The 115,343-nt window shown below is 71.3% G+C and carries 96 protein-coding genes, 2 tRNA genes, 1 pseudogene and 1 riboswitch (1 of these 100 running past the window's edge); of the genes and pseudogenes, 44 read left to right on the top strand and 55 right to left on the bottom strand.

What is annotated here, in order from left to right; translation table 11 throughout:
* Positions 1–9: 9 nt before the first annotated feature.
* The gene (locus OG897_RS04960; RefSeq protein WP_266653177.1) at positions 10–1,698 is read left to right on the top strand and encodes an LCP family protein; all 1,689 of its coding nucleotides are present in this window, start codon (positions 10–12) and stop codon (positions 1,696–1,698) included.
* Between the two features lie 100 nt (positions 1,699–1,798).
* Here OG897_RS04960 and OG897_RS04955 read toward each other — a convergent pair whose 3' ends face one another.
* On the bottom strand, positions 1,799–2,827 hold the full coding sequence (locus OG897_RS04955) for a glycosyltransferase family 2 protein (protein WP_266653175.1): 1,029 nt from the start codon (positions 2,825–2,827) through the stop codon (positions 1,799–1,801).
* 128 nt (positions 2,828–2,955) lie between these two features.
* Between OG897_RS04955 and OG897_RS04950 the strand changes: the two genes are divergently transcribed.
* Positions 2,956–4,470, top strand: coding sequence for an LCP family protein (locus OG897_RS04950; RefSeq protein WP_266653173.1), 1,515 nt, complete (start codon positions 2,956–2,958; stop codon positions 4,468–4,470).
* Between the two features lie 123 nt (positions 4,471–4,593).
* Here OG897_RS04950 and OG897_RS04945 read toward each other — a convergent pair whose 3' ends face one another.
* Entirely contained in the window at positions 4,594–5,142 is a 549-nt protein-coding gene (locus tag OG897_RS04945; RefSeq protein WP_266653171.1) for an acyl-CoA thioesterase, read from the bottom strand.
* Between the two features lie 107 nt (positions 5,143–5,249).
* Between OG897_RS04945 and OG897_RS04940 the strand changes: the two genes are divergently transcribed.
* Positions 5,250–6,587, top strand: coding sequence for an LCP family protein (locus OG897_RS04940; protein WP_266653169.1), 1,338 nt, complete (start codon positions 5,250–5,252; stop codon positions 6,585–6,587).
* Positions 6,588–6,830: 243 nt separating this feature from the next.
* Positions 6,831–7,949 (top strand): dipeptidase, encoded by a 1,119-nt coding sequence (locus OG897_RS04935; RefSeq protein WP_266653167.1) that lies wholly within the window; start codon positions 6,831–6,833, stop codon positions 7,947–7,949.
* Positions 7,950–7,962: 13 nt separating this feature from the next.
* Here OG897_RS04935 and OG897_RS04930 read toward each other — a convergent pair whose 3' ends face one another.
* Positions 7,963–9,300 carry a UDP-glucose/GDP-mannose dehydrogenase family protein gene (locus OG897_RS04930; RefSeq protein WP_266653165.1) on the bottom strand — a complete coding sequence of 446 codons (1,338 nt, stop codon included), beginning with the start codon at positions 9,298–9,300 and terminating at the stop codon, positions 7,963–7,965.
* 178 nt (positions 9,301–9,478) lie between these two features.
* On the opposite strand from OG897_RS04930, the gene OG897_RS04925 reads away from it, so the two are divergent.
* Positions 9,479–10,654: an acyl-CoA dehydrogenase gene (locus tag OG897_RS04925; RefSeq protein ID WP_266653163.1), complete on the top strand. Its 1,176-nt coding sequence runs from the start codon at positions 9,479–9,481 to the stop codon at positions 10,652–10,654.
* A 74-nt stretch (positions 10,655–10,728) separates the two neighbouring features.
* On the opposite strand, the gene OG897_RS04920 is transcribed toward OG897_RS04925, so the two are convergent.
* Positions 10,729–11,133, bottom strand: a complete 405-nt coding sequence (locus OG897_RS04920; RefSeq protein ID WP_266653161.1) for an ATP-binding protein — start codon at positions 11,131–11,133, stop codon at positions 10,729–10,731.
* Positions 11,134–11,387: 254 nt separating this feature from the next.
* Between OG897_RS04920 and OG897_RS04915 the strand changes: the two genes are divergently transcribed.
* Together OG897_RS04915 and OG897_RS04910 are read left to right on the top strand one after the other, a co-directional pair.
* Positions 11,388–12,245 carry a helix-turn-helix transcriptional regulator gene (locus tag OG897_RS04915; RefSeq protein WP_266653159.1) on the top strand — a complete coding sequence of 286 codons (858 nt, stop codon included), beginning with the start codon at positions 11,388–11,390 and terminating at the stop codon, positions 12,243–12,245.
* A gap of 14 nt (positions 12,246–12,259) precedes the next feature.
* The gene (locus OG897_RS04910; RefSeq protein WP_266653157.1) at positions 12,260–12,460 is read left to right on the top strand and encodes a DUF397 domain-containing protein; all 201 of its coding nucleotides are present in this window, start codon (positions 12,260–12,262) and stop codon (positions 12,458–12,460) included.
* 220 nt (positions 12,461–12,680) lie between these two features.
* Here OG897_RS04910 and OG897_RS04905 read toward each other — a convergent pair whose 3' ends face one another.
* Genes OG897_RS04905 through OG897_RS04895 form a run of 3 tightly spaced genes read right to left on the bottom strand, consistent with a single transcriptional unit; the run spans position 12,681 to position 15,552 of the window.
* The gene (locus OG897_RS04905; RefSeq protein WP_266653155.1) at positions 12,681–13,865 is read right to left on the bottom strand and encodes a dipeptidase; all 1,185 of its coding nucleotides are present in this window, start codon (positions 13,863–13,865) and stop codon (positions 12,681–12,683) included.
* Between the two features lie 5 nt (positions 13,866–13,870).
* Positions 13,871–14,404: a 5-(carboxyamino)imidazole ribonucleotide mutase gene (gene purE / locus OG897_RS04900; RefSeq protein ID WP_266653153.1), complete on the bottom strand. Its 534-nt coding sequence runs from the start codon at positions 14,402–14,404 to the stop codon at positions 13,871–13,873.
* Positions 14,401–15,552 carry a 5-(carboxyamino)imidazole ribonucleotide synthase gene (locus OG897_RS04895; RefSeq protein ID WP_323187983.1) on the bottom strand — a complete coding sequence of 384 codons (1,152 nt, stop codon included), beginning with the start codon at positions 15,550–15,552 and terminating at the stop codon, positions 14,401–14,403. Before OG897_RS04895 ends, purE begins: the two co-directional genes overlap by 4 nt.
* A 197-nt stretch (positions 15,553–15,749) precedes the next feature.
* Between OG897_RS04895 and OG897_RS04890 the strand changes: the two genes are divergently transcribed.
* Entirely contained in the window at positions 15,750–16,286 is a 537-nt protein-coding gene (locus tag OG897_RS04890) for a GtrA family protein (RefSeq protein WP_266653149.1), read from the top strand.
* Positions 16,287–16,349: 63 nt separating this feature from the next.
* Here the strand turns inward: OG897_RS04890 and OG897_RS04885 are convergent, their stop codons facing one another.
* Complete coding sequence (locus OG897_RS04885) at positions 16,350–17,624, bottom strand: ATP-binding protein (protein WP_266653147.1); 1,275 nt, start codon at positions 17,622–17,624, stop codon at positions 16,350–16,352.
* A 31-nt stretch (positions 17,625–17,655) separates the two neighbouring features.
* Positions 17,656–18,333, bottom strand: a complete 678-nt coding sequence (locus OG897_RS04880; protein ID WP_266653145.1) for a response regulator transcription factor — start codon at positions 18,331–18,333, stop codon at positions 17,656–17,658.
* A gap of 430 nt (positions 18,334–18,763) precedes the next feature.
* Between OG897_RS04880 and OG897_RS04875 the strand changes: the two genes are divergently transcribed.
* Positions 18,764–20,290, top strand: coding sequence for a peptide MFS transporter (locus OG897_RS04875; protein WP_266653143.1), 1,527 nt, complete (start codon positions 18,764–18,766; stop codon positions 20,288–20,290).
* A gap of 100 nt (positions 20,291–20,390) precedes the next feature.
* On the opposite strand, the gene OG897_RS04870 is transcribed toward OG897_RS04875, so the two are convergent.
* The 6 genes from OG897_RS04870 to OG897_RS04845 all read right to left on the bottom strand — a co-directional run bounded on the left by OG897_RS04870 (position 20,391) and on the right by OG897_RS04845 (position 26,184).
* Positions 20,391–21,749: a hypothetical protein gene (locus tag OG897_RS04870; protein ID WP_266653141.1), complete on the bottom strand. Its 1,359-nt coding sequence runs from the start codon at positions 21,747–21,749 to the stop codon at positions 20,391–20,393.
* Positions 21,750–21,763: 14 nt separating this feature from the next.
* Complete coding sequence (locus tag OG897_RS04865; RefSeq protein ID WP_266653139.1) at positions 21,764–22,972, bottom strand: hypothetical protein; 1,209 nt, start codon at positions 22,970–22,972, stop codon at positions 21,764–21,766.
* Positions 22,962–23,834, bottom strand: coding sequence for a hypothetical protein (locus OG897_RS04860; RefSeq protein ID WP_266653137.1), 873 nt, complete (start codon positions 23,832–23,834; stop codon positions 22,962–22,964). The genes OG897_RS04865 and OG897_RS04860 overlap by 11 nt, the downstream gene beginning before the upstream one ends.
* Before the next feature lie 15 nt (positions 23,835–23,849).
* Positions 23,850–24,572, bottom strand: coding sequence for a peptidase (locus tag OG897_RS04855; protein WP_266656575.1), 723 nt, complete (start codon positions 24,570–24,572; stop codon positions 23,850–23,852).
* Between the two features lie 213 nt (positions 24,573–24,785).
* Complete coding sequence (locus OG897_RS04850; RefSeq protein ID WP_266656574.1) at positions 24,786–25,286, bottom strand: ATP-binding protein; 501 nt, start codon at positions 25,284–25,286, stop codon at positions 24,786–24,788.
* A 517-nt stretch (positions 25,287–25,803) separates the two neighbouring features.
* Positions 25,804–26,184: an STAS domain-containing protein gene (locus OG897_RS04845; protein WP_266653135.1), complete on the bottom strand. Its 381-nt coding sequence runs from the start codon at positions 26,182–26,184 to the stop codon at positions 25,804–25,806.
* Positions 26,185–26,628: 444 nt separating this feature from the next.
* Between OG897_RS04845 and OG897_RS04840 the strand changes: the two genes are divergently transcribed.
* Entirely contained in the window at positions 26,629–27,570 is a 942-nt protein-coding gene (locus OG897_RS04840; RefSeq protein ID WP_266653133.1) for an RNA polymerase sigma factor SigF, read from the top strand.
* 101 nt (positions 27,571–27,671) lie between these two features.
* Here the strand turns inward: OG897_RS04840 and hutI are convergent, their stop codons facing one another.
* From hutI to hutU, 4 genes are all read right to left on the bottom strand, one after another.
* Complete coding sequence (gene hutI / locus OG897_RS04835; RefSeq protein ID WP_266653131.1) at positions 27,672–28,838, bottom strand: imidazolonepropionase; 1,167 nt, start codon at positions 28,836–28,838, stop codon at positions 27,672–27,674.
* 110 nt (positions 28,839–28,948) lie between these two features.
* Entirely contained in the window at positions 28,949–30,295 is a 1,347-nt protein-coding gene (locus OG897_RS04830) for a formimidoylglutamate deiminase (protein ID WP_266653129.1), read from the bottom strand.
* On the bottom strand, positions 30,292–31,482 hold the full coding sequence (locus tag OG897_RS04825) for an allantoate amidohydrolase (protein WP_266656573.1): 1,191 nt from the start codon (positions 31,480–31,482) through the stop codon (positions 30,292–30,294). The genes OG897_RS04830 and OG897_RS04825 overlap by 4 nt, the downstream gene beginning before the upstream one ends.
* Positions 31,483–31,541: 59 nt before the next feature.
* A complete protein-coding gene (gene hutU, locus OG897_RS04820; RefSeq protein WP_266653127.1) occupies positions 31,542–33,212 on the bottom strand; it encodes a urocanate hydratase in 1,671 nt (556 codons plus the stop codon).
* Positions 33,213–33,338: 126 nt separating this feature from the next.
* On the opposite strand from hutU, the gene OG897_RS04815 reads away from it, so the two are divergent.
* The 5 genes from OG897_RS04815 (at position 33,339) to OG897_RS04795 (ending at position 37,041) form a co-directional block, all read left to right on the top strand.
* Positions 33,339–33,869: a pyridoxamine 5'-phosphate oxidase family protein gene (locus tag OG897_RS04815; RefSeq protein WP_266653125.1), complete on the top strand. Its 531-nt coding sequence runs from the start codon at positions 33,339–33,341 to the stop codon at positions 33,867–33,869.
* A 977-nt stretch (positions 33,870–34,846) separates the two neighbouring features.
* Entirely contained in the window at positions 34,847–35,239 is a 393-nt protein-coding gene (locus OG897_RS04810; RefSeq protein ID WP_266653123.1) for a hypothetical protein, read from the top strand.
* A gap of 104 nt (positions 35,240–35,343) precedes the next feature.
* Positions 35,344–36,069, top strand: a complete 726-nt coding sequence (locus OG897_RS04805; RefSeq protein WP_266653121.1) for a transcriptional regulator — start codon at positions 35,344–35,346, stop codon at positions 36,067–36,069.
* 71 nt (positions 36,070–36,140) lie between these two features.
* Complete coding sequence (locus tag OG897_RS04800; protein ID WP_266656572.1) at positions 36,141–36,641, top strand: roadblock/LC7 domain-containing protein; 501 nt, start codon at positions 36,141–36,143, stop codon at positions 36,639–36,641.
* 25 nt (positions 36,642–36,666) lie between these two features.
* A complete protein-coding gene (locus OG897_RS04795; RefSeq protein ID WP_266653119.1) occupies positions 36,667–37,041 on the top strand; it encodes a hypothetical protein in 375 nt (124 codons plus the stop codon).
* 86 nt (positions 37,042–37,127) lie between these two features.
* Here the strand turns inward: OG897_RS04795 and OG897_RS04790 are convergent, their stop codons facing one another.
* Positions 37,128–37,991: a MurR/RpiR family transcriptional regulator gene (locus OG897_RS04790; protein WP_266653117.1), complete on the bottom strand. Its 864-nt coding sequence runs from the start codon at positions 37,989–37,991 to the stop codon at positions 37,128–37,130.
* Between the two features lie 168 nt (positions 37,992–38,159).
* On the opposite strand from OG897_RS04790, the gene OG897_RS04785 reads away from it, so the two are divergent.
* A complete protein-coding gene (locus tag OG897_RS04785) occupies positions 38,160–38,612 on the top strand; it encodes a hypothetical protein (RefSeq protein WP_266653115.1) in 453 nt (150 codons plus the stop codon).
* 397 nt (positions 38,613–39,009) lie between these two features.
* On the opposite strand, the gene OG897_RS04780 is transcribed toward OG897_RS04785, so the two are convergent.
* Positions 39,010–40,407: a cystathionine beta-synthase gene (locus OG897_RS04780; protein WP_266653113.1), complete on the bottom strand. Its 1,398-nt coding sequence runs from the start codon at positions 40,405–40,407 to the stop codon at positions 39,010–39,012.
* A gap of 211 nt (positions 40,408–40,618) precedes the next feature.
* Between OG897_RS04780 and OG897_RS04775 the strand changes: the two genes are divergently transcribed.
* From OG897_RS04775 to OG897_RS04765, 3 genes are all read left to right on the top strand, one after another.
* On the top strand, positions 40,619–41,611 hold the full coding sequence (locus tag OG897_RS04775; RefSeq protein ID WP_266656571.1) for an SGNH/GDSL hydrolase family protein: 993 nt from the start codon (positions 40,619–40,621) through the stop codon (positions 41,609–41,611).
* A 611-nt stretch (positions 41,612–42,222) separates the two neighbouring features.
* A complete protein-coding gene (locus OG897_RS04770) occupies positions 42,223–43,443 on the top strand; it encodes an acetyl-CoA C-acetyltransferase (RefSeq protein ID WP_266653111.1) in 1,221 nt (406 codons plus the stop codon).
* A gap of 465 nt (positions 43,444–43,908) precedes the next feature.
* Positions 43,909–44,862: a hypothetical protein gene (locus OG897_RS04765; RefSeq protein ID WP_266656570.1), complete on the top strand. Its 954-nt coding sequence runs from the start codon at positions 43,909–43,911 to the stop codon at positions 44,860–44,862.
* A gap of 19 nt (positions 44,863–44,881) precedes the next feature.
* Here OG897_RS04765 and OG897_RS04760 read toward each other — a convergent pair whose 3' ends face one another.
* The gene (locus tag OG897_RS04760; RefSeq protein ID WP_266653109.1) at positions 44,882–45,193 is read right to left on the bottom strand and encodes a hypothetical protein; all 312 of its coding nucleotides are present in this window, start codon (positions 45,191–45,193) and stop codon (positions 44,882–44,884) included.
* Between the two features lie 102 nt (positions 45,194–45,295).
* Between OG897_RS04760 and OG897_RS04755 the strand changes: the two genes are divergently transcribed.
* Positions 45,296–45,526 (top strand): DUF4287 domain-containing protein, encoded by a 231-nt coding sequence (locus OG897_RS04755; RefSeq protein ID WP_266653107.1) that lies wholly within the window; start codon positions 45,296–45,298, stop codon positions 45,524–45,526.
* A 110-nt stretch (positions 45,527–45,636) separates the two neighbouring features.
* Here OG897_RS04755 and OG897_RS04750 read toward each other — a convergent pair whose 3' ends face one another.
* Positions 45,637–46,521: a Bax inhibitor-1/YccA family protein gene (locus tag OG897_RS04750; protein ID WP_266653105.1), complete on the bottom strand. Its 885-nt coding sequence runs from the start codon at positions 46,519–46,521 to the stop codon at positions 45,637–45,639.
* A 156-nt stretch (positions 46,522–46,677) separates the two neighbouring features.
* Positions 46,678–46,760 (bottom strand) — tRNA-Leu (locus OG897_RS04745).
* A 439-nt stretch (positions 46,761–47,199) separates the two neighbouring features.
* On the opposite strand from OG897_RS04745, the gene OG897_RS04740 reads away from it, so the two are divergent.
* Together OG897_RS04740 and OG897_RS04735 are read left to right on the top strand one after the other, a co-directional pair.
* On the top strand, positions 47,200–47,976 hold the full coding sequence (locus OG897_RS04740) for an ABC transporter ATP-binding protein (protein WP_266653103.1): 777 nt from the start codon (positions 47,200–47,202) through the stop codon (positions 47,974–47,976).
* Positions 47,977–48,063: 87 nt separating this feature from the next.
* The gene (locus OG897_RS04735; RefSeq protein WP_266653101.1) at positions 48,064–50,595 is read left to right on the top strand and encodes an ABC transporter permease; all 2,532 of its coding nucleotides are present in this window, start codon (positions 48,064–48,066) and stop codon (positions 50,593–50,595) included.
* Positions 50,596–50,669: 74 nt separating this feature from the next.
* Here the strand turns inward: OG897_RS04735 and OG897_RS04730 are convergent, their stop codons facing one another.
* The 11 genes from OG897_RS04730 to OG897_RS04680 form a co-directional block, all read right to left on the bottom strand.
* Positions 50,670–51,884, bottom strand: coding sequence for a phospholipase D-like domain-containing protein (locus OG897_RS04730; protein ID WP_266653099.1), 1,215 nt, complete (start codon positions 51,882–51,884; stop codon positions 50,670–50,672).
* A 163-nt stretch (positions 51,885–52,047) separates the two neighbouring features.
* On the bottom strand, positions 52,048–53,358 hold the full coding sequence (locus OG897_RS04725; protein WP_266653097.1) for a cyclopropane-fatty-acyl-phospholipid synthase family protein: 1,311 nt from the start codon (positions 53,356–53,358) through the stop codon (positions 52,048–52,050).
* A 259-nt stretch (positions 53,359–53,617) separates the two neighbouring features.
* The gene (locus tag OG897_RS04720) at positions 53,618–55,024 is read right to left on the bottom strand and encodes an NAD(P)/FAD-dependent oxidoreductase (RefSeq protein WP_266653096.1); all 1,407 of its coding nucleotides are present in this window, start codon (positions 55,022–55,024) and stop codon (positions 53,618–53,620) included.
* A 372-nt stretch (positions 55,025–55,396) separates the two neighbouring features.
* The gene (locus tag OG897_RS04715; RefSeq protein ID WP_266653095.1) at positions 55,397–56,317 is read right to left on the bottom strand and encodes a Ppx/GppA phosphatase family protein; all 921 of its coding nucleotides are present in this window, start codon (positions 56,315–56,317) and stop codon (positions 55,397–55,399) included.
* A complete protein-coding gene (locus OG897_RS04710; protein WP_266653094.1) occupies positions 56,314–56,856 on the bottom strand; it encodes a DUF501 domain-containing protein in 543 nt (180 codons plus the stop codon). The genes OG897_RS04715 and OG897_RS04710 overlap by 4 nt, the downstream gene beginning before the upstream one ends.
* 98 nt (positions 56,857–56,954) lie before the next feature.
* The gene (locus tag OG897_RS04705) at positions 56,955–57,458 is read right to left on the bottom strand and encodes a septum formation initiator family protein (RefSeq protein WP_266653092.1); all 504 of its coding nucleotides are present in this window, start codon (positions 57,456–57,458) and stop codon (positions 56,955–56,957) included.
* A gap of 90 nt (positions 57,459–57,548) precedes the next feature.
* Positions 57,549–58,835, bottom strand: a complete 1,287-nt coding sequence (eno, locus tag OG897_RS04700) for a phosphopyruvate hydratase (RefSeq protein ID WP_266653090.1) — start codon at positions 58,833–58,835, stop codon at positions 57,549–57,551.
* Between the two features lie 451 nt (positions 58,836–59,286).
* A complete protein-coding gene (locus OG897_RS04695) occupies positions 59,287–59,994 on the bottom strand; it encodes a transglycosylase family protein (protein ID WP_266653088.1) in 708 nt (235 codons plus the stop codon).
* A 2-nt stretch (positions 59,995–59,996) separates the two neighbouring features.
* Positions 59,997–60,194, bottom strand: a riboswitch (cyclic di-AMP (ydaO/yuaA leader).
* 264 nt (positions 60,195–60,458) lie between these two features.
* A complete protein-coding gene (locus OG897_RS04690) occupies positions 60,459–61,910 on the bottom strand; it encodes a transglycosylase family protein (RefSeq protein ID WP_266653086.1) in 1,452 nt (483 codons plus the stop codon).
* A 206-nt stretch (positions 61,911–62,116) separates the two neighbouring features.
* A complete protein-coding gene (locus OG897_RS04685; RefSeq protein WP_266653084.1) occupies positions 62,117–62,599 on the bottom strand; it encodes a transposase in 483 nt (160 codons plus the stop codon).
* A gap of 82 nt (positions 62,600–62,681) precedes the next feature.
* On the bottom strand, positions 62,682–63,377 hold the full coding sequence (locus OG897_RS04680) for a zinc ribbon domain-containing protein (RefSeq protein WP_266653082.1): 696 nt from the start codon (positions 63,375–63,377) through the stop codon (positions 62,682–62,684).
* Positions 63,378–63,680: 303 nt separating this feature from the next.
* Here OG897_RS04680 and OG897_RS04675 point away from each other — a divergent pair, with 303 nt between their 5' ends.
* A complete protein-coding gene (locus OG897_RS04675) occupies positions 63,681–64,934 on the top strand; it encodes a cytochrome P450 (RefSeq protein WP_266653080.1) in 1,254 nt (417 codons plus the stop codon).
* Between the two features lie 7 nt (positions 64,935–64,941).
* Here OG897_RS04675 and OG897_RS04670 read toward each other — a convergent pair whose 3' ends face one another.
* The 3 genes from OG897_RS04670 to OG897_RS04660 form a co-directional block, all read right to left on the bottom strand.
* The gene (locus OG897_RS04670) at positions 64,942–65,946 is read right to left on the bottom strand and encodes a nucleoside triphosphate pyrophosphohydrolase (RefSeq protein WP_266653078.1); all 1,005 of its coding nucleotides are present in this window, start codon (positions 65,944–65,946) and stop codon (positions 64,942–64,944) included.
* Positions 65,947–66,116: 170 nt separating this feature from the next.
* Positions 66,117–66,794, bottom strand: a complete 678-nt coding sequence (locus OG897_RS04665; RefSeq protein ID WP_266653076.1) for a SurA N-terminal domain-containing protein — start codon at positions 66,792–66,794, stop codon at positions 66,117–66,119.
* Between the two features lie 249 nt (positions 66,795–67,043).
* Positions 67,044–68,129: a glycosyltransferase family 2 protein gene (locus OG897_RS04660; RefSeq protein WP_266653075.1), complete on the bottom strand. Its 1,086-nt coding sequence runs from the start codon at positions 68,127–68,129 to the stop codon at positions 67,044–67,046.
* A gap of 123 nt (positions 68,130–68,252) precedes the next feature.
* On the opposite strand from OG897_RS04660, the gene OG897_RS04655 reads away from it, so the two are divergent.
* The gene (locus tag OG897_RS04655) at positions 68,253–70,913 is read left to right on the top strand and encodes a YfhO family protein (RefSeq protein ID WP_266653073.1); all 2,661 of its coding nucleotides are present in this window, start codon (positions 68,253–68,255) and stop codon (positions 70,911–70,913) included.
* A gap of 221 nt (positions 70,914–71,134) precedes the next feature.
* Here OG897_RS04655 and OG897_RS04650 read toward each other — a convergent pair whose 3' ends face one another.
* The 5 genes from OG897_RS04650 to OG897_RS04630 all read right to left on the bottom strand — a co-directional run bounded on the left by OG897_RS04650 (position 71,135) and on the right by OG897_RS04630 (position 77,300).
* A complete protein-coding gene (locus tag OG897_RS04650; protein WP_266653071.1) occupies positions 71,135–71,614 on the bottom strand; it encodes a GtrA family protein in 480 nt (159 codons plus the stop codon).
* Positions 71,611–72,540, bottom strand: coding sequence for a class I SAM-dependent methyltransferase (locus OG897_RS04645; RefSeq protein WP_266653069.1), 930 nt, complete (start codon positions 72,538–72,540; stop codon positions 71,611–71,613). Before OG897_RS04645 ends, OG897_RS04650 begins: the two co-directional genes overlap by 4 nt.
* Positions 72,541–72,736: 196 nt before the next feature.
* Positions 72,737–74,272, bottom strand: coding sequence for a serine/threonine-protein kinase (locus tag OG897_RS04640; RefSeq protein ID WP_266653067.1), 1,536 nt, complete (start codon positions 74,270–74,272; stop codon positions 72,737–72,739).
* Positions 74,269–74,946, bottom strand: coding sequence for a hypothetical protein (locus tag OG897_RS04635; protein ID WP_266653065.1), 678 nt, complete (start codon positions 74,944–74,946; stop codon positions 74,269–74,271). The genes OG897_RS04640 and OG897_RS04635 overlap by 4 nt, the downstream gene beginning before the upstream one ends.
* Before the next feature lie 218 nt (positions 74,947–75,164).
* Positions 75,165–77,300: an N-6 DNA methylase gene (locus tag OG897_RS04630; RefSeq protein WP_266653063.1), complete on the bottom strand. Its 2,136-nt coding sequence runs from the start codon at positions 77,298–77,300 to the stop codon at positions 75,165–75,167.
* 181 nt (positions 77,301–77,481) lie between these two features.
* On the opposite strand from OG897_RS04630, the gene OG897_RS04625 reads away from it, so the two are divergent.
* Positions 77,482–78,336, top strand: a complete 855-nt coding sequence (locus tag OG897_RS04625) for a DUF4190 domain-containing protein (protein ID WP_266653061.1) — start codon at positions 77,482–77,484, stop codon at positions 78,334–78,336.
* Positions 78,337–78,540: 204 nt separating this feature from the next.
* Here the strand turns inward: OG897_RS04625 and OG897_RS04620 are convergent, their stop codons facing one another.
* Positions 78,541–79,272, bottom strand: a complete 732-nt coding sequence (locus OG897_RS04620) for an HNH endonuclease family protein (protein WP_266653060.1) — start codon at positions 79,270–79,272, stop codon at positions 78,541–78,543.
* Between the two features lie 232 nt (positions 79,273–79,504).
* Here OG897_RS04620 and OG897_RS04615 point away from each other — a divergent pair, with 232 nt between their 5' ends.
* The 4 genes from OG897_RS04615 (at position 79,505) to OG897_RS04600 (ending at position 84,023) form a co-directional block, all read left to right on the top strand.
* On the top strand, positions 79,505–79,687 hold the full coding sequence (locus OG897_RS04615) for an antitoxin (protein WP_266653059.1): 183 nt from the start codon (positions 79,505–79,507) through the stop codon (positions 79,685–79,687).
* 290 nt (positions 79,688–79,977) lie between these two features.
* Complete coding sequence (locus tag OG897_RS04610) at positions 79,978–81,012, top strand: glycosyltransferase family 2 protein (protein ID WP_266653058.1); 1,035 nt, start codon at positions 79,978–79,980, stop codon at positions 81,010–81,012.
* A complete protein-coding gene (locus OG897_RS04605; protein ID WP_266653057.1) occupies positions 81,009–81,407 on the top strand; it encodes a GtrA family protein in 399 nt (132 codons plus the stop codon). The genes OG897_RS04610 and OG897_RS04605 overlap by 4 nt, the downstream gene beginning before the upstream one ends.
* The gene (locus tag OG897_RS04600) at positions 81,408–84,023 is read left to right on the top strand and encodes a YfhO family protein (RefSeq protein ID WP_266653056.1); all 2,616 of its coding nucleotides are present in this window, start codon (positions 81,408–81,410) and stop codon (positions 84,021–84,023) included.
* A 38-nt stretch (positions 84,024–84,061) separates the two neighbouring features.
* Here the strand turns inward: OG897_RS04600 and mfd are convergent, their stop codons facing one another.
* The 3 genes from mfd to OG897_RS04585 all read right to left on the bottom strand — a co-directional run bounded on the left by mfd (position 84,062) and on the right by OG897_RS04585 (position 91,223).
* Positions 84,062–87,592 (bottom strand): transcription-repair coupling factor, encoded by a 3,531-nt coding sequence (gene mfd / locus OG897_RS04595; protein WP_266653055.1) that lies wholly within the window; start codon positions 87,590–87,592, stop codon positions 84,062–84,064.
* Between the two features lie 269 nt (positions 87,593–87,861).
* On the bottom strand, positions 87,862–90,438 hold the full coding sequence (locus OG897_RS04590; protein ID WP_266653054.1) for an ABC transporter permease: 2,577 nt from the start codon (positions 90,436–90,438) through the stop codon (positions 87,862–87,864).
* Complete coding sequence (locus tag OG897_RS04585; protein ID WP_266653053.1) at positions 90,435–91,223, bottom strand: ABC transporter ATP-binding protein; 789 nt, start codon at positions 91,221–91,223, stop codon at positions 90,435–90,437. Before OG897_RS04585 ends, OG897_RS04590 begins: the two co-directional genes overlap by 4 nt.
* A 359-nt stretch (positions 91,224–91,582) precedes the next feature.
* On the opposite strand from OG897_RS04585, the gene OG897_RS04580 reads away from it, so the two are divergent.
* Positions 91,583–93,166, top strand: a complete 1,584-nt coding sequence (locus OG897_RS04580) for an MDR family MFS transporter (protein WP_266656569.1) — start codon at positions 91,583–91,585, stop codon at positions 93,164–93,166.
* Positions 93,167–93,588: 422 nt separating this feature from the next.
* Here the strand turns inward: OG897_RS04580 and OG897_RS04575 are convergent, their stop codons facing one another.
* The 3 genes from OG897_RS04575 to OG897_RS04565 form a co-directional block, all read right to left on the bottom strand.
* The gene (locus OG897_RS04575) at positions 93,589–94,476 is read right to left on the bottom strand and encodes a cellulose-binding protein (protein WP_266653052.1); all 888 of its coding nucleotides are present in this window, start codon (positions 94,474–94,476) and stop codon (positions 93,589–93,591) included.
* A 192-nt stretch (positions 94,477–94,668) separates the two neighbouring features.
* Complete coding sequence (locus OG897_RS04570) at positions 94,669–97,218, bottom strand: SUKH-4 family immunity protein (RefSeq protein ID WP_266653051.1); 2,550 nt, start codon at positions 97,216–97,218, stop codon at positions 94,669–94,671.
* An 8-nt stretch (positions 97,219–97,226) separates the two neighbouring features.
* Positions 97,227–98,216, bottom strand: coding sequence for an SMI1/KNR4 family protein (locus tag OG897_RS04565; protein ID WP_266653050.1), 990 nt, complete (start codon positions 98,214–98,216; stop codon positions 97,227–97,229).
* Positions 98,217–98,915: 699 nt separating this feature from the next.
* On the opposite strand from OG897_RS04565, the pseudogene OG897_RS04560 reads away from it, so the two are divergent.
* Positions 98,916–99,404: pseudogene (locus OG897_RS04560) on the top strand (YwqJ-related putative deaminase); the annotation flags it as partial.
* 10 nt (positions 99,405–99,414) lie between these two features.
* Positions 99,415–99,942 (top strand): SUKH-3 domain-containing protein, encoded by a 528-nt coding sequence (locus OG897_RS04555; protein WP_266653049.1) that lies wholly within the window; start codon positions 99,415–99,417, stop codon positions 99,940–99,942.
* 53 nt (positions 99,943–99,995) lie between these two features.
* On the opposite strand, the gene OG897_RS04550 is transcribed toward OG897_RS04555, so the two are convergent.
* A complete protein-coding gene (locus tag OG897_RS04550; RefSeq protein ID WP_266653048.1) occupies positions 99,996–101,336 on the bottom strand; it encodes a sensor histidine kinase in 1,341 nt (446 codons plus the stop codon).
* Positions 101,337–101,497: 161 nt separating this feature from the next.
* On the opposite strand from OG897_RS04550, the gene OG897_RS04545 reads away from it, so the two are divergent.
* From OG897_RS04545 to pth, 6 genes are all read left to right on the top strand, one after another.
* Positions 101,498–102,376 (top strand): hypothetical protein, encoded by an 879-nt coding sequence (locus OG897_RS04545; protein WP_266653047.1) that lies wholly within the window; start codon positions 101,498–101,500, stop codon positions 102,374–102,376.
* Between the two features lie 11 nt (positions 102,377–102,387).
* Positions 102,388–102,461: transfer RNA gene (locus OG897_RS04540), tRNA-Gln, on the top strand.
* A gap of 154 nt (positions 102,462–102,615) precedes the next feature.
* Positions 102,616–104,073, top strand: a complete 1,458-nt coding sequence (glmU, locus tag OG897_RS04535; RefSeq protein WP_266653046.1) for a bifunctional UDP-N-acetylglucosamine diphosphorylase/glucosamine-1-phosphate N-acetyltransferase GlmU — start codon at positions 102,616–102,618, stop codon at positions 104,071–104,073.
* A gap of 103 nt (positions 104,074–104,176) precedes the next feature.
* Complete coding sequence (locus OG897_RS04530) at positions 104,177–105,154, top strand: ribose-phosphate diphosphokinase (protein WP_266653045.1); 978 nt, start codon at positions 104,177–104,179, stop codon at positions 105,152–105,154.
* Positions 105,155–105,396: 242 nt separating this feature from the next.
* Positions 105,397–105,975 carry a 50S ribosomal protein L25/general stress protein Ctc gene (locus tag OG897_RS04525; protein WP_266653044.1) on the top strand — a complete coding sequence of 193 codons (579 nt, stop codon included), beginning with the start codon at positions 105,397–105,399 and terminating at the stop codon, positions 105,973–105,975.
* 108 nt (positions 105,976–106,083) lie between these two features.
* The gene (pth, locus tag OG897_RS04520) at positions 106,084–106,710 is read left to right on the top strand and encodes an aminoacyl-tRNA hydrolase (protein WP_266653043.1); all 627 of its coding nucleotides are present in this window, start codon (positions 106,084–106,086) and stop codon (positions 106,708–106,710) included.
* A 130-nt stretch (positions 106,711–106,840) separates the two neighbouring features.
* Here the strand turns inward: pth and ppc are convergent, their stop codons facing one another.
* Positions 106,841–109,570 carry a phosphoenolpyruvate carboxylase gene (ppc, locus tag OG897_RS04515; protein WP_266653042.1) on the bottom strand — a complete coding sequence of 910 codons (2,730 nt, stop codon included), beginning with the start codon at positions 109,568–109,570 and terminating at the stop codon, positions 106,841–106,843.
* A 202-nt stretch (positions 109,571–109,772) separates the two neighbouring features.
* Between ppc and OG897_RS04510 the strand changes: the two genes are divergently transcribed.
* The 5 genes from OG897_RS04510 to OG897_RS04490 all read left to right on the top strand — a co-directional run bounded on the left by OG897_RS04510 (position 109,773) and on the right by OG897_RS04490 (position 113,006).
* Positions 109,773–110,861 (top strand): fatty acid desaturase, encoded by a 1,089-nt coding sequence (locus OG897_RS04510; protein WP_266653041.1) that lies wholly within the window; start codon positions 109,773–109,775, stop codon positions 110,859–110,861.
* Positions 110,858–111,565, top strand: a complete 708-nt coding sequence (locus OG897_RS04505) for a TetR/AcrR family transcriptional regulator (protein ID WP_266653040.1) — start codon at positions 110,858–110,860, stop codon at positions 111,563–111,565. Before OG897_RS04510 ends, OG897_RS04505 begins: the two co-directional genes overlap by 4 nt.
* Positions 111,566–111,745: 180 nt before the next feature.
* Complete coding sequence (locus OG897_RS04500; RefSeq protein ID WP_266653039.1) at positions 111,746–111,967, top strand: hypothetical protein; 222 nt, start codon at positions 111,746–111,748, stop codon at positions 111,965–111,967.
* Between the two features lie 151 nt (positions 111,968–112,118).
* On the top strand, positions 112,119–112,622 hold the full coding sequence (locus OG897_RS04495) for a hypothetical protein (protein WP_266653038.1): 504 nt from the start codon (positions 112,119–112,121) through the stop codon (positions 112,620–112,622).
* Between the two features lie 75 nt (positions 112,623–112,697).
* Positions 112,698–113,006: a hypothetical protein gene (locus OG897_RS04490; RefSeq protein ID WP_266653037.1), complete on the top strand. Its 309-nt coding sequence runs from the start codon at positions 112,698–112,700 to the stop codon at positions 113,004–113,006.
* An 18-nt stretch (positions 113,007–113,024) separates the two neighbouring features.
* Here the strand turns inward: OG897_RS04490 and OG897_RS04485 are convergent, their stop codons facing one another.
* Together OG897_RS04485 and OG897_RS04480 are read right to left on the bottom strand one after the other, a co-directional pair.
* The gene (locus OG897_RS04485) at positions 113,025–113,396 is read right to left on the bottom strand and encodes a VOC family protein (protein WP_266653036.1); all 372 of its coding nucleotides are present in this window, start codon (positions 113,394–113,396) and stop codon (positions 113,025–113,027) included.
* Positions 113,393–114,277 (bottom strand): trans-aconitate 2-methyltransferase, encoded by an 885-nt coding sequence (locus OG897_RS04480; RefSeq protein WP_266653035.1) that lies wholly within the window; start codon positions 114,275–114,277, stop codon positions 113,393–113,395. The genes OG897_RS04485 and OG897_RS04480 overlap by 4 nt, the downstream gene beginning before the upstream one ends.
* Before the next feature lie 89 nt (positions 114,278–114,366).
* Here OG897_RS04480 and OG897_RS04475 point away from each other — a divergent pair, with 89 nt between their 5' ends.
* On the top strand, positions 114,367–114,867 hold the full coding sequence (locus OG897_RS04475) for a MarR family winged helix-turn-helix transcriptional regulator (RefSeq protein ID WP_266653034.1): 501 nt from the start codon (positions 114,367–114,369) through the stop codon (positions 114,865–114,867).
* Here OG897_RS04475 and OG897_RS04470 read toward each other — a convergent pair.
* Positions 114,823–115,343 carry the 3' portion of a response regulator transcription factor gene (locus tag OG897_RS04470; protein WP_266653033.1) on the bottom strand. 304 nt of this gene lie beyond the right edge of the window, so only the last 521 of its 825 coding nucleotides appear in the window; the start codon falls outside the window, past its right edge; it ends in the stop codon at positions 114,823–114,825. The two genes, OG897_RS04475 and OG897_RS04470, sit on opposite strands and share 45 nt — an antisense overlap.

Here is a 115,343-nt window from a genome sequence, read left to right as displayed (position 1 = left end):
GGGGGCCCGGTGGGCAACAGCAGTGTGCGCGGGAAAGGGACCGGGGCCCGCAATCTCGGATGGGACGACAGTCTCTACGAGAACGCGGACTCCCCGTCGGGTCCGCAGTCGCCGGAGACGGCCGGCGGCGGCCACGGCGGCGGCCGTCGCGGCGGCTCCCGCAGGCGCAGACCCGAGGGCGGCCCCGGCAAGGGCAAACGCATCCTGCGCTGGAGCGCGATAGCCCTGGCCGTGCTGATCCTCGGCACGGCCGGTGCCGGCTACCTCTACTACCAGCACCTCAACGGCAATCTGCGCAGCAGTGCCCGCAGCAACGGCAGCGGCCCGGACAAGCCCAAGGCGAACGCGGCCGGGCAGACCCCGCTGAACATCCTGCTGATCGGCTCCGACAGCCGCGCCGATCCCAAGAACGTGAAGCTGGGCGGCGGCAAGGACCTGACGAAGAACCCGCCGCTCGCCGACGTCCAGAAGCTGCTGCACGTCTCCGCCGACCGCAAGCACGCCTCGGTCGTGAGCATCCCGCGCGACACCCGGGTGGACATCCCCGAGTGCAAGGACGAGAAGACCAACAAGGTCACCCCCGCGGGGAACGCCATCATCAACCAGACGCTGGCGCGCGGCGGTCCGAGCTGTGTCCTGGACACCTGGCAGAAGCTCACCAACGTCTACATCGACCACTGGCTGATGATCGACTTCTCCGGTGTGGTGCAGATGTCGGACGCCGTCGGCGGTGTCGAGGTCTGCCTCAACCAGGGCGTGTGGGACAGGCCGACGAAGAAGGAGAAGGGCGGTTCGGGCCTCAAGCTGGCCAAGGGCCCGCACCGGATCCAGGGCGAGGACGCCCTGAGGTGGCTGCGCACCCGGCACGCGTTCGGCAGCGACAAGGGCCGCGCGAAGGCGCAGCACATGTACATGAACTCGATGATGCGCCAGCTCCAGGCCGAGGACGCGTTCACCAACGTCGGCCGGATCACCTCGCTCGCCGAGACCGCGACGAAGGCCCTCCAGGTCTCCGACGAGATCGGCACGCCCAAGAAGCTCTTCGACCTGGCGATGGAGCTCAAGGACGTCCCCTCGGACAGCATCACCATGACCTCGCTGCCGACGATCGCGGACCCGAAGAACCCCCTCGCCCACTACGTCGTGGACCCGAAGGACTCCCCCAAGATCCTCAAGCTGCTCCAGGACGACATCCCGTTCGACAAGAACGGCGGGAAGTCCGACGGCAAGAACGCGAAGAAGCCCGCCGAGAAGCCCGCGAAGAAACCTTCGGCCGCCCCCGGCGAGCTGGCGGTCACCGTGCAGAACGGCACCGGCAGCGACACCCGGGCCTCCACCCCGGGCCGGGCGTCCGCCGTCGCGCAGATCCTGTCCGGCAAGGGCTACACCCGGGCCTCGGCCGTCAAGGGCGGCCCGCGCGTCGAGCGCACGACGGTCAGCTTCCCCAGCGCCGATCTGGAGGGCGACGCCCAAGCGGTCGCCAAGGCGCTCGGCCTGCCGTCCTCGGCGGTCAGCAGGTCCACGGACGCCTCGGGCGTCACCCTGACCGTCGGCGCCGACTGGCGCACGGGCTCCTCCTACCCGAAGGCCGAGGTGCCGAAGGCGGGCGACGTCCCGGAGTCCGCCGAGGCGGTCAAGGGCAACGACAAGGGCTGCATGGACGTGTACAGCGTGTACCAGTGGAACGGCAAGGACTGATCCGTCCGCGCAAGGAGAAGGGGGCCCGGGACTTCGCGTCCCGGGCCCCCTTCCGCGTACGTGCGCGACGCCTGCGTACGTGCGCGACGCCTGTGTACGGCTACACGCCCGCGCCCTGCACCGACGGGCGGCGGCTCGCGATGACCCGCTGAGCGAGGGACTTCGGCGAGGTCAGGAAGCCGTACCCCCACGACATGTGCATCGTCGCCATGGCCACGGGGATCTGCGCACGCGCCTTGAGCGAGAGGCCCTTGCCCGCCGGGAAGGAGCCCGCGGTGATCGCCGCGAGGTAGCCCGCCGGGATCACGAAGCCCCACGGGGTGACGAACGCGCCGACGAGAGTGCCCGCGGCGATGGCGCACACGGCGGTCGGCGGGGCGAGGTAGCGGAGGTTGATGGAGCCGGAGTGGTAGCGGGCGACGACGTGCCGCCAGCGGCCGTAGTCCTTGTACTGCTTGGCGAGCGCCTTGATGGAGGGGCGCGGGCGGTACTGGACCTTCAGCTCGGGCGAGAACCAGATCAGGCCCCCGGCCTCGCGGATGCGGAAGTTCAGCTCCCAGTCCTGGGCGCGGATGAACTCCTCGTTGTAGCCGCCCTGCTGCTCCAGGGCCTCGCGGCGGAAGACGCCCAGGTAGACGGTCTCCGCCTGCTGGGCAGCGCCGCCGGTGTGGAAGGCGGCGTTGCCGACGCCGATCTTCGAGGTCATCGCGGCGGCGACCGCGTCCTCCCAGGCGTTCTCGCCCTCGGCGTGCATGATGCCGCCGACGTTCTGCGCGCCGGTCTCCTCCAGGAGGCGCACGGCGGTGGCGATGTAGTTGGCCGAGAGCATGCCGTGGCCGTCGACGCGGACGACGATCGGGTGCCGGGAAGCCTTGATCGCGGCGTTCAGGGCGGCCGGGGTGCGGCCCGTGGGGTTCGGGACGGTGTGGACGCGAGGGTCTTCGCGTACCAGCTCGGCGGCGATCTCGTCGGTGCGGTCCGTGGACGGGCCGAGCGCGATCACCACCTCCATCTCGCCGTCGTACTCCTGCTCCAGGATGTGACGGACCGAGTTACGCAGGTGCCGCTCCTCGTTGAGGACCGGCATGATCACGGAGACCGCGGGGGCGGCGGGGGCTGATGCGTTCACATGCCGCACGTTACCGCGAACGGGGGACAGCCTCGCGCGGCGGCCGGGCAGGTCCACCGGGCTGGAGATCGTATCGGCATACGGTGCGAGGCGATCCCCGTCCTGTGCCCTCAGCGGAGGTGTCCCCCGTGCCCGTGCCGCCCCGTCAGCCGACCCCGCGACCGGACCCGCACGCCCGCCGCAGAGACCGCGGGGAGCCGCTCCCCCGGGGCCGCAAGGCGGCCCGGCGCAGGCAGCGGCAGGACGAGCGCCCGCACTGGGGACTGCGGGCGGCCACCACTCTCTCCGTCCTGGTGCTGGCGGCGGGCGGCATCGGGCACGCGATGGTGACCAGCATGAACACGGGGATCAACCGGGTCGACCCGTTCAAGGACATGAAGAACCGGCCCGAGGCCGAGGCCGGGCGCGGGATGAACATCCTCCTCGTCGGCACCGACGGCCGGGACCGGATCACCAAGGAGGAGAAGGAGAAGTACCGGCTGGGCGGCGCGCCCTGCCACTGCACGGACACGATCATGCTGGTGCACGTCTCGGAGGACCGGAACCGGGCGAGCGTCGTCAGCCTCCCCCGCGACAGTTACGCGGAGATGCCCGAGCACACGGACGAGACCACCGGCGACCACCACAAGGCGCACCCGGTCAAGATCAACGCGGCGTACGCGGAGGGCGGGCCGAGCCTGACCACCCGGACCGTCGAGCACATGACCGGAGTGAAGATCGACCACTATCTGGAGGTCGACTTCACCAGCTTCATGAAGACGGTGGACGTGCTGGGCGGCGTCGACATCTGCACGGCCACCTCGTTGAAGGACAGCTACACGGGCCTGGACCTGGCCCCCGGCACGCACCGCCTCAGCGGCGGCGAGGCCCTTCAGTACGTGCGCTCGCGGCACATCGACGGAGCGTCCGACCTCGGCCGGATGCAGCGCCAGCAGCGGTTCCTGGCCGCTTTCATCGCCAAGGCGACGGACAGCGGGGCGCTGCTGAACCCGGTGAAGTTCCGCGAGGTGGCGGGCACGCTGCTGGGTTCGGTACGGGCCGACCAGGGCTTCGGGACGTCGCAGATGCTGGCGCTGGGGCAGGCGATGCGGGGCTTCACCCCGGCGTCGTCGGAGTTCACGTCGGTGCCGATCGGCGAGATGAGCTACCCGGTGAAGGGCATCGGCTCCACCCTGAAGTGGGACGACGCCAAGTCGAAGAAGCTCTTCCAGACGCTGCGCGAGGACCGGCCGCTGGGCGTCCCGCGCCCCAAGAGCGCGAAGGCGAACCCGGTGAACCCGGTGGACGTCTCGCCGGAGCAGATCCGGGTGCAGGTCGACAACGGCACGCGCACGGCGGGCCTGGGCAGGCGGGTCGACGCGGCGCTGCGGGCCACCGGCTTCCGCACGACGGGGCTGCCGGGGAACGGGGTGCGCCGGGACCTCACCCGCACGCTGCTGACGTACGACCCGCGCTGGGACCGCTCCGCGCAGTCCCTGGCGGCGGCCCTGCCGGGCTGCGAGCTGAGGGCGGTGCCGGGGCAGGGCGGGACGATGCGGGTGACCGCGGGGGCGGACTTCCGGGGGGTGAAGGCGGTGCGGGCACAGGACGAGTACCAGGGGGAGTTCGGGGTGGTGACCGGGGACCAGGTGGTGTGCCCGTAGCCTTCGCTTCCGGTACGCCGCCGATGCCGCCGGGGCTCCGTCGCTGAGCCCCCCTCCGCCCAGCCGTTGAACCCCATCCGCTCAGCCGTTGAACCCCTCCGCTCCGTGGCTGAGCCCCTCCGCTCAGTCGTTGAGCCCCTCCGCCGCCCGCCGGTCCCGCAGCTCCTTGATCGCGCGGCGCCGGGCCAGGCGGTGGGTGCGCCGGATCTGCGCCTCCTGGTAGCGCCGCTTGTCGCGCTCCGTCTCCGGGACCACCGGCGGCACCGGGCGCGTCCTGCCGTCCGCGTCGACGGCGGCGAAGACCAGGTACGCCGAGCCGACCTGCTGGGCGGGGGTCGACTCGTTCCACCGCTCGGCCAGGACCCGTACGCCGATCTCCATGGAGGAGCGGCCGGTCCAGTTGCACTGGGCCTTCACGTGGACGAGGTCGCCGACCTGGACCGGCTCCAGGAAGACCATCTCGTCCATGGACGCGGTGACGGCCGGGCCGCCGGAGTGGCGGCCCGCGACAGCGCCCGCCGCGTCGTCCACCAGCTTCATGATCACGCCACCGTGCACGGTGCCCAGCAGATTCGTTTCCGCGAAGGTCATGATGTGGCTGAGGGTGGTGCGGGAAGCGGAGGTGGGCTTGCCCGGAATGGGATCTTCCGGGGCCTGGGCCTGATCTGTCATGCCCTCTACTTTATGCGCCTATCGCATTGACACAGCTCTGCAACAGCCCTGCCCCGAATTCCCACCCGCCCTGTGAGCCCGACGCTCCCAGCCCGCACACTGAAGTCATGAGCGACTGGCCCAGTGCACGAAACGACGACCGCGACGACGGGTACGGCCGAGGCAGCGGAAGCCCGCAGCCCGAGGGCCCCCGGGTGATGCGGCATGTGCAGCGCGGCCAGGTCCCGCCGCCCTCCAACCGCCGCCCCGCCCCGCCCGCCCCGTCCGCCCCGCCGCGCGGTGTCCCGCCGCAGCAGGCGCAGGGGTACGACGACTACGCGTACGGCCAGGGACAGGGCCAGGGCTCCCGTAACGACGGGTACAACACCGGCCAGGTCTACGGCGGCGGAGGCGGTGGCGGCCGCGGCAACGGCGGCGGGCCCCCAGGCCCGGGCTCCAGCAGCACGCGCGGCCCGCGTCCCGCCCCGAACTGGGGCCGTCGGATCAAGATCGGCGCGATCGCGGTCGTCTCCGTCCTCGCGGTGACGTCCGTCGCCACCTACTTCTGGGCCGACTCCAAGGTCCGCCGCGAGGTCGACCTCTCCAAGGTCATCGACCGCCCCGAAGAGGGCGACTGCACGACGTACCTGGTCGTGGGCTCGGACAGCCGTGAGGGCATGACCGCCGAGGACAAGAAGCGCCTGCACACCGGCTCCGCAGGGGGCAAGCGCACCGACTCGATGATGATCCTGGCCTCGTGCTCCAGCGGCGACACGATGATCTCGCTGCCGCGCGACTCGGACGTGGAGATCCCGTCCTTCGTCGGTTCGGACTCCGGCAAGCGCTTCGAGAACCAGCACCGGCGCACCAAGCTCAACGCCGCGTACGCCGAGGACGGCCCCGAGCTCCTCGTCCGTACCGTCGAGCACAACACGGGACTGCGCATCGACCACTACGCGGAGATCGGCTTCGCCGGGTTCGCGAACATCGTGGACGCGATGGGCGGCGTCGACCTGGACATCCCCAAGGGCTTCAAGGACAAGAAGTCCGGCGCCGACTTCCAGGCGGGCAAGCAGACCCTCAACGGCGAGCAGGCCCTCGCCTTCGTCCGCACCCGGTACGCCTTCGCCGAGGCGGACCTCGCGCGCACCAAGAACCAGCAGAAGTTCCTGGCGGCCCTGGCCAGCCAGGCGGCGTCCCCCGGCACGCTCCTGAACCCCTTCTCGCTCTACCCGACGCTGGGCGCGGGCCTGGACACGCTGATCGTGGACAAGGACATGGGCCTGTTCGACCTGGCCGGGATGTTCTTCGCGATGAAGGGCGTCAGCGGCGGCGAGGGCAAGTCCATGAACATGCCCAGCAGCGGCTTCCGGAAGAACGGCAACGTCATCTGGGACAAGGAGAAGCTGGGCCAGCTGGTGAAGCAGATCCAGAACGACGAGAAGGTCACCGTCACCTCGAAGTGACCCGAGGTCGCAGCCGACACGCGTGCGGGAGGAGCAGCCCGGGGGGGGCGGCTCCTCCCCGCACGCGTACCGGGCTCCCTCCCCGCACGCGTACCGGGTTCCTCCCCCGCCCGCGTACCCCCGAACGCCACGCCCGCCGCGAACCCCCGGCGCTCCCGTGCCACGGTGGCCGTACTTGCCTGATCCGCCTCACCCGCTGATCCGCCGCACCCGCCGCTGCCGTCGCAGAACCGGAGCCCCGTCATGGCACTGCTACAGGACGACCCGCACACCACCCCCGCCGTGGGCGCTCCCGATTCCGTGACGGATTCCGTGACGGACGCCCCCGCTGTCACGGAAGCACCCGAGGCGGCCCCCTCCGAGGGCTCCCTGGCCCGGGCCCGCGAGGTCCTCGCCGCGCACCCCGTCGCCGACGGCCACAACGGGCTCGCACGGGCCATATGGTCCGCGCCCTGGTCGGACATAGAGCTCGGCGAATCCACCCTGGACACGGACATCCCCAGGCTGCGCGCGGGCGGCGTCGGCGCCCAGTTCTGGTCGCTGCACCCGGAGGAGGCCGCCGGCTGCGCGGTCAGCGGCGTACTGGAGAACATCGACCACGTGCGCGCCATGGTCGCCGCCTACCCGGAAGCCCTGCGCATCGCCCTGAACTCGGGCGAGGTCGGCGACGCCCGCTGCTGCGGCCGCATCGCCTCCCTGCTCGGCCCCGCCGAGGCCCCCGCGATCGGCTCCTCGCTGGGCACCCTGCGCGCCCTGCACGCGCTCGGCGTCCGCGTCCTCACGCTGACCGGCGTCACCTGGGCGCCGCCCACCGGTCTCACCCGCTTCGGCCAGGAAGTCGTACGGGAGATGAACCGGGTCGGCATGCTCGTCGACCTCAGCGGCACCGCCCCGGCGACGATGCACGCCACGCTCACGGTCTCCCGCGCCCCGGTGATCCTGACCCGTTCGGGCGCGCACGCCGTCACCCCGCACCCGGCCAACGCCCCCGACGACGTCCTGGCGGCCCTGCGCGAGAACGGCGGCCTGTGCATGGTGCCCTTCGACGCCGCCCGCACGGGCCCGGCGGTCCGGGACGTCGCCGACCACCTCGACCACGTGCGTTCCCTGGCGGGCCCGGGATGCGTCGGACTCTCCGGTACGTACGACACGGGCACGGTCCACCCCGGGGCGCTGCGGGACGCGGGCTCCTACCCGTACCTCATCGCGGAACTCCTGGACCGGGGCTGGCCCGAGGCCGACCTCGCCCGCCTGACCTGGGAGAACCTCCAGCGAGTGCTGCGCGACGCGGAGTTCACCGCACGCGCCGCGCAGGAGCGCCGGAGCCCGTCGACGGCGCGCGTCGAGGACCTGGACGCCTAGGGACCGGGAGCCGTCAGGCCCTGGGGCGGCCCATCGCGCGGAAGCTCCAGCCCGCCTCGCGCCACTGGGCGGCGTCGAGGGCGTTGCGGCCGTCCAGGATGAGCTTCCGCGCGACGACCGCGCCCAGCTCCGCCGGGTCCAGGTCGCGGAACTCGCGCCACTCGGTGAGGTGGAGCACGACGTCAGCTCCGCGCACCGCGTCGAGGGCGGAGTCGGCGTAACCGAGGGTCGGGAAGACCCGGCGGGCGTTGGCCATGCCCTTGGGGTCGTACACGGTGACCTGGCCGCCCTGGAGGTGGATCTGCCCGGCGACGTTCAGCGCGGGCGAGTCCCGTACGTCGTCGGAGTCCGGCTTGAAGGTAGCGCCGAGCACGGCGACCCGGCGGCCGAGGAAGCCGGCGTCACCCAGCGCTTCCCTGGCCAGCTCGACCATGTGCCCGCGGCGGCGCATGTTGATGGAGTCGACCTCGCGGAGGAAGGTCAGCGCCTGGTCGGCCCCGAGCTCGCCGGCGCGCGCCATGAAGGCGCGGATGTCCTTCGGCAGGCACCCGCCGCCGAAGCCGATCCCGGCCCGCAGGAACTTGGGCCCGATCCGCTCGTCGTACCCGATCGCCTCCGCCAGCTTCACCACGTCGCCGTCAGCGGCCTCGCACACCTCGGCCATGGCGTTGATGAACGAGATCTTCGTCGCGAGGAAGGAGTTCGCGGCGGTCTTCACCAGCTCCGCCGTCGGGAAGTCCGTCACCACGAAGGGCGAGCCCTCCGCGATCGGGGTGGCGTACACCTCGCGCAGGATCTTCTCGGCGCGCTCGCTCTCGACCCCGGCGACGAGGCGGTCCGGGTGCAGGGTGTCCTGGACCGCGAAGCCCTCGCGCAGGAACTCCGGGTTCCACGCCAGCTCGACGCCCTCGGGGGCCTGCTCGGCCAGCAGCTGCTTCAGCCGGGCCGCCGACCCGACGGGCACGGTCGACTTGCCGACCACGAGCGCGTCGCTCTTCAGGTGCGGGGCGAGGGAGGCGAACGCGCTGTTCACGTAGCTCATGTCGCACGCGTACTCACCGTGCTTCTGCGGGGTGTTCGTACATACGAAGTGCACGTCGCCGAACTCCCCCACCTCCGCCCAGTCCATCGTGAACCGCAGCCGCCCGGTCGAGCCCGGGATCCCCGCCACGTGCTGGTGGAGCAGCTCCTCAAGACCCGGTTCGTACATCGGGACGCGCCCGGCGGCCAGCATCTCGATCTTCTCGGGCACGACGTCGAGCCCGAGCACCTCGAACCCGAGCTCCGCCATCGCCGCGGCGTGGGTGGCGCCGAGGTAGCCGGTGCCGATCACGGTGATCCTGAGGGCCATGTGGTGCTCCTAGAGGTACGGGCGGGACAACGCGCCCGAGCATATCCGGGTGCCCGTAAGGGGAGGTTCTGCCCGGGGTCGGGACCTGTCGGCAAACTCACGTATCCACAGCCGACCCCCACCCTCTAAAATCATGGTTACTTAACGGTAGTTAGCACCCTTGGGGAGTTGAGAGACCTTGGCAGGTTCGCCCGATTTCGACCTGTACCGGACGTCCGAGGAGCACGACATGCTCCGCGACACGGTGCGCGCGCTCGCCGAGGCGAAGATCGCCCCGTACGCGGCCGAGGTCGACGAGAACGCCCGCTTCCCGCGCGAGGCCCTGGACGCGCTGGTCGCGGCGGACCTCCAGGCGGTGCACGTCCCCGAGGAGTTCGGCGGCGCGGGCGCGGACGCCCTGGCGACGGTCATCGTGATCGAGGAGGTGGCCCGCGTCTGCGCCTCCTCCTCGCTGATCCCGGCCGTCAACAAGCTGGGCTCGCTGCCGGTGATCCTCTCCGGCTCCGAGGACCTGAAGAAGAAGTACCTGGCCCCGCTGGCCAAGGGTGAAGCGATGTTCTCGTACTGCCTCTCCGAGCCCGACGCGGGCTCGGACGCGGCGGGCATGAAGACGCGCGCGGTCCGTGACGGCGACTACTGGGTCCTCAACGGTGTGAAGCGCTGGATCACGAACGCGGGCGAGTCCGAGTACTACACGGTCATGGCCGTCACGGACCCCGAGAAGCGCTCGAAGGGCATTTCCGCCTTCGTCGTGGAGAAGTCCGACGAGGGGGTCTCCTTCGGTGCGCCGGAGAAGAAGCTCGGCATCAAGGGCTCGCCGACCCGCGAGGTCTACCTCGACAACGTGCGCATCCCGGCCGACCGCATGATCGGCGAGGAGGGCACGGGCTTCGCCACGGCGATGAAGACCCTGGACCACACCCGCATCACGATCGCCGCCCAGGCGCTCGGCATCGCGCAGGGCGCTCTCGACTACGCCAAGGGTTACGTCCAGGAGCGCAAGCAGTTCGGCAAGCCGATCGGCGACTTCCAGGGCGTGCAGTTCATGCTCGCGGACATGGCCATGAAGCTGGAGGCGGCCCGCCAGCTCACCTACGCGGCTGCGGCCAAGTCGGAGCGCGTGTCCGCCGGGGGCGAGAAGGAGGACCTGACCTTCTTCGGCGCTGCCGCGAAGTGCTACGCGTCGGACGCGGCCATGGAGATCACGCTGGACGCGATCCAGCTCCTCGGCGGGTACGGCTACACGCGGGACTACCCGGTGGAGCGGATGATGCGCGACGCGAAAATCACACAAATCTACGAAGGAACGAACCAGGTCCAGCGCATCGTGATGGCGCGGAACCTGCCCAAGTAGGTCCTGACCAGCGCAGACAGCACAGCCCCCGGCCCGGCGCCGGGGGCTGTTCGCCGTCCGGGCCCCGCGCCGGATCACTCCCGCAGCTCGAACCAGGTCACCTTGCCCGGGTTCGCTGGACGGCTGCCCCAGGCATGCGCGCAGAGGCTCACCAGGAGCAGCCCCCGGCCGTCCTCGAAGCTCCCGTCCGGCCGGGCCTGCCGGGGCAGGGCGTTGCTGGTGTCACGGACGCCGACGTACAACGTCCGCTTCCGCCAGCTCACCCGAACGCTCGCGGGGCCGACGGTGTGGCGGTAGGCGTTGCCGCACAGTTCGCCGGTCAGCAGCTCGGCGGTGTCCGCGAGGCCGTCGAGTGCGTGCCGGACGAGGATCGACCGGACCGTACTGCGGGCGACGCCGGGGCCGATGGCGCTGTGCGGCAGGGTGAGGGTGTACTCCCATGAGTCGGGAGGAGCGATCGATTCCGGGTTGCTCTCCATGCGGCAATTCCCTTCGCAGGACGGAGTGTTGGGGTACGCGGCCTCGTGCGGTGGCCATGCCCTCGTCCGCATGGAGTGCGGCGATGGGTGCTCTTCCGGAGTCAGGAGGGGCGTCGGTGAGCGCTCTGCCAATGAAGGTAGAAGTCGAACTCTCAAAGGTGCAACGTTCTGCGGTAGCTTCACTCGACCGTGTGACTAGACGCGAGAGGGGCTTGCCGGAAGACTCAACTGGCGCTAACAACAAGGGAGTCGGCATGCCACCCAGGAGAAACCCCACCGTCAGGCAGAAGCGTCTCGGTGCCGAACTGCGCAGACTGCGCGAGGCCGCGGGCCTCTCGGGGGATCAGGCTGGCGAGATCCTGGAGTGCGGCAAGGGGAAGGTCAGCCGGATCGAGTCTGGCCTGAGCGGAATCCGCCCAGTTGAGCTGCGCGTGCTGCTCAGGGCCTATGGGATGTCCGACCGCGCATTGATCGACGCCTTGGTCGAGATGGCCAAGGAAGGCAACCGGCGCGGCTGGTGGAACCGGTACGGGAACGTACTGCCGCCGGGATTCGCCGACGTGGCGCAGCTCGAAGCGAAGGCCACGTCCATCCATGCCTGGCAGACGGTTCTGGTACCCGGCCTGCTGCAAACCCCCGACTACATGCGGGCGTTCTTCCGCCACGGGCGCGTGGCCGCGTCGGAGGAGGACATCGCCCGGCAGATCGAGGCGCGGACCGCGAGGCAGGCGGTACTCGACCAGGAAGGGGCTCCCGAGTTCTGGGCCGTCCTGTACGAGCCCGTACTCAAAGCCCGCATCGGGGGAACCTCCGTCATGCAGGGCCAGTTGAGGCACCTTGCCGCCATTGCGGAATCCGGGCGCGCCACGCTCCAGGTCATGCCGTACGAGGCAGGAGCGCACCGAGGGCTCGACGGCCCCTTCCTCGTCTTCGGAACTCCCGTTCCCGGCATGGATGTTGTGCTCCTCGACAACGCCGCGTCGCCTGTGTACGTGGAGGACGACGACGGCGTTCAGGCATTCCGATCGGTGTTCGATACGCTACGGGCGACCGCCCTGGGTCCGGAGCCGTCGCTTGCCGCAATTCGTGCGGCGGCCAACGGGCTTGCGTAGACGAGAGGTTCCCCGTGTCAGAACTGGTGTGGCAGAAGTCCAGCTTCTCCGGCAGCGACGCCGGGCAGGAGTGCGTGGAGATCGCCGCACCGCACACGCGGGAAACGCTCCTGCTGCGGGAGTCCGACTCCCCGGAGCGGGTCGTACGGACCGCTCCCGCAGCACTGCGCGCCCTGATGGCCGCCCTCCACGAGCCCGGCACACCTCTGCGCTAGCCGGACTCGGCCGAAGCGGAACAGACCGGCCGAGCCCGGGGGCGGGCGGGCACTGCGGGCCCGGCCCGATACCGCTCGGGGGGCGAGAACGGGGCCGGAGGCGGAGCAAGGGGCGCGGGGCTGTATCACTGTGCGGCTGCGCCGCGCGGGCGCGACCAACCGCGACGCACCCGCACGTACCGAGACCAGCCGCGCGGTCCGCTCCAGCCCCACCGGCTGGTCAGCCGTCCAGCTGCTCCAGGGTCGCGTTGGAGGGGCCCCGGTGGGACTGGAGGGTGTGGGCGACGGATTCGGCGTCGCGGAGGACGCGTACCGCGTTCTGCCAGGTGAGTTTGGCGAGGTCGGACGTGGACCAGCCCCGGCCCAGGAGCTCGGCGATCAGGTTCGGGTAGCCGGTGACGTCCTCCAGGCCCGCCGGGGTGAACGCCGTGCCGTCGTAGTCGCCGCCGATGCCGATGTGGTCGACGCCCGCGACCTCGCGCATGTGGTCGAGGTGGTCGGCGACCGTCGAGGCGGTGGCCATCGGGCGGGGGTTCGCCGCCTCGAAGGCGTGCTGGACCTTCATGCCATCGGCGGTGGTGTCCAGGTGGTGCAGGCCGTGGGCGCGCATGTTCTCGTCCGCGCGGGCCGTCCAGGCGACCGCCTCCGGGAGGATGAACTTCGGGACGAAAGTGGCCATCGCGACGCCGCCGTTGGCGGGGAGGGCCGCCAGGACGTCGTCCGGGATGTTGCGGGGGTGGTCGCAGACCGCACGCGCGGAGGAGTGGGAGAAGACGACCGGGGCTTCGGTCGTCTCCAGGGCCGCGCGCATGGTGGAGGCGGCGACGTGCGACAGGTCGACGAGCATGCCGACGCGGTTCATCTCGCGGACGACCTCGCGGCCGAAGGCGGTCAGACCGCCGCAGGCGGGGGCGTCCGTCGCCGAGTCCGCCCAGGGGATGTTCGAGTTGTGGGTCAGCGTCATGTAGCGGACGCCCAGCGTGTGCAGCGCGCGCAGGGTGGCCAGGGAGTTGTTGATGGAGTGGCCGCCCTCGGCGCCCATCAGGGAGGCGATGCGGCCGTCGCGGCGGGCCGCCTCCATGTCGTCCGCCGTCAGGGCCCGGACCAGGTGGTCCGGGTAGCGGGCGATGAGCTGGGCGACGACGTCGACCTGTTCGAGGGTGGCGCTGACCGCCGAGTCGCCGGTGAGGTCGGTGCGGACGTAGACCGACCAGAACTGCGCGCCCACGCGGCCCGACCGCAACCGGGCCAGGTCCGTGTGGAGGTGGGCGGACTGGTCGGCCGCGATGTCGAGGCGGTCCAGGTCGTAGCGGACCTGCTCGCGCAGCGCCCAGGGGAGGTCGTTGTGGCCGTCGACGACGGGGAAGTCGTCGAGGAGGGCGTGGGCGGCGGTCAGATCGCTCATCGCGCTCACTTGCCGAAGCCGAAGGAGTCCGGGCTGCCCATGGCCTTGGTGCGCAGGCGCTTGCCCTTCTCGGTGGCCTGGGCGTTCAGGTCCTGCTGGAACTCCTGCATCCGGGTCAGCAGGGCCGGGTCGAACGCGGCCAGGATGCGGGCCGCGAGGAGGCCCGCGTTGCGTGCGCCCGCGACGGACACCGTGGCGACGGGAACGCCCGCGGGCATCTGCACGATGGACAGGAGGGAGTCCATGCCGTCCAGGTACTTCAGGGGGACGGGGACGCCGATGACCGGGAGCGGGGTGACCGAGGCGAGCATGCCCGGCAGGTGGGCCGCGCCGCCCGCGCCCGCGATGATCGCCTTCAGGCCGCGGTCGGCCGCGTGCTCGCCGTACGCGATCATCTCGTGCGGCATCCGGTGTGCGGAGACGACGTCGACCTCGTACGGGATCTCGAACTCGGCGAGGGCGGTCGCCGCCGCCTCCATGACGGGCCAGTCCGAGTCGGAGCCCATGACAATGCCGACGAGCGGGGCGGTAGCAGTCATTCGGTGATCGTTCCTCGGAGGTAGCCGGCGGCGTGACGTGCGCGGTCGAGCACGTCGTCCAGGTCGTCGCCGTAGGTGTTGACGTGGCCGATCTTGCGGCCGGGCTTCACGTCCTTGCCGTACATGTGGATCTTCGCCTGCGGGTCGCGGGCCATGACGTGCAGGTACGGCTTGTACATGTCGGGGTAGTCGCCGCCGAGCACGTTGCACATGACCGTCCAGCGGGCGCGCGGGCGCGGGTCGCCGAGGGGGAGGTCGAGGACGGCGCGGACGTGGTTGGCGAACTGCGAGGTGATCGCGCCGTCCTGGGTCCAGTGGCCGGAGTTGTGCGGGCGCATCGCGAGTTCGTTGACGAGGATGCCGGGATTGCCGTCGGCGTCCCTCGTCTCGAAGAGTTCGACGGCGAGGTGGCCGACGACGTTCAGTTCGGCGGCGATGCGGATGGCGAGCTGCTGGGCCTGGCCCGAGAGCTCGTCGGACAGGTCGGGGGCCGGGGCGATGACCGTGTCGCAGACGCCGTCGACCTGCTGGGACTCGACGACCGGGTACGCGACGGCCTGCCCGTGCGGGGAGCGCACGATGTTGGCGGCGAGCTCGCGGACGAAGTCGACCTTCTCCTCGGCGAGGACCGGGACTCCGGCGAGGAAGGGGGCCGCCGCGTCGGCCTCGGAGCGGACGAACCACACGCCCTTGCCGTCGTAGCCGCCGCGCACGGTCTTGAGGATGACCGGGTAGCCGTCCCCTTCCTCCGCGAACGCCGTCACGTCCGCCGGGTCGGCGACGATGCGGTGCCGGGGGCAGGGGGCGCCGATCTCGGTCAGTTTCGCGCGCATCACCCCCTTGTCGTGGGCGTGGATCAGCGCGTCGGGGCCGGGGCGGACGGGGATGCCGTCGGCCTCCAGGGCCCGCAGGTGTTCGGTCGGGACGTGTTCGTGATCGAAAGTGATCACGTCGCAGCCACGGGCGAACGCACGGAGGGTGTCCAGGTCGCGATAGTCGCCCACGACGACATCGCTCACCACCTGGGCCGCCGAGTCCTGGGGGGTGTCGCTGAGGAGCTTGAACTTGATGCCGAGGGGGATGCCCGCCTCGTGGGTCATGCGGGCGAGCTGACCGCCGCCGACCATACCGACTACCGGAAACGTCACTCTTCCAGGGTATCCGTAGGCATGCACCACCCGGGACGCCCCCTCCTTCGTACGAACGCACAAGCGAGCCGGTGGCGGGGGGCGGGGAACGGCGGCCACCGCGTGGCCGGACCGTGCACGTCCCCGGGTCACACCCGGGGAGTGATGGTTAGCATGGCTGGGTTGACGACATCAACCGAACGGGGTCGACACAGATCATGAGCGAGCCTGGCGGTACCACGCTGCGCACACGTCTCGAACAGCTCGCGCGCGAGGTCGCCAAGTTCGGGGCGGTCGGCGGGCTCGGGCTGCTCGTCAACATGGCGGCGTTCAACGTACTGCGGCACACCACCGACCTCCAGGTGGTGCGGGCCAGCCTCGTCGCGACCGTGATCGCGGCCCTCTTCAACTACGTCGGCTTCCGGTACTTCACCTACCGCGACCGCGACAAGAGCGGCCGGACCAAGGAGCTGACGCTCTTCCTGATCTTCACCGCGGTCGGGGCGGTCATCGAGAACGGGCTGCTGTACGTGGCGACGTACGCCTTCGGCTGGAACACCCCGCTCCAGAGCAACTTCTTCAAGGTGTTCGGGATCGGGGTGGCGACCCTGTTCCGCTTCTGGTCGTACCGGACGTGGGTGTTCAAGACCCTCCCGGCCAAGGAGGCGGTCGCGCAGGCCGAGCGATTTCTGGAGGAAGAGGACGAGAGCGCCGTCCCTGTGAAGCCGGAGCCCGTCGCCCCTCGCCTCACCTGATCGTCCCGCTCCCGCCTCACCTGATCGTCTCGCTCCCACCTCGCCTGATCGTCTCGCCCCGCCTCACCTGATCGTCTTGCCGCCCTCGTCGGCGGCCCTGCTGTCGGGCACCACCGTGCTGAGGAAGAGCGCGAAGACGGCGGGCTTCTGCTGGAGGAGTTCCAGGCGTCCGCCGTCGGCCTCCGCGAGGTCGCGGGCGACGGCGAGGCCGATGCCGGTGGAGTTGCGGCCGCTGATCGTGCGCTCGAAGATGCGCGCGCCGAGGTCGACGGGGACACCGGGGCCCTCGTCGGTGACCTCGATGACGGCCTGGTTGCCGGTGACCCGGGACCGCAGGGCGACGGTGCCGCCGCCGTGCATGAGGGAGTTCTCGATCAGTGCGGCGAGGACCTGGGCGACCGCGCCCGGGGTGCCGACGGCCCGCAGGTCGTTCTTTCCCGACCGTACGATCGCCCGCCCGGCGCTGCGGTAGGCGGGCCGCCACTCCTCGATCTGCTGCTTGACGACCTCGTCGAGGTCGAAGGCGACGGCGGAGCCGGTGCGCGGGTCGCGGGAGTTGGTGAGGAGGCGCTCCACGACGTCGGTGAGGCGCTCGACCTGGGTGAGGGCGATCGTCGCCTCCTCCTTCACCGTGTCCAGCTCGTCGGTGAGGGTGATCTCCTCCAGCCGCATGGAGAGCGCGGTGAGCGGCGTACGGAGCTGGTGGGAGGCGTCGGCGGCCAGGCGTCGCTCGGCCGTGAGCATGCGGGCGATGCGTTCGGCGGAGGAGTCCAGGACGTCGGCGACGCGGTCGAGCTCGGGGACGCCGTACCGCTTGTGGCGGGGGCGGGGGTCGCCGGAGCCGAGGCGTTCGGCGGTCTCGGCGAGGTCGGTGAGCGGGGAGGCGAGGCGGTTGGCCTGCCGTACGGCGAGGAGGACGGCGGCGACCACGGCCAGCAGGGCGACCGCGCCGATGATCAGCAGGGTGCGGCCGACCTCGCGGGTGACGGTGGACCGGGACTCCATGACGGTGACGGTCTCGCCGCGCTCGCCGGTGGCGCTGCCCTCGATGACGCCGTCGGTGGGGCGGGCGCCGATCTCTATGGGCCGCTGGCCGGGAATGTCGATACGGGCGTACCGGTGGCCGCCGATCTGCTTGACGAGGACCTCGCGGCTCACGGTGCCGGTGCCGACGAGGCGGCCCTCGACGACGCTCACCAGCCGCAGCGCCTCGGAGTCGACGGACTCCTGGGCGCTGTTGCTGATGGTGCGGGTCTCGACGATGACGAGGGAGACCCCGAAGACGGCGATGACGACGAGCACCACGGCGAGCGTGGAATTGATCAGACGGCGACGCATGGCACTAAGGATGCCTGGTCGTGGGGGCGGATCAGCTCTTCTCGAAGCGGAAGCCGACGCCTCGGACGGTCGCGATGTAGCGCGGGTTCGCGGCGTCGTCGCCCAGCTTCTTGCGGAGCCAGGAGATGTGCATGTCGAGGGTCTTGGTGGAGGACCACCAGGTGGTGTCCCAGACCTCGCGCATCAGCTGGTCGCGGGTGACGACCCGGCCCGCGTCCCGGACCAGTACGCGCAGGAGGTCGAACTCCTTCGCGGTGAGCTGGAGCTCCTCGTCGCCCATCCACGCGCGGTGCGACTCCACGTCGATCCGCACGCCGTGCGTGGCGGGGGCCGGGGCGGGCTCGGAGGCGCCGCGCCGCAGCAGGGCCCGTACCCGGGCGAGGAGTTCGGCGAGGCGGAAGGGCTTGGTGACGTAGTCGTCGGCGCCGGCGTCGAGCCCGACGACGGTGTCCACCTCGTCGGCGCGGGCGGTCAGCACCAGGATCGGCACGGTGTGGCCGTCGGCGCGCAGCCTGCGGGCGACCTCCAGGCCGTCCATGCCGGGGAGGCCCAGGTCGAGCACGACGAGGTCGATGCCCCCCTGGAGTCCGGCGTCCAGGGCGGTCGGTCCGTCCTCGCGGACCTCGACCTCGTAGCCCTCTCGACGCAGTGCGCGGGCCAGTGGCTCCGAAATGGATGCGTCGTCCTCGGCGAGCAGTACACGGGTCATGAGGGGAATGTTAGTCGGCGCGGCCGGTGCCCCGGGAGTGATCGTCAAGGAATGGGGAACGCCTGGAGGTGTGTGCCTTATTCAGATGGAGGACCTTTGAATGCGGGGAGATAGTTCCATGAATACCTGTGATCCATCTCTCAAGTCCTTCCATATGCCGCACTGTCGTGTCGTAAGGTGTCGAACACGTTTGTTGCACTAATCGGGGGCCTTTGGCGGCAATGACTGCCACAGGCCCTTTTGTGTGCTTGATCGGATTCACCGATCCTGACGGCAAGTGAATGACCTAGGGCCGGGCCCCGCGCGCGACGATGCGATGCGGGGCGTGGATCCCGGAGCGGCACCCACCGCTCCGGTGCCGGCTGCCCCCCACCGGGCGCGTACCCGAGAACTGCATCGCGGACGCGTCCCGAGCAAGCAAGGATCGACCATGGCGTCCAGCCTGACGAAGGAATCCCCCGGCGCAGCAGCCGAGGACACGGCCTTCTTCGGCCACCCCCGCGGCCTGGCCACTCTCTTCATGACCGAGATGTGGGAGCGGTTCTCCTACTACGGCATGCGGGCACTGCTCGTGATGTACCTCGTTTCCGGCGGCGCCGACGCGGCGACCGGAAGCCAGGGCGGCGGCCTCGCGATGACCGCGGCCACGGCCACGGCCATCTACTCCGTCTACGTGGCCATGGTGTACCTCATGGCCATGCCCGGCGGCTGGTTCGGCGACCGTGTCTGGGGCGCCCGCAAGACGGTCCAGATCGCGAGCTTCGTGATCGTCGCAGGACACCTCTCCCTGGCGCTGCCGGGGCAGATCATGTTCTTCGTCGGTCTGTGTCTGATCGCGGTCGGTTCGGGTCTGCTGAAGGCCAACATCTCCACGATGGTCGGCCACCTCTACAAGGACCCGAAGGACATCCGCCGCGACGGCGGCTTCACGATCTTCTACATGGGCATCAACCTCGGTGCCGTGGTCGCGCCCTTCGCCATCGGCTGGCTCGGCGAGAAGGTCAACTGGCACCTCGGCTTCGGCCTGGCGGCGGTCGGCATGGCGATCGGCTCGATCACCTTCCTGATCGGCTCCCGCGGCTTCGACAAGGCGGACGACCGGGCTCCGAACCCGCTGTCGTCGGACGAGAAGCGCGCCGTCATCACCAAGGCGCTCGTGTGCGTCGCCGTGATCGCGGCCTTCTACCTGCTGGTCGGCCTCACCGACGTCTTCACGCTCACCAAGAACTGGGTGCTCGTCCCGATCATCCTGGCCGGTCTGCTGATCCCGATCGCGGTGCTGGTCAAGATCAAGCGGGACAAGGACCTGTCCGGCGAAGAGCAGACCAAGATGACGGCGTTCATCTACTTCTTCGTGGCCGCCGCGGTCTTCTGGATGATCTTCGACCAGGGCGCGTCGACGCTGTCGCTGTTCGGTGACTCCAAGACCGAGCGCAGCATCTTCGGCTGGGACATGCCGAACACCTTCTTCCAGGCGCTGAACCCGGGCTTCATCATGCTGCTCGCCCCGGTCGCCGCCGCCGTCTGGCTGGCGCTGGCCAAGCGCAACCGCGAGCCCAGCACGATCGTGAAGTTCGCCATCGCCCTGGTGGTCGCCGGCGCCTCGTTCTTCGTGTTCCTCATCCCGATGAACCTGGCGACCGACGGCACGAAGGTCACCATGTGGTGGCTGGTGCTGATCTTCCTGATGCACACCGTGGCCGAGCTGTGCCTCTCCCCGGTGGGTCTGTCGCTGACCACCAAGATGGCTCCGGCGAAGTACGCCTCGCAGATGATGGGTGTCTTCTTCCTCGCCGTCACCGCCGGTGACAGCGTGACGGGCATGCTGTCCGTCGCCGGGGTCGACCTCAACAGCCCGGGCGTCGTCGTCTTCGAGGCCGCCGCGGCCGTCGTGGCGGGCTTCCTGATCTGGATGTCGCGCAACAAGGTCCGTGCGCTGATGGGCGAGGTCCGCTGACCTGCGGTTCGTAGTTCGTACGTCTCGTACGTACGGAGGGCCGCCGCACCGGATTCGGTGCGGCGGCCCTCCGCAGTTTCCGCGGTCGTGTCCCGGGTGGTTACCGGGTGCCCCTCAACCGCCGCCACGGCGTGAAGGTGAAGACCGCGCCTCCGAGGAGGATGACGGTTCCGGCGACCAGGGCGAGGGCGCGCAGGGCGCCGTCGTCCTCGGCCCCGGTGTCGGCGAGGTCGCCTCCGGCCGCGCCCGCGGAGGACGTACCGCCGTCAGAGCCGGAAGCCGAGCCCGAGCCCGAGCCCGAGTCTCCGCCGCCGCTCGCGCCGCCCGGCTGGGCGGCGGTGTCGAGTTCGAGGGAGACGGGGGCCGCGCCCTTGACCGTGCAGGGAATGGCGATCTTCTGGCCGCCGAGGGTGACGTCGATGGTCAGGGTGCCGGGGGCCAGGGTCGCCCTGCCGCTCGCGCCGGGCTCGTACGTGCCGGTCATCTCGGGGAGGTCGACCGGCTTGCCCTGCTCCAGGGGGTCCTTGTTGCCGGGGCCCGTGACGTTCGCACTGCCCTTGTCGGCGCCGCCCAGGGTGAGCCGCATGGACGGCTTGAGCGCGCCTGCGGGGAGGGCGGCGGGGCTGTTCATGACGCCCTTGGCGGTGGCGACGGTGAGGGCGTAACCGCCGCCGTCCTTCTTGGCATTGACGGTGATCTTGGTCTTGATGCCGACGGGTCCGGGGGGCGTGCAGGCGTAATCGACGGAGACCTCCTTGCCGGGGAAGTCGGTCTTGCCGTCGCCGCCGCCACCGGTCGAAGTGGTCCCACCGGTCGATGTGGTCCCGCCATTCGACGTGGTGCCACCGGTCGACGTGGTCCCGCCGTTGGAGGACGTACCGCCGCCGGACGTCGTGCCACCGGCCGCGGTGCCGCCCGAGGTGCCGCCCCCGCCGTCCGTCACCTTGATCGTCACCGAGGGCCTGACCTCCTCCTTCGGCGTGCACGTGGTGTCGGTCGACAGCGGCTTGCTGACGTTGATCGTGTACGCGCCGGGGGTCAGCGTGACGTCGCCCGCCTTGGTCAGCTTCAGCTTGCCCTTCATGTCGGGCAGCACCATCGGGCTGTTCTTGGGGATCGGCGGATTCTGCCGGGGCCCCTCCAGCTTCAGCTCACCGGCCCCCGCTCCCCCGACCTTGATCGTGCCGGACGGTTTGACGGTGTCCTTGTCGAGGTTGAGGACGTCGGGGTTCTTGGATGCGGCCCCGACCGTCTTCCAGACGACCTCGATCTCGTCGCCGACCTTCGCCGTGGCGGGCGCGGTCACGGACGCCCTGGTGGTGCCCTGGACCGGCGGGAGGCCCGAGATGGGCGGCGGAATGCACTCCGTCCTGTACGCGACGTCGGCGGCCGTCGCGGGGGGTGCGGCCAGCAGGACTCCCGCACCGGTGAGCATCAGTGCGAGTCCTGTCGCACCCATCCTCCATTGCGTCTTCACGAACTGCCTTTCGAAGTAGGGGAGTTGGCGGTGCTCTCGTGCGGTGCGGAAACCTGTGCGGGCGCGGCGGGCAAGGCGGGCGGGCTCGGCGGGGCCTTGTGCGGGAAGGTCGGCGGGTCCGGGGCGGGCGGCGGCTTCGGAGCGCTGTCCGGGGTGAACCAGGGCAGCGGAACGGCGGCGGTCGGCGGGCCTTCCGGCTCCTCCGAAGCCCCCGCTCCGGGCGGCACGCCGAACCCCGGACCTCGTACGGTGCGGTGGCGCGGCGGCGTCCTGGGCATGCGCGGCGCCCGCCGCCCGGCCCCCGCCCCGGTCTGGGGCCGCACCCGGTCCACCACCGCCATCCCGAGCCGGAAGAGCCCCGCCGGGACCACGACCGCCAGCAGCACCCAGAACAGGACCACGCCCCACGGCCGGTCCACGCCCCACGGCTGGGCGGCCATGACCGTGGTCCCGTACTTCACCGAGACGAGGTAGTCGCCGTGCGCGCCCGCCGGGAGCTGCACGGCAAGGGCGACCTCGGCCTCCTTGCCGGGGCTGATCGTGCCGCGCCACTGCCGCTCCTCCCACGAAGGGGCGAACACGCCGTGCGAGGTGCCGACCCGGAAGACCGGGTCGACGACGGGCGCTGACCCGAGGTTGCCGAGCCTCAGCACGACCTTCCTGGCCTCGGGCGCGCCGAACCAGGTCAGCAGGGACCCCGACCCGTCGAGCCGTACGGCGGGGCGCACCACCGCGAGCCTTCCGGCGTCGGGCGCGGGCTTCGGGAGCGGCGCGACGGGATGCCCGGCGACCCTGAACTCGGCGTCGAAGGAAGCCTGTTGGCCCTGGACGGTCGCGACGTGCACGACGCAGGGGCACGGCTTGGGCGGTTCGGCGACCTCCAGCTCGCGGGTGAAGCGGCCCTTGGCGTCGGTGGTGACGGCGCGGCCTTCGGCGTTGGCGCAGGAGTTGGTGCCGCCGGGCACGCCGGTGGCGGGGGACGCCTCGCCGCAGATCAGCAGCATCAGCAGGGCCTCGGGCCGCCATCCGCTGCCCTTGACGGTGATCTCGCCGCCCTTGCCCGCCTCTCCCTTGGAGAGGGTGACGCCCGGCTTCTCGGCGGCCACGGACACGGCCCCGGCCGACCCGGAAGACCCACCTCCCAGCAGAATCAGCACGGTTGCCACCAGGGCCACCACCGTCGTCACGCTCCGGCTAACCCTCATCCGCGTCCCTCGTCCTCCTGTGTCGTACGATCCCCAGCGCGCCCGCCGCGATCAGTGCGGCCGTTCCCCCGCCGATGCCCAGCGCCGGGCCCCACGCGACGAACGTCGCCGCCGCGCTGCCCTCCTCGCGGATGCCGGGCCCGGCGGTGACGGTGAGGCGGGCGCGGGCCCGGTCGAGGGCGGGCGTTTCGGTCCAGACCTCGGCCAGTTCGGCGCGACGGCCGGGGGCAAGTTCCTTCATCTCGCGGGCGTCCCGGCGCAGCAGCTCGCCCCCGAGTGCGCCGTCGACGCGGACCGAGACGTACGGCGTGAGGGTGGTGTTGCCCCGGTTGACCAGGGCGTACCGGATGAGTCCGTCCTCGATGCGGACGTCTTCAACGGAGAGCGCGGCCAACGTGGGCCCGCTGACCCGCAGTCGGACCTCGGCGCGCTGCTCGCGGCCGTCCGTCGAGGAGGCGACGACCGCTCCGGGGTGGTCGCCCGGCTGGGCGGCGGCCGGGACGGTCACCGTGAACGGCACGTCCGCCCGGGTGCGCGGCGGCACCGTCACCTCCTTGGCGGCGAGCGCGATCCACGCCCCTTCGGCATCCTCGGCGCGCAGCCGGACCGTGCGGGGCGTGCGGCCGGGGTTGGTGAGGGACAGCTTGTCCTCGAAGACGGTGCCGGGGGCGCCCTGGAGGTAGAAGTACGGGCGTCCGCCCTTGCCCGGGCCGGTGCCGCCACCGGCCGCCGGGCCCGCCGTCCACGCGTCGGCGGCATGGGCGGCGGGCGCGGGCCCGGCGACGTACACCATCCCGAACAGCCCGAACAGCCCGAACAGCCCCAACAGGACTGCGGTGAGCGGGATGTGGCGGTGGCGCACGCGTCGCTCCGCCGGTCAGTTCGTCGGGCTCGTGGCGCACCGCTGGTTGCGCCGGGTCAGCCAGAGGGTTCCGGCCGCTCCGGCGAGGAGGACGGTGCCGCCGAGGGTGCCGAGTGCGACGGCCGAGTCGAGCGGCCCGGTCTTGGGAAGCCCGCCGCCGGACGGCGCGCTCTGGGACGTACCGCCGGAGCCGTCGGACGTACCGCCGGAGCCGCCCGGGCCGCCCGAGCCCTTCACCTCCAACTCCAGTGCGGGTTTGGGGTTGTTGGAGGGGGTGCAGGTGGTCGTGGTGCCGAGGGCCATGATGGTGAGGACGCCCGCGGTGAAGGTGACCTTGCCGCTCTTCTTCGGGGTGTAGGTCCCGGACAGGTCGCTGATCCTGATGGGTGCGTTGGCGGGGAGGGCCGACGTGTTGGCGGGTCCGGCCACGGCGACCTGGCCGCTGTCCGCGCCGCCGACCTTGATGACCGCGTTCGGCTTCATCGCCCCCTTGCCCAGCTCCACCGGGCTGGAGGAGACGCCCTTCTTGAAGGACATGGTGAGGGTGTAGCCGCTGCCGCTCTTGACCGCCTTGATGTCGATCGGGGAGACCGCCCCCTTGTTCCCGATCGGGGTCTTGCACTGGTAGTCGACGTCGACGACGTCGGCCTGCGCGGTGGGGGCGGCGATCAGCACCACCGAGCTCGCGACCGCGGTCGCGAGCGCCAGGGCGCCCGGCCTGCGGGTCAGCGTCCGCATCTGCTTCTGGTACGACACCTCGTGATCCCCTCGTACGCCGGAGCGTCGCCGGGTACCGGGCCGGGCACGGTCGGCCAGGTTACTGACGGCGCATCAGATTGGTCGCTCAAGGTACGCCGGTGACCTGACGAGGGGAAGACAAAGAGCACGCCGTATCGACGTGCTCTCCAACAACAGGGGTCGCGGCCCGACGGGGAAGCGTCGAGCCAACTGCTAGGCGGGGACGGCCAGTTCCGCCCAGACCGTCTTTCCGGGGACGGCGGAGTCCTCGGAGACCCGGGCGACGCCCCAGTCCAGGCAGAGGCGCTGGACGATGAACATGCCGTGGCCGCCGGGGCGTCCCGCGCGGTGCGGGGTGCGGGGTGCGGGCTCGCCGCCGCTGCGGTCGGTGACCTCCAGGCGGAGCACCTTGCCGTCGCTGGCGACGCGCAGGGAGTCGGGGCCCTCGGCATGCAGGCAGGCGTTGGTGACGAGTTCGGAGACGACGAGGAGGACGTCCTCGGCCGCTGCGCGCCGGTCGGCGGTGGACGCGGGGAGCCAGCCCCAGTCGTACAGCGCCTGACGGGTGAAGTCGCGGGCGAGAGGGACGATCCCGCTGGCCCCGTTCAGGGGGAGGGAGCGGAGCTGGCCCGCGGCTTCGGCGGCTGCGATGGTGTCGGCGGACCCACCCGTACCGCTTCCTGCTCCGGGGGTGGCGCCGACGCCCGGCCGCAGGGCGTTCGCGGAGGCCGCGTCGAAGGCGGGGCCTCCCGCTCCGCCGACAGGGGAGCCGGGCACACCGAAGGAGGCGACGGGGGCGGACGAGAGCGGCGCGGCCGTACCGAGCGACGACTCCGCCACGGGCACGTCGACCGGCACGGCGAAGACATCGCCGGAAGCGGAAGCGGGGGCGGGAGCGGACGACAGGGGCGGGGGCGGTCCGGACACGGACGGCGCGGGAGCACCCGTCGGCGACGCGGCCCTCACCCCGGCAGGGGCCTCGGTCGCGCCCTCCGCGACGGCGGAGGCGTCGCCGGAGGCACCAGGGGCGATGCCGTCCGGCTCGGGGCCGAGGTCGCCCGGCGAATGCTGCCGGGGGGTGCTCATCAGCGTTTCACCTCACCGATTCACCAAGTCGTCGTTTGCAGGGTCTGTGAGTCCTCCTGCCCGACCGAACCGTGAGAACACCCACGATTTCGCCACGGGCCGCGCCACACGCTTCACGCGGTGCGCAGGAAGGGTCCGGCCGGTGTCAACTGCCGGGGGTCGTGGCGAGGGCGTCCTCCAGTGTGTCGTGCACGGTGAAGACGGCCTCCGCCCCGGTGATCTCGAAGACGCGGGCCACCACGGGCTGCATGCCCGCCAGGTGCACCTCGCCGCCGGCGGCCTCCGCCTTGAGGCGGGCGCCGAGCAGCACGTTGAGCCCCGTGGAGTCGCAGAATTCGAGCAGCGAGCAGTCGATCACGAGGCGTGTCCGCCCGTCGTCGAGCGCCTGCTCCAGGGGCTCCCGAAGCAGTTCGGCCGTGTGGTGATCCAGCTCACCCGCCGGAGTCACGATCTCGTTCCGGCCTTCGGTCCGCACTTCGACCTGAAGCCGGCCCCGGTTCGCGCTGCCGACCGTCCCGCGGTCCATGCCCGTCCCTTTTCGCCGTCGTCATTCTGCTACTGGTACTGCCTGGTACTGCTTCGCCCCGGCAGGCCCTGCCCGTACTGACGGGCCCTGCCGGTCCCGCTGGTCCTGCTTCTTCTGGTCCTGCTCGGCGCGTTCCGTCTTCACGCACCGCGCCGGTGTGTTCTATCTGACTCAAGCGCACCTTAAGGCCGCGTCAAGGCTGCGCGGTATGCCCACGGCAGCAGCAGAACACTACGCCTTCTTCACACGCACGGGTAGTCGAACAACGCCCTGAACTGGTCTTATTCGGACATAAGGCACTTGCACGGGCCCGTCGCGAGCGGGTAGGGCTAGTAGGGACACATCCGACCACCGTCCGCCCACCACCGGCTTTGGAGGCGCCGCTTCACCGCAGGAACACGTATCGGCATCGGCAGCCATATGCCGAGAACGATGGAGGAGACCATGTCACCCCGGCTCGACGAGACGCGTACCCGGACCCAACAGGTCGCGGCGTCGACACCCCCGCCCGAGCAGATCGAGACAGGAACCGGAAGCGGAGCGGCGGCCAGTGCGCCGACGTCCACGGAGCGGCCCGACAGCCTTTCCGACCTTCCCGAGATCCCGCCGTACGACGAGGTGGGGCCGCTGGATGCCAGGGCCCTGTCGAAGACGCTCTTCCAGCGTCTCGAATCCCTCGAAGAGGGAACCCACGAACACGCCTATGTCCGCAACACCCTGGTGGAACTGAACCTGGCCCTGGTCAAGTTCGCCGCCTCCCGGTTCCGCACCCGCAGCGAGCCGATGGAGGACATCATCCAGGTCGGCACGATCGGCCTGATCAAGGCCATCGACCGCTTCGAGCTCAGCCGGGGCGTCGAGTTCCCGACCTTCGCGATGCCGACGATCATCGGCGAGATCAAGCGCTTCTTCCGTGACACGTCCTGGTCCGTCCGGGTCCCGCGCCGCCTCCAGGAGCTCCGCCTGGACCTGGCGAAGGCGGGCGACGAACTGGCCCAGCAGCTGGACCGCTCCCCCACCGTGGCGGAGCTGGCCGAGCGCCTGGACATCACGAAGGAAGAGGTCGTCGAGGGCATGGCCGCGAGCAACGCCTACACGGCGAGCTCGCTGGACGCCCAGCCGGAGGAGGACGACTCCGAGGGCGCGCTGGCCGACCGGATCGGTTACGAGGACCACGGCCTGGAGGGAATCGAGTACGTCGAATCCCTCAAGCCCCTGATCGCCTCGCTGCCGACCCGCGACCGCCAGATCCTCTCGCTGCGCTTCGTCGCGAACATGACGCAGTCGGAGATCGGTGACGAGCTGGGCATCTCCCAGATGCACGTCTCGCGTCTGCTGTCGCGGACGCTGGTCAAGCTGCGCAAGGGCCTGACCGTCGTCGAGTAACTCCCTTTCCTTGCTTGAACGTTGGGCTGCCCCAGGCCGTATCCGGGGCAGTCCAACGTTCTTTTGTGCCGGGTGCTGCAAAGAGCCGCCTACCCAGGACCTCACACGGCAAGCACACCGTTTCGCCAGACGGCGGAGACGAGCGGCACGCCGGGCCGGTACGCCAGGTGTACGTGGCTGGGGGCGTCCAGCAGCGCGAGGTCGGCGCGGGCGCCGGGGGCGATCCGGCCGATGTCGTCGCGCCGCAGGGCCTGCGCGCCGCCCGCCGTGGCCGACCAGATCGCCTCGTCGGGCGTCATCCCCATGTCCCGCACCGCGAGCGCGACGCAGAACGGCATCGAGGACGTGAACGACGACCCCGGGTTGCAGTCGGTGGACAGCGCGACCGTCACCCCGGCGTCGAGCAGCCGCCGCGCGTCCGGCCACGGGGCGCGGGTGGAGAACTCGGCTCCCGGCAGCAGCGTGGCCACCGTGTTGCCGCTGGCCAGCGCGTCGACGTCGGCGTCCGTGAGGTGGGTGCAGTGGTCGGCGCTGGCGGCGTCGAGCTCCACGCCGAGCTGGACGCCGGGGCCGTAGGAGAGCTGGTTGGCGTGGATGCGCGGGGTCAGCCCCTTCGCCTTCCCCGCGGTGAGGATCGCGCGGGCCTGGTCGCCGTCGAAGGCCCCCTTCTCGCAGAACACGTCGATCCAGCGGGCGTACGGGGCACACGCCTCCAGCATCTCGCCGGTCACGAGGTCCACGTACGCGGCCGGGTCGTCGGCGAAGTCGGGGCTCACGATGTGCGCGCCGAGGTACGTCACCTCCGATGTCTGGGCGGCCGCGATGCGCAGGGCGCGGGCTTCGTCCTCGACGGTGAGGCCGTACCCGGACTTCGTCTCGAACGTGGTCGTGCCCTGCCGGAGGGCCTCACGGAGGTACCGGGCGAGGTTCGCGCTCAGCTCCTCGTCGCTCGCCGCACGAGTGGCGGCGACGGTGGTCCTGATCCCTCCCGCCTGGTACGGCTGGCCGGACATGCGGGCGTTGAACTCCTCGGTCCGGTCCCCGCCGAAGACGAGGTGGGAGTGGGAGTCGACGAAGCCGGGGACGGCGGCGCGGTGTTCCGCGTCGTACGCGGTGTCGGCGGCGGGAGCGTCACTGCCGGGGCCGACCCAGGCGATGCGGTCGCCGTCGATGAGGACGGCGGCGTCCTCGACGATGCCGAGGGGGGTGGGGCCCTGGGCGGGGTCGTTGGTGACGAGGGAACGGATGTTGCGGATGAGGGTGGTCATGGTCCTTCTCCGGGGGTCGGGGATGAGGGGGAGGGTGGGCAGGGGGGCGGTGGCGCAGGCGACTCGTACCCTGTGCCCCGGCCCGTACCGCCCCGCCTCACCCCCCGCTCTCACCCGTGGAGCGCTCCGATGGACCTCGACAGGGCGTCCGCCGTGTCCGGGACGGACATGTGGACGCCGTCGCGGACCACGTGGCGGCCGCCCACGATCGTGTGGCGGACATCCGCACCCGACGCCGCGAAGACCGCCGTTTCCGCGCCCAGTATGGGGACGGGGCCCGCCGTGCGGACCGTGTCCAGGGCAATCGTCGTGAGGTCGGCGAGGGCGCCGGGCTCAATCGTGCCCGCGTCCGCCCAGCCGAGGGCCGCATGGCCGTCGGCGGAGGCGGCCCGCAGGAGGGCGGCGGCCGTCCAGTGCCCCCGGGTGCGCGAGCGCAGACGCTCGTTCAGCTCCATCGCACGGGCCTCTTCGAAGAGGTCGATGACCGCGTGGCTGTCGCTGCCCAGGGAGAGCGGGGAGCCCGCCCGCTGAAGGGCGACGGCCGGGCCGATCCCGTCGGCGAGGTCGCGTTCCGTGGTGGGGCACATGCAGGTGCCGGTGCCCGAGGACCCGAGGAGCGCGATGTCGGCGGGGGTGAGGTGGGTGTTGTGGACGCCGGTCGTGCGCGGCCCCAACACGCCGTTGTCCGCGAGGAGTTGCGTAGGAGTGCAGCCGTGCGCGGCCTGGCAGGCGTCGTTCTCCGCCGTCTGTTCGGACAGGTGGACGTGGAGCGGGGCCTCCCGGTCCTGCGCCCACTTGGCGACCGTGGCCAGCTCGGCGGCGGGCACGGCCCGTACCGAATGGATCGCCGCCCCGTGCCGGACGTACGCCGAGTCGGACAGCACCGACACCCGCTCCGCCCACGCTTCCGCCGTCCCGTCGGAGAAGCGGAGCTGGTGGGAGTTGGGGGCCGCCCCGAAGCCCGAGGAGAGGTAGGCCGTGTCGAGGAGGGTGAGGCGGATGCCCGCGTCCGATGCCGCCGCGACGAGGGCGTCGCCCATCGCGTTGGGGTTGGCGTACGGCGTCCCGCCCGGCGCGTGGTGGACGTAGTGGAACTCGCCCACCGAGGTGATCCCGGCCAGGGCCATCTCCGCGTACACGGCCCGCGCGAGCGCGTAGTACGCGTCCGGGGTCAGCCGGGACGCCACCGCGTACATGACCTCGCGCCAGGTCCAGAAGGTGCCGGAGCCCACCTGGACGGCCCCGCGCAGCGCCCGGTGGAAGGCGTGCGAGTGGGCGTTGGAGAGCCCGGGGAGGGTGAGGCCGCGGAGGGCGACCGCGCCGGGCGGCGGGGCCTCGGCCCCTGTCCTCACGGCGGAGATCCGGCCGTCCGTCACGGCCACGGCCACGCCCGGCTCGACGTGCGTGTCGAGCCAGGCGTGTTCGAGCCAGTAGGTCGTGCTGCTCGTGCTCGTCATGCGCAGGCGAGACCTTCCGTTACGTCGGCGAGCGCGCGGACCCCGGCGACGCAGTCGTCCTCGGCCGCGTACTCCGCCGGGGAGTGCGAGACACCGGTGGGGTTGCGTACGAACAGCATGGCGGTCGGAACGGACGCGGAGAGGATTCCCGCGTCGTGTCCGGCCCCGGTCCCGAGAACCGGAATCCCGCCCCCCAGCAGCCGCCCCAGCTCGTCGCGGAGCGCGTGCTCGAACTCCACGACGGGCGTGAAGGACTCCCGTACGACCTTCAGGTCGATCCCGGTACGGGTCGCGGCCTCGTGGGCGGCGGCCTCGATGCCCGCGATGACCTTGTCCAGCGTGTCCTGGTCGGCGGCACGCGAGTCGAGCCACCCCCGCACGAGCGACGGAATCGCGTTGACCCCGTTCGGCTCGACGGAGATCTTGCCGAAGGTGGCGAGGGCCCCGGTGAGCCGGGCCTGTTCGCGGGCGGCGAGCACGGTCTCCGCGTACGTCAGCATCGGATCGCGCCGGTCGACCAGCCGCGTCGTGCCCGCGTGGTTGGCCTCGCCGTGGAAGTCGTACCGCCAGCGGCCGTGCGGCCAGATCGCGGAGGCGATGCCGACGGCGTCCCCGGACAGGTCCAGCGCCCGCCCCTGCTCGACGTGCAGTTCGACGAACGCGCCGATGCGGGCGAGACGCTCGGGGTCGGGCCCGATGGTGGACGGGTCGTACCCGGCCGCCTCCATGGCCTGCGGCACCGAGATGCCGTCCCCGTCGCGCAGCTCGTACGCCTTCTCGGGCGTGAGCTGCCCGGCCGCGAGGCGGGAGCCCACGCAGGCCAGTCCGAACCGCGCACCCTCCTCGTCACCGAAGTTCGTGATGGCCACCGGCTTGGTGAACTCCACTCCCCGGTGGCGGAGTTCGTCGAGCGCGGCGAAGGAGGAGACGACGCCCAGCGGCCCGTCGAAGGCCCCGCCGTCGGGCACGGAGTCCAGATGGGACCCGATGACGACGGCGTCACCGGCGCTCGCGTCCCCCTGCCAGGCCCACTGATTGCCGTTCCGGTCGATCTCGTACGTCAGCCCGCGCGCCTTCGCCTGCGCCCGGAACCAGGCGCGGCAGTCGGCGTCGGCGGCGGTCCAGGCGTAACGGCGGTACCCGCCGGAGTCCGGGTGGCGGCCGATGGGCAGGAGGTCCGCCCACATGGTGTGGAAGGAGTCGCCGCCGGGGGCGGGCCCCCGCTCGGGGCCCGCCGTTTCGGTACTCACGCGTCGTCGCCCTCGCCCTCGCGCATGGGGACGCGTACGCCCTGGGCGTCGGCGGTCCGCTCGGCGATGTCGTAACCGGCGTCGACGTGGCGGATGACGCCCATCCCCGGGTCGTTCGTCAGCACGCGGCGGATCTTCTCCCCCGCGAGCTTCGTGCCGTCGGCGACGGACACCTGCCCGGCGTGGATGGAGCGCCCCATGCCGACCCCGCCACCGTGGTGGATCGACACCCACGAGGCACCGGACGCCACGTTCACCATGGCGTTGAGCAGCGGCCAGTCGGCGATCGCGTCCGAGCCGTCGAGCATGGCCTCGGTCTCGCGGTACGGGGAGGCCACCGAGCCGCAGTCGAGGTGGTCGCGCCCGATGGCGAGCGGGGCGGCGAGGGTGCCGTCGGCGACCATGTCGTTGAAGAGCTCGCCCGCCTTGTCGCGCTCGCCCTGGCCGAGCCAGCAGATCCGGGCGGGGAGGCCCTGGAAGTGGACGCGCTCGCCCGCCATCTTGATCCAGCGGTGCAGGGACTCGTTCTCGGGGAAGAGCTTCAGCAGCTCGCGGTCCGTCTTGTGGATGTCGGACGCCTCACCCGACAGGGCGGCCCAGCGGAACGGGCCCCTGCCCTCGCAGAAGAGCGGACGGATGTACGCGGGCACGAAGCCGGGGAAGTCGAACGCCCGCGAGTATCCCGCGAGTTGGGCCTCGCCACGGATCGAGTTCCCGTAGTCGAACACCTCCGCCCCCGCGTCCATGAAGCCGACCATCGCCTCGACGTGCCGGGCCATGGACTCACGGGCGCGGGTGGTGAAGCCCGCCGGGTCCTTGGCGGCGGCGTCCGCCATGTCGTCGAAGTCCATGCCGACCGGGAGGTAGGCGAGGGGGTCGTGCGCGGAGGTCTGGTCCGTGACGATGTCGATCGGCGCGCCCTCGGCGAGCATCTGCGGGAGCAGCTCCGCCGCGTTGCCGAGCAGGCCGATCGACAGCGGACGCCGCGCGTCGCGCGCCTCGACGGCGAGCCGGAGCGCGTGCTCCAGCGAGTCGGCCTTCACGTCGAGGTACTTGTGCTCGATGCGGCGCTCGATGGCGCGCGGGTCGACGTCGATACAGATCGCGACGCCGTCGTTCATGGTCACGGCGAGGGGCTGGGCGCCGCCCATGCCGCCGAGACCGGCGGTGAGGGTGATGGTCCCGGCGAGGGTGTTGTCGAACTTCTTCGCGGCGACGGCGGCGAAGGTCTCGTACGTGCCCTGGAGGATCCCCTGGGTGCCGATGTAGATCCACGACCCGGCGGTCATCTGCCCGTACATCGTCAGCCCGAGCTGCTCAAGCCTGCGGAACTCCTCCCAGTTCGCCCAGTCCCCCACGAGGTTGGAGTTGGCGATCAGGACGCGCGGGGCCCACTCGTGGGTCTGCATCACGCCGACCGGACGGCCCGACTGGACGAGCATCGTCTCGTCCTGCTTGAGCGTCTTGAGGGTGCGCACCATGGCGTCGAACGACCGCCAGTCGCGGGCGGCCTTGCCCGTCCCCCCGTAGACGACGAGCTTGTCGGGGTGCTCGGCGACCTCGGGGTCGAGGTTGTTCTGGAGCATGCGCAGGGCGGCTTCCTGCTGCCATCCCAGGGCGCTGAGCTCCGTACCGCGGGGGGCTCGTACGGGTCGGGGTCCTGACATGGGATGCCTCCTGGTCGTGACGCATGACGGTGCCATGATGTTGTTATTCACATCCTGTGCTTCTGAATAGAACTAGTCAACACCTCTGTTCCGATGAGTTCCGGGGCGGGGCGGAGTCTCCCCCGCATGACGGAGACGAAGGACACGACAGCCAGGGAGCCCGTGCGTACGGAGCTCTGCACCGACTTCAGCGAGGAGGCGGCGGTCGCGGCGCCGTGGTCGCGGGCGGTGGAGATCCTCGCATCGTCCGAGCTCTTCTGGATCTCGACCGTACGGCGCGACGGCCGACCGCACGTGACGCCGATCCCGGCGGTGTGGCGGGACGACAGGCTGCACTTCTGCACCGGCCCCGGCGAGCAGAAGGCGAAGAACCTGGAGGCGAACCCGAACCTCGTGCTGACCACCGGCAACAACCGCTGGGCGGAGGGCTTCGACCTGGTGGTGGAGGGCACGGCCCGGCGGATCACGGACGACGGGCGGCTGCGGGTGCTGGCGGGGGCGTGGCTGGAGAAGTACGGGAGCGACTGGGCCTTCGAGGTGGCGGACGGGCACTTCGGGCACGGGGAGGGGAGGGCGGTGGTGTTCGAGGTGGAACCGAGGAAGGTGCTCGGCTTCGGGAAGGGGACACCGTTCAGCCAGACCCGCTGGGCTTTCTGAGGAGACCCGTGCGCGGCTCCGCCGCGCGGGGCCGTCACCACTGTGCGGCTCCGCTGCGCGGGCGCTCCGTGCCTCGTCAGGGGCGCGGGGCTGTGTCACTGTGCGGCTCCGCCGCGCGGGGCCGTCACCACTGTGCGGCTCCGCCGCGCGGGCGCTCCGTGCCTCGTCAGGGGCGCGGGGCCGTCACCACTGTGCGGCTCCGCCGTGCCTGGCCTCCTTGGGCTCCGCCCTCCGCTCCCCTCGCCCCCTTGGGCGGCGGGGCCTGCCCCCTCCGCCTCCGCCTTCGCCTAGCCCCCTTGGGCGGCGGGGCCGCCCCGGGGGCGGAACGGGCGGGCAAGGGGGCGGCCCCCTCGCTCCGGGCCCACCCCGGTGCCGCCCGCCGTTGCCTCCGCCGGCGGGTGCGCCCCACCCTGGTGCCGTCTGCCCGGCCTCAGCCGATGGGTGCGCCGCACCCGGGGTGCCTGCGGCGCTGCCCCAGTCCCGCCCCTTCACCTAAAGCGCTCGGCCGCGCGGCTGAGTGGGTGGCTGGTCGCGCAGTTCCCCGCGCCCCTGAGGGCATGCTCCGCAGCCCCTGCGAGCACGGAGCGCCCGCGCGGCGGAGCTCAAGGGGGCGAGGCGGAGCGGAGTGCCGCTGCCCAGCGGAGCAGAGCGGGGTGGCGCTGCCCAGCGGAGCAGAGCGGGGTGCCGCGGCCCGGCGGAGGCGGAGCGGGGTGCCGCGGCCTAGCGGAGGCGGAGCGGGGTGACCCCGCCGCCCGGGGGCCGGGTGGAGGCGGAGCGGGGTGGCGCCACCCCGCGCGCGGCCGCAGCCCGGGAGGGGCGAGGGGGGCGAAGAATGAGCCAAGGGGGCTGCGCAAGACAGGTTAGTGCGGAAGGGGCCCTTCCGATGGAATATGCCAGAACTTCCTTCAAAGAGGCACCAGTTGGCTACTCTCGGCGACACCGCGCAAGCCGGGCGGGACCGGGAAGGGGAGTTCTGCGTGTCCGGAATCGATGCATGCCTCGTCGAAGCAATGGAGTTGCCCGGCGCGCGCGGGGCCGCCGTCGTCGACTGGACCAGCGGCCTCGCCCTCGGCACCGCGGGCAGCACCCCCGGCGGGGACCCCGAGACCGCCGCCGCGGAGTCCGCCGAGCTGGCCCGCATGGCCGCCGAGCACATCACTTTCGCGCCGGCCGGTCACCCCGAGTCCAAGGGCCTCCCGGTCGAGGACGTCATCCTCACCACCCGCACCGACTACCACCTCCTGCGCTACGTCGAGACGTCCTTCGACAGCAGCGTCTTCCTCCACCTCTGGCTCGACCGCGAGCAGGGCAACCTCGCCCTCGCCCGGCTCCGGCTCGCCGACCTCGCCGAACGGCTGGTACTGGGATGAGCGTCCTGGAAGCACCGCAAGAAAAAGCAGAAGAAGCGGAGGAAGCAGAAGAAGCACGAGAAGCACGAGAGGCACGAGAGGCATCAGCCCCACCCCTCTCCCCCATGCTCGCCCGCCTCGCCGCCGAGCACGCCACCGGCGCCCTGCTGCGCGACCACGGCACCCTCTACCTCACCGACGGGCAGGTCGTGCACGCCGAGGCCCCCGCCGCCCCCGGCCTGGACGTCCTGCTCACCCGGCGGCTGCCCCGCGAAGGGTGGCAGGAGGCGTTCGACCGGGCGGGGGCGGCGGGGAGGGTCGGCAGGTTCCTCGTCGACAGCGGGCGCCTCGCGGACGGCGAACTCGAACTCGCCCACCTGGGAGCCCTGTTCGACGCCGCCTACTTCGCACTGGCCCCCGGCAGCGGCCCCACCCGGTTCCGGCACGGGGTCGCGCACTGGATGGGCCCGGTGCGGCCCGTGTCCGCACACGTCGTGGCCCGCGAGTGCCTGCGCCGACGAGAACTGCTGGACGCCCTCTGGCCGCACCCCCAGATCGACAACTTCCCCGTGGAGCGCGCGAGTTCGGACACCCCGATACCCCGCCGCCAGCGGGACGTGCTCGACCTCGCGGACGGGTTGCGGACCCCCGTGGACATCGCCCGGCTGCTCGGACGGCCCGCGTTCCACACCCTGATCGACGTACGCAGACTGGCGGCGGCCGGTGCGGTGCGCACGCCGCGCGACACACCGCCGCCGCCCCCCGCCGTACCGCAGTGGGTGGCCCGGATGTCGGAGGACCCGGACGTCGCCCTGCTGCGCCGGCTCCGCGACGCCCTGGAGGCGCTGTGAAACGCGCCCTGCGCACCCGTGCGATACGGGCCGACAAGCGGGCCGAAAGGAGGGGTGCCCTGCCGCAGCCCCTGCCCCCGGACCCCGAAGTACGCGCCGAACTGGGCCGGTTGAGGGCCAGACTCCCCCAGCTGACCGGAGCCGTCGCCGCCAGCGTGGACGGCCTGGTGCTCGCCGAGGACGCCCCCGGCATCGAACCGGAGGGCGTCGCCGCCCTCACCGCCGCCGCCCTCGGCGTGTCCCTGCGCCTCACCGAAACGACGGGCCAGGGCGGCTTCCGGGAACTGCTGGTGCGCGGCGAGAACGGCTACGTCGCCACGTACGCGGCCGGAGCCCGCGCCGTGCTCACCCTGCTCGCCGAGCCCCGCATCAACGTGGGTCGGCTGCACCTCGAAGCCCGCCGGGCCGGCGCCCGTATCGGCGAACTCATGGACCGCACAGAAACCCAGAACACACCACCCACACCGAGTGCACCACCCGCACTACCCGCACCACCTACACCGAGCGCACCACCCACACCAAGCGCCCAGAACACACCGAGCGCACCCGGCACCACCACTCCACCCAACTGACCCAAACGAAGGAAGTGCTACCGCCATGGCCAACACCGAAGCCGCCCTCAAGGAAGCAATGACCACCATCGAGGGCACCGTCGGCGTCGCCCTCGTCGACTACACCAGCGGCATGGCGCTGGGCACCGCCGGAGGCGCCAAGGACCTCGACCTCACCGTCGCCGCCGCCGGGAACACGGACGTGGTGCGCGCCAAGGTCCGCACCATGGAGCTCCTCGGGCTGAACGACGAGATCGAGGACATCCTCATCACCCTGGGCACCCAGTACCACCTGATCCGCCTGATGAGGGGCCGGGGCACCAACGGCCTCTTCCTCTACCTGGCGCTCGACAAGGGCCGTGCGAACCTCGCGATGGCCCGGCACCAGCTCAAGAAGATCGAGAACGAGCTGGAGGTCTGAGAGCCGGTGGTCTGAGCGCCGCCCCGGGCGGGGGCGCACCCCGGCACAGCGCCCCCGCCCCCTCTCCGCCGTACCGCTGCCGGGACCTACTCCACGAACAGCCCGCGCGCCGTCGCCCGTACGTCGAACTCCTCCAGCCGCGCCTGCGCCTCCGGGATCCCGTCGCACATCGCCTCCAGCAGCACCCGCCCCAGCAGCATCGGCGCACACGCCGTGTCGAAGGCCAGCCCCGTCCCCACCGCCGCCGGGATCAGCAGATCGCTGTGGCGTGCGACCGGCGCGAAGGCGGAGTCCGCGACCGTCACCACGGTGAGCCCCTGCTCCCGGGCGTACGCCAGCGCCTCCACGACCTCCTTGGGATGCCTCGGCAGCGCGAAGCACAGCAGCGCGTCCGCGCCCGCCCGCCGGGCCGCGTCGATCCGGTCGGCGAGCATCGACCCGCCCTCGTCGAGCAGCCGCACATCGGGGTGCACCTTCGCCGCGAAGTACGCGAAGCCGCGCGCCTGCGAGGACGCCGCGCGCAGCCCGAGCACCGGCAACACCCTTGAGGACGCCAGGAGTTGACCGGCCCGCTCGACGGGTGTCGGGTCGGCCAGCAGCTCCGCGAGGTGCCGCAGGTTCTCGATCTCGCCGAGGACGGCCTGCTGGTACTCGTTGTACGAGATCTCCGGCACCCCTTCGGCGGTGGCCGGAGCCACCTCCCGCAGGTACTTGCGCAGCGCCGGGTACCCGTCGAAGCCGAGCGCGACCGCGAACCGGGTCACCGAGGGCTGGCTGACCCCGGCCAGCTCCGCCAGCTCCACGCTCGACAGGAACGGCACCTCACCGGCCCGCCGCACCATGCTGTGCGCGATGCGCCGCTGGGTCGGGGTGAGCCGACGCCCCTCGAAGAGCTGCTGAAGCCGCGCGGCGGGGGAACCGCCCCCCGTGCCACTGTCCGTATCGCCCATGCCCGACCCCGTCTCCCTGCTCTCCAACCGAACCACTGCCGCCTATTCAGCCACCCGTAACCCTGCATGACCATATACAGACCGCACCACGCGCCGGGGGCGTTCCCTCCCGCCGGTGCGGGGGCTATCCCCAATGCCGCGCACGGCTCGGATCCGTAACGTCGAAGCATGGACGCAAAAGGCCGCACGCGCGATCACGAGCTGAAGAAGGACCTCGACGCCACCGTGGACGCCCGCAGGGAACTCGGGTCGGACTACGAGGCGGCCCTGGTCGAATCGTTCCTGGAGAAGGTCGAGCAGCGTCTCGACTCCACGGTCGACCGGCGGGTGCGCCGCCAGCTGGCCGAGCAGCAGATGGTCGTCGCCCGGGGCGGCTCCCGCCCCGGCAAGCCGTCCTCCGGGGACGGCGGCTTCGGCGAACGCTTCGGCCTCGGCATCGTCACGCTGCTCCTGGCCATCCCGCTCTCCGCCATCGCCGTCGTCAACGCCGGGCTCCTCGGCCTGATCGTCTGCTGGCTCGGCATCTTCGGCGTCAACGCCGTCCACTCGACGTGGCGCGGACCGTGGAGCGGGGGCCGGAGCCGGGGCCGCGACCGGGACTCGTACTCCGACTGGGAGTAGCGCACGGGAACGTCACCCGCCGAGGCGCCGGGAACGTACGGACGCGGGGACCGCCGCACCCCCGGCTGCCCGGGGGGCGGGACGACGACGGTCCCCGCGCGGGACACGGTCCGGGTCAGGGCCGGTGCCCGTGTCCAAGACGTCCGCGGAGGTCCGGGAGCCGCTCCGGTTGTCCGTGACGCCGACGAACACCACTGTGCCGGGGCCGTGTTAAGCAGGTGCTGCGGCAACGTGTCGCGCGCGTACCGTTTGGGCGAAGCCCCCGCGTCCACCACGGCGGACCGGATCCCGGCCGAACCGCCGGACGCGGCTGACCCATCCGGCCGCGGCTGCCCCGGCCGGACGGGGCGGGCCCGGCCGGACGGGGTCAGTCGCTCACCGCTGACGGATCAGCCGCTCACTGCTCCGGGCGCGCCAGGTAGGCCAGCAGGTCCTGCCTGCTCACCACGCCCGTCGGCTTGCCCTCGACCAGGACGATCGCGGCGTCCGCGCCGCCCTTGCCGCCGAGGATGCTCATCAGGTCCTCGACCGGCTCGCCCGAGCCGACCTGCGGGAGCGGCGACGACATGTGCTTCTCCAGCGGGTCCGTCAGCGAGGCCCGCTGGGCGAACAGGGCGTCCAGCAGCTCGCGCTCCACGACCGAACCGATGACCTCGGCGGCCATCACGTCCGGGTGGCCCGCGCCCGGCTTCACGATCGGCATCTGCGAGACGCCGTACTCCCGGAGCACCTCGATGGCCTCGCCGACGGTCTCCTCGGGGTGCATGTGGACGAGGTGGGGAATCGCGCCGCCCTCCTTGTGCCGCAGGACGTCGCCCACCCGGGCGGGGTGGTCGCCGTCGTCGAGGAAGCCGTACGAAGCCATCCACTCGTCGCTGAAGATCTTGCTCATGTAGCCCCGCCCGCTGTCCGGCAGGAGGACGACGACCACGTCGTCGGGGCCCAGGCGTTCCGCCACCCGCAGCGCGCCCACGACCGCCATGCCGCAGGAGCCGCCGACCAGGAGGCCCTCCTCCTTGGCGAGGCGGCGGGTCATCTGGAAGGAGTCCTTGTCGGAGACCGCGACGATCTCGTCCGTGACGCTCTTGTCGTACGCGGTCGGCCAGAAGTCCTCGCCGACGCCCTCCACGAGGTACGGGCGGCCCGAGCCGCCGGAGTAGACCGAGCCCTCGGGGTCGGCGCCGACGACGGTGACGCGGCCCTCGCTGATCTCCTTGAGGTAGCGGCCGGTGCCGGAGATCGTGCCGCCCGTGCCGACGCCCGCGACGAAGTGGGTGATCTTCCCGTCCGTCTGCTCCCAGAGCTCGGGGCCGGTCGTCTCGTAGTGCGAGCGCGGGTTGTTGGGGTTGCTGTACTGGTCGGGCTTCCACGCGCCGGGCGTCTCGCGGACCAGGCGGTCGGAGACGTTGTAGTACGAGTCCGGGTGGTCGGGGTCGACGGCCGTGGGGCAGACCACGACCTCGGCGCCGTACGCCCGCAGGACGTTGATCTTGTCCATCGACACCTTGTCAGGGCAGACGAAGATGCACTTGTAGCCCTTCTGCTGGGCCACGATCGCCAGGCCGACTCCGGTGTTGCCGGAGGTCGGCTCGACGATGGTGCCGCCGGGCTGCAGCGCGCCGCTCTGCTCGGCGGCCTCGATCATGCGCACGGCGATCCGGTCCTTCACGGACCCGCCGGGGTTGAAGTACTCGACCTTCGCGAGGACGGTCGCCTGAATGCCTTCGGTCACTCTGTTCAGCTTCACCAGCGGGGTGTTGCCGACGAGGCTGATCATCGAGTCGTGAAATCGCACGTCTTCTCCGGGGTTTCCGTGATGGTGCGGCCCACAGTAGGCCCGGGCCGGGGCACTGCTCCACTCCCCGTATTAACCGGTGGCGGAGATTGAGCAGCACCCGTTACCGGGCAGTTAGGAGATGTACGGACTGCTTTCCGTACGGATGTTCCATGGAACTTCCTGCGCATGGCTCTTCGAGGAGGTGGCTGCGACTGTGTCGAGGGCGAGGGTGGCACGGCGGATCGCTGCGGGCGCGGCGTACGGCGGCGGTGGTATCGGGCTGGTCGGTGTCGCGACGGTGGGACTGGTGCTGGCGGAGGTTCAGCTGGCGAAACGGGCGGTGGGGGGCGCGGTGGCCCCGATCGCCCCGCCCGCGGACGGGCTCTACGGGACGGCCTTCGCGGACCGTTGCGGGCTTCCGGCGCTGCGGCTGGGCGTGCTCGGGGACTCCACCGCGGCGGGGCAGGGAGTCAGGCGGGCCGGGCACACCCCGGGGGCGCTGCTCGCGTCGGGGCTCGCGGCGGTGGCGGAGCGGCCGGTGGAGTTGCGGAACGTCGCCCTTCCCGGGGCCATGTCGGACGACCTCGACCGTCAGGTGTCCCTGTTGGTACGGGATCCGATCCGTCCGCCGGACGTGTGCGTGATCATGATCGGCGCGAACGACGTGACGCACCGGATGCCCCCCACCCAGTCGGTGCGCCATCTGGCCACGGCGGTACGGAGGCTGCGGACGGCCGGGGCGGAGGTGGTGGTGGGGACGTGTCCCGACCTCGGGACGATCGAGCCCGTCTACCAGCCGCTGCGGTGGCTCGCGCGGCGCGTCTCGCGGCAGCTGGCGGCGGCGCAGACCATCGGGGTGGTGGAGCAGGGCGGACGGACGGTGTCGCTCGGGGATCTGCTCGGGCCCGAGTTCGCGGCGAATCCGAGGGAGCTGTTCGGGCCGGACAACTACCACCCCTCGGCGGAGGGCTACTCGACGGCCGCCATGGCCGTGCTCCCCACCCTGTGTGCGGCGCTCGGACTCTGGCCGGAATCCGACCGGCTCGACGGCGCGCGGGACGAGTCGATGCTGCCGGTCGCGCGGGCGGCGACGAGGGCGGCTGCCGAGGCGGGGACGGAGGTCACGGGCGCGCGCGGGCCCTGGGCCCTCCTCAAGCACCGCCGCCGCCGGCGCATTCCGGCCGCCCCGGACCCGGCCCACGCCCCCAGCACAGCGGGCTAGCCCCTCGGACGACGGGCCAGCCCCTCTCCGCCCCCGCCTTCCTCGCCTCCTCGGACGACGGGCCAGCCCCTCTCCGCCCCCGCCTTCCTCGCCTCCTCGGGCGGCGGGCCTGCCCCTCTCCGCTTCCGCCCAGCCCCCTTGGGCGGCGGGGCCTTTGCCCAGCCCCCTTGGGCGGCGGGGCCGCCCCCCGGGGGCGGAACGGGCGGGCAAGGGGGCGGCCCCTCTCGCTCCGGGCCCGCCCTGGTGCCGCCCGCTTTTGCCTCCGCCGACGGGTGCGCCCCACCCTGGTGCCGTCTGCCCGGCCTCAGCCGACGGGTGCGCCCCACCCTGGTGCCTGCGGCGCTGCCCCAGTCCCGCCCCTCCACCTAAAGCGCTCGGCCGCGCGGCTGGGTGGGTGGCTGGTCGCGCAGTTCCCCGCGCCCCTAACGGGGCACGGAGGGCAGGGAGCGCCCGCGCGTCCTCAAGCGCCGGACGGGCTCAATCCGCTGAGCGCTCGCTTAGAAGTGCGGTCCGTGTCACACCGCCCACCGGGTGACCCGACCCAGTACGTACCGGTAACTTCGGGCGGGGTCCGCCCCCTTCGCCCGCACCGCCCAGATCCAGGAGCCCCGATGCCCGAAGCCGTCATCGTCTCGACCGCCCGCTCCCCCATCGGCCGCGCCTTCAAGGGCTCCCTGAAGGACCTGCGCGCCGACGACCTCACCGCGACCATCATCCAGACCGCCCTCGCCAAGGTCCCCGAGCTCGACCCCCGCGACATCGACGACCTCATGCTCGGCTGCGGCCTCCCGGGCGGCGAGCAGGGCAACAACCTGGGCCGCATCGTCGCCGTACAGATGGGGATGGACCACCTCCCGGGCTGTACGGTCACCCGCTACTGCTCCTCCTCCCTCCAGACCTCCCGCATGGCCCTGCACGCCATCAAGGCGGGCGAGGGCGACGTGTTCATCTCGGCGGGCGTCGAGATGGTCTCGCGGTTCGCCAAGGGGAACTCGGACTCCTGGCCCGACACCCACAACCCCCTCTTCGCCGAGGCCGAGGCCCGTACCGCGGCCCGCGCCGAGCAGGCGGGCGCCGACTGGCACGACCCCCGCGAGGACGGCCTCGTACCGGACGCGTACATCTCGATGGGACAGACGGCCGAGAACCTGGCCCGCCTGAAGGGCATCAGCCGCCAGGAGATGGACGAGTTCGGCGTACGTTCGCAGAACCTCGCCGAGCAGGCCATCAAGAACGGTTTCTGGGAGCGGGAGATCACCCCGGTGACCACCCCGGACGGGACCGTCGTCAGCAAGGACGACGGGCCGCGCGCCGGGGTCACCGTGGAGGGCGTCCAGGGCCTCAAGCCCGTCTTCCGGCCCGACGGGCTCGTCACCGCCGGCAACTGCTGCCCGCTCAACGACGGCGCCGCCGCCCTCGTGATCATGTCCGACACGAAGGCCGCCGAGCTGGGCCTCACCCCGCTCGCGCGGATCGTCTCGACCGGCGTCTCCGGGCTCTCGCCCGAGATCATGGGGTACGGACCGGTCGAGGCCAGCAAGCAGGCGCTGAAGCGCGCCGGGCTGAGCATCGGCGACATCGACCTCGCGGAGATCAACGAAGCCTTCGCCGCCCAGGTGATCCCGTCCTACCAGGACCTCGGGATCGACCTGGACAAGGTGAACGTGAACGGTGGCGCGATCGCCGTCGGGCACCCCTTCGGCATGACGGGCGCGCGCATCACGGGCACCCTCATCAACAGCCTCCAGTTCCACGACAAGCAGTTCGGCCTGGAGACCATGTGCGTCGGCGGCGGCCAGGGCATGGCCATGGTCATCGAGCGCCTGAGCTGACACCCGTACGAGAACACCGATGCCCCGGCCCGCAAGAGCCGGGGCATCCCCGTACCCGCGACCGGCCCGGTGTGGAACAGCTCACGAAACACCGTGATCACCGAGCGCGCGCCCGCCCCGGAGCGCACAATCGACTGAGCGCTTCCGGAGCGGCGCGCATCCCCCGCGCGCCCCTCCACTCGCTTCGCGTCCCAGTCGTGACCCAATCTCCCCCAGGATGTGACCTGTCTCCAGGGGGAGGCGGAAACACGCAGGTCACAGCAGGCGCGGACGGATCAGCAGGACCAAAGACCTGTCCGATTCGTGACGTTATGCACTGACAGCGAGCGAATGCACACGGGAAGCTGATGTAGGAAGTTCGGGGGATCGGTCGGGGGACCGATGTCGGCCGGGGTCAGATCCGGGGTCAGCCCGGAGTTCCGCCCAGGGGATCGCAATGAATTCAGGAGTACGCACGTGAGCGCCATGTCCTTCGCCCTGCTGCTCGCCACCGCTGCCACGGCGGCCGTCGGCGGCGCCGCCCTGCACACCGTGCGCGGTCTCCGCCAGGAGGTCACCGCCCTGCGCGCCGACCGGGCGGCCGACCGCGCGGAGGCTGCGGAGCTGCGGGCGCAGGCGGCGCTGACCGCCCTTCCCCACCAGACCCGGGGCGACGCGTCCGCCCTCACCCCGGCCGCCGAGATACGGGCCGCGGTGACCGAGGCCCTGGCCGAGGAGCGCGAACGGGAACTCGCCGAGGCGCGGGCCTTCTGGGCCGCGCAGGAGGCCCGCGACGCGGCCGACGCCCCGTCGCTGCTGGGCGGCCTGACCGGCGCCGAGCAGGAGTCCCTCTCGTACTACATGCCGCAGCCCTCCGACTTCACCGGGCTCAAGGACGGCGACCTGGAAGCCTTCCTGGCGACCTCCAGGGGCGAGCTGAACTTCGCCGAGGAGTTCGACCTGTCCCCGTACACCAGCACCTCCGAGGAGGAGCACCTCAAGGAGCTCGCCGAGGCCGCGGAGGACGCGGAGGACGACGACGAGCCGGACGAGGACCCGGCCGCGCTGGCCGCCGCCCGCCGCCGCCACCCCTCGCACCCCGACTTCGTACCGGTGCAGGCGTCGCCCGTGACCGGTGACCACGCCTTCACGATGTCCCGGCTGGAGGGCCTCGCGGCGGCCCGCGCCCCCCTGGCGGACGTCCGTCCGGGCCCGCTGGGCACCCTCGACGTGTACGTCTTCGCGGACGGTACGACGCTGTGCATGACCCCCGGCCACCGCGAGACGGCGGAACAGCTCGCCGACGCGCTGCGGGCGGGCCACACGCCGGTGCTGCTGGGCGGCTCGGGGATCTCCGGCGCGTACGCGCTGACCTTCTCCTGCGGCACCGAGAACGTCTACATCCTGGCGGACCGCGTCATCGCGTCGATCCCGGACTAGGAGCTACGGGCCCAGGGGCCTACAGCTTCTTGCCCGCCGCTTCCACCAGCGCCACGGCCTCGTCCAGATCCCCGGACGGGGCCGTTCCCATGGCCAGCGCCAAGTCCCGCCCGGCGACGGCCACTTGGTCGGCGACGGCGAACAGTCCCGCGTCGGGCAGCTCGTACGGCTCGCGTCCGGGGAACTCCAGACGCTGTGCCCGCAGCGCGAGTTCGCGGGCGAGCGCGAGTCCCTCGGCCGCCGCACCGCGCCGCAGCCGGCTCTCGGGGGTGGTCCGCAGGCGGTCGGCGAGCCGCTCGACGGCGGTCAGCAGGGGGGTCGTATCCAGCACATCGCGACCCTACGCGCCCGTCCCGCACTGTTGCCAACGGGCCGACACTCAGGCACGGTGCAGTGAAGGACCAGCACCGCGCAAAGCCTTCCGGAGGCGCCGATGTCCCAAGTCTTCTCCGAAGAGACCCATCGCAACCTGCTCTCCCGCATCCCCCACTGCACCGGTCGTGAAGTGTCCGACTGGCTGCGCACCGTCGAGAACGGTCCCTCCCTCTTCCGCTTCGAGGAAAAGGTGAGCTGGCTCCGCAGCGAGCACAACCTGGCCCACGGGCACGCCAAGGCGATCATCCACGAGTACGACCTGAGGCGCGCCGCCCGCTACTTCCGCTGACCCCTACTCCCCCGGCCCCCCACACACGCACGCCACTGCGCGAGAGGGCCCGCAGACCGTTTCCACGGTCTGCGGGCCCTCTCCTCGCGCTGTGCGGTCGTGCTGGTCGTCTAGTCGTCGCCGCTCAGGATCGAGACGAGACGCAGCATCTCCAGGTAGATCCACACCAGGGTCATGGTGAGGCCGAAGGCCGCCATCCAGGACTCCTCGCGGGGCGCGCCGTAGGCGATGCCGTCCTCGACCTGCTTGAAGTCGAGCGCCAGGAAGAAGGCGCCGAGCAGGACGCCGACGATGCCGAAGACGATGCCCAGGCCGCCGCTGCGGAAGCCGAGGCCGTCACCGCCGCCGAAGACCATGAACAGCAGGTTCACGGCGGTGAGCACCATGAAGCTGATCGCGGCGATCATCAGGTAGCGGGTGAAGCGGGCGGTGACGCGCACGATGCGCGTCTTGTAGAGCACGAGCATGGTCACGAAGACCGCCATCGTGCCCAGGACCGCCTGCATCGCCGCACCCGGCGCGATGAACGTGTTGACGTAGTTGCTGAGCGCGCCCAGGAAGAGGCCCTCGAAGCCCGCGTACGCCAGGATCAGCGCCGGGTTCGGCTTCTGCTTGAACGACTGGATCAGGCCGAGCACCATCGCGACGAGCGCCGCGCCGATGGCCAGGCCGAGGCCCATGTTCGTGATCCAGGCGACTGCCGCGCCGCCGACCACGAGGCCGAGCGTGATGGCCGTACGGGTGACGACGTCGTCCATCGTCATGACGCTGCCGCGCGGCGGGGCCACCGGGGCGCCGTACTGGTCCTGCTGTGCGTACGGGTTCGTCGCGTACGGGTTCGTCGCGTCCTGGGCGTACGGGTTCCCCTGGGCGTACGGGTTGCCCTGGGTGCCTACGGCGGGGCCCCCGGCCTGCGGCTGCTGCGCGTTGAAGCCCGCCGAGCCGTTGTCGCGGCTGAACCCCCGTCGCGAGAAGACCGGGTTGCTGCTCCTCATCTCACTCCTCCATGGCCACCGAGTGCGACCTTGCTGTCAAGAGTAATGGGGTAGCAAAGAAACCACCCCTGTACCAGAGGAGGATCTTTCCCCGATCGTTGTCAACGAAAGAACCGGGGGCGGTGTTCCCGCGAGGGGTGGTGAAGGACGCGAATGTGCCCGGAACCGGACTCGAACCGGTACGCCCCCGAGGGGCAGCGAGGTTTAAGCTCGCCGTGTCTGCATTCCACCATCCGGGCAGGCGCGCGGGCCGCGACAATGGCTCAGAGCCTATCCGCAGGCATCCCCCGAACGGCGGCACATCCACCCAATGCTGTCTGATTTTATGGGCGCTTGATGGAGCGTCAGTCCGGGGAACAGGCCATCGACACATGCCGGAGCGGGTACGGAGTCGTTCCGTCCGGTGTCGGAGCGTGCACGGGAATGACGGAAACTCGACCTCTTGTGCACGTGTTGCACCCTCCGCCCCTCAGGTCTGGCACAGCTCCGGCACTCCTCGATCGCAGCTCCTCCGGGCCCGTCCGGGTCTCGGGGTCGCCGTCATACTCAGGTAGGACGGAAGCGGGTACGGGTCAGACCGGAGACTGCCCCAGGACCGCCGTGCGGAGTGACTACGGGACGTAAAAGCGACGTGAGGATGGGAAGCGTCCCCCCAAGCGTCCCGACAGGAGCTCCACCGTGACCACGTACCCGTACCCCGCCGCCCACCAGACCGTGGCGGTCGCCGCCCGCGCCACCGAGCTGTCCAAGGTCTACGGCCACGGCGAGACGCAGGTCGTCGCGCTGGACCGGGTCTCCGTCGACTTCCGGCAGGGCGAGTTCACGGCGATCATGGGCCCCTCGGGCTCCGGCAAGTCGACCCTGATGCACTGCGTGGCCGGTCTGGACTCCTTCTCCTCCGGTTCGGTGCGCATCGGCGAGACCGAACTCGGCACGCTGAAGGACAAGCAGCTGACCCAGCTGCGCCGGGACAAGATCGGTTTCATCTTCCAGGCGTTCAACCTGCTGCCGACGCTGAACGCCCTGGAGAACATCACGCTCCCCATGGACATCGCGGGCCGCAAGCCCGACAAGGCGTGGCTCGACAAGGTCATCGACATGGTCGGTCTGTCGGGCCGCCTCAAGCACCGCCCGTCCGAGCTGTCCGGCGGCCAGCAGCAGCGCGTGGCCGTGGCGCGTGCGCTGGCCAGCCGCCCGGAGATCATGTTCGGCGACGAGCCGACCGGAAACCTGGACTCCCGCTCCGGCGCCGAGGTGCTGGGCTTCCTGCGCAACTCGGTGCGCGAGCTGGGCCAGACCGTCGTCATGGTGACGCACGACCCGGTCGCCGCCTCCTACGCGGACCGCGTGATCTTCCTGGCCGACGGCCGGATCGTCGACGAGATGCTGCACCCCACCGCCGACGGCGTCCTGGACCGGATGAAGGACTTCGACACCAAGGGCCGTACGAGCTGACCGCCCGCTCCGCCCCTCCCTCGGGGCGTCGAGCCGCACGTGCTCCGTCCCGTACCCCGCACACTTCTCCCACCAGGACGTAACCCCATGTTCCGCACCGCCCTGCGCAATGTGCTCGCGCACAAGGCCAGGCTGCTGATGACGATGCTCGCCGTGATGCTCGGCGTGGCCTTCGTCTCCGGCACCCTGATCTACAGCGACACCCTCTCCTCCGCCTTCCGCAGCCAGGCCACCAAGAGCCTCGACGGCGTCGCCGTGGGCGTCGAGGCCCGTACGTACGCCAACGACCCCGAGTCCAAGCCGCTCACCGAGCAGCAGGTCCGCAAGGTCGCCGCCCTGGACGGGGTGGACTCGGTCACCCCGCAGGTCGGCGGCTTCGCCGGTGCGGCCGACCGGAGCGGCAAGCTGATCGGCCAGGGCTGGGCCAACAACGGCGGCAACTTCGCCCCCGGCAAGGACGGCAAGGACGCCCGCTACACCTTCGCCGACGGCCACGGCCCGGCCAACGGCGACGAGATCGCCCTCGACAGGGCGACCGCCGACAAGGCCGGCTACAAGGTCGGCGACCAGGTCCGCGTCGCCACCAACAAGCCCGCCAAGGAGTACCGGCTCGCCGGTGTCTTCACCACCGAGGACGGCGCGGTCAACGCGGGCGGCAGCCTGGTGCTGTTCGACACTCCGACCGCCCAGAAGATCTTCCTGGCACCCGGTCAGTACGCGGGTCTGACCGTCAAGGCGAAGCCGGGCGCCGACCAGGACGCGCTGGTCAAGGCCATCAAGCCGCTGATCCCCGAGAACGCCACGGCGAGCACGGCGTCCGAGCTGGAGCGCGAGCAGGTCCGGATGGTCGAGGAGAGCACCAGCGCCCTCACCCAGATCCTCCTCGGCTTCGCGGGCATCGCGCTGTTCGTCGGCGTCTTCCTGATCTCCAACACCTTCACCATGCTGGTCGCCCAGCGCACCAAGGAACTCGCGCTGATGCGCGCGGTGGGCGCGTCCCGCAAGCAGATCACCCGCTCGGTGCTGGCCGAGGCCGCGATCGTGGGACTGTTCGCCTCGGTCGCCGGATTCCTGCTGGGTGTGGCCATGGCTTCCGGCATGGGCCCGCTGCTGGACTCGATGGACGCCCAGATGCCCGCCGGTGACCTGGTCGTCGGGGCCGCCCCGGTGATCGCCGCGTTCGCCGTCGGCGTGCTCATCACGATGCTGGCCGCCTGGCTGCCGGGCCGCCGTGCGGCGCGCATCCCGCCGGTCGCCGCGATGAACAGCGTGCACGCCACCCCGGACGTCAAGTCCCTCGTCGTACGGAACGTCATCGGCGCGATCATCGCGATCGGCGGCGCGGCCCTGGTCGTCGGCGGGGTGGCGCTCGGCGGCGAGAACGGCCGGCTGGTCATCGGCGGCGGCGCGTTCCTGATCCTGCTCGGCATGATCGTGCTGATCCCGCTGCTCTCGCGGCCGGTCATCGGCCTCGTACAGCCGCTGCTGAACCGCGTCTTCACGGTCTCCGGCAAGCTCGCCGGTCTCAACTCGGTCCGCAACCCGCGCCGCACCGGCGCCACCGCCTCCGCCCTGGCCATCGGACTGACCCTGGTCACCGGCCTGACCGTGCTCGCCGTCACCATGGGCTCGGCCATCGACCGCGCCACCACCGAGCAGGTCAAGGCCGACTACACGGTCCAGATGGCCAACCAGTCGCAGATCGACCGGTCCACGATCGACGCGCTCGCCAAGGCGCCCGGCGTCAGCGTCGCCTCGGCCCGGCTGTCCGGCGGCCTGGAGACCGGCAACGGCGACTTCCTGGTCACCGACGGCGTCACCCCCTCGGCCCTCGGCCCGGTGTTCGCCTTCACGGTGCTGGAGGGCTCGAAGGACGCCGTCGCCCAGGGACAGATCGCGGTCAGCAAGACCTACCGGGACAAGCACGGCTACCGGCTCGGGCAGCAGGTCCCGGTGAAGTACGAGGACGGCAAGAAGGCGACCCTGAAGGTCGGCGCGGTCTACGAGGACAACGACTTCCTCGCCGATTCCGTCATGGACGCGCGGCTCCTCGCCCCGCACTTCAAGGAGCCCACGTACTACGCCATGTACGTGAAGATGGACGGCGGTGCCACCGACGCCAACAAGCAGGCCCTGGTCGACGCCACCGGCAAGAACCCGGCCATGGTCATGCTGAACCAGGAGGACCTGCGCAACCAGACCGCGGGCCAGATCAACCTGATGCTGAACATCATGTACGGCCTGCTCGCGATGGCCCTGGTGATCTCCGTCCTCGGCGTCGTCAACACCCTCGCCATGTCGGTCTTCGAGCGCCAGCAGGAGATCGGGATGCTGCGCGCGATCGGCCTGGACCGCAGCCGGGTCAAGACGATGATCCGCCTGGAGTCCGTGGTGATCTCGCTGTTCGGCGCGGTCGTCGGCGTGGTGCTCGGCGTCTTCATCGCCTGGGCGATCGGCGAGACCGTGAAGGCCAAGATCCCGGGTTACGCCCTGGAGCTGCCCTGGGACCGGATCGGGATCTTCCTCCTGCTGGCCGGACTGGTCGGCGTGCTGGCCGCCATGTGGCCGGCCCGCAGCGCGGCGAAGCTGAACATGCTCTCCGCCATCAAGGCCGAGTAGCCCGGGGAACGCACGGGACACGGGGCGGCCCCACCACGTACGACGTGGTGGGGCCGCCTCTTTTCGTCCGCGCGTCACGAGCCCTTGCAGTAGCTCATGATCGTGGCGTGGTTCTCCTTGAACTGGTCGTACAGCCCCGCGTCGTCGATCTTCAGCAGGGTCTCGTCGTTGGCGCGCAGCGCCGCGTAGCTGTAGTTGTGGCTGCCGGTGAAGACCAGCTTGCGGCCGGACTTCCCCTCGTACGTGCCGTTGACCAGGACGTACTTGGAGTGCAGGCCGACGTTCGCCTTGCCGGGGCGCTTCTCGGCGCACTCGACGCGGTCCGCGATCTTCCCGGCGAGGATCCCCCGGACGTCGTCGCTCATCGCCGTGCCGCCGTCGTTCGCCAGGCGCACCGTGCAGCCCGCCGCCTCCATGGACACCAGCTTGCTGGCGACCTCGCGGCGCGAGAAGAGGTTGGCGGCGACCCGCACCTCGGTGCCCGCCGTGCAGTCGACGTTGCCGAGGATGAGGGAGACGGTGTCGGTGGAGGCGTCGGCGTTCCACTTCTTGCCCGCGGCTTCCTTGCGGGGGAAGAAGTACGTCTTGTACGCGCCCGCCGACGGCGTCCTGTAGTAGTCGTTGTCGATCCTGCGCTTCGCGAGGTCGGCGAAGTAGTCCTGGTAGACGCCGTACAGACCGGCGTCGACGATCGTCACCGCATTGTTGAACAGGTCGGTGCGCTGGAGGCTCGTCATGTTGGCCGACGCCTGCACGACGACGTTCTTGGTGCCGCCGGTCTCGGAGAACAGCCAGAACTTGTTGTGGTTGATCGAGCCGTCCTCGGAGCCGTCCACCAGCTCGCGCTGTCCGATGCAGCCCCGGTTGGCGCCGCAGTTGGTCACGTACGAGCCCTTGGACTGGTCCGTGCCGAGCGCCGTCTTGAGGGCGTCGTACTGGCCGCCCTTGCCGGTCGAGGCGTTGTCGATGACGATCCTGACGTTCACGCCGCGCTTCCTGGCGTCCGCGAGGGCGCCCGAGACCTGGGTGTCGGTGAAGGAGTAGAGCCCGGCGGTGATGGTGGAGCCCTCCTTCGCCCCCTCGATCAAGCCCTTCACGTGGTCGCGGATGCGGCTCTGCGCGGCGGTGTCGCCCGCCGGGTCGTTGAACGTCGCGGTCGTCCGCACGGCTGCCTCGGCCCCGGGAGCCGCGCCCGCGAAGGCAACCGCCGGGACCGCGAGGGCGGCCACGCCGATGCCCGTCCCCCACATCCAGATCTTCTTGGTCCGCGTGCTCCTGCGGTGCTGCACGTCGGTGCCCCTCTCCCCTGATGTACGTGTCGTACGCGGCGGAGTCCTCACGGGTCCGCCACGTGACGGAACTCCGCGCCCCGGGCCACGGAAGGGGCTGGGGGCGCGGAGTTCCGCAAAGAGTCAACGTATCGCCGGGGAATGGGGGTTCAGCGTTTCTCCGTCAGGTGGTCACAGCCTCCGCACCCCACACCCGGGCGCGCAGCGGCATCCCGGAGGCGCCCGACGCGGTGGGCCGCACCGCCAGCACCTGGTTCACGCCGATCTTGTTGTGCTCGAAGGAGAGCGCGGAGGCCGCCATGTAGAGCCGCCAGACCCGGGCCCGGCCGGGGGTGACCGTCTTCAGGGCCGCCTCCCAGTTCTTCTCCAGGCGGGCCACCCAGTGCCGCAGGGTCAGGGCGTAGTGCTCGCGGATCGACTCCACGTCGCGGACCTCGAACCCGGCCTCCTCCAGCAGGGTGACGGTGTTGCCGACGGGCGCGAGTTCGCCGTCGGGGAAGACGTACGAGTCGATGAAGGCGTCGACCTGGTACGCCTCCTCGCGGGCGAGCGGGCGGCGTCCGATCTGGTGGTTGAGCAGCCTCCCGCCGGGCTTGAGGAGGGCGTACAGGTCCGCCGCGTACTCGCCGTACCGCACGGCGCCCACGTGCTCGGCCATGCCGATCGAGGAGATCGCGTCGTACGGGCCGTCGCTGACGTCGCGGTAGTCCTGCACCCGGATCTCGATGCGGTCGGCGAGGCCCTCCTCGGCGATGCGCTTGCGCGCGAAGGCGGCCTGTTCGCTGGAGAGGGTGACGCCGGTGACGTGGACGCCGTAGTGGCGGGCGGCGTGGAGGGCCATGGAGCCCCAGCCGCAGCCGACGTCGAGCAGCCGCTGCCCCTCGCGCAGGTCGAGCTTGCGGGCGATCAGGTCGAGCTTGTCGCGCTGGGCGTCTTCGAGGGAGGCGTCGGGGTCGGTGAAATAGGCGCAGGAGTAGACCATGGACGGCCCGAGGACCAGGGAGTAGAAGTCGTTGCCGACGTCGTAGTGGTGGCTGATGGATTCCTTGTCCCGGCGCTTGGTGTGCAGCCGTCCGGTGTGGCGGCGCAGTTCCTCGGGCGGCGGGGGCGGCGGCGGGAGGGGCCCGCCGATCTTCAGCAGGGTGCGGGCGGCGGCGCGCAGCCGGGGGTCGCGGAGGGGGTGGACGGCGTCCTTGACGTCGCCTTCGCGCTCCCAGATCAGTTCGGCGAGCAGGTCCAGGGCCTCGTACAGGTCCCCGTCGATGTCGATCTCACCGGCCACCCAGGCGCGGGCCAGGCCCAGCTCGCCCGGCTTCCAGAGCAGGCGGCGCAGGGCTTTCCGGTCCCGGATCGCGAGGACGGGGGCGCCGGGCGGGCCCGCCTCGCTGCCGTCCCAGGCGCGGATGCGGACCGGGAGCGGGGCGGAGAGGAGTTCCTCGGCGAGTCTGGTCAGCCGCAGTGCGGCATCGGCCATGGTGCACACCTCCGTGGTGACGCGTGATGCGGGTGCTGTGATCCGCTGCGTGGCGATTCGAAGTGACGTACAGGCATCGACGTACTACTCGAATAACACCGGAGGCGGCCTGCCGCATCCCGGTTTCGGGTCAGGGAAGTGCAAAACACATGGCCGTTACATTCACATCGGCCGGAATCAGTGCCCGGGAGACGCCGAGGGGGCCGCCCGCACCACGGATGGCGGACGGCCCCTTCGGGACGGGACTACGGACGGAAGGTCAGGAAGCCTTCGCTTCGGCCTTCTTCGGCTCGGCGGCGGCCGGAATCTTCACCGCGTCGACCGGAGCCGGTGCGGGCTTGGCGGCCTCGTAGAACTCCTCGCGCGGAGTCTCCATGGCGCCCAGCGAGACGACCTCGCGCTTGAGGAACATCCCCAGCGTCCAGTCGGCCAGCACGCGGATCTTGCGGTTGAACGTCGGCATCGCCATGCCGTGGTAGCCGCGGTGGGCGTACCAGGCGAGACGGCCCTTGAGCTTGATCTTGATCTTGCCCATGACGATCATCGCGACGCCCTTGTGCAGGCCGAGGCCCGCGACGGCGCCCTTGTTGGCGTGCTCGTACTCCTTCTGCGGGAAGCCCCGCATGCCGGAGATCACGTTGTCGCCGAGGACCTTGGCCTGGCGCAGCGCGTGCTGGGCGTTCGGCGGGCACCAGGCGTTCGGGTTGCCGGCCTTGCGGCCGACCAGGTCCGGGACCTGGGCGTTGTCGCCCGCGGCCCAGATGTAGTCGCTGCCCTGCACCTGGAGGGTGGCCTGGGTGTCGACGTGACCACGCGGGCCGAGCGGCAGGCCGTAACGGGCCAGCGCCGGGTTCGGCTTGACGCCCGCGGTCCACACGATGGTGTTGGAGTCGACCTCGAGCCCGTTCTTCAGCACGACGTGGCCGTCGACGCAGGAGTCCATGGACGTCGAGAGGTGAATCTCGATGCCCCGGCTCTCCAGGTGCTCCTTGCCCCAGCGGCCCAGGTCCGGGCCCACCTCGGGAAGGATCTTGTCGGCGGCGTCGACGAGCACGAAGCGCATGTCGTCGCGCGACACGTTGCTGTACTGCTTCGCGGCGTCGCGGGCCATGTCCTCGACCTCGCCGATGGTCTCCGCACCCGCGAAGCCACCGCCGACGAACACGAACGTGAGCGCCCGGCGACGGACCTCTTCGTCGTGCGTGGAGTCGGCCTTGTCGAGCTGCTCGATGACGTGGTTGCGCAGGCCGATGGCCTCCTCGACGCCCTTCATGCCGATGCCCTGCTCGGCGAGGCCGGGGATCGGGAAGGTGCGGGAGACCGCGCCGAGCGCGACGACCAGGTAGTCGAAGGGCAGCTCGTACGTCTCGCCGACCAGCGGGGAGATCGTGGCGACCTTGCGGTCCTGATCGATGGTGGTGACCCGACCAGTAAGCACCTCGGCCTTGGGAAGGACGCGTCGCAGCGGTACGACGACGTGCCTCGGCGAGATGTTGCCGGCGGCGGCTTCGGGCAGGAAGGGCTGGTAGGTCATGTACGAGCGCGGGTCGACGACCGTGACGGTCGCTTCCGCATAACGCATCTTCTTGAGAATGCGCTGTGCCGCGTACAGGCCTACGTACCCACCGCCTACTACGAGGATCCTGGGACGCTCCGTGGTGCTCATGGAATCGAGTATCCACCCCCTCGGAGGGGTGCCCTCGTGAGCCCCTTCACAAGCTCTCCGGGACCCTCTGCTACACTGCGCGGCCCACGTGACCCAGGTCATGCTCCACAGGGGGAACCACCCGGCACCGGGAGTCGTTGGAAACCCCTTCCCAACTGGCCCGATGGCACCTGGCGACCGCTGAACCACTTATCTGATTCATACGTCGGTAACGCGCCCGGAACAGTCCGTTATGCGCCTACTCGGGTCCGAGGGCCCACCCCTTCGGCCCTTCGACGCGAAAAAGGGGCCCATCGGGCCCCTTTTCCTTGTGAAGAACTTCACGAAGTTCGTCCGGCGACCCGTCGGGTCAGTCCGTCCGAGCCTGCGGGATCAGGCGATGCTCCAGCCGATCCCGTCCAGGATGTCGTGCTCCGAGACCACCACTTCCGAGGCTTGGACGCGCTCCATCAGGGCCAGCAGGATCAGGGCCCCGGAGACGATGACGTCGACCCGGCCGGGGTGCATCGCGGGGATCGCGGCCTTCTCGTCGTGGGTCGCGGCGATCAGCGACCGAGTGATCTCCCGGACCTTCTCGTACGGGATGCGCGCGTGGTGGATCGCCTCGGAGTCGTACTCCTCCAGACCCAGCGCGATGGCCGCGATCGTGGTCACCGATCCGGCGAGGCCGACGAGCGTGCGCGGCCCGCCGGTGAGCGGAACGGTCTCGGCGGCCAGGTCCAGGGCCTTCGAGACGTCCGCGCGGATCGCGGCGACCTGCTCGGCCGTGGCGGGCGACGAGGGCTGGTGCCGCTCGGTCAGGCGTACGCAGCCGATGTCGACGGAGCGGGCCGCCTCGACGCTCTCCCGCCCGACCACGAGCTCCGTGGAGCCGCCGCCGATGTCCACGACGAGATAGTCCTCCGCGCGTCCGGCCAGCTCCTTGGTGGCCCCGGTGAAGGAGAACGCGGCCTCCTGGTCGCCGGAGATCACCTCGGGCTCGACGCCCAGGATGTCCAGGACCCCGGAGACGAAGTCCGCGCGGTTCTCGGCGTCCCGGGAGGCGGAGGTGGCGACGAAGCGGATCTTCTCCGCGCCGTGCGCCTTGATGATCTCCGCGTACTCGCGGCAGGCCGCGAAGGTCCGCTCCAGGGCCTCGGGGGCGAGTCGTCCCGTACGGTCCACGCCCTGGCCGAGCCGGACGATGGTCATCCGGCGGTCCAGGTCGACCAGCTCGCCCGTGGCGGGGTCCGCGTCGGCGACGAGCAGGCGGATGGAGTTCGTACCGCAGTCGACGGCGGCGACCCGGGTCACTGGGCGGTCTCCTCGGCCTGGTCGGTGCAGGGGGTCACGCAGGGGCCCTTGGCCCACCACTCGGGGAGGACGGCCAGGGCCTCGTCACCGAAGGGGTTCACGCCGGGGCCCGCGACCAGCGAGTGGCCGACCAGCACGTGCAGACACTTCACCCGGTCGGGCATCCCGCCCGCGCTGGGGAAGCCCACCAGCTCCTCGATCTCGTCGCGCCGCTTGAGGTAGTCCTCATGCGCGGCCCGGTACTGGTCGGCCAGCTCCGGGTCGGTGGCGAGGCGCGCCTGCATCTCCTTCATGAGGCCCGAGCCCTCCAGGGTGCCGATGGCGCCCGTGGCCCGGGGGCAGGTCATGTAGTAGAGCGTGGGGAACGGCGTGCCGTCCTCCAGGCGCGGGGCCGTCTCGACCACGTCCGGGTTGCCGCAGGGGCACCGGTGCGCGATCGCGCGCAGTCCGCGCGGCGGGCGGCCCAGCTGGAGCTTGAACGCCTCGATGTCCCGGTCGGTGGGCTCGGTGCGCGGCGTGATCGGGGGCGGGGTCTGCATGCGTGCCTTCTGTCGGTCTGTGCTGGCTGTTCAGTCTGCGCTGGCTGTGCTGGCTGTGCTGGCTGTGCTGGCTGTTCAGATGAGGGTCTGCTCGGGGTCTACGGTTCGCGGCGGTCGGCTTCGTCGACGCCGCCCCAGACGTTGGAGTACCAGGGCCGGTCGGCGGCCTCGTCCCCCTCCGGACGCTGCCCGGCGCCCGGCGCCTTCGGGTCGTACATGGTGAAGCCGGTCTCGCCGGGCTTGACGTAGTGCAGGTGCTCGCGGGAGAGCCGCACGATGTACGCGTCGTCCTGGAGGCGTGCCTTGGCGTCGCGGAGCTGCTCGACGCGCCGCTCGGCCTCGTTCCTGGCCTGCTCCTGGTCGGCGATCTCGGTGGCCTGCGAGAAGTAGCTCCGTATCGGATACGCGAGAGCCACCACCAGCGTGCACACCACGAGCACCAGCAGGGCGGCCCGGCCGGTGAGCCGGGAGCGGCGGGCCTGGCGGCGGGTCTGGGAACGGTAGACGCGGGCTGCGGTCTGCTCGCCGAGCAGGCGCAGCCTGGTCGTGGTGGAGAACCGGTCGCGGTTGCCCTTCGAGCCCTTCGAGCCCTTCCCGGCCATCCCGATGTCCTCCCCGTTACGCGCCGACGTCCCCGCACACGGTACGGGACCGGGTACGGGGACGTACGGAAGCTGGGGCCCTAGTAGCCCTTAGCCCTTGAAGCGGGGGAACGCCGAGCGACCGGCGTACACCGCGGCGTCGTCGAGGATCTCCTCGATGCGCAGCAGCTGGTTGTACTTGGCGACGCGGTCCGAGCGGGCCGGGGCGCCGGTCTTGATCTGACCGCAGTTCACGGCGACGGCGAGGTCGGCGATGGTGACGTCCTCGGTCTCGCCGGAACGGTGGCTCATCATGCACTTGAAGCCGTTGCGCTGGGCGAGCTCGACGGCGTCGAGGGTCTCGGTCAGCGAACCGATCTGGTTGACCTTGACCAGGAGGGCGTTCGCGGAGCCCTCCTCGATGCCTCGGGCCAGACGCTCCGGGTTGGTGACGAAGAGGTCGTCGCCGACGATCTGGACCTTGGAGCCCAGACGGTCGGTGAGGGTCTTCCAGCCGGCCCAGTCGTCCTCGTACAGCGGGTCCTCGATGGAGACCATCGGGTACGCGGAGACGAGCTCCTCGTAGTACTCGGTCATCTCGGCGGCCGAGCGGGACTTGCCCTCGAACTCGTACGTGCCGTCCTTGTAGAACTCGGACGCGGCGACGTCGAGCGCGAGCGCGATCTGCTCGCCGGGGATGTAACCGGCCTGCTTGATGGCCTCGACGATGAGGTCGAGCGCGGCGCGGTTGGACTCCAGGTTCGGGGCGAAGCCGCCCTCGTCGCCCAGGCCGGTGGACAGGCCCTTGGTCTTCAGCACCTTCTTGAGGGTGTGGTAGACCTCGGCGCCCCAGCGGAGGGCCTCGGAGAAGGACTCCGCGCCGATCGGGGCGATCATGAACTCCTGGATGTCGACGTTGGAGTCGGCGTGCGACCCACCGTTGAGGATGTTCATCATCGGGACGGGCAGCAGGTGCGCGTTCGGACCGCCGAGGTAGCGGAACAGCGGCAGGTCGCTGGCCTCGGAGGCGGCGTGCGCGACGGCGAGGGAGACGCCCAGGATGGCGTTGGCGCCGAGCGAGCCCTTGTTCTCGGTGGCGTCGAGGTCGAACATCGCCTGGTCGATCAGGCGCTGCTCGGTCGCGTCGTAGCCGACGAGCTCCGGGCCGATCTGCTCGATGACGGCGAGGACGGCCTTCTCGACACCCTTGCCCATGTAGCGGTTGGGGTCACCGTCACGAAGCTCGATGGCTTCGAAGGCACCGGTGGAGGCACCGGACGGAACAGCAGCACGACCCGTGCTGCCGTCGTCGAGGCCGACCTCGACCTCGACCGTGGGGTTGCCTCGGGAGTCCAGGATTTCCCGGGCTACGACGACGTCGATGGACGGCACGAGCATCTCCTTATGGGATGTGACGCAAAGGGGCGGGCCCCTGAAGGGGCACACGGCGCAGGGTCGCTTTCGGCCTTGCGTCAAGAGCCTAACCGGCTCCGGGGCAACAGCCAGCCGATCGACCGCACGCTGGGACGAAAAGATGCCCGAATGCCTGTAATACAGGACGAAGGGCCCTGTCGGCATCACCGTGCGTTACGGATCTGTTCATCCCCGAGTACGGCCCGTATGCACGCCTGAGTGCGGTCGCGCACGGGTGAGCCCTGCCGTACGCCCTTGTTACGGAGAAGACCCCGGCCGGGCGCGTTCGGGGGGAAGTCGCGCCCGGCCGGGGCCGGGGTGCGGAGGCGGCGGGGGTGAGCCGCCGCCTCCGCGGTGCGGGAACCGGGCGGGGGTGGGCCGCCGGGGTTCCCGCGGGGCGGGGACGGACGGGGGTGGGCCGTCGGTCCCCGCTGGGTCAGCGAAGGTGGAGCTGCTGACCCGGGAAGATGAGGTCGGCGTCGGAGACGACGTCCTCATTCAGGTCCGCGATGTGCTGCCAGCCGCCCTTGACGTGGTGGGACGCGGCGATCATCGAGAGGGTGTCGCCGGCCTTGACCTGGTACTCGCCGTCGCCCTTCTTGATCGGGCCGCCGGCCTTGGACTCGACCTTGGGCACCGAGCGGGTCTCGCTGCGGGACGCGGCCGGGGCCTGGCGCTTCTTCTCGGTCTTCTGGGCCTTCGGAGCCTTCGGGGCGGACTTCTGCGAGCCCGAACCGGAACCGGTGCTGACGCCCGGGTCCACGCCGTCGTTGCTCAGGTTGCCCGCACCGGCACAGGCCCAGGCGCCGGGGCCCTGGATCTTGAGCAGGCGCTCGGCGGTGGCTATCTGCTGGCCCTTGGTGGCCTGGTCGGCACGCGGGGCGTACTGGGTGCCACCGGCGGCGGCCCACGAGGAGTTCGTGAACTGGAGGCCGCCGTAGTAGCCGTTGCCCGTGTTGATGGACCAGTTACCGCCGGACTCGCACTGGGCGACGGCGTCCCAGGTGTCGACGGAGGCGGCGGAGGCCGAGGTGGCCCCGATCAGCGGAGCGGCGACCGCGACACCGGTGACGCTCGCCAGGGTGGCGACACGGGTGGCCTTGGACGGACGGCGGTGCTTGCCCTTGCTGCTGAAAAGCGACATGGATATTCCCTCACCGACGCCTTCGAGGTGAGCTGTCGGGTTCGGGCTGTGAGTTCGCCCGGCCACCGGTCCGGATCCGCCGCACTGCTGCGGCCTTCCGTTTCGGCGGCTTCACCCCAAGCCGTTCTCGCACGTCTCTCAACGTCCGGGCCCGGCACTTACCTTGGGTCCCCCGCTCCTGCCTACGGCGCTTTCGCGACGACTGCTGCCGAGGCCCGCCGGCAGGATTCGGCGTGCGGGCTCCGGTGCTCACCGGTGGCGAGCGAGGACGACCGTAATCACAGGAGTCCCCGATGTTCAAAGAGGCACATCAGGGACATCCGCCCCCTACTTGCCCCCTCATCACTCCTGTTTACGCAGGTCAGAGGGGGCGCAGGGGGAGATCACAGGGAGGACACGCCAGTTGGAGCGAAGAGACTCATGTCTCACTTGCGCAGAAGTGGACATAACCCCCTTAACTGCCCCTACTTTTCGGCCTTCTCCGCCTTCTCGGCGACCTGACCGTCCTTCAGCTCCAGGTGCTGACCAGGCTTGATGAGGTCCGGATCGGTGCCGAGGGAGTCCCTGTTCGCCTCGTAGAGGGCGGACCAGCCGCCGGGGACCTTCGTCTCGTCCGCGATGTGCCAGAGGCTGTCACCGGGCCGCACGGTGTACGTGCCGGACTCGGGCGCCTCGACCGTGCCTCGGCCCTCGCTCGCGCCCTTGTCCTCGCCCTTGCCGCCGCCGTCCCGCGAGGCGTGCCTGCCGCCCTCGCGGTCGCCCTCGTCGGCCGCGTCGCCCGCCTCGCGCTCACTGCCGGACGCGGGCGAATCGCCCGGTGCCGGAAGGGAGTTCTCGGGGGCGGGAGTGCCTCGGTGCTTGCCGCCGCCGGAAGTGGCCGGACCGGAAGAGGCGGAGGCGTCGGGAGTGTCCGGGGTCCCGGTGCCGGGAGTCGCGGTGGCGTCGGGAGTGGCGTGCGTACCGGAATCGGTGGCGCCCGGGGCGGGCCGCTCACCGGTCGGACCGGTGCTGGGCGAGACGCTGGAGCCGGGGGCGGGCTCGACGGGGGCCCACGGGGCGACGGCGGGCCCGCTGGGGGCGGCGATGGCCCACGGGGCGGCGTAGGGGCCGCCGGGGAAGGCCCACGGACCGTTGGAGGGGGTGCCCGCTCCGGCGTCCGGGGTCGCACTCGGGCCGGTGCTGGGGGTCGTACTCGGGCCGGTGCTCGGCGTCGCACTCGGGCCGGTGCTCGGCGTCGTGCTCGGGCCGGCTCCCGGACCGGAACTCTGACCGGCGCTCGGGGTCGCGTCCGGACCGGTGCTCGGGTCCGTCGTGGGAGCGGTGCTCGGGTCCTCGGTGGGAGCCGTGCTCGGGTCCGTGGCGGAATCGGTGCCCGGGGTCTCGTGCGTGGGCCGCACGTCGGGGTCGTCCGGCTTCACGGAACCCGACCCGGGCTGGGGAGGCGTACGGGAATCGACGCCCGCGTCCAGGCCCGCGTCCGAGCCGGGATCGGCGGCGTCCACCCCGCCCCGGCCCGAAGCGGAACCGGAACCGGAACCGCCGCCCGGGGCCAGACCGGATATGACGGCACAGCTCGGCCATGCCTGCGGGCCCTCGGCCTTGAACGCCTTCTCGGCGACCTCGATCTGCTGGGCACGGCTGGCGAGGTCGGCGCGCGGGGCGTACGCACGGCCGCCGTACCGGTCCCACTTCTCCTGCGAGAACTGGAGCCCGCCGTAGTACCCGTTGCCCAGGTCGGCACTCCACATGCCGCCGCTCTCGCACTCGGCGACGCGGTCCCAGGTGCCTGCTTCGGCCGCACCGGCGCTGGTCGCACCGAGGAGCGGAATCGCGAGTGCGGACCCGGTGACCCCTGCCGCGACGACGATTGCGGGAGCCTGACGCGGGCGGCGGTGTTTACCGTTCCCGGAACGCATGCGGTTGCCTTTCGCTGACGGTGACTCGGCTTCTGGCGAAACAGCTGAGTCGCCCGTGAACGTAGCCCTAGTCGAACACCCGTCACAAGTCGATGCAGCGGAGATCACGCAAAGGTCACATTGCTGATGGCCTGTCAGATTTGTTGCCCTCCGGCCCTGTCCGCACGCCCCCCGCCGCGCCTGCGGGCCGCGCACGGAGCGTCCCATCAGGCAACTTCAAGCACCCTCGCCCCGGTGCGGCGTCGCACCGTGACGATGAGCGGAGGAAGCGTCGGGCGCCGATGTACCGGAACGCCCCGGGTGCTCGCTTGCAGCGTGTTCATGACCTCGGGCCACAACCCCGCCTGCCACCACTTCAACTGACGTGTACGCATGGGGTCGACGACTCCCCAGGTGAGGGGCATGTCTTTCCAGCCCAGGCCGTACCGGAGCCTGTGCAGCATGCCGCAGAACTGCTGACGGATGTCGTACTTGCTGGTGAAGTGCTTCTTCGACAGGTACGGGCGCAGCACTTCCAGCACGGCCTGCCACTCGGCGTCCGTCGGGTCCGGGGGAACCAGCGTTCCGGTCTCCCCGTGCCATTCGGCGACCTCACACTTGGCCCCGGGCTTGAGCTGCCTCTCCCTCACGCCGACGAGCACCTCGATGTCGAACATGTCGAAGAACTCCTTGCGCTCCTCCAACGACATGGCGGCGAGGCCCTCCTCTTCCGTTCCCGACGAAGCCGTCGAAGGTGCGGGACCGGCGCTCGTGGGCCGCGTAAGTCTCCAGCTAGTGCTCGGCATGACTCTTCTGCTCGCGGAAACCCTCCAGTTCGCCCTGCAGCTGCTTCACCGCTGCCTGGAGGATCAGGGGTTCGACACCGGCCCTGAGGTACTCGGGCACCTTCCTGTTGATGAGATCTTCCTGCGCGGCGGCCTTCTCGCCGAACTCGACCACGCGTCGCTCGTACGTGGCCTTGTCGCCAGGGAGCCTGTCGTCCCGCTCCGCGGGCTGCGCCCGAAGACCGGCTCCCTCCTCCGTCATGAGCTCGCACAACTCCTCGTGGACGACCTGCTCGACCTCGTCGGCATGGAAGTTCGGCTCGCCGCAGGGGGCGTCGCCCTTGAGGGTTCCCTTGCAGCGGTACACGCGCTCATGGCTACCGGCACCTCGGCCGGCCCCGGTGTACACATCACCGCAAGCCCCTTTGATGCGCCCGCTGAGGGGATAGACGCGGTTACTGAGCCGTGCGTTCTGAAAGCCGATCTTCTTGAGTGCCTCCGAGAGAAGCCCGGCGCGCTCCGCGCCGAGGATGGGTGGGACGCCGATCTTGACCGGTGCGCCGTGGACGGGCGTGCCGTCCTCCTGGAGGCGGGTGCGGTTCTTGGCACTGCTTCGATACGTCTTCCGGTAGACCACGTATCCGCCGTGAATGGTCTCGCTCGACGCCGGGGCACCAAGGCGTGCGCGTGCCACAATGGGCATGTTCAGTCCTTCCGGACTGTTCCGTCCCCGAGGTGTTGGTTCACCGTCGGGAAGGTTCCGGCCTCATCACGCTGCTGCAAGCGCTGTGGGGCCGGTGCCGTTTTTCGGGAGCGTATCCCTGCCTCTGTACAGGAGCAGGGAGAATGAAAAAGAGCGCCCTGTGCGAGGAGCAGAAGCGATTCGCCATATCGCACACCGCTGACACAATCGAACTCGACACCGAATGCCCAGGGGTGCGGAAAGAAGGGCTCCGTCCGTCGTACCGGCGAAGCCACGTGTCAGTGAGCCCGGTACCGTCATGGCGTGAACACGCCGCACCCCACGCCGGAACTCTTCACCTGGGAGTTCGCCACCGACCCGTATCCCTCGTACGCCTGGTTGCGGGAAAACTCCCCCGTCCACCGGACCACCCTGCCCAGCGGGGTCGAGGCGTGGTTGGTCACCCGGTACTCCGATGCGCGGCAGGCGCTCGCCGATCAGCGACTGAGCAAGAACCCCGTACACCATGCCGAGGGCGCAGCAGGCAAGAGCAAGACCGGTATCCCCGGCGAACGCAGCGCCAATCTGATGACGCACCTGCTCAACATCGACCCCCCGGACCACACCCGGCTCCGGCGCCTCGTCTCCAAGGCGTTCACTCCGCGCCGGGTCGCGGAGTTCGCGCCCCGGGTGCAGGAGTTGGCCGACGAACTCCTGGATCAGTTCGCGGCCAAGGGTGAGGCCGACCTCATTCACGAATACGCATTCCCGCTGCCCATTTACGCAATCTGCGATCTCCTGGGCGTACCTCGCGAGGACCAGGAAGATTTCCGCGACTGGGCGGGAATGATGATTCGCCATGGCGGCGGCCCGCGAGGCGGCGTCGCCCGGTCGGTGAAGAAGATTCGAAATTACCTTGCCGAGTTGATTCACCGCAAACGCGAAACTCTCGGGTCGGACGGATCAGAAGACGACTTGATCTCCGGCTTGATCAGGGCCAGTGACCATGGCGAACACCTCACCGAAGACGAAGCAGTGGCCATGTGCTTCGTGTTGCTCTTTGCAGGTTTTGAAACAACTTTGAATTTGATTGGCAATGGGGCGCTCGCTCTTATGAGAAACCCCGTGCAGAGGAGCCTCCTCCAGGAGAGCCTCGACCGTGGCGAAACGGCGCTGCTGGAAACAGGCGTTGAGGAGCTTCTGCGTTTCGACGGCCCTGTCGAGATGGCCACCTGGCGGTACGCGACGCAGCCTCTCGAAATCGGCGGTGCCGCGATCGCCGTCGGTGATCCCGTCCTCGTCGTGCTCGCCGCCGCCGATCGCGACCCGGAGAAGTTCGACGCCCCGGACACCCTCGACCTCTCCCGCAGGGACAACCCGCACCTGGGCTACGGCCACGGCATCCACTACTGCCTGGGTGCGCCCCTCGCCCGGCTGGAGGGGCAGACCGCACTCGCCACGCTGCTACGTCGGCTGCCGGACCTGGAACTGGCGGTACCCCCCGAGGAACTGCGCTGGCGCGGTGGACTGATCATGCGCGGCCTCCGCACACTGCCGGTCACCTTCACGCCTCGCTGAACACGCTTCACGCTTCGCTGAACCCGCCCGCCTCTTCGACGGCGACGATCGCGTCGCGGTACGCACGGGCAGCCGCCCGCAGCGCGGTTTCGGGGTCCGTCCCTTCGGCCTCCGCGCGTGCGGCCAGCGTGAGGAGTTGGTGGCCGAGGCCGCCGTCGTCCGGCGGGAGGGGGACGTCGAGGCCCCCGGAACGCACCCGGGAGGCGAGTTTGGCGGCGAGGGCGAGGGCGGGCTGGGCAAGGGGGATGCCCTCCGTCACCGAGGAGCGCTGCTTCTCGACGGCCTTGGTGCGCAGCCAGGTGGCCTTCACGTCGGCCGGGGTCTCGGCGGTCTCGTCGCCGAAGACGTGCGGGTGGCGGTGGATGAGCTTGTCGATGAGGGTGGCGGCGACGTCGTCGATGGAGAAGGGTTCGTCGTCGTCCTCTCCGGTGGCGTCCTCGGCGATGCGCGCGTGGAAGACGACTTGGAGGAGTACGTCGCCGAGTTCCTCGCGGAGTTCCGTGCGGTCGCCCGCCTCGATCGCCTCGACGAGTTCGTACGCCTCCTCGATGCCGTACTTGGCGAGGCCCTCGTGGGTCTGCTGCGAGGACCACGGGCAGGCGCGGCGGATGCGGTCCATGACCTGGACCAGGTCGAGGAGGCGGGCGCCGGGGAGGTCGTAGGAGCCGGGGAGGAGTTCGAGGTCGGGCATCTGGACGCGGTTCGAGCCCGCGAGCCGGGCGAGCCCGTCGGTGAGGCGGGCGTCGCCCTCGCCGGAGGTGAGGACGACGGCGGTGCGGCCGCCGTCGGCGCAGTACGCGACCAGTTCGTCGGCGGACGGGACGAACTGTTCGACGACGACCCCCGCCTCGCGCAGGTACGGCAGCTGCGGGTGGTCGGCGTCGGCGCACAGCACCCGGTCCGCCGCGCGCAGCGTCTGCCACGCGGGCCAGGACAGCAGGCCGGGGGCGACCCGGTGGCTTGCGGTGAGCAGGACGATGCGGCCGGGGGCGAGGGGGGCTTCTGTGGTCACCGTTCGACGGTACCCGGCGGCAGCAGAAGCCCCCGCAGCGGTTAGGGGACCGCACCCGGCAGAGAGCAGAAGCCCCCGACCCGGTCACGGAACCGCACCCGGCAGAGAGCAGAAGCCCCCGAGCCGGTTACGGAACCGCACCCGGCAGGGAGCGGAAGCCCCCGAGCCGGTTACGGAACCTGCTGGGCTCCGGCCTGCTCGGCCTGCTTCGCTTCCTCGTTCTTCGTCTTCTGGGTGATCCACGGCGTCTTCTGCGCGATCAGCGCGATCTGCTGGTCGTCCCACTTGCCGAAGCGCGGGTTGACGCTGATCTTGAGGGCCTTGGACGCCCTGCCCAGGACCGCGCCGACCTTCTGCATGCCCTCGGGGGTCGCCAGGTTCGCCTGGTTCAGGGCGGCGAGCTTGGTCAGCTGGATGTCGCGGCGGATCGCGTCCTCGATCTGGCCGGGGGCGTGGCCCTGGCCGAGGCGGTCCGACTCCAGACGGGCCTCGCCGCCCTTCTGCTCGGCCTCGGCGGCCCGTGCCTGCTGGATCTCCTTGCGGCTGACGGTGATGCCCGCGTCGTCCGCCGCCCGCGCGACCACCCGCTGGAAGAGCATGATCTGGAGTTCGGCGCGGGTGAGGTGTCCGGTGCCGCTGATGACCTGTTCGCCCTGGGGGGTCTTCGCCTGTGCGGCCCGTACGGCGTTGGCCTGGCCCTGGAGGGCGGAGACCTCGATGCGCTCGCCGCCGACGAGGGCCGCGGCCCCCGGGTGGGACTGGTTTCCGCAGGCGGTGAGGAGAGGGCCTGCGGCGAGCAGTCCTGCGGCGGCGATGAGCGTGGAGCGAGTGCGCGTACGGCGGTGCAAAGGGTGCCTCCCGGGGGCGGTGATCGTGCGGCGTTGCACAACAGCCTTGCGGTTGTTGATGTTAGGGCCTGTTCGGCGGATCAGGCTGTAGGGGAATGGCTTGGGCTTCTCGCTACTGCTGAGCGGGGCCTGGTGCGTGCAGCTGCAAGGCGGAGGAGGGAGACATGGCGGAGCCATGGCGACTGACGACAACGCCGCAGATGTGCGTGCCAGGGCACGCGAACGCGGCAGGATCCGCCGGACAGGCCCTCAGGCAGCCGGAGTGGTCCGGGCCACTGGTTCGACCAACGAGTCGTGGGCGAGGGGGGATGCGGCGGCGGCCGGGACGCCGGGGCGGGGGTCCGGAGCGGTGTTCGATTCGCCGACGAGGAAGTGCGGGCGGCGCTTCGCTTCGTAATAGATGCGGCCGACGTATTCGCCGATGACGCCGATCAGGACCATCTGCACTCCGGAGAGCGCGGTGACCGCGACGAGGAGGGTGACGTATCCGGGAGTTTCCACTCCGTTGACGAGTGCGTCACCGACGATCCACGCGGTGTACGCCATGGCGACGGCGAGGAGGAGGAGTCCGAGGTAGAGGGCGGCGCGGAGGGGTTTGTTGTTGAAGGAAATGACGCCGTCGAGGCCGTAGTTGAGGAGTTTTCCGAAAGTCCAGCTCGAACTGCCCTGTTCGCGGGTCGTGTTCTCGTAGGAGAAGGTTTCGGTGGGGTAGCCGATCCAGGCGAAGATGCCTTTCGAGAAGCGGTTGTACTCGGTGAGGCTGAGCACCGCGTCGACGGCCCGGCGGGACAGCAGCCGGAAGTCGCCGACGCCGTCGACGAGTTCGACGTCGACGAGGCGGTTCACGAGGCGGTAGTAGGCGCGTGCGGTCAGGGTGCGGGTGACGCGGTCGCCGGTGCGGGTGCGGCGGGCGATGACCTGGTCGTTCCCCTGGGCGTACAGGGTGATCATGCGGGCGATGAGCTCGGGCGGGTGCTGGAGGTCGGCGTCCATGATGACGACGGCGTCGCCGGTGGCGTGCCGCAGTCCGGCGAGCATGGCGGACTCCTTGCCGAAGTTGCGGCTGAAGGAGACGTACCGGACGCGGGGGTCGTCGGCGGCGAGAGCCCGCAGGTGCGTGAGCGTGGAATCGCTGCTGCCGTCGTCGACGTACACGAATTCGAATGACAGCTCGGACTGCGAAGTCTTCGAGGAGTTCTCGAATTCCTCGAACGTCGACAGCCTCTCGATGGGAAGGGTGGGCGCGAACGAGGCGATTTCCCGGGACACGTGCGCGTGGAATCGGCGCACGACCTCCGCCTCGTTGAAACAGGGCACGACGAGGGAGATGAGCATGTGCCATGGGAGCGCGGGGAGATGACGTTCTCTGAGGAGTCGGATGACGGGGAAAGGGCGGTTCGGTTAACGGCATCGCGGGGTGGTGGTGAAAGGACCCGGAGCGTGTTTACGGTCGGTTCCATGCTGAATCGGCCCTGGCCCGCGCGTCCTCGTTTCCGTCCCGTCCCGGCGTCCGCGCTGCTCGCCGCGGCCGTCGCCGCGTTCGCGCACTGCCTGGGATCGGCGCTGGCGGGCAGCCAGCCGTTCGGGGCGATGAACCGGAACGTGAACGACCTGGGAACGCAGTTCGTCCCCTTCCACGCACATCTGTGGGACGTGCTGCACGGGCGCGCGGACGGCGGCTGGCTGATCAACTGGCAGTCGGGGTACGGCTCCAGCTTCCTGCCGGACGTGGGGACGTACCTGTCGAGCCCGTTCTCCTTCCTCGTCGCGCTCTTCCCGCGCGAGGAGATCGACCTCGCGGTGTACGTGACGTCCGTGCTGCGGATCGCGACGGCGGCGGCGGTGATGGCGTGGCTGCTGTTGCGGCTGCGGCCGGCGGGCCGGTGGTGGCTGGCGGGGACGCTGGGGGCGGCGTACGCGCTGTGCGGGTGGTCGGTGATCGAGGCGTCGTACAACCCGATGTGGCTGGACGGGCTGATCGCGTTCCCGCTGCTGTGCGGGGTGGGCGAGGCGATACGGGCGGGGCGGCGGCCGGTGGCGTGGTTCTTCGGCGGCACGGTGCTGGTCGCGGTGGTGTGGGTGGCGAACTTCTACACGGCGTACATGGCGACGCTGGGGGCCGGACTGGTGCTGGTGGCCCGGCTGTTGATGGACAAGGGCGACGGGCGGGCCCGGCTGCGGGTGGCGGGTAAGGCGTGCGCGGTGGTGGCGCTGGGGATCGGCCTGTCGGCACCGGTGCTGCTGACGGTGTTCGCGGGGACGAAGCTCGCGTATCCGGGGATGGGCCTGACGTTCCAGTCGGCGGGGTGGGCGGATGTGGTGGGGCGGTTGCTTCCGGCGACGTACTCCTTCAGGTCCCCCGCGATGTACGTGAGTTCGGCGGTGCTGGTGCTGGCCTGCGCGCTGCCCTTCCACCGGGGGCTGGCGGTGCGGGTCCGGGTGGGGTGGACGGTGCTGGCGGTGGCGGTGCTGGTGTCGATGCAGTGGGGGCCGACGCACCTGGCGTGGCACGCGTTCGCGGAGCCGAACGGGAGCCCGTACCGGCAGACGTTCGTCCTGTCCGGGGTGCTGGTGATGGCCGCGTGGGTGGCGGTCGGGAAGGGGGCTCTGGGGCGGCAGGCGCTGGTGGGGGGCGTGGGGTCCGTGCTTGTGGTGGGGGTGGTCGGGCTGGGGAGTGCGTTCACCGGGCGGTGGGCGTGGGTGGGGCTGGGGGCCGGTCTGGTGGGGGTGGTGGGTGCGCTGGTGCTGTTGGGGCGGGCGGGGAGCGGAAGGGGACGAAGGACGTACGTGGTGGCTGCCGCGGTCCTGCTCATCGGCTGCACGGTGGGGCAGTCGGCGCTGACGACGGCGTGGGCGGCGAAGCGGAGGGTGGCGGCGCAGGACGACCACGCGCCGTACGGGCCCCGGCAGGTGGCGCAGAGCGCGACGATCGCGGGGGTCGACGGCTGGCCCTCGTACCGTACGGAACCGGGCCGGATGCAGACCGTGCACAACGACGCGATGGTGGTGGGCGGGCAGGGGGCCTCGTACTACAGCAGCCTCACCTCGGCCGCCCTGACCAGGACCCTGTCCGCGCTGGGCGACGGCTGGAGCGGCAGCGGGCGCGCCCCGCACAGCCTCGACAACCCGGTGACGGACGCGGTGTGGGGGGTGGGGGCGCGGCTGCGGTCGACGTACCGGAAGGGCGCGGACACCGCCTTCCAGGTGGTGCGGAGGGAGGCGGCGCCGCTGGTGACGGTGCGGGGCTCCCTGCCGGAGGGGGTGGGGTACGGGCGGTCGGCCTTCTCCAACCAGGAGTTGCTGGTGGGGGCGGAGGTCTACGAGCGGCTGCCCGAGGTGCGGGAACAGCCTCCCGCCGGGGCCGGGGTCAGGGTGGTGGGCCCGGGAGCGCGGGGGCCTGTCGTGGGGGCCGGGGTCCGGGCGACGTCCGGAACGTGCACGCCCGGGGCTCCCGTGTACGTCTGGGCTCCCGGGCTGAACGGGACGGCCCGCCTCTCCCTCGCCGACTCCGCCTCTGCTTCCGCCTCCGCCTCCGCCGGACCGGACGTCGGCTTCGAGTCGAAGCGGGGGCGGGTGCGGGCGGCGATGCAGCAGGTGGGGGTGGCCCCCGCGAACGGCAGGGTACGGGTGGAACTGAGGGGGCGGGGGGCGCGGGGGGCCGAGGTGGCGTGCTTGCGCGAGGACCGGCTGACGGCGGCGGTGGAGGCCCTGCGGGGTGCGGGAGCTGGGGCTGCGGAGTTCGGGGACGGGTCGATACGGGTGGATGTGAGCGGCGTCGGGGCGGGCGGGGTGGGTGCGGCCGGGGTGGGTGCGGCCGGGCGGGTCGCGGTGGTGGCCGTGCCGAGGATCGCCGGGTGGGGGTGCGCGGTGGACGGGGGCGAACGTACGCCCGCCGACGCCTACTTGGGGATGCTGGCCGTGCCCCTGGCGCCCGGTGCGCGGGAGGTGAACTGCACGTTCCGGCCGCCGGGGCTGCGGGCGGGGCTGGTGGTGGGGGCGGGTGCGGGGGGCGTGCTCGTGGGGGTGGGGGTGGCTGTGTGGGTGCGGCGGCGGGGTGCGGATGCGTCGCTTTCGGAGGGGGCGGGGGCGGTTTCGGCCTCTGCCCGTGCGTTTGCCTAGGAGGTGAGGTGGGGCGGTGGCGGGGCTGGGCGGGGGTGCTCCGGGGTGGGCCCGGAGCGGAGGGGGCCGCCCCCTTGCCCGCCCGTTCCGCCCCCGGGGGGCGGCCCCGCCGCCCAAGGGGGCTGGGCGAGGTGGCGCCGCCCAAGGGGGCTGGGCGGAGGCTCCGCCGTCCAAGGGGGCGAGGGGGGTGGCGGGGTCGGGGAGCTAGGGGCGGGGAACGGTTAGGTTCCGGGGATGCGGTTCGGGGTCGCCCGTACCGGCTCGGGCTCGGGTGCGTCCTTCGCTCCCGGAGCGTCCTTCGCTCCCGGGCCGTCCTTCGCTCCCGGGCCGTCCCCCGCCAGGAGGATTCTCCGCGAGAGCAGGTAGGTCACCGGGATCGCGGCCACCGCCGCCGCCAGGGGGGCGATGCGCTCGTCCACTCCCCACCACTCCACCAGGACGAAGACCCCCACCGAGGTCACCGTGAAGTTCGTGAGGTTCGTCAGGGGGAAGAGCAGGAACTTCCGCCAGGTGGGGCGGGTGCGGTAGGTGAAGTAGGTGTTCAGGAAGAAGGACCCCACCATGCTCAGCAGGAACGCCAGCACGTAGGCGGGGTAGTACGGCAGCCAGCCGTGCAGGGCGAGGTAACAGCCGTAGAAGGTCGCGGTGTTGACCCCGCCCACCAGGGCGAAGCGGAGGACCTGGAGGAGCTGGGGGCTCACCGCGAGACGGCGGGGCGGGCCCGCAGGAAGGCCGAGGTGGCGACCCTGCCGAGGAGTTCGAGGCGGGAGCCGCCGCTCGCCAGGTGCTCGTCCAGGGCTTCGCCGACGCCCGGCCAGGCGGTGTCGCCGTAGTCGTCGAGGACGACGACGCCGCCGTCGGCGACGATCTCCTCGACCCACTGGAGGTCCGCGAGGACGCCCTCGCGGGAGTGGTCGCCGTCGACGACCACGACGCCGTAGCGCCGGTCGGAGACGGCCTTCCGTACGTCCGCGTCCTGCGAGAACCCCTTCTGGATGCGGTAGTTGCTGTTGGCGGGGGCGGAGGCGAGGGCCAGGTTCGCCCGGACGACGTCCTCGCGGACCGGGGTGCCCGTCGGGTCGGCGGCCTCGCGGGCGGCGTCCGGCTGGAGCTGGGAGCCGATCAGCGGGTCGACGATGGTGAGGCGGGCCTCGATGCCCTCGCGGTGCAGCATGCGGGTGAGGGACGTCGCGAACAGGCCGTACAGGGTGCCGATTTCGAGTACGTCGGGGCTGGCGGGCGGGGCCAGCAGGGGGATGGTGGCGAGCTTCCCGCAGACGTTGGAGGTGCCGCCCGCCATGCGGCCGACGCCGAGGGCCTCCAGGGCGACGACGGTACGGAACGCGGAGGTGACGGCCCGTCGAGCGTGGCTGCTGCCGCTGACCTCGGCGACCTGGGCGACGAGCGTGCTGATCTGCCCCTCGGAGGGCATCCGGTGGGCGCCGCGACCGGTGCGGTCGAGGAGCATGCCGACGGCGGTGCTCTGCTTCTTGAGGGCGTCCAACTCCGTGCGGAGGGCGCCGATTTCGGTACGGGTGGCGCGGGTCTGGCTGCGGACGCGCTGGTCGACGAGGGCCGCGAGGGGGCGGAGGGCGCGGCGGGCGAGGGGGTGGGTCAGCAGGGGCATGGCGGGGACGGTAGGGGGTGCGGACGTGTGGGGCGTGGCGGTGGGGAGTCGGCGGGGCGAAGAGGAGGTGACGGGGACGTCACGTGTACGGGGTCCCGGGCCGAGGGGGGCGTCACGTGTACGGGGTCCCGGGCCGAGGGGGGCGTCACGTGTACGGGGTCCCGGGCCGAGGGGGGACGGCAGGGTGGGGAGTGCGTCAGCGCGGGGGGCCGAGCTGGTGGTGGCGGTCCAGGGAACGGCGGGCCTCCGTCACCAGGGGGTGGTACGGACCGTAGGCGCGTTCGGCGTCGTAGAGGAGGGACTGGAGCTGGCGGACCGCCTCCCCGTGACCCCCCGTCGCGAGCAGCAACTGGGCGACCCGGTGGCGCAGTTCGAAGGCCCGGGACGGATCGCCGCCCGAGACGTACCCGTTCTCGTGGTACGGGAGCAGGGCCCGGTATTCGGCCAGCGCGGCGGCGGGCTCGCCCAACTGCTCCAGGCACTGCGCCGCGTCGTAACGGAACTGGAGGGCCTGCGGGTCCGCCGGGCCCGACTCCGCCGCCCGTTCCTCCGCGAGGCGGCGCAGCTCCGGCAGGGCGCGCCGGTACTGGCCGTCGTCCAGGAGCGTCGCCGCGTACTGCTTGCGCAGGATGCGCACGACCGGTGAGCGTTCGCCGTGCTCGACGGCCGCCGCCGGGAGGATGATGCCGAGGAGGTCGACGGCCTGGGTGATGCGGCCCTCGCCGAGGAGCTGCTTGACCTCGTCGACGGCCGCCGCCACGTCCGGCCTGGACGGGGGCGAGGAAGGGGGCGGCGGCACGGGTGCCGAAGGCGCGGTGGCCGCCCGGTCCGGCCATGGCGCGTGCGGGCGCAGGAACGGGCGGGTGGGGTCGAGCGGCCCGGCGGGCAGCCCCCGCGCGGGCAGGAGCGGGACCAGCCGCTCGTACACCTCCTGCACGGATCCTGGCCGGTGCTGCGGTTCCTTGGCCAGCAGGTGCAGGACGAGGGCTTCGAGCGGTTCGGGGATCTCGGGCCGCGTCCGGCGCACCGGCAGCGGCGGTTCGTACAGGTGCCGGTGCAGGATGCCCAGCGCGGTCGTCCCGGCGAAGGGGACGTCCCCTGTCAGCAGCTCGTGCAGCAGCACCCCCAGCGCGTACAGGTCCGTGTACGGGCCGACCGCACCGCCCATCGCCTGCTCGGGGGCCATGTACGCGGGCGTGCCGATGGGGGTGCCGGTGTGGGTGAGGCGCGTGGTGTCCGTGTCGAGTACGGAGGCGACGCCGAGGTCGAGAACGGTGAGGGTCCCGTCGGGCTTGACCATGACGTTGCGCGGCTTGAGGTCGCGGTGCACGATCGGCACCGCGTGCACGGCGGCGAGCACCGCGCACAGCTGGGCGGCGATCGAGACGGTCCACTGCCAGGGGTACGGGTCGTCGTGCTCGGCGAAGTGGTCGGCGAGGTCGGCGCCCTCGACGTACTGCATGACGAGGTAGAGGTCGTCGGTGTCGCTGCCCGCGTCGTGCACGGTGACCAGGCCGGGGTGGTCGACCTGGGCGGTGACCCGGCACTCGCGGACGAAGCGGCGGCGCAGGTCCTCGGCCTCGGTGGCGGCGTGCAGCCGGTCGGGGCGCATCAGCTTGACGGCGACACGGCGGTCGAGGCGCTGGTCGTACGCCGTCCAGACCTGGCCCATGCCGCCCTGGCCGATGAGGGTGGAGAGCTCGTAACGGCCCGCGATGACCCGGCCGTTCACCGGCGCTGCCCGCCGTCACCACGGCCGTCGCCGCGACCGTCGCCGCGGCCGTCCTTCGGCTCCTTGCGGAGCAGCTCGCTCAACTCGTCCAGCTCGGCGCGCACTTGATTGATCCGGGGCTGCGGCTGCACGGGAGGCTGGTACGACTGCGGCGGCTGCTGAGGCTGATAGGGCTGTGGGGGTTGTTGCTGCTGCACCGGCGGATACCCGTACGACGGCGCAGACGTCACCGTCCGCTGCTGATGCGGATATCCGTACGGAACGGTCGGCCCGCCCGCCCCGTACGGCAGCGCCGGGCCCTGCGCCTGCCGTACGTGCTGGACGTGCTGGATGTCCGCGATCAGGAAGTGCGTCGCCGCCCCGATCGACATGGCGAACAGGACCGCCAGGCACACGTAGTCGACGGCGTTGGCGTCGGTCGGCACGTCCGGGTTCTTCGACGGCGGCGCGCCGAACGCCGCCATGACGATCACCGTGGTGACCACGACGACGAGCAATGCCGCGAAGATCAGCCAGTCCGAGGTCCGTTTGCGCAGGACGGCGATGCGCAGGGCCGCCGTCCAGGACAGCAGCCCGCAGGTGCACAGCGCGAGCACCGTGAACACCACCCGGAGCACGATCAGCCCGGCGGGCGTGGGCTGGCTGCGCGGCGGCGTGAGGCCGGGGCCGTGCATGGCTGCTCCTGGGGTGACGGCAGCACGTGGCGGAACGTGCCGGGGGACGTACGACGAGCGTATACAGCGACTCCGACAAGGGCCCCAGGGTTGTACGGATCGGACCACTATTCCGGCGGCTTCCCCGGCCGCCGCACGTCCACCCGCTTCCCCGGCCGCCGCACGTCCACCCGCTTCCCCGGCTGCCGCACGTCCACGGACCTCCGCCTGGCCCCCGCCTACTCCGGCGGCACCGTCCCGTCCGCCAGCCCGTCGTACAGCCCCTGCACCAGCCGCTCCCCCAGCCGCCCCGCCTCCCGCAGCGCGTCCTCGAACGCGGCCAGCGCGCGGAAGCGTTCGCCGTAGCGCCGCTGGTCGGCGAGCGGCAGCCGGGGCAGCTGGAGGCGGCGCACGTCGAGCCGGGCGGCGGTGGAGGCGTAGCTGCTGGCCTGCCGGTTGTTGGCGGTGCCGCGCAGGAATCCGGCGAGGAACCACGGGTCGACGGTCGCCGGGTCGGGCCGCAGCAGGTGCAGGTTGCGCCCCAGGACGGCCCCCGCGCCGCGCTCGTCGACGACGCGGGCGATCGATCCGCCGCCCAGGACCGGCACGACGACGTCGCCGGGCGCGGTGCGCACGGCGTCCTCGTCGCCGCCCTCCGCAGAGGTCCCGGACGCGGCGCTTCCGGACAGTACGTCCTGCTCGGTGAGCACGGGTGCGCCGTCCGGTCCGCCGCCGCCCGTCGATCCGGTACGGAGCACCAGCGCGCCCGCACGGGCCAGTTCGCCGACGGTGGTGACGGGCCAGTGCACGGGCGGCGCGGACGCACCGGTGCCGGTGTGCGGGTTGAGCTCCACCGTCAGCCGCAGCGTGTCCGCCAGCCTTTCCCGTACGGACGCCAGCTCGGCCGCACCGCCGCCGGCGGCCGGGGGCGGCAGGTGCCGGGCGGGGGCCAGGTCGACGTCGTCGTCGAGGAGCTCGATGACGGGCACGGCACGGCTGACGCCGGGGCGTTCCTCGACCGTGCCGTCGCGGTCGAAGGTCTGCCAGGTGGTGAGGACGGCGGTGTGCAGGGCCGCCCAGTCGAGCTTGTCGCGCCCGGCCTCGGACAGGTCGGCGGTGTCCACGACGAGGAGTTCCGGCGCGGTCCGCGCACCGGCACCGGCACCGGCACCGGCACCAGCACCGGCGCCACCGCCCGGCCCCGCGTCCGGCTTGCGCAGTACCCACAGGTGCAGCGGCACCCCGTACGGCGGGGCCGCCCCCGCGGGCAGCGCGACGACGGCGCGCAGGGCGCCCCGGCGCAGCAGGTCGGCCCGGATGCGGCGTCCCGAACGGCGGGAGGCGGCGGCCGGGGGCATCAGCAGGACGGCGGTGCCGCCGGGCCGCAGGCGGGCCAGGGCGTGCTGCACCCACGCCAGCTCGGACTCCGTACGGGCCGGGAAGCCGTACTCCCAGCGGGGGTCGTAGGCCAGCTCGTCGTGCCCCCAATTGCGCTCGTTGAACGGCGGGTGGCTGACCACCGCGTCCACGCTGACCTGGGGGTAAGCGTCGGCGCGCAGGGAGTCGGCGGCGACGGCCCGCACCTCGGTGGTGCGGGCGTCGGTGTGCAGGGCGAGGCGGAGGGCGGCGAGGGCGGTCAGGTCGGGGTCGGCGTCCTGGGCGTACACGGCGACGGGCCGGTCCGCGCCGTGGGTCGCGTCGCCGTTCCCGGCGTCCGTCACCGCGCACAGCAGCGAGGCGGTGCCGCAGGCGGGGTCGAGGACGGTGCGGGGGTGTCCGGCGAGGGCGGCCATGAGGGCGGCGGGGCCCTGCGGGGTCAGCGTGTACTGGCGCGGGTTGGCGTCGAGGTGGCGGCCGAGCAGGAAGGCGTACGCCTGCCGGGCCCCGGTCTCCCCGGCCAGTTCGGCGGCGGCCCGCAGCAGCGGTACGGAGGGTGCCAGCTCGGCGGCGTCCGGGGTGCGCACGGCGCGCAGCCAGTCGCCGCCGAGCCGCCCGTCGAGCACCTGCGCCAGGGCCGTCGGCAGGAGTTCGGCGCACGTGGCGTCGGAGCCCGCCGACGTGGCCGACCAGGCGGTCGGCCTGTCCCGTACGAGGAGGAGCACGCAGCCGGTGTGCACGAGGGCGGTGACGGCCCCCGCCGGGTGCCCGGCCACCTGCTGCCACACGCGCTCCCGCAGCGGCACTTCGGCGAGCTTGCCCTGGGTGCGGAGCCACTCCTCGACCTCGGCGAGCGCGAAGGAGGGGCTGGTCTCGGTGCCGCCGACGGGCTTGGGGAAGTCGGGGTGGCGGCGCCGCCAGTTGCTCACGGCGGCCCGGCCGACCCCGGCGAGCCGGGCGATCCCGGCGGCGGTCACCTCTGTTGCGTTGTCCGGCACCGCTTTTGCCCCTCTCGGCGTATGAGCTGTGATCCGAGCATACCGACAGGGTCCGACACATCGCGCTTCACAGCGTGAACAGAATGATTCTCGTGAATCGTGTTGACTCGGTTCACAGCTTCTGTTGTCATTGACCCATCGCACCCCGTCCCCATCGAGGGCCTCTGCCGGAGGGCATCCCATGTCTCAGTACTCGAACCAGCCGACGTACCCCCAGGGCCCGCAGGAGCCGTACCCGCCGCAGCAGCACGGCGGGCACGGGGGCCACGGCGCTCCCCGCGCCGCCCGCAACGGCCTGGGCACCACGGCCCTGATCCTCGGTCTCATCGGTGCGCTGTCCGGGCTGATCCCGCTGCTGTTCTGGCTGGCCGGAATCCTCGGCCTGATCGCCCTGGTCCTGGGCCTGACGGGCAGCGGCCGGGTCAAGCGCGGCGAGGCCACCAACAAGGGCGTGACGCTGACCGGCGCGGCCCTGGGTCTGGTCTCGCTGATCCTGTCGGTGGTCGGCGCGGTGACGCTCTTCAAGGTGGTCGACGACGGGATCAAGGAGCTCGACAAGGCCGTGTCCGGGCAGGACGCGGTGAAGAAGGGAACGGAGAAGGAAGCGGCGAGCGGCGAGGACAAGAGCAAGAGCAAGGCCAAGGACAAGGCCCTTGCGGCGGGTGAGTCGGCGCAGTACGACGACAAGCTGACGATCACGGTGTCCGCGCCGGTGAAGTACACGCCCAGCGAGTACGCGTCCGGTCACACCAAGGGAAACAAGGCCCGCCTGGTCACGGTGGTCATCCACAACGCCGGGACGAAGAAGTTCGACGCCTCGGGCGTGCTGGCGACGGCCCGCGCGGGCAAGGACGGCACGAACGCCGAGCAGATCTTCGACGAGAACGCGGGCACGATGTTCCAGGGGAGCATCCTGCCCGGCAAGAAGGCCACGGTGAAGTACGCCTTCGACGTTCCGGCCGACGCGAAGAACCTGACCGTGGAGGTCGCGCCGGACTTCGACCACAACGCGTCGCAGTGGGAGCTCAAGGTCTGATCCCTGCCGGTGGGGGGCGGGCTGGGGTTACTGCCGGGGGCTCCGCCCCCGGACCCCGGCCCGCCTTCGGCGGATTGCACCCCTGCCCCGCCCCTTCACCTCAAGCGCCCGCCGCGCGGCGGGTGGGTGGGTTTGTACGTGCGGGTACGTCGTGGCTGGTCGCGCCCGCGCGGCGGAGCCGCACCGTGATACAGCCCCGCGCCCCTAGCGGGGCGCTTCGGTGGGGGTGCCGCCCGTGGGGAGGGGTTGTTCGGGGCAGGTGGTCAGGACGGACTTCATCGCGTCGCGTTCGCCCGACGTCACCCACAGGCCGTACTTCTTCTTCACCGCGACTTGTGAGGCGACGTACGCGCACCGGTACGCCTTGTTCTGCGGCAGCCAGGTGGCGGTGTCGCCGTCGCCCTTCTTGCGGTTCGCGGAGGACTCGGAGGCCAGCAGGTTCAGCGGGTCGTTGGCGAACGCGAGCCGCTTGCCCCGGCTCCACTGCTGGGCGCCCTTCTGCCAGGCGTCGGACAGCGCCACGAGGTGGTCGATGTCGACCTTGCTCGCGCCCCGCTTGTAGACGACCCGGGTGCCCGTGTAGGGGTCGTCGACCAGCACCCCGGACCCGACCTTGCACTGCTTGGCCCCGTCGGTGAACTTCACGTCCTTGAGGTCCCGCTTGAGGATGTCGTCGCGGGTCCCGCACCCGTTGGCGTCCGTGTCCGCCCAGGCCCGCCCGAACGCCTTCCTCTCGTACCCCGTCTTCGGCGCACGGCCCTTGACGGGGAGCTGCTCCACGGCGGCGAGCGCCGATCCGGGCTTCCCCACGGGTCCGCCCTGCCCCGATCCCCCGGAGGATCCTCCCGACGATCCGCATCCGGCGGTGCCGAGCAGCAGCGCCGCCCCAACTCCCGCCGCCGACACGGCTTTCCACGTCCTGCTGGCCACCCTCATGGACGTACGAGCTATCACTGCGACCCCACCCCACCACTTCTTCGCATCCCACAGCACCGGCGAACGCCCCACCTTAGAAATGCCTGCCCCGAAGGAACCGGCCGACCCGCGACATACCACCGAAATGTGGCCTGCTCCACATTTCGCGCCGGAGGCTCCCCGGCGCGCGCGATCCTCGACCCCGGCGTAGCGTCGGAAATGTCCCGTTCTCTTCTGCGGAAGGAGCCCGCCCATGGGGATCTTCGACAGGTTCAAGGACCAGGCCCAGGACAAGGCGAAGGACATTTCCGACGCCGTCGAGGAAGAGGTCAACGAGAAGACCGGCGGCAAGTACTCCGACAAGGTCGACCAGGCCCAGCAGAAGGTGGAAGGCGCCCTCGGAATGGGCGACCAGAAGGACGACCCCGCACCCTGAGCCGGTGCGTGTGCCGTCCGGCATCGAACGGACCTCCTGAACCCCCGCCCGCGAAGCCGATCATCTCGACCTCGCGGGCGGTGTGTTGCCCGGCCCCGCGAACGCCCCGCGCACACGCCCCGCACACGCGTGCCCACAGGGCACTCCCGTACCCCCGGCCCCCGCACGCGCGGCACCCAGGCATATCAGGACAAAACACATAGGATGCGGTCGATTCAGCAGCCGCCGTTCGTTCCCCGCCCGGAAAGTCCGTCGGCGTTCTTTCGACGTACTCAAAGGTGGGCCTGTCCGTGCGCCTCTCGATCGTCGCGCCCTGCTTCAACGAAGAATCCGTGATCGAGTCCTTCGACGCACACGTCAGATCGGCACTCGACGCCCTCCCCGTCGATTACGAGATCTGTTACGTCGACGACGGCAGTTCGGACAACACCCTCGCCCTGTTGCGAACGCTCGCCGAAAAACACCCCGGCAGAATCCGCTACACCTCCCTGAGCCGCAATTTCGGCAAGGAGGCCGCCATACTGGCCGGTCTCGGCGAGGCCACGGGAGACGCCGTCGTCCTCATGGACGCCGACCTCCAGCACCCGCCCGGACTCATCGCGCGCATGCTCGACCTGCACAGCCTCGGCCACGACCAAGTGGTCGCCCGCCGCGACCGCAGCGGCGAGACGCGCCTGCGCAAGGCCCTCAGCAAGTCCTACTACCGCCTGGTCAACCACTGGGTGGACGTCGAACTCGCCGACGGCGTCGGAGACTTCCGCCTCCTCTCCCGCAGGGCCGTCGACGCGCTCCTGTCCCTGCCCGAACAGAACCGGTTCTCCAAGGGCCTCTTCTCCTGGATCGGCTTCGACACGGTCACCTTCGACTACGCCAACGTCGCCCGTGAGGCGGGCCAGACCAAGTGGCGCTTCGGAGCCCTGGTCAACTACGGCGTCGACGGTCTGATCTCCTTCAACAACCGCCCTCTGCGCCTCGCCCTCCACCTCGGTCTCCTCCTCACCGCCCTCGCCACGCTGTACGCGGTGTGGATCGTCGCCAGCGCCCTCGTCCTCGGCGTCGACACCCCCGGCTACGCCACGCTCCTGGCCACCGTCGTCGGCATGGGCGGCGCGCAGATGGTCATGCTCGGCCTGATCGGCGAGTACATCGGCCGCATCTACTACGAGACGAAACGCCGCCCGCACTTCTTGGTGAAAGAACACAGCTCGGTGAAAGAACACAGCTCGGTGGAAGAACACAGCCTGGTGAAGGAACACATCCGGGCAGCGGAAGGCAGCCGGGCGACAGAGCGCGACAGGGAACTGGGCGGAGCCGGTCTGCGGTGAATTCCCGCCTCTCCGAAGCACTGCGATTCGGCATCACGGGCGTCGTCAACACGGGCACCTTCTACGCCTTCTACCTCCTCCTGCACTCCTGGCTGCCGTACTACCCCGCCTACGCCGTCGCCTTCGCCCTCAGCATGACCGGCTCCTTCTTCCTCAACACCTATTTCACCTACCGCACCAAACCCACCTGGCGGAAGTTCCTGCTCTTCCCGCTGACCAACCTGACCAATTTCCTCGTCACGTCGGCCGGGCTGTACGCCCTCGTCGAATGGGCCCACGTGAACGAACGCGTCGCGCCCCTGCTCGCCGCCGTCGCCGCCGTCCCCGCGACCTTCCTCCTCTCCCGGTGGGTGCTCACCCGGGATTCCGCCCCCGCGGCCGTCACTGGAGTCTGAGTGCGTTCCCCTCTTCCCCCCGGTCCCCGCACCGAGTCACGGGCCGCCGCCCTCTCCGCCGGGCTGGCCATGGCCGCGTACTGCCTGGCCCAAGCCCTGCACGGCACGTACCCCTTCGGTGCGCGGTCGCGGGCGGTCAACGACCTGGGCAACCAGTTCGTCCCCTTCCACGCCCACTTCCGGGACCTGCTGTACGGCGACGCCCCCGGCGACCTGCTCTTCAACTGGAACAGCGGCTACGGCGTCCCCTTCCTCCCCGACTTCCTCACCTACCTCACCAACCCCTTCTCCCTCCTGGTCGCGCTCTTCCCCCGCGACCACGTCGAGTTCCCCGTCTTCCTGGTCACCCTGCTCTCCCTCGGCGCGGCCGGCGCGGCGATGACGTACTACCTGGGCAGACTCCGCCCCGGCTCCCCCACCCTGCGCGCGCTCCTGTCCGTCGGCTACGGCCTGTGCGCCTGGGTGCTGCACGACGGCTTCGCGGACCCCATGTGGATGTGGGGCCCGGTCGCACTGCCCCTGGTGGGTATCGCCGCCGACTGGTGCCTGCACGGCCGCCGCCCCTTCCTGGCCGTCCTGTTCGTCGCGCTCGCCTGGACCGGCAACTTCTACACCGCCGCGATGGCGATCCTGTGCGGCGCTCTCGTCCTCCTCGTACGACTCCTCACGGACCCGCCCGCCGGGCGTCGGCCGGGACGCGTGCTGACGCGGGCCGCGCTGACCCTGGCGGCGGCGACGGCCCTCGCCGCACCCGTCCTGACGGTGAGTTACGTATCGAGCAAGGGCGCCCAGCCCACCGCGCCCCCCGTCTACCGGGGCCCGCCGGAACTCCTGGACTACCTGGCCCAGCTCCTGCCCGGCGGCCGGGCCGCGCTGCCCGCGCCGAACATCGGCATCGGCCTCTTCGGCCTGCTGCTGTTCGCGGTCTTCCCCTTCCAGCGCGCGATCCCGGTGAAGATCCGCATCGGCTGGTACGCCCTGACGCTCGCCGTCGCCGCGTCCTTCGTCTGGGAGCCCACCCTCCTCGCCTGGCACGGGCTCGCGGTGCCCAACGGCAGCCCGTACCGGGCGGCGTTCGTCCTCAGCGGCATCCTCACGGCGGTCGCCTGGCTGGCCCTCTCCCACCGCCCGGCCCCGCGCGAACTCCTCGCGGGCCTCGCCTCGGTGGGCGTCCTGCTCGTGGTGTGCGCCGGGCGCGCCGCCGTGGGCCCGGCCACCTGGCCCCTGGCCGCCGGGGCCCTCGTCGTCGCCGGGGCGCTGGCACTGCACGGCCTGACCCCGGACCGGCACACGTCACGGGTGGCGGTGACGGTGCTCGCCGCAGCCGTGTTCGGCGCGTCGACGTGCACGGTCCTGGTCGTGACGGAGCTGCGGGACGCCCTGGACTGGTACCGCCCCAAGGCCACGCTGAACGCGCGGAGCCTGGCGCTCCGCGAGGAGCTGCGCGAGGCCGACCGCTGGCCCGCGTACCGCGCCGATCCCGGCCCGCACGAGTTCGCCAACAACGACCCCCTCCTGCTCGGCGGCCAGGGCGGCTCGTACTACAGCAGCCACGTCCCCGCGCGCACGGCACGCACGCTGAAGGCGCTGGGCGGCGGCTGGTACATGCACGGCCGCCACGTGATGAGCCCCGGCGACCCGGTGGCGCGCGCGCTCATGGGCTCGCGGGCGTACGTGCCCCTGGCCGCCGCCCAGGACCTCACCGTACGAACGTCTCCCCCGGCCCCGCTGGTGACGGTGCGGCCACCGGGCGCGCCCCGGTCCGCCGGGCCCGGCTCCTCGGTCTTCGAACGCCAGGAGGCGGCGCTCGGGGCGCGGGTCTACGAGGTCCCGGAGTTCACGCGGACGGCGGGCCTGAACGTGTTCCGCACCGACACGGAATGGCTCCTCCCCCGGCAGCCCCCGTACGGCGCGTGGACCACCCTGACCGCCCGGTGCACCCCCGGCAGTACGGCCTACCTGTACGCGCCGTGGCTCGACGGGCGGGTGCTCGGCCCCGGCACGGACACCACCTGGCAAGGCCGACGCGCGACGACGAGCAACGCCCTGCGCCCGATCGGCACGGTCCCCGCCGACGGCCGCCTCGACCTGACCTTCGTCCTGCCCCGCCCGCAGGCCGTCCCCCGACGTCTCGTCGGCTGCCTGGACGCGGGGGCGCTGGGGCGGGCGGTGGAGGGGCTGCGCGAACAGGGAGCGCGGCGGATCACCGCCGGGGGCCACTCCATGACCGCCTCCCTGCCGCCCCGCAGCACGGGCACGGCGGTCTTCGCCGTCCCGGCGGTACCGGGCTGGCGCTGCGCGGCGGACGGAGCGGAGCGGAGGGCCCCGTACTCCTTCGGGGGTCTGATCGGTGTGCCGCTGGGGGAGGGCGCGTCACGGGTGTCGTGCACCTACCGGCAGGCGGGGCTGGCGGAGGGGGCGGCGGTGAGCGGGGCGGTGTTGGTGCTGCTCATGGTGCTGGGCGCGGTGAAGGGCCGAGCGGGACGCACCGGGGCGGGCCCGGAGCGAGGGGGAGGCGTCCAGGGGCGCGGGGCCGTATCGCTGTGCGGCTCCGCCGCGTGGGCGCAACCCGCCGAAGGCGGGACGGGGGTCCGGGGGCGGAGCCCCCGGCAGTGACCCCAGCCCCACCCCACCCGCGCGGACGGACCCCCGCCTCAGCTCAGGATCGTCGTCAGGAACTCACCGGTCCAGGACAACAACTCCCGCCCCACCACCGGCTTCCCTCCGATCTTCCCTCCCGTCGGCCTCGGCACCAGGATCTGCCCCGCCGCCCCCTTGATGACCGTCCGCGGATACAACCGCTTCAGCCGCAGCTCCTGCGACTCCCTCAACTCCACCGGCGCGAACCGGATGTTCGGCCCCTGGAGCACGATCTCTCCGACCCCGCACGCCCGCGCCAGCATCCTCAGCCCCGCCACCAGCAACAGGTTCTCCACGGGCTCCGGCAGCTTGCCGTACCGGTCCGTCAGCTCCTCCCGCACCGCGGTGATGTCGGCCTCGGTCGTGGCCGCCGCGATCGCCCGGTACGCCTGGAGCCTGAGCCGCTCCCCCGGCGCGTAGTCGTGCGGGACGTGCGCGTCCACCGGCAGCTCGATCTTCACCTCCAGCGGAGCCTCTTCCTCCGCCGTCCCGTCCACGGCCGCCCGGTAGTCGGCGACGGCCTCCCCTACCATCCGGATGTACAGGTCGAAGCCCACACCTGCGATGTGCCCGGACTGCTCCCCGCCCAGCATGTTGCCCGCGCCCCGGATCTCCAGGTCCTTCATGGCCACGTACATGCCCGCACCCATCTCGGTGTGCTGGGCGATCGTCGCGAGCCTCTCGTGCGCGGTCTCCGTCAACGGCTTCTCCGGCGGGTACAGGAAGTACGCGTACCCCCGCTCCCGCCCGCGCCCGACCCGCCCACGCAGCTGATGGAGCTGCGACAGCCCGAAGTTGTCGCCCCGCTCCACGATCAGCGTGTTCGCGTTCGAGATGTCGATCCCCGACTCCACGATGGTCGTCGAGACGAGCACGTCGAACTTCTTCTCCCAGAAATCGACGACGACCTGCTCCAGCGCCGCCTCCGACATCTGCCCGTGCGCCGTCGCGATCCGCGCCTCGGGCACGATCTCCCGGAGCTTCGCCGCCGCCCGGTCGATCGACTCCACCCGGTTGTGGATGTAGAAGACCTGCCCCTCCCGCAGCAGCTCGCGCCGGATCGCCGCCCCGATCTGCTTCTCCTCGTACGGACCGACGAAGGTCAGCACGGGATGGCGCTCCTCCGGCGGCGTCGTGATCGTCGACATCTCGCGGATCCCGGTGACCGCCATCTCCAGCGTCCTCGGAATCGGAGTCGCCGACATCGTCAGCACGTCCACGTTGGCCCGCAGCTTCTTCAGCTGCTCCTTGTGCTCGACGCCGAACCGCTGCTCCTCGTCGACGATGACGAGCCCCAGGTCCTTGAACTGCGTCTCCTGCGAGAACAACCGGTGCGTACCGATGACGATGTCGACCGCACCGTCCTTGAGCCCGGCGAGCGTCGCCTTGGACTCACTCTCGCTCTGGAAACGGCTCAACGCCTTCACGCTCACCGGGAACTGCGCGTACCGCTCGGTGAACGTCCCGAAGTGCTGCTGCACGAGCAGCGTCGTCGGCACCAGCACCGCCACCTGCTTGCCGTCCTGTACGGCCTTGAAGGCGGCGCGCACCGCGATCTCGGTCTTGCCGTACCCGACGTCACCGCAGATCAGCCGGTCCATGGGCACGGACTTCTCCATGTCCTCCTTCACCTCGGCGATGGTGGACAGCTGGTCGGGGGTCTCCACGTACGGGAAGGCGTCCTCCAGCTCGCGCTGCCAGGGGGTGTCGGGTCCGAAGGTGTGCCCGGGGGCCGCCATCCGCGCGCTGTACAGCTTGATGAGGTCGGCGGCGATCTCCTTGACCGCCTTCTTCGCCCGCGCCTTGGTCTTCGTCCAGTCGGCCCCACCGAGCCGGTGCAGCGTCGGAGCCTCGCCCCCCACGTACTTCGTGACCTGCTCCAGCTGGTCCGTCGGGATGTACAGCCGGTCTCCGGGCTGCCCGCGCTTGGCGGGCGCGTACTCGACGAGCAGGTACTCGCGAGTCGCACCCTGCACGGTCCGCTGGACCATCTCGATGTAGCGCCCCACGCCGTGCTGCTCGTGCACGATGAAGTCGCCGACCTGGAGGGTGAGCGGGTCGACGGACTTGCGCCGCCGGGCGGGCATCCGCCCGAGTTCCTTGGTGGCGGTGCGCTGCCCGGTCAGATCGGTCTCGGTCAGCACGGCCAGCTGAAGCACCGGGTCGACGAAACCGTTGTCGAGAGACCCGCACGCCACGTGCACGACGTTCGGCGAGATCTCCGCGAGGTCGGCATCGAGCCGCGCCGCGATCCCCTCTCCCGACAACACCTCGACCGTACGGGAGGCGGGCCCGTGCCCCTCCGTCACGAACACGGTGCGCCAGCCGTCCGCCAGCCACCCCTTGGTGTCGGCCAGCGCCTTCGCGGTGTCGCCCCGGTACATCTCGGGGGCGTGCATGCCGAGCTTGAGGGTGTCGTCCTCGAAGTCCGCGGCATCGGCGGCGAAGGGCGAAACCGACCACCACATCATCCCGAGCTCGCGCGCCCGGTCCCGCACGTCGGCGATGCCCCACAGGGACGCCGCACCCACGTCGATGGGAGCCACGCCGCCGCCCGCGGTGGCCGCCCACGACGCCTGGAGGAACTCCTGGCTCGTCGCGACGAGATCCGCGGCCCGGGTCCGCACCCGCTCCGGATCGCAGACGACCGCCATCGCCCCCTCGGGCAGAACGTCCAGCAGCAGCTCCATCTCGTCCAAGAGAACCGGAGCCAGCGACTCCATCCCCTCGACGGCGATCCCCTCGGCGATCTTGTTCAGCAGCTCCCCGAGCTCGGGGTGCGCCTCCGCGAGGGCCGCGGCCTTGCCCCTGACCTCGTCCGTCAGCAGCAGCTCCCGGCACGGCGGCGCCCACACCCCGTGCGCCGCGACCTCCAGGGACCGCTGGTCGGCCACCTTGAAGTACCGGATCTCCTCGACGTCGTCCCCCCAGAACTCCACGCGCAGGGGGTGTTCCTCGGTCGGCGGAAAGACATCGAGGATCCCGCCCCGTACGGCGAACTCGCCGCGCTTCTCCACCAGCTCCACCCGCTGGTACGCGGCCGCCGCGAGCGCCTCCGTCACCTCGCCGAGGTCGGCGCTCTGCCCGGACCGCAACGCCACGGGGACCAGTTCGCCGAGCCCCTTGACCTGCGGCTGAAGCACGGACCTCACGGGAGCCACGACCACGCTGACCGGACCGGCGGCGGGGTCGTCGGCGCTCGGGTGGGCCAGCCTGCGCAGTACCGCGAGCCGACGCCCGACGGTGTCCGAGCGGGGCGACAGCCGCTCGTGCGGCAGCGTCTCCCAGGCCGGGAACTCCGCCACGGAGTCCTCCGGCAGCAGCGTCCGCAGCGTCGCGGCCAGCTCCTCGGCCTCGCGCCCGGTGGCGGTGACCGCCAGCACGGGCCGACCGGCGTCGCGGGCGAGGGCGGCGAGGACGAAGGGGCGGGCGGCGGAGGGTCCGACGAGGTCGACGTGCATGCGGTGGCCGTCGACGGCGGCCTTGACCGCTTCGGCGAGCGCCGCGTCTCGTACTACCGCATCCAGCAGGCCGTGCAGGCTCATGAAAGGCATCCATCCGAACGCTTGATCACTGAGGTGGACCGCACTGCCCCGCCGGGGCCGGGGCCGAGCGGGCAACGCGAGCCGCCCGACACGTCTCACGGGCCGGGGGCTCCCAGCCTACGACGCGCCACGAGGGGCCGCTGGCCGAACGGGGGCCTCACGGGACCGCACCACCGCACGGCTCCGCCGCGTGGATGCGACACGCCGAAGGCGGGGCCGGGGGCCGGGGGTGGAGCCCCCGCCACCCCCACCCCGCCCCCGCCCCGGTCTCAGTCCGTCGCGATCGCCGTGAGGATGTTGAGCCGAGCCGCCCGAAACGCCGGAACGAGCGCCGCCAGCAACCCCACCAGCGCCGACGCCACGAACACCACCCCGATCGTGCTCCACGGAATCTCCAGAATGGTGATCCCCTCCAACGCCATCAGCTTCTGCGCCGCCGTCCCCCACGCCAGCCCGAGCCCGAGCCCCAGCAGCGCCCCGAAGAGGGCGATCACCACCGACTCCAGCCGGATCATCCGCCGCATCTGCCGCCGCGAGAGCCCGATCGCCCGCATCAGCCCGATCTCCCGGGTCCGCTCGACGACCGACAGGGCCAGCGTGTTCACGACCCCCAGCACGGCCACCACGATCGCCAGCCCCAGCAACCCATAAACGATGTTGAGCAACTGATCGATCTGCGCCTTCAGGTCCTTCTTGTAGTCCGTCGAGTTCAGCACCTTGTACTGCGGGTACTGCGCCACGGCCGCCTTCATCGACGCGTACGCCGTGTCCGCCTGCCCCTCCGCCGCCTTCGCGAAGAGCATCATGTCCTGCGGCATCCGGTCGGCGGGGATGTGCTGCGCGGCGGTGGCGATGCTCAGGTACATCGCCCCCTTGTCGACGTTCACGTCGTCCGACGTGATGGCCGCGACCCGCAGCTTCACCGCCTTCCCGGCAGGGAAGACGACGCCCAGCTCGTCCCCGACCTTCACCCGGTGCTGCTGCGCGTAGTCCTGCCCGACCGACATCGCCCCCGGCTCGTACGCCTTCGCCAGCTCACCGGACACCGTCGCCCGCCGTACGTCCTGCATGTACGAGGGATCCGTGGCCGACAGCATCCGCCGCCCGGACGTCCCGTCGGGCGCGGTCACCCGGGCGTCGACCCCCTTGTAGTGGGTGACGCGGGCGAGGCCGTCGGCCTTCTCCACGGCCTTCCGGGCCTGCGGCAGCACGGGCTGCCCGTTGTTCGACCGTACGGTGAAGTCAGCGCCCACCGAGCGGTCCAGCTCGTCCGTCGCCGAAGCCACCATCGACGACGCGCCGACCGAGAGGCAGGCCACCAGCGCCAGCCCGATCATCAACGCCGACCCGGTCGCTCCGGTACGCCTCGGGTTGCGCAGGGCGTTGCGCTCCGCCATCCGCCCGACGGGTCCGAAGCCCCGCAGGACGACAGCCCCGAGCCCCTTCACCACGAAGGCCACCAGCAGCGGCCCGATCACGACGAACCCCACCAGGCTGCACACCACGCCCACGCCGAGCAGCAGCGCGCCCTCGCCCGACTTGGTCGCCTGCCCGGCGGCGTACAGCCCGGCCCCGCCCGCCAGCGTCAGTACGGTGCCGAGGACCGCCCGCACCCGCCCGGACTTCCCGTCGGCCGGGACCCCCACGTCGCGCAGGGCGGCCATCGGGGACACCTTCCCCGCCCGCCGCGCCGGAAGGTACGCGGCGACGACCGTCACGACGACCCCCAGCACCAGCCCGATGACCGCGGTGGGCCACCTGAAGGTGAGGTCGGTGGTCGCCAGGTTCATGCCGATCGCGCTCATGAACTTCATCAGCCCGAGGGCGAGTCCCACCCCGGCCCCGACGCCGAGGACCGACCCGACGACACCGAGCATCAGCGCTTCGAGCAGCACCGACCGGTTGACCTGCCGCCGGCTGGACCCGAGCGCCCGCATCAGCCCGATCTCCCGGGTGCGCTGGGCGACCAGCATGGAGAACGTGTTGATGATCAGGAAGACGCCCACCAGCAGGGCGATCCCGGCGAAGCCGAGCATCGCGTACTTCATGACGTCGAGGAACGACGCGAGATCGCTCTTGTTCTCCGCCGCGTTCTCCGCCTTGGTCTGGTACGTGTACGCCCCCGCGCCGAGCGCGCCGCTCACCTTCTCCTTGAGCCGCACCTCACCGATCCCGTCCCCGGCGGTGACGTTGATCCCACTGAACAGCCCTTCCCTGCCGAGCAGTTGGCGCTGCGCGGTGGCGGTGTCGAGGAAGACGAGGGTCGCGCCGGGATTGGTGGTCCTGAAGGTGGCGATCCCGCTGATCCGGGCGGTGTGGTCCCCCGTCACGGCGATGGTCCGCAGCTCGTCGCCGATCTTCAGCCCGTGCTTGTCGGCGGTGTCGGCGTCGACCATGATCTCGGTGGGCCCGCGCGGGGCGTGCCCGGAGGTGATGTCCAGGGAACGGGCGTTGCTGCCGGACCAGTTGCCCGCGAAGGTCGGGGCACCGTTCTCGGACCCCATGTTCTCGTTCTTGCCGTTGACGACGGTGACCGACTCACTGCTGACGGTTCCTTCGGCGTCCCGCACGCCCTCCGTCCGCTTCAGCGTGCCGACGGCGGCGGCCGGAACGGTCAGCGGGCGACCGGAGTTGACTGCCGAACTGTCGTCCTTCTCCTTCTTCGGCGTCACGGTGACGTCGGCGGAGGTGGTCGCGAAGAGCTTGTCGAAGGTGGTGTTCATGGTGTCGGTGAAGACGAGGGTCCCGCAGACGAATCCCACCGACAGCAGGACGGCGACGGCAGAGAGCGCCATGCGGCCCTTGTGCGCGAAGAAGTTGCGCACCGAGGTCTTCCAGACGGTCATGACGTCCGCCCCCGCCCGTCAAAAGCCTTCATGCGGTCCAGTACGAGTTCGGCGGTCGGCCGCCGCATCTCGTCGACGATCCTGCCGTCCGCGAGATACAGCACACGGTCCGCGTACGAGGCGGCCACCGGGTCGTGGGTGACCATCACGATGGTCTGCCCCAGCTCGTCCACGGACAGCCGCAGGAAGTCCAGCACCTCGGCACCCGACCGGGAGTCCAGATTCCCGGTCGGCTCGTCCCCGAAGATGATCTCGGGCCGGGCCGCCAACGCCCTTGCCACGGCGACCCGTTGCTGCTGACCGCCGGACAGTTCGGTGGGCCGGTGCTTCAGCCGATCCCCCAGACCCACCGTCTCCACGACCCGCCGCAGCCACTGAGGGTCGGGCTTGCGGCCCGCGATGTCCATGGGCAGCGTGATGTTCTCGATGGCGTTGAGCGTGGGCAGCAGGTTGAAGGACTGGAAGATGAACCCGATCCGGTCCCGCCGCAGCTGCGTCAGCCGCTTGTCCTTCAGTCCCGTGATCTCGGTGTCGGCGAGGTGGATCTCCCCCTCGGTCACCGTGTCGAGCCCGGCGAGGCAGTGCATCAGCGTGGACTTGCCGGACCCGGAGGGCCCCATGATCGCCGTGAACTCGCCCCGCGCGATGTCCACGTCGACGTGGTCGAGCGCCACGACGCGGGTCTCCCCGACCCCGTACGCCTTGACGACCTGCCGTGCGCGCGCCGCGACGGCCGCGTTCCCGTGCGTGCCCCCGTGCTGGGGAATGCCTACCGCCGTTGTCATGCCAAGTCCCCTTGTCCAGTCCCGTACTTCGCCTCATTCCACGCTAGAGAGGGGACCGCCGGGGCACGTCGCCCGTGGGTACCAAGCGGGGGCTGCGCCGAAGTAGGGGAATTCCACCCGCACTTCTCAACCCCTGGGTGGAGCGCGGGCCGGGGCCGCTCCACCCGTTGCGCGCCCTCCCCTGTCCGACCTGCGGGTGAGACGCTGTGCCGGGAAAATACGTGCAGGGGGAAGGGAATTCGGTGGCCGACAAAGATGTAAGTGGCACGGTCGAGGGCGCCGGGGAGACAGTCCCACCCACCGCCACAGCCGCACCCACAGCCGCCTCCGCGCGGCGCGGGCCGGTCGTCGCCGCGCTCATGCTGAGCATGGCGCTGGCGGCGCTCGACGGCACGATCGTCTCCACGGCCGTCCCCCAGATCGTCGGGGACCTGGGCGGATTCACCGTCTTCTCCTGGCTCTTCTCCGGCTACCTCCTCGCGGTGACGGTCACCCTCCCGGTGTACGGGAAGCTGTCCGACACCTTCGGCCGCAAGCCCGTGCTCATCACGGGCACAGCCCTCTTCCTCCTCGGCTCGGTACTCTGCGCGTTCGCCTGGAACATGCCCGCGCTGATCGCGTTCCGCATCGTGCAGGGCCTGGGCGGCGGAGCGATACAGGGCACCGTCCAGACCGTCGCCGCCGACCTCTACCCGCTCAAGGAACGCCCGAAGATCCAGGCCAAGCTGTCGACGGTGTGGGCGGTGTCGGCGGTCGCGGGCCCGGCGGTGGGCGGGGTCCTGGCCACGTACGCGGACTGGCGCTGGATCTTCCTGATCAACCTGCCGGTGGGCGCGCTCGCGATGTGGCTGATCGCGAAGTACCTGCGGGAGCCGGGGCGGGAACCCGGGGCCTCCGCTGTACGTTCTCGTATCGACTGGCCCGGTGCACTCGCCGTGTTCGCCTGCGGCGGGCTGCTGTTGACGGCGCTGGTGCAGGGCGGGGTCGTCTGGCCGTGGCTCTCCGCCCCGTCCCTGGCCCTGTTCGCGGCGAGCGCCGTACTGGTGGTCGTGGTCGTGGTGGTGGAACGGCGCGCGGCCGAACCCATCCTGCCCGGGTGGGTGTGGCGGCGGCGCACGATCGCCTCGGTGAACGTGGCGCTGGGCATGCTCGGGCTGCTGATGGTCGCGCCGGTGGTCTTCCTGCCGACGTACGCGCAGTCGGTCCTCGGCCTCGGCCCGACGGCGGCGGGCTTCGTGCTGTCGATCATGACGTTGAGCTGGCCGGTTTCGGCGGCGCTGAGCCAGCACGTGTACCGGCGGATCGGGTTCCGCCAGACCGCGATCATCGGGATCTCGCTGGCGACGGTGATCCTGCTGGCGTTCCCCCTCCTGCCCTTTCCCGGCTCGGCGTGGATGCCCGCGCTGATCATGCTGCTGCTCGGCGGGGCGCTCGGGCTCTTCCAACTCCCGTTGATCGTCGGAGTGCAGTCGACGGTGGGCTGGTCGGAGCGGGGCACGGCGACGGCGTCGATCCTCTTCTACCGGCAGCTCGGGCAGAGCGTGGGGGCGGCGGTGTTCGGCGCGGTGGCGAACGCGACGCTGGCGTCGCGGCTGGAGTCGGCTCCGGGGGCTCTCCGGGAGGGGCTCCCGGCGGACCTTGACTCGGTGTCCCACGCGCTGACCGACCCGGAGTCGGCGCTCGGTGCGGGGGCGGCGGAGTACCTGCGCAGGGCGGTGGACGCGGCGGTGGACCATGTGTATCTGGGGGCGGCGGGGGCGGGGTTGTGTGCTCTGGTGGCGTTGGTGGTACTGGCTCCGAGGAGGTTTCCGGTACTGGGAGAAGCGGACCCCTCCGACGCGGGGTCGGGCTCCGGAGAAGCGACCTCCAGGGGCGCGGGGAACTGCGCGCCCAGCCCCCACGCACCCGCACATCCGACCCCCAAGCCTCGCGAGTTTAGGTGAAGGATGGGGTCTCCCCTGCTCGAACGAAGTTGAGAGCTTGGGGAAGGGTCTGGGGCGGCCCGCCGCAGGCGCACCCGGGTGCGGCGCACCCAACGGTGGAGGTAACAGCGGGCAGCACCGGGGTAGGCCCGGAGCGAGAGGGGCCGCCCCCTTGCCCGCCCGTCCCGCCCCCGGGGGGCGGCCCCGCCGCCCAAGGAGGCTAGGCGGGAGCGGAGGGGTGGAGCCCAAGGGGGCGAGGCGGGAGCGCGGGCCAGGGGGTGAGGTGGAGCGGAGCCCAAGGGGGCTGGGCGGAAGCGGAGCCCCAGGGGGGAGGCGGGAGTGCAGGACAGGGGGTGAGGTGGGAGTGCGGGGCAGGGGGTGAGGTGGGAGTGCGGGGCAGGGGGTGAGGGGTGTAGCCCCTGGAGGTGGTGTTGGGGCTGTGGTCAGCCCTCGGCGGGGGCGCGGCCGGTCAGAGTGGCGAGGCTGTTGCGGACGTGGGACATGTGGGACTGGACCTCTTCGCGAGAAGCCTCGTGCTCCCTCAGCACACGCTCCGTCTCCCGCTCCACCCCCGCCTCCACCCCCCGCGCCTCCGCCACCAGCTCCGCCCCCCGCGCCTCCGCGTCCTCCTGCCCGTGCCGGGCCTCCTCCTCCGCCTCGGCCAGCCCCCGCCGCGCGGCGGCGAGCACCGCCTCCGCCCGCGCCGTCAGCGCCGCGTAGTGCTCGTCGGCCTCCGCCTCCCGCGCGGCGAGCGCCCGTTCGCCCGCCTCCCAGCGTTCGGCGTGCTCCTTCTCCTGGTCGGTACGGATGCCCTCGGTCCGCTTCCGCGTCTCCTTGAGGGCCGCCTGCGCCCTGGTGCGCCACTCCTTGGCGTCCCGCCGGGCTCCGGTCCGTACGTCGTCCGCCTCGGCGTTCGCCGCCGCCAGCAGCCCCGACGCAGCCTCCTCGGCCTCCGCAAGGATCTGCTCGGACGCCGCCCGGGCCGCGTCCCGGACGGCCAGCGCCCGTGCCTCGGCCGCCCCGGTCAGCTCCGCCGCGTCGTTCTCCGCAGCCGAACGCAGCTCGTCCGCCGACTCCTGTGCCAGGGCCAGGATCGTCCGCGCCCGCCCGCCCAGCGACTCGTACGTCTGCGGCGGCAGCTGGGCGACCCGCTCCCGCAGCTCACCCGCCTGCGCCTCCATCTGCTTGGCCAGTACGGTCAGCCGCGCCGCCCGCTCCCACGCGTCGTCGCGGTCCCGGAACAGCCCGTCGATCCGGCGGTCCACCTGCTCCGGGCGGTAGCCGCGGCCCCGTGCCGTGGTGAATCCGTGGGGTGACGTCGATGCGCTCATCCTTGTTTTCCCCTTTCTCTGCGGCGACCAGGAAACAGACCAGGGACTCCGGCAGATCATGATGTAACGGACTCAAGTGTCCATAACCCGACACTCTGCCCGATGGCCGCCCCCGTTCGGGGCAGGGAAACGGCCGGGGCGCGCGACCCGATCGCTCAGGTCACGCGCCCCGTCCCGGTGTCGAGCCGCGTCCTACAGCAGCCCGTCCCACATCTGCTCAAGCAGCACCGACCACCAGCTCTCCGGCGACGCCAGCGCCGCCGGGTCGAGCGCGGCCAACTGCGCCTGGAAGTCGACGGTCCAGCGGCCCGCCTGCTCGGGGTTGAGCCCGAAGCGCAGCCGCCACATCCGTCCCAGCAGTGCCAGGGACCGTACGAACTCGGGCAGACCCGTGTTCACGAACTGCGGCGGCACGGGCTGACCGCCGGGCCCCGCCTCGACCGGTACGGCCACGATGTTCGCCGTGCCGTACTGCACACAGATCGCGCGCCCGAAGTCCGACCCCATCACGAGGTACGAGCCCGCGTCGGTGGCGGGCTGCACACCGCGCTGCTGGGCCAGCTCCGCCAGGGTCGGCACCGGCTGGCCCGGCGCCGCCTGCGCCCAGAAGAACGGCCCGAAGTCGACCGGCAGACCGGCCCACATCAGCGTCATCGCGACGGCCTCGGGCACGCCCTGGCGGGACACCGCGTTCTGGTCGAAGCGGAAGACCGCCTGCGGACCGAACGCCGAGACCAGCTCGTGCGCCACGCCCTCGGGACCGACCGGCGGGATCTGCGGCAGCTGGCTCGGGTGCGGCAGCGGCGCCCGCACCGGGGCGGGCCGCGCCGGACCGTCGGCGACCTGGTGCAGCTCGCCCTGGTGGGTGAGCAGGTGCCGCATGCCCTGCTGGCGCGAGGTGTGGTCGGTGCCGTACGGGGCGACGCTGGTGATCCGCACCTGGGGCCAGGTCTCGCGGATCATGCGGGCGCAGTACCCGCCCGGCAGCTCGCAGGACTCCAACTCCGTGTGGAGTTCGAGGACTTGCTGCGGCGGGACCTGCATGGCGCGCAGCTCGTGCAGCATCTGCCACTCGGGGTGCGGGGTGCCGGGCGCGGAACGGCGGATGAGCTGCTGCTCGGAGCCGTCCTGGGCGCGGTAGCGCAGCACCGCCTGGTAGCCGGGGCCGACCGTCGGCAGCCCGGAGGGGGGCTGCTGCGGCGGGTAGCCGTAGGCGGGCGGGGCCTGGTGCGGGGCGTGCGGCTGCGGGGCGTGCTGCTGCTGGGCGTGCGGCGGCGGCATGTTCGCGGGCGGCGGCTGCATGTGCGGCGCCTGCATCTGGGCGTGCGGGGGCGGCATGGCACCGGGCTGCCCAGGAGGGCCGGGGGGCTGGGGAGCCCGGGGACCCGCCGGGCCGCCGGGACCGCCGAGGCTGCCGCCCGGCGGCGGACCGGCCAGCATGGTCGCCGCGTGGTGGACTCCCCCACCGGGAGGCGGAGTCGAGCCGGGAGCCCCGGGCGGACCGGGAGGCTGCGGAGCACCGGGAGCACCAGACGTACCAGGGGCACCAGGCACACCGGGAGCACCGGGCGCTCCAGGCGCTCCAGGCGCTCCGAGGTGCGGAACCATCGCCGTCGGTACGTAACCACCCGCCGGCACACCCGGAGCCCCGGGCCCCGAGGGCGGGGCCATCGCGCCGGGCCGCGCCCCGGGAGTGCCGGGGGCGCCGGGCGGCGGCGGAGTCGTCGAGCCGCCGCCGCGCCGGGCACCGGGCGGCAGGGTGGCCTTGCTGGTCGCGGCGTCGGCGATGTCCTCGGCCCCCGCGGAGAGACCGGGCGGACGCGGCGCACCGGGAGCACCGGGAGCACCGGGAGCCGCAGGCGGCTGCGTACCGGAACCCGGCCCCTGCCCCGCTCCCGGCAGCGGCCGAGGGGTCGACGGGTCCGGCAGCGCGGGCGACACCGCGGTGCTGGGGAGCTGGCTGCCGCCCTGGAGGAGCGAGGTCTTGGCCTCGGGTCCCACGCCGGGCGGCGGGGTGTCGTCGTCGTCCGCCCCGACGAGGGGCGGCGCGAACATGGTGGCGGGCAGCGGAACGCCGCCCGCGTCGGAGTTGGTGTCGGTACCGGCCCACGGGGTCGCCCCGGCGGGCGGGGCGGTCGGGGCGACACCCCGGTGGGGGGCACCGGGCGTGCCGGGCGCGGCGGGCGCGCCGGAACCGGAAGCAGGTCCGGCCCCCGCACCCGTACCGGAAGCGGAACCCGTGCCGGGCCCAGAAGCGGAGACAGAAGCAGCGGGAGCGGGAGCGGGAGCCGACGGCTCACCCGATCCGGCCGCACCGGTCCCGGACGACGAACCGGAGGAGCCGGACGACGCCCTCCGGTCCGGGACCCCCATCTTGTCCGCCGCCTCCTGCAACCACTCGGGCGGCGTCAGCAGGAAGGACGTCTGTTGCAGGTCGACGCGCTGCGGCGGGGCCGGAGCAGGTTCGTCCGGTTCGCCTCCCTGACTCCCGTACTCCTCCTCGTACCGCCTGATCACCTCACCGACCGGCATCTCCGGCCAGAGCGTGGCCTCGCCGCTGTCGCGGGCGATGACCAGGCGCTGCCGCCCGCCGTCGGAGACCGGGCCGTTCTCCCGGTCCTCCGCCCACACCACGAAACCGAGGTCGAACTCCCGCACCCGCACCTCCCGGTGCTGGTACGCGGGGACGTCCCCGTTGACCCACTCGTCCGCACGTTCCTGAGCCTGCGCGAAAGTCACCATCGGACTTGTCACCCCTCGTCCGAGTCCACGACGGGCACGGCGTGCGCGAAGCCGCCGTCCACCATCAGATCCGCCACCGTCTGCAACTCCGGCGGACTGCCCGCCAGCCGTTGCAGGAATTCGTCGAAGTCGTCGCCGCAGGGCAGCAGCAGGCGCTCCACCCGCTCCTGTACCGACCAGCCGTCCCGGTCACGCGCGTCGTCGTACGCGCAGAACCACACCGAACCGGCTTTCTCCCCGCGCACCTTCACGGCGAGGATTCCGCCCTGCACGAAGGTGACGCCGAGGTAGTCCTTGGTCAGGTGATCGCGCAGACACTTGTTGACGTACACCAGATCGTTGACGCCCGCCTCGTCGCGCACCGTGAAGAACGGCTGGTCGACCAGCAGCCCCAACTCCGCGTCCAGCGCCGCCCCGACGGGCGCGCACCCGCCCGCCGCCTTCAGGAAGGAGCGGTACGCGCCGGGCAGCCGGAACCCCAAGTCCTCCTCCACGCCCAGCACCTGGGCCTCCGACACCGCGACCGTCCCCTTCGGCAGGCCGAAGTGCACCGGGCGCGTCTCCTGGAGCGGGCGCGTGCCCCGCTTGTCCTGGTCGACGGCCGTCGTCGCGAGCCCGCCGTGATGACGCAGCAGCGCCTTCACCTCCACGGGTACGAGCTGCATGCGACGCGTGTGCGGTACGTGGTGCCAGGTCCAGCCGTGCGGGGTGGCGACCGGGTCGAGCGTCTCCCACAGCTCGTGGCCCTCGGCGTGCAGGGCGGCGTTGGCCGACACGTAGTCGGTCAGCCGGAGCTCGTCCACGCCGAAGCCCTCGGGGGGCTCGGCGATCTCGGCGGCGGCGCGCGCGTAGGGCGCGAAGTCCGGATAGCCCTCCCCGTCCACCCGCACACCGTGGGGGTGGCGGGCGGCCCGGACCGGGTCCGGGAAGTTCACGAGCTGCCCGGCGTAGGCCGCGTTCGGTGGCGCGGCCTCGTGCCCGAGCCGACCTGTCGTCATGGCTGTTGCCCCCTGCTGCGTCTGGCTGATTCACCACAGCCTATGCGGTGGTGCAACAGGGGGACCTGCCCCCGGAGGGCCTCCGCGACGCTCGTACGGGCTCGTGCGTCAAGGCCGTGACCGGGGGTCGACCGGCCCTCCACGGCCCGTCACCCACGCCCGGCCCACAGCCCTCCCGAACCTCCCCGCTTCGGGGGGACGCGCCCGAACCAGTGCCCCAGCTTCCCCACGACAGGGCACATTTGGCAGGCTGTCCCCGCAACTCGGGGGATTGCAGGGAGGGAACGCACCACCATGCACACTGCACAAACAGGAAATGCGCCCACAATGCGGGCAACGGGGACGACAGAGGCGACAGGAGCCGCGGGCACACCAGGAAGCAGCACCAGCACCGCCAGCACTACGAGCACCGCCAGCACCACGAGCAACGCCACGATGCACCTCACGGGCCACCGCGACGGGACCGCGCCGAAGACGGCCGCCGGTCCGTCGACGGCCGCACGGGTTTCGTCGGCGTCACCGGCCGCACCGGGCCCGTCAACGGCAACCGCTTCGTCGGCATCGACGGGGCGCGGCACGGGCGACCCACGCCCATCGGGCGACCGACGTACGTCAGGCGCCCCGCGCACGTCGGGTGCCCCGCACGCGTCGGGTGCCCCGCACGCGTCAGGCGCCCCGCACGCGTCAGGCGACCCACGCACATCGGGCGACCCGCGCCTCAGCTGGAGCAGCACCGGCGCCGAGGCCGCGACGCCCACCCTCCGTCACCGCCGCGACGGCATACTCCCCACCGTCGCCGCCGCCCTGTCGGTACGCGGCGCGGACACGCTCACCTGCACCGCGGGCAAGGGCGACCAGCCTCCGACGCTGCACCCCCTCGTGCAGGACTTCCTGGACACCCTGACCAGCGGCCAGCGCACCCGCTCCACCGGCCGCTGCCCGGAGGCGATCCTGCTCTCGCGGCACCTCACGGCCGCCGAGTCGGGCCGCTCCAAACGGGCCGCCCGCAAGCCGCTGACAGCACACGAGGCCCGCCGCTCCCTCAAGCACTCCAAGCTCACCGCACGCCGCATCCGCGAGGACGGCGACCCGCTGCACGGCAGCTACGCGCCGCCCTGCCGCGCCTGCACACCGCTCCTCGCCCACTTCGGCGTACGCCCGGTGGACCCCACAGCCGAGAAGGGCTGATCCGCACCCCATGCCCCCCACTCCCGCCAACGGGCCCTCGCACCTCAACACCAGCACCACCCGCTTCCCCGTGGCCGTCGACGCGGCCCTGCGCGAAGCGGGCTGGCAGCCGGGCCGCTGGGACATAAAGCAGGCCGAACACTGGGCCGACACCCTGCGCGCCCACACCTCGCCCGCCGGGCACCGGCACACGGTGTTCCCGGCGGCGGTCGAAGCCTGGGCGGAGTTCGGCGGCCTGCGCATCAACCCGCCGGGCGCGGGCCGCCAGATCGCCCCGACCGCACTCCACCTGGACCCCCTCCACGGGCTCCACCTGGCCCGCACCCTCGCGGACCTGGGCCGCGCCCTGGACACCCGGATCTGTCCGCTCGGCCAGGAGACGACGCCCACCGGCACTCCGCAGGGCACCCTCGCGATCGACACCGAGGGGCGGGTCTACAGCCTCGACCACACCGGGGACTGGTTCCTGGGCCACACCGTGGACGACGCCCTGGCCACCCTGATCACAGGCACCCAGCCCGCCCGCCTCACCACCTGACCCCGCACCCCGCGCCCCACAACCCCGCCCCCCACACCCCGCCACAGGGCCGATCACCCCACCGGCAGCACCGCCGACACCCGGAAGCCCCCCGCCTCCGTACCCCCTGCCACGAAAACGCCGCCGAGCGTCGTCACCCGCTCCTTCATCCCCACCAGCCCGTTCCCCCCGCTCGGCAGGCCGACCTCCACCGCCCCCGCGTCCGACACCCCGTTCTCCACCTGCATCGCGACCTTCCCCTCGTCCCCCCGGTAGGCGATCCGCACCCACGTCTTCGCCCCCGCCGCATGCTTGTGCACGTTCGTCAGCGCCTCCTGCACCACCCGGTACGCCGTCTGCTCCACCAGCGCCCCGCACTCCACGGGCTCCCCGTCCACCGACAGCTCCACCACCATCCCCGCCGCCCGTGACTGCTCCACCAGCGCCTCCACGTCCGCCAGACACGGCCCGCCCTCGGCCGCCGCCGCAGCAGCCGCAGCCGCCGCCCCCACCGCCGCCAACGGCACCGGCCCGGCGGCGGCCCCCGCGCCCCCACCGGCGGCTGCCTCCCGCACCACGGCGTCCCCCGACCGCAGGACCCCCAGCATCTCGCGCAGCTCCGTCAGCGCCTGCCGCCCCATGTCCCCCACCAGCGCGGCGTTCTTCACGGCCTTCTGCGGGTCCTTCAGCGCCACCGCCTGGAGGGCCGCCGCATGCACCACCATCAGACTCACCCGGTGCGCCACGACGTCGTGCATCTCCCGCGCGATCCGCGTCCGCTCCTCCGTGCGCGCCCACTCGGCCCGCTCCTCGGCCCGGTCCGCGAGCAGCGAAAGCTCCCGCTCCAGCGAATCCGCCCGCTCCCGCAAGCTCTCCATGAGCCGCCGCCTGGCCCCTATGTACAGCCCGAGCAGCACCGGCGGCGCGGCCATCCCCAGCGCCAGCACCACCGACATGACCACCGTGTAGCCGCCGCTCTGCTCGAAGTCCCCGTCCTCCTGCCCCGCCAGCGACCGCATCCGCACCCACGACGCCACCAGCGTCCCCACGAACGCCATGCTCGCCAGCAGTGCGGTGATCTTCCGAGGCACCTCGGAAGCGGCCAGCGTGTAGAGCCCGATGATGCTCAACAGGAAGCCCATCTCGGCCGGGGTCACGGCGATCGACAGCAGCACCACGGCAATCGGCCACCGCCGCCGCACCAGCAACGACGACCCGACCACCAGCCCCAGCAGCACCCCGAGCACCATCGGCACCCGGGTCTCCTGGGTGAACGCGATCCCCTCGACGACACACTCCGCGGCCGACACCACGGCCAGCCCCGCGTCGAGCACGACGCTGCGCCGCCGCTCCCACCACCAGAAGCGCGGACTGGTCAGGCCCACGTCGTCCCGGCTTTCCCCCGTAACGGTCATACGAACCAGCCTACGGGCGACCCCCACCCCTTTTCCTGCGACTTCTCCAGCTCCAGCACGGAAGCGATCACACCGCCACCGATTCGGCCACAGCCCACCCGAATCCCTGAATCGCCCACGCTTTCGGCACACGCGTCCGCTCAGCGAACAAAGCTGCCCACATGACGACCACACCACCGCGCAACAAGTACGCGGACTTCGAGAACCTGCGCACCCAGGCGATCGCCCTGCGCCGCGAGGGCCTCAGCCGCCGCCAGATCCGCGACCGCATCCACGTCGACAACAACGACCTCCTCAACCGCCTCCTCGACGGCGAGCCCGCCCCGGAGTGGACCAAGCGCCCCAACGCCAAGGACGACCTGCGCGAGAAGGCGCGTGAGCTCCGCCTCAAGGGGATGACGTACGACGAGATCCAGGTCGAGCTGGGGTGCTCCAAGGGGTCGATCTCGCTCTGGGTACGGGACCTCCCGAAGCCCGAGCGCAAGCGCAGCACCGAGGAAGCGTCCGCCATCGCAAAGCGGGGCTGGGAAGCGACGATGCAGCGTCGCGAGCGGGAACGGCAGGACACCCACGCACAGGCACGTGCCGGTATCGGAGCCATGAGTGAGCGCGAGCTCTTCCTCGTCGGCGTGGGGCTCTACTGGGCGGAAGGGTCCAAGTCCAAGATCCATCGCCCCCTAGAGCGGGTCACCTTCGTCAACAGCGACCCCCGCATGATCCAGATCTTCCTCGCCTGGCTCAAACTGGTCGAGGTCACGCCCGACCAGGTGCGCTTCTACGTGCACGCCCATGAGTCCGCCGACGTGTCCGGCATCGAACACTTCTGGTCCGACTTCGTCGGCGTGGACTTCGCCGAGTTCGGCAAGACCACCTTGAAGAAGCACAACCCCAAAACCAACCGCAAGAACACCAACGACGCATATCGGGGCTGCCTTGTGATCCAAGTCCGTCAGAGCGCAGCCTTGTACCGTCGCATCGAGGGCTGGTTCTGCGGCATAGTAGATGCCGCACCGCTTCCCGATCAGCAAAATCGGACATAAGCGGTAGACCCTCCCAGGTCGTCTAATGGCAGGACAAATGGTTTTGGTCCATTGAATGAGGGTTCGATTCCTTCCCTGGGAGCCACAAAGTTCGGGTCCTGACCTTTCGGTCGGGACCCGCCCTCGTTTCCCCTCCGTAACCCCCCGGTATCCTGCGGAAGTCCACCCCGGAACCCTTGGAGTCCCCGTACTCCCCGGAAGTCCGCCGGAAGAACCCGAAGAAGCCGAAGGGCACCACCGTGAGCGCCAATAGCCCGGCAGCCGTCGTCGTCCTCGCAGCGGGTGAGGGCACCCGCATGAAGTCGGCCACCCCGAAGGTCCTGCACGAGATCAGCGGGCGCTCGCTCGTCGGCCACGTCGTCACCGCAGCCCGTGAGCTCGACCCCGCCGACCTGGTCGTCGTCGTCGGCCACGCCCGCGAGAAGGTCGTCGCCCACCTCGGCGAGATCGACCCCGAGGCGCACACCGCCGTGCAGGAGCAGCAGCTCGGTACGGGTCATGCCGTACGGATGGGGCTTGAGGCCCTCGGCGGCAGTCCGTCCGGGACCGTCGTCGTGGTCTGCGGCGACACTCCCCTCCTCACCGGTGCCACGCTGACCGCCCTCGCGGCCACGCACTCGGCCGACGGCAACGCCTGCACCGTGCTGACCGCCGAGGTCCCGGACTCGACCGGGTACGGCCGCATCGTGCGTGACCCGAGCACCCAGGCGGTCACCGCGATCGTCGAGCACAAGGACGCCTCGGACGCCCAGCGGGCGATCCGCGAGATCAACTCCGGTGTCTTCGCGTTCGACGGCGAGCTGCTGGCGGACGCGCTCGGCAAGGTGCGTACGGACAACAGCCAGGGCGAGGAGTACCTGACCGACGTCCTGGGCATCCTGCGCGAGGCCGGTCACCGGGTCGGTGCGTCCGTGGCCGCCGATCACCGCGAGATCCTCGGCATCAACAACCGCGTCCAGCTCGCGGAGGCCCGCAGGCTCCTCAACGCCCGTCTGCTGGAAGCCGCGATGCTGTCCGGCGTGAGCGTCATCGACCCGCAGTCGACGTTCATCGACTGCACGGTGACCTTCGGGCAGGACGCGATCGTCCACCCGGGCACGCAGCTCCTGGGCTCCACGCACATCGCCGCGGACGCCGAGGTGGGCCCGAACACCCGCCTCACCGACACGAAGGTCGGGATCGGCGCGCGGGTCGACAACACGGTCGCCGTCGACGCCGAGATCGGCGCCGCCGCCAACGTCGGCCCGTTCGCGTACCTCCGCCCCGGCACCAGGCTCGGCATGAAGTCCAAGATCGGTGCGTACGTCGAGACGAAGAACGCGACGGTCGGCGAGGGCACGAAGATCCCGCACCTCTCGTACGTCGGTGACGCGACGATCGGCGAGTACAGCAACATCGGTGCGGCGAGCGTCTTCGTGAACTACGACGGCCAGTCCAAGCACCACACCACCATCGGCTCGCACTGCCGCACCGGCTCGGACAACATGTTTGTGGCTCCTGTCACTGTCGGGGACGGCGCGTACACCGCCGCCGGATCCGTGATCACGAAGGACGTTCCGGCGGGTTCGCTGGCCGTGGCCCGTGGACAGCAGCGGAATATCGAGGGTTGGGTGGCCCGCAAGCGTCCGGGAAGTGCCGCCGCGCAGGCCGCTCAGACGTCCTCCGCCGACTCTTCCGAGGCGGACGGCGAAAGCTGACCGGAAACAGGTGCTCCGCGCACCGCGTACCGTGATAGATGCACACCATTTCGGCTGGCTCGCAGGCTGCTGGCGGCCAGAAACACTCTGAGGAGACCGTGCTGTGACCGGGATCAAGACGACCGGCGAGAAGAAGATGATGCTCTTCTCCGGACGGGCACACCCCGAGCTGGCCGAGGAGGTCGCACATCAGCTGGGTATCGGTGTCGTACCGACGAAGGCTTTCGACTTCGCGAACGGCGAGATCTACGTCCGCTTCCAGGAGTCCGCTCGCGGCGCCGACTGCTTCCTGATGCAGAGCCACACGGCTCCCATCAACAAGTGGATCATGGAACAGCTCATCATGGTCGACGCGCTGAAGCGGGCCTCGGCCCGTTCCATCACGGTGATCGTGCCGTCGTACGGGTACGCCCGTCAGGACAAGAAGCACAAGGGCCGCGAGCCGATCTCGGCGCGTCTGGTCGCCGACCTGCTCCAGACCGCCGGTGCGGACCGCATCCTCACGGTGGACCTGCACACCGACCAGATCCAGGGCTTCTTCAACGGCCCCGTCGACCACCTCACCGCACTGCCGGTCCTCGCGGACTACGTGGGCGCGAAGGTCGACCGCTCCAAGCTGACGATCGTCTCCCCGGACGCCGGCCGCGTGCGCGTCGCCGACCGCTGGTGCGACCGCCTGGACGCCCCCCTCGCCATCGTGCACAAGCGCCGTGACAAGGACGTCGCCAACCAGGTGACCGTCCACGAGGTGGTCGGTGAGGTCAAGGGCCGCGTCTGCGTCCTGGTCGACGACATGATCGACACGGGTGGCACGATCTGCGCCGCCGCCGACGCCCTGTTCGCGCACGGCGCGGAGGACGTCATCGTGACGGCCACGCACGGCATCCTGTCGGGCCCGGCCGCCGATCGTCTGAAGAACTCCAAGGTGAGCGAGTTCGTCTTCACGAACACGCTGCCGGACCCGTCCGACCTGGAGATGGACAAGATCACGGTGCTGTCCATCGCCCCGTCGATCGCCCGCGCGGTGCGCGAGGTCTTCGAGGACGGTTCGGTGACGAGCCTCTTCGAGGAGCAGTCCTAGTACGTCGTAGCCGTACGGAGAAGGGCCGCCCGGGACACCTCGGGCGGCCCTTCTCCGTACCGTACGAAGTGATCGATTGGGCCGTACGTGATAGTGCGGCTAGACTTCCGGAGTTGCTCGGCGAGGGAAGCTGTTCCAGCTCTTCCGTTATCGACGCGCTCTTCGTAGCAGGCTCCGCAGCGGGCCGTTCGTGTGGCCGGGTGACGTCCTACCCCGTTTCCACCATTACGAGGAGTGCAGTCATGGCTGAGGTCAAGCTCACCGCTGAGGTCCGTACCGAGTTCGGCAAGGGCGCTGCCCGCCAGACCCGTCGTGCCAACAAGGTTCCGGCCGTCATCTACGGCCACGGCGCCGACACCGTGCACATCACGCTGCCGGGTCACGAGCTCATGATGGCGCTCAAGACCAGCAACGCCCTGCTGAACCTGGACATCGAGGGCCGCTCCGAGCTGGTCATCCCCAAGGCCGTTCAGCGTGACGCCATCAAGCGCACCATCACGCACGTCGACCTGCTCGCGGTCAAGAAGGGCGAGAAGGTCACCGTCGAGGTCTCCGTGATCTCCGAGGGCGACCTGGCGCCGGGCTCCAACCTCCTGGAGAACGTGCTGAACACCCTCTCGGTCGAGGCCGAGGCCACCCACATCCCCGAGTCCGTCACCGTCTCGGTGCAGGGCCTGGACGCCGGTGACTCGATCCTGGCGAAGGACGTTCCGCTGCCCGAGGGCACCACGCTGGTGACGGACGCCGACGCCGTCGTCATCCAGGTCGTCTCCGCGCAGGCCGAGGAGCCGGCCGCGGACGCCGAGAGCACCGAGGGCTGAGCCTCTTAGCTCCGACGCTTTGCTGCGCAGCCGCCGTTCCACCCCCTGCGGGGACGGAACGGCGGCTGCCGTGTGTGGGGTCCCGTTCGGTATGAAGGAGAGATGCAGATGACCACCCCGAGTCCGGCCGGTTCCCCGGTCGCGGCCCCGGACCCCTCGGCCCCCTGGCTCGTCGTGGGCCTGGGCAATCCGGGCGGCGAGTACGAGGCCAACCGTCACAACGTGGGCTGGATGGTCGCCGACCTCCTGGCGTCCCGCATGGGCGGCAGGTTCAAGTCGCACAAGGCGCGTGCGCAGGTGCTGGAGGGCCGGATCGGTCCTCCGGGCCCGTACAACCGCCGGGTGGTCCTGGCGAAGCCGCTGTCGTACATGAACCTGTCGGGCGGTCCGGTGACGGCGCTGCGTGACTTCTACAAGGTGCCGACCGCGAACATCGTGGCGATCCACGACGAGCTGGACATCGACTACGGGGTGCTGCGGCTGAAGCTGGGCGGTGGCGACAACGGTCACAACGGTCTGAAGTCGATGACGAAGTCGATGGGTCCCGACTACCACCGGGTCCGGTTCGGCATCGGCCGTCCGCCGGGCCGGATGCAGGTCGCCGACTTCGTGCTGAAGGACTTCTCCTCGGCGGAGAAGAAGGAGCTGGACTACTTCGTGGACCGGGCGGCGGACGCGGTGGAGGCCCTGGTGATCGAGGGCCTGGAACGGGCGCAGTCGACGTACAACTCCTGAGTTCTCGCGTACGTCCTGAGCTCTCATGTACGTCCCTGAGTTCTCGCGTACGTCCTGAGTTCTCGCGTACGTACGAGGAAGGGCGCCCCCGGAACGTTCCGGGGGCGCCCTTCCTCGTGCTCGTGGCGGGTCAGCCGGTGTTGCGCAGTCCCGCCGCGACGCCGTTGACGGTCAGCAGCAGGGCGCGGGCCAGCAGCGGGTCCGGTTCCTGGCCTGCGGCGGCCGCGTCGCGCTGGCGCTTGAGCAGGGCGACCTGGAGGTAGGAGATCGGGTCCAGGTAGGCGTCGCGGATGGCGAAGGTCTGCTGGAGTACGGGGCTGGTGTCCAGCAGTTCGGTGCCGCCCGTGATGCGCAGGACCTCCTGCACGGTCAGCTCGTGCTCCGCCTCGATGGTGGCGAAGATGTGCTTGAGCTCGTCGGGCACGAGGGTGTCGACGTAGTGGCGGGCGATCCGCAGGTCGGTCTTGGCGAGCGTCATCTCCACGTTGGAGAGGAAGTTGCGGAAGAAGTGCCAGTGCTCGTGCATCTCCTCCAGGACGCTCCCCAGACCCGCCTCGCGCAGCGCCTTGAGGCCGGAGCCGACGCCGAACCAGCCGGGCACGATCTGCCGGGACTGGGTCCAGCCGAACACCCACGGGATGGCCCGCAGGCCGTCGAGGGAGACGCCCGAGCCGGGGCGGCGGGAGGGCCGCGAGCCCAGGTGCAGGTCGGCGAGCTGGTCGACGGGGGTCGAGGCGAGGAAGTACGTCGGCAGGTCCGGGTTCTCGACGAGCCCCCGGTAGGCGGTGTGGGCGGCCTCGGAGACCGTGTCCATGGCCGCGTCCCAGCGGGCGAGGGCCTCGTCGGACTGGCGGGGCGCGGTGTGCAGGGCGGACGCCTGGAGGGTGGCGGCGACCGTCAGTTCCAGGTTCTCCCTGGCCAGGGAGGGCACGAGGTACTTGTCGGAGATGACCTCGCCCTGCTCGGTCACCTTGATCTCGCCCTCCAGCGTGCCCCACGGCTGCGCGAGGATCGCGTCGTGCGAGGGGCCGCCGCCCCGGCCGACGGTGCCGCCCCGGCCGTGGAAGAGGCGCAGGCGCACGCCGTAGCGGTGGGCGACGTCGCGGAGCCGCCGCTGGGCGCGGTGGATCTCCCACTGGGAGGTCGTGATGCCGCCGAACTTCGAGGAGTCCGAGTACCCGAGCATGACTTCCTGCACGTCCCCGCGCAGGGAGACGAGCCGCCGGTAGGACGGGTCGGCGAGCATCTCGTCGAGGATGACGTCGGCGGCGCGCAGCTCGTCGGTGGTCTCCAGGAGCGGCACGATGCCGATCTTGGCCCAGCCGGCGTGCAGGTCGAGGAGTCCCGCCTCGCGGGCCAGTACGGCGGCGGCGAACACGTCGTCGGCGCCCTGGCACATGGAGATGATGTACGACTCGATGACCTCGGGCCCGAAGCGCTCCAGCGCCTCCTTGACGGTGAGGAAGACGCCGAGGGTCTTCTCCCCCGCCTTGTCGAGCGGAGCGGGCACGGGCGCGAGCGGACGCCGCGACCGCAGCTCCTTCGCGAGGAGCTTCTGCCGGTACTCGCGCGGCATGTCCGCGTACCGCCAGGACTCCTCGCCGAGGCGGTCGAAGAGCTGGCCCAGCGCGTGGTGGTGGGCGTCGGCGTGTTCGCGTACGTCCATGGTGGCGAGCTGGAGGCCGAACGCCGCGAGGGTGCGGATCGTGCGGTCCATCCGGCCGTCGGCGAAGAGTCCCGCCTTGTGCTCGCGCAGCGAGGTCTGGATGAGGGTGAGGTCGTCGATGAGCTGACCGGTGCCGAGGTAGTCGCAGCCGGGCTTGTGGGCGACGCCCCTGGCGAGGCGCTCGCGGGTGTTGACGAGCTTCTGGCGGATGCAGGTGGCCTTGAGCCGGTAGGGCTCTTCGGCGTTCAGCCGCTTGTAGCGGGGGCTGATCTCGGGGAGGCGCTCCAGGTCCGCCTGGAGCGATTCGAGGAGTTCGTCGGTCGCGCCGGTGTAGCGGATCGAGTTCGAGAGCTGCCCGCGCAGCTTGTCGACGAGCGCGAGGGCGTCGGTGATGCCGTGCTCGTGCTGGAGGATCAGTACGTCCCAGGTGACGGCGGGGGTGACGTTGGGGTTGCCGTCCCGGTCGCCGCCGATCCAGGTGCCGAAGGTGAGCGGACGCGTCCCGGCCGGGAGGGTCACCCCGACCCGCTCCAGTTCGGCGGCGAGGTCTTCGAGGACGTCCCCGACGGCGTTCGCGTGCAGCTCGTCCAGGTAGTAAATGGCGTTGCGGGCCTCGTCCGCGGGCTCGGGACGTACGACGCGCAGCTCGTCGGTCTGCCAGATCAGGTCGATGTTCTCGGCGAGGCGGACGTCCTGGCGGCGCCGGTCGGAGGCGATGACCGGGGTTTCGAGGAGCTCGGCGATGCGGCGGAGCTTGTTCAGCACGGAGCGCCGGGCGGCCTCGGTGGGGTGCGCGGTGAAGACCGGCCGCACGTTGAGGTTCTTGACGGTCTGCTGGAGGTGCTCGGGGTCGGCGTCCTTCAGCAGGTCGGCGGTGCGGGCGAGGAGCCCGCCCTCCTGGGCGCGCAGCTCGCGCATCTCGCGCCCTCGGTGCACCTGCTCGGTGACGTTCGCGAGGTGGAAGTAGGTCGAGAAGGCCCGCACGAGGCGTGCGGCGGTCTCCAGGTCGGTGTCGCCGAGCAGCTCTGCTGCGGCTTCGCCGTCGGAACGGGTCAGGGCCCGGACCCGCTCCACGAGCTCAAGGAGCTCGGGGCCTTCCTGCCGTACGAGGGTCTCGCCGAGGAGGTCGCCGAGGCGGCGGACGTCGGCGCGCAGCTCGGGGCTGGTGTTGGGGGTCTGGTCGGCACTGCTCACAGGTGCGGCTCCTTGCAGTGGGGATTACGCGTACGGCAGGAACTCGGACCGCGCTGTCCGACGGGGTCCAGGATATGTGCCGCGCTATTCGGGTACCCGCCGCCCTCGTGTGGCGGGCCTCACCGCTGCCATACTTACGAGGCCGTAGGTTACGGAACCGTAGCCAGGCATCACCCGATTTCTCACCCCCCAGGGGACCTTCATGACCATCAGCCCCGATCTACTCCCTGAGGCTCCGGAGTCTCCCGACGGCCGTGAGCCGTCGCAGCGCTCCGCCGCCCCCTCCGTCACTCCGGTACCGCTGGCGACGCGCGGCGGAGAGTCGAAGCGCTCCATCGAACAGATCGCGTTGCTCCTGTTCATCACCGTCCCCTTCGTGGCTCTGGTGGCGGCGGTCCCGCTGGCGTGGGGCTGGGGCGTCAGCTGGCTGGATCTCGGTCTGCTGGTCTTCATGTACTACCTGGGGTGCCACGGCATCACGATCGGTTTCCACCGTTACTTCACCCACGGCAGCTTCAAGGCGAAGCGCCCGCTGCGCATCGCGCTGGCGATCATGGGCTCGATGGCGGTCGAGGGGCCGCTGGTCCGCTGGGTGGCGGACCACCGCAAGCACCACAAGTTCTCGGACGCGGAGGGCGACCCGCACTCTCCGTGGCGCTTCGGCGAAGACCTCCCCTCCCTCATGAAGGGCCTGTGGTGGGCCCACATCGGCTGGATGTTCGACGAGGAGCAGACGCCGCAGGAGAAGTACGCACCCGATCTGATCAAGGACCCGGCGATCCGCCGCATCTCCCGCGACTTCATCTACTGGACGATCCTCTCCCTGGCCATCCCGCCGCTGGTGGGCGGTCTGGTCACGATGTCGTGGTGGGGTGCCTTCACGGCCTTCTTCTGGGGCTCCCTGGTCCGGGTCGCCCTGCTCCACCACGTCACCTGGTCGATCAACTCCATCTGCCACGCGGTCGGCAAGCGTCCGTTCAAGTCCCGTGACCGCTCGGGCAACGTGTGGTGGCTGGCGGTCCTGTCCTGCGGCGAGTCCTGGCACAACCTGCACCACGCGGACCCCACGTCCGCCCGGCACGGTGTGCTACGGGGCCAGGTCGACTCCTCGGCGCGTCTGATCCGCTGGTTCGAGCAGGCGGGCTGGGCGACGGACGTGCGCTGGCCGACGGAATCCCGGCTGGCCTCCCGGCGCAGGACGGACGAGCCCGCGCTCGCGGCGGCGACCGCCGCGCCCGTCCCCGGAACGGATGCCTCCCCGGGCACGACCAACCCGACAGAAACGGCATGATGGAGCCTGTGGCGACCGAAGGCAGTAGTACCGGCAGTACGAATCCGAACGCGAGCGGCGACAAGCCCCGCCCCGCGACGCGGCGGGTCCGCCGTGTCCGGATGACGGGGGCGGAGCGCCGCGAGCAGCTGCTGGACATCGGCCGCACGCTCTTCGCGGAGAAGGGCTTCGAGGGCACGTCGGTGGAGGAGATCGCCGCGAAGGCGGGCGTCTCGAAGCCCGTCGTCTACGAGCACTTCGGCGGCAAGGAGGGCCTGTACGCGGTGGTGGTGGACCGTGAGATGCGCGCCCTCCTGGACATGGTCCAGAGCGCCCTCACCGCCGGTCACCCCCGCGAACTCCTGGAGCAGGCCGCGTTCGCCCTCCTCGACTACATCGAGACGTACACGGACGGCTTCCGCATCCTGGTCCGCGACTCGCCGGTCGCTCAGTCCACGGGTACTTTCGCGTCCCTCATCTCGGACATCGCCACGCAGGTCGAGGACATCCTGGGCCTGGAGTTCAAGGCCCGCGGCTTCGACCCGAAGCTGGCCCCGCTGTACGCCCAGGCGCTGGTCGGCATGGTGGCCCTCACCGGCCAGTGGTGGCTGGACGTCCGCAAGCCGAAGAAGGCCGAAGTGGCGGCGCACCTGGTGAACCTCTCCTGGCACGGCCTGGAGAACCTGGAGGCGAAGCCGAGGCTGATAGGGCACCGCAAGAACTGAGCCGTCGACGCTCCGCGAGGACGCGTACGAGAAGGGGCCGCTCCCGGTGCTCACCGGGCGCGGCCCCTTCTTTCGTCCCTCGGCGCCGCTACCGGCCTCGCAGGGGCGGGCGGCAGGCGCTCAATACAATGCGAGCGCATTGCAATAGCCGCACTTCCGCACAGGGAAAGGCCGTACGCCATGAAGTTCGACGTCCTCCAGATCGTCGGCGCGGTGCTCGTGGTGACCGGGGGCCAGGGCGCGATCCGCCTGCTCATCGACCACGGCAACACGGGCCTGCTGGGCGGCCTCGGCGCGCCCTTCGCCGTCAACCTGGTCACGTATCTGACGGCCGTCCTCTTCGGCCTGATCCTGGCGGGCTGGGCACACGACCGTGCGAAGGCGCTGGGCCGCCGGAAGTAGCGGACGCCGAGCAAGCCCGCCCCGCGCACAAGTCGCTTCCACCCGGGCCCGCTTCGTACCTACAGTGACCCGACTCGACGGGCCGGGTTGGGGCCGCACCGGTTCTCCGTCCGCCGTCGCCCCGACAACCAACGCGCCGGAGACCCTTTCCATGAGACCCGCGGATTCCCGTGCAGGCATCCTCTTCCCCGCCCTGCTCGCCACAGCCACACTCGCCACCCTGACCGGCTGCGGCGGACCGGCCACGTCGGATGCCGCGGCGGAGAACGCCCGCAAGAGCCAGCAAGCCACCTTGGACCGCGACTGGCGGACTGCCTGCGCCCTCCAGACCGAGGCCGCGCGCGAGCGCGACGTCAAGGGACCTGATCGCAGCGTCGACGCGTGCGCCAAGGACCGTGCGGCCCAGTTCGGGACCCAGGGCCCCCGGGACGGACGCATCACCCTGGGCACGCCCGTCGCGGTCGGGGCGACCGGCTCCCACCCCGCCGGCATGGGTGTACGGGTCACCGTCGAAGCGAACGGCATGACGGCCCACTCCGCGTACCGCATGGTCCAGGACGACGCCGACGCGTGGCTGGTCGACCAGACGGTCAACCTGGTCGAGGAGGACGGCCTCACCGAGAACGACGTCCGGGAGGAACTCGCCTCCAGGTGAACGGACTCCCCCGGTGGCGGGAGGGCCCGGAAACCCCCACCAACCACCCCTGGCCCGTCCGGCATGATCGCGAGCATGAGAACACCCGACGAGAAGCGACTCTCACGCCTGTGGAAGGCCCACGCGCGGGCCGCCTTCCCACCGCACCTGCGCGGCGGGGAGGTCGAGGGTGAGGACATGGTGCTGCTCGACGCGCACATCGCCGGGTGTGTCTCCACCCTGCTGACGTCACCCCTCACGCCGTACCAGCGCACGATCCTGACCGCGAGCGTCGCCGCCGCCCAGAAGGTGCTGCCGTCGGTCGAGGACCGGGGCGGGGCGGTCGAGTACTGCGTGCGGTTGCGGGACATGGCGGTGCTGGCGGCGGAGATCGACCGCCGGTAGCCGCGCCGCCGGTAGCCCTCAGGCGGCGGTGTCCACGGGCTCCAGGAACTCCAGCCGGTTGCCGACCGGGTCCTCGGTGTACAAGCGCCGGTGGCCCGGGAGGGCGTCGTCCCGGACGACCCTCGCGCCGTGGGCCTCCAGTCGGGCCGCGTACGCCTCGATGTCCGTGACGCGGATCCCCGGGTGGGCCTTCTTCGCGGGGCGGAAGTCCTCCTCCACTCCCAGGTGGAGCTGGACGCCGCCCGCCTCGAACCAGCAGCCTCCCCGCGCCGCCAGCACCGGCGGCTTGGGGATCTCGCGCATGCCGAGGACCGTGACGTAGTACGTGCGCAGGGCGGGCTCGGAGCCGGGTGGGGCGGCGAGTTGGACGTGGTCGACGGCGGTGATCACGGGCGGGCTCCGATCGCGAAGATGCGGCGGAAGGGGAAGACCGTGCCGGACGCGGTGGCCGGGTAGGCCCCTCGGAGGGCGGTCGCGTACTCGGCGGTGAAGGCCGCGACCGCTTCCTCGTCGTCGGCGAGGGCGGTCAGGACCGGGCGCAGGGCCGTGCCCTTGACCCAGTCGAGGACCGGGTCCTCACCGGGGAGGAGCTGGAGGTAGGTAGTCTCCCAGACGTCCGCCACGCAGCCGAGGGAGGTGAGGAGGGAGAGGTACGTTCCCGGGTCCGCCACGGCTGCGGCGCGGTCACCGGCCCCCGCGAGGCGGGAGCGCCAGCGCGGGGAGTCGCGGAGGGCGGCCAGGATCGTATGGCTCGGGGCGTCGAAGTTGCCGGGGACCTGGAAGGCGAAGGTGCCGCCGGGGGTGAGGGCGTCCAGCCAGCCGGGGATCAGGGCGGCGTGGCCGGGGACCCACTGGAGGAGTGCGTTGGAGACGATCAGGTCGTACGAGGCGGGGGCGGGGGCCCAGGTCGCCGCGTCGGCGTGGGTGAAGGTGAGGCGGGGGGTGGCGTGCTCGGCCGCCTTCGCGAGCATCTGCGGGGAGTTGTCGAAGCCCGTGACCTGGGCGTTCGGCCAGCGCTCGGCCAGGAGGCGGGTCACGTTGCCCGCGCCGCAGCCGAGGTCGGCGATGCGGGTGGGGGCGACGGGTGGGGTGATGCGGGCGAGGAGGTCGAGGAAGGGGCGAGTGCGGTGGGAAGAGTGACGGAGGTACTGGGCGGGGTCCCAGACGGGGGTGGCCGGGCCGGGCGGGGTGGCGGGAGTCGCGGAGGCGGCGGCGGCGGTCGGGCCGGGCGGGGTGGCGGAGGTGCCTGAGGGTGCGGGGTGGGTCGTCATGGGCGCAAGGGTGACCGTACAAGTATCTTGATGTCAAGAGACTTGAGGTGAAGAGACTTCATGTCGACAGACCCCCTACACTGATCCGCATGGAGGACGAGGTCGATCGACTGGTCGCAGCATGGCGCCGAGAGCGCCCCGACCTCGACGTGGAGCCGCTTGAGGTGCTCAGTCGGGTGTCCCGTCTGGCGCGCCATCTCGACCGGGCGCGGCGGCTGGCGTTCTCCGAGCACAGCTTGGAGCCGTGGGAGTTCGACGTGCTGACGTCGCTGCGGCGGGCCGGTGACCCGTATCAACTGTCGCCGGGACAGCTGCTGACCCAGACGCTCGTCACGTCCGGGACGATGACGAACCGGATCGACCGGCTCGCGAAGAAGGGCCTCGTCGAGCGGCTGCCCGACCCCAACGACCGGCGGGGCGTGCTCGTCCGGCTGACCGTCGAGGGGCGCGACCGGGCCGACCAGGCGCTCGCCGGTCTCCTGGAGCAGGAGCGGGCGATCCTGGGCGAGCTCTCGCGCGGACAGCGCGGCGAACTGGCCGGACTGCTACGCCAGTTGACCGCCCCGTTCGACAACGTCCCCGGAAACTAGGTCCGCCGGGCCGACGCCCGCCCGCCGGGCGAGTGCGACGGCCGCGAGGGTGGAGTGGACGCCCAGCTTGCCCAGTACGTTCTGCATGTGAGTGCGGACCGTGTGGGGCGAGAGGAAGAGGCGCTCGGCGACGGCCTTGCGGCCGAGCCCCGCGACCATGCAGCGCAGCACTTCGCGCTCGCGCGGGGTGAGGGACTCCACCAGGCGTTCGCTCTCCGTGCGGTGCTTGCGGGCCGCGGTCAGCTCGCGGAGCACTCCGGTGAGGAGGGCGGGCGGGAGGTGGGTCTCGTCGCGCAGGACCCCCCGTATGACGGCCAGCAGGCGCTGGAGAGAGCAGTCCTTCGCCACCCATCCCGACGCCCCGGCCTGGAGGGCGAGGGCGGCGCGGCGCGGGTCGTCCTTCTCGGCGAGGACGACCGTACGGACACCCTGGTGGCCGGTGCGGACGCCCGCGACGAGCGAGATGCCGTCGACCA

This window comes from Streptomyces sp. NBC_00237 (assembly GCF_026342435.1).
Classification (GTDB): domain Bacteria; phylum Actinomycetota; class Actinomycetes; order Streptomycetales; family Streptomycetaceae; genus Streptomyces.
The sequence above is the reverse complement of the archived record's forward strand: the minus strand, read 5'-3'. Positions and strand labels throughout refer to the sequence as shown.

Bases quoted from the DNA above. Each gene is read 5' to 3' on its own strand.
- OG897_RS04945 (WP_266653171.1), bottom strand. From the start codon at position 5,142: ATGACAGATCAGGCCCAGGCCCCGGAAGATCCCATTCCGGGCAAGCCC.
- OG897_RS04940 (WP_266653169.1), top strand. From the start codon at position 5,250: ATGAGCGACTGGCCCAGTGCACGAAACGACGACCGCGACGACGGGTAC.
- OG897_RS04935 (WP_266653167.1), top strand. From the start codon at position 6,831: ATGGCACTGCTACAGGACGACCCGCACACCACCCCCGCCGTGGGCGCT.
- OG897_RS04930 (WP_266653165.1), bottom strand. From the start codon at position 9,300: ATGGCCCTCAGGATCACCGTGATCGGCACCGGCTACCTCGGCGCCACC.
- OG897_RS04920 (WP_266653161.1), bottom strand. From the start codon at position 11,133: ATGGAGAGCAACCCGGAATCGATCGCTCCTCCCGACTCATGGGAGTAC.
- OG897_RS04915 (WP_266653159.1), top strand. From the start codon at position 11,388: ATGCCACCCAGGAGAAACCCCACCGTCAGGCAGAAGCGTCTCGGTGCC.
- OG897_RS04905 (WP_266653155.1), bottom strand. From the start codon at position 13,865: ATGAGCGATCTGACCGCCGCCCACGCCCTCCTCGACGACTTCCCCGTC.
- purE (WP_266653153.1), bottom strand. From the start codon at position 14,404: ATGACTGCTACCGCCCCGCTCGTCGGCATTGTCATGGGCTCCGACTCG.
- OG897_RS04890 (WP_266653149.1), top strand. From the start codon at position 15,750: ATGAGCGAGCCTGGCGGTACCACGCTGCGCACACGTCTCGAACAGCTC.
- OG897_RS04885 (WP_266653147.1), bottom strand. From the start codon at position 17,624: ATGCGTCGCCGTCTGATCAATTCCACGCTCGCCGTGGTGCTCGTCGTC.
- OG897_RS04880 (WP_266653145.1), bottom strand. From the start codon at position 18,333: ATGACCCGTGTACTGCTCGCCGAGGACGACGCATCCATTTCGGAGCCA.
- OG897_RS04875 (WP_266653143.1), top strand. From the start codon at position 18,764: ATGGCGTCCAGCCTGACGAAGGAATCCCCCGGCGCAGCAGCCGAGGAC.
- OG897_RS04870 (WP_266653141.1), bottom strand. From the start codon at position 21,749: ATGGGTGCGACAGGACTCGCACTGATGCTCACCGGTGCGGGAGTCCTG.
- OG897_RS04865 (WP_266653139.1), bottom strand. From the start codon at position 22,972: ATGAGGGTTAGCCGGAGCGTGACGACGGTGGTGGCCCTGGTGGCAACC.
- OG897_RS04855 (WP_266656575.1), bottom strand. From the start codon at position 24,572: ATGCGGACGCTGACCCGCAGGCCGGGCGCCCTGGCGCTCGCGACCGCG.
- OG897_RS04845 (WP_266653135.1), bottom strand. From the start codon at position 26,184: ATGGACCGCGGGACGGTCGGCAGCGCGAACCGGGGCCGGCTTCAGGTC.
- OG897_RS04840 (WP_266653133.1), top strand. From the start codon at position 26,629: ATGTCACCCCGGCTCGACGAGACGCGTACCCGGACCCAACAGGTCGCG.
- hutI (WP_266653131.1), bottom strand. From the start codon at position 28,838: ATGACCACCCTCATCCGCAACATCCGTTCCCTCGTCACCAACGACCCC.
- OG897_RS04830 (WP_266653129.1), bottom strand. From the start codon at position 30,295: ATGACGAGCACGAGCAGCACGACCTACTGGCTCGAACACGCCTGGCTC.
- OG897_RS04825 (WP_266656573.1), bottom strand. From the start codon at position 31,482: ATGTGGGCGGACCTCCTGCCCATCGGCCGCCACCCGGACTCCGGCGGG.
- hutU (WP_266653127.1), bottom strand. From the start codon at position 33,212: ATGTCAGGACCCCGACCCGTACGAGCCCCCCGCGGTACGGAGCTCAGC.
- OG897_RS04815 (WP_266653125.1), top strand. From the start codon at position 33,339: ATGACGGAGACGAAGGACACGACAGCCAGGGAGCCCGTGCGTACGGAG.
- OG897_RS04805 (WP_266653121.1), top strand. From the start codon at position 35,344: ATGCTCGCCCGCCTCGCCGCCGAGCACGCCACCGGCGCCCTGCTGCGC.
- OG897_RS04795 (WP_266653119.1), top strand. From the start codon at position 36,667: ATGGCCAACACCGAAGCCGCCCTCAAGGAAGCAATGACCACCATCGAG.
- OG897_RS04790 (WP_266653117.1), bottom strand. From the start codon at position 37,991: ATGGGCGATACGGACAGTGGCACGGGGGGCGGTTCCCCCGCCGCGCGG.
- OG897_RS04785 (WP_266653115.1), top strand. From the start codon at position 38,160: ATGGACGCAAAAGGCCGCACGCGCGATCACGAGCTGAAGAAGGACCTC.
- OG897_RS04770 (WP_266653111.1), top strand. From the start codon at position 42,223: ATGCCCGAAGCCGTCATCGTCTCGACCGCCCGCTCCCCCATCGGCCGC.
- OG897_RS04765 (WP_266656570.1), top strand. From the start codon at position 43,909: ATGTCCTTCGCCCTGCTGCTCGCCACCGCTGCCACGGCGGCCGTCGGC.
- OG897_RS04755 (WP_266653107.1), top strand. From the start codon at position 45,296: ATGTCCCAAGTCTTCTCCGAAGAGACCCATCGCAACCTGCTCTCCCGC.
- OG897_RS04750 (WP_266653105.1), bottom strand. From the start codon at position 46,521: ATGAGGAGCAGCAACCCGGTCTTCTCGCGACGGGGGTTCAGCCGCGAC.
- OG897_RS04735 (WP_266653101.1), top strand. From the start codon at position 48,064: ATGTTCCGCACCGCCCTGCGCAATGTGCTCGCGCACAAGGCCAGGCTG.
- OG897_RS04725 (WP_266653097.1), bottom strand. From the start codon at position 53,358: ATGGCCGATGCCGCACTGCGGCTGACCAGACTCGCCGAGGAACTCCTC.
- OG897_RS04720 (WP_266653096.1), bottom strand. From the start codon at position 55,024: ATGAGCACCACGGAGCGTCCCAGGATCCTCGTAGTAGGCGGTGGGTAC.
- OG897_RS04710 (WP_266653094.1), bottom strand. From the start codon at position 56,856: ATGCAGACCCCGCCCCCGATCACGCCGCGCACCGAGCCCACCGACCGG.
- OG897_RS04705 (WP_266653092.1), bottom strand. From the start codon at position 57,458: ATGGCCGGGAAGGGCTCGAAGGGCTCGAAGGGCAACCGCGACCGGTTC.
- eno (WP_266653090.1), bottom strand. From the start codon at position 58,835: ATGCTCGTGCCGTCCATCGACGTCGTCGTAGCCCGGGAAATCCTGGAC.
- OG897_RS04695 (WP_266653088.1), bottom strand. From the start codon at position 59,994: ATGTCGCTTTTCAGCAGCAAGGGCAAGCACCGCCGTCCGTCCAAGGCC.
- OG897_RS04690 (WP_266653086.1), bottom strand. From the start codon at position 61,910: ATGCGTTCCGGGAACGGTAAACACCGCCGCCCGCGTCAGGCTCCCGCA.
- OG897_RS04685 (WP_266653084.1), bottom strand. From the start codon at position 62,599: ATGTCGTTGGAGGAGCGCAAGGAGTTCTTCGACATGTTCGACATCGAG.
- OG897_RS04680 (WP_266653082.1), bottom strand. From the start codon at position 63,377: ATGCCCATTGTGGCACGCGCACGCCTTGGTGCCCCGGCGTCGAGCGAG.
- OG897_RS04660 (WP_266653075.1), bottom strand. From the start codon at position 68,129: ATGCTCATCTCCCTCGTCGTGCCCTGTTTCAACGAGGCGGAGGTCGTG.
- OG897_RS04655 (WP_266653073.1), top strand. From the start codon at position 68,253: ATGCTGAATCGGCCCTGGCCCGCGCGTCCTCGTTTCCGTCCCGTCCCG.
- OG897_RS04645 (WP_266653069.1), bottom strand. From the start codon at position 72,540: ATGCCCCTGCTGACCCACCCCCTCGCCCGCCGCGCCCTCCGCCCCCTC.
- OG897_RS04635 (WP_266653065.1), bottom strand. From the start codon at position 74,946: ATGCACGGCCCCGGCCTCACGCCGCCGCGCAGCCAGCCCACGCCCGCC.
- OG897_RS04625 (WP_266653061.1), top strand. From the start codon at position 77,482: ATGTCTCAGTACTCGAACCAGCCGACGTACCCCCAGGGCCCGCAGGAG.
- OG897_RS04620 (WP_266653060.1), bottom strand. From the start codon at position 79,272: ATGAGGGTGGCCAGCAGGACGTGGAAAGCCGTGTCGGCGGCGGGAGTT.
- OG897_RS04615 (WP_266653059.1), top strand. From the start codon at position 79,505: ATGGGGATCTTCGACAGGTTCAAGGACCAGGCCCAGGACAAGGCGAAG.
- mfd (WP_266653055.1), bottom strand. From the start codon at position 87,592: ATGAGCCTGCACGGCCTGCTGGATGCGGTAGTACGAGACGCGGCGCTC.
- OG897_RS04590 (WP_266653054.1), bottom strand. From the start codon at position 90,438: ATGACCGTCTGGAAGACCTCGGTGCGCAACTTCTTCGCGCACAAGGGC.
- OG897_RS04585 (WP_266653053.1), bottom strand. From the start codon at position 91,223: ATGACAACGGCGGTAGGCATTCCCCAGCACGGGGGCACGCACGGGAAC.
- OG897_RS04580 (WP_266656569.1), top strand. From the start codon at position 91,583: ATGCTGAGCATGGCGCTGGCGGCGCTCGACGGCACGATCGTCTCCACG.
- OG897_RS04575 (WP_266653052.1), bottom strand. From the start codon at position 94,476: ATGAGCGCATCGACGTCACCCCACGGATTCACCACGGCACGGGGCCGC.
- OG897_RS04570 (WP_266653051.1), bottom strand. From the start codon at position 97,218: ATGGTGACTTTCGCGCAGGCTCAGGAACGTGCGGACGAGTGGGTCAAC.
- OG897_RS04565 (WP_266653050.1), bottom strand. From the start codon at position 98,216: ATGACGACAGGTCGGCTCGGGCACGAGGCCGCGCCACCGAACGCGGCC.
- OG897_RS04555 (WP_266653049.1), top strand. From the start codon at position 99,415: ATGCCCCCCACTCCCGCCAACGGGCCCTCGCACCTCAACACCAGCACC.
- OG897_RS04550 (WP_266653048.1), bottom strand. From the start codon at position 101,336: ATGACCGTTACGGGGGAAAGCCGGGACGACGTGGGCCTGACCAGTCCG.
- OG897_RS04545 (WP_266653047.1), top strand. From the start codon at position 101,498: ATGACGACCACACCACCGCGCAACAAGTACGCGGACTTCGAGAACCTG.
- OG897_RS04525 (WP_266653044.1), top strand. From the start codon at position 105,397: ATGGCTGAGGTCAAGCTCACCGCTGAGGTCCGTACCGAGTTCGGCAAG.
- pth (WP_266653043.1), top strand. From the start codon at position 106,084: ATGACCACCCCGAGTCCGGCCGGTTCCCCGGTCGCGGCCCCGGACCCC.
- OG897_RS04510 (WP_266653041.1), top strand. From the start codon at position 109,773: ATGACCATCAGCCCCGATCTACTCCCTGAGGCTCCGGAGTCTCCCGAC.
- OG897_RS04505 (WP_266653040.1), top strand. From the start codon at position 110,858: ATGATGGAGCCTGTGGCGACCGAAGGCAGTAGTACCGGCAGTACGAAT.
- OG897_RS04500 (WP_266653039.1), top strand. From the start codon at position 111,746: ATGAAGTTCGACGTCCTCCAGATCGTCGGCGCGGTGCTCGTGGTGACC.
- OG897_RS04495 (WP_266653038.1), top strand. From the start codon at position 112,119: ATGAGACCCGCGGATTCCCGTGCAGGCATCCTCTTCCCCGCCCTGCTC.
- OG897_RS04490 (WP_266653037.1), top strand. From the start codon at position 112,698: ATGAGAACACCCGACGAGAAGCGACTCTCACGCCTGTGGAAGGCCCAC.
- OG897_RS04480 (WP_266653035.1), bottom strand. From the start codon at position 114,277: ATGACGACCCACCCCGCACCCTCAGGCACCTCCGCCACCCCGCCCGGC.
- OG897_RS04475 (WP_266653034.1), top strand. From the start codon at position 114,367: ATGGAGGACGAGGTCGATCGACTGGTCGCAGCATGGCGCCGAGAGCGC.